This window comes from Achromobacter sp. UBA4530, from assembly GCF_002388205.1.
Lineage (GTDB): Bacteria > Pseudomonadota > Gammaproteobacteria > Burkholderiales > Burkholderiaceae_B > Achromobacter > Achromobacter animicus.
This window is the reverse complement of record NZ_DGMA01000044.1, coordinates 54952-168592: the sequence shown is the minus strand read 5'-3', so window position 1 is coordinate 168592 and position 113641 is coordinate 54952. Positions and strand designations below refer to the sequence as shown.

Sequence of the window (113641 nt, the reverse complement as noted above, 5' to 3'; positions counted from 1 at the left end):
CGGAAATTGATACGGCCCTTGGTCAGGTCGTACGGGGACATTTCCAGGGTGACGCGATCGCCCGCGAGGATGCGGATGCGGTGCTTGCGGATACGGCCCGACGCGTAGGCGCCGACTTCGATGCCGTTGTCCAGTTTGACGCGGTAGCGGCTATCGGGCAGCACTTCGTCAACGATGCCATCCAATTCGATGAGTTCTTCTTTAGCCATCTTCTACTCCTTGATCAAAACGCGCAGGCATGCCTGCGGCATGTCGCGCCGCGCAAGGCGGCAAGCGCGTCGGACTCGGATAAACCGGTCCAGCGGTTTGAACGCAAAAAAACGTTCGGGCAAGCGTGGGTATGGGCCACGGCATCCGGGCGGATGTCTGAAATGGCGGATACTCGCGCCCTGAGGTAAGTGCGCGCGATGCGCGCGGTGGTCGCGGCGGGGGTGCTGCGGGCACCTTGCCGGATGAAGCGGGGTTGCCGAGTCTGCGGCAACGCCGGGCGCCACGGGGACTGCAGCGGCGTTCTGGGCAGTGACGGGGTGCACCCAACAGGGGCGGCCCCAATAAAAAACCGGATCTCGTTCGCGTCGCTGACGTTCATTCAGTAGCGCCCTTTCTTGGGCGCTACAGGTTGGCACGCAGGATGACCGAAGTCCGGTTTTTGCAGAAAAATCACGGGTTTATGTTACTGCAAAGCCGGCGGTTTAGCCAGCTTTTATCCCGGATTCGGCCGCGATAGTTGCGCTTGAACGACTCTATCGGCGCGGGATGCGGCGCTGGTATTCCGCTTCCCAGGCTGCGTTGGCCGACCAGAAGGGGCCCGGATCGCGTCCGGCCAGACGGGCTGCCAGCACGTTCAAGTGCGTGTGCCAACCGCCCGCCACGTCCACCATGTCATCCCGCGTGGCGAGCTTGCGATGCGTAAGCACCAGCCGCGCGCCGTCGTCTTCAGGGGACACCTCGAAGGTCACTTCGGACGGGGCGCCCGCCGAGCCGCCCCAGGTGTAACTGAGCACGTGCGGCGGTTCACACCGGGTGATCAGGCCCTGCGTGGTCAGGCCTTCCTCGTAGGGCTTGTAGGCCTCGGGCGTCGGTTCGCGCACGGAGGACAGGTCGGCATGCAGGAACCGCAGGGTGACGCCGCCGCCCTCCATCAGGTCCATGTCGCCGAATGCCAGCCACTGGCCGCGCTTGTCGGATTCCGTCAGCCAGGCCCACACCTCCTGCACGCTCGCAGGCAGCCTGCGCGTGAATTGCAAGGTGGTCGGGTCCAGTACGACGCCGTAGTCGCTCATATCAGTCTCCTGTGAAGTCCGGAGCCGGACGTGGGTTCATCTTCCGTGCGAAAAGGTCAGCGGCGATACCTGCGGCTCGTGCTCCGGGGCGTCGTCCATGGCGCCGGGGTGCTGGGGCAGTGCGTCCGTGATGTCGTGCCAGGGAGCCTTGCTGGCGACGTGGTAATGCGCCAGGGGCTTGACGCCCGGATCGTCGTCCAGCGCGCCGAGCGGCAGGCCGTAGACGTCGGGCGTCTGGTCAAAGCGGCTGAGCAGCGGTGTGCCGCAAGCCTCGCAGAAACCCCGGTAATTGCCGGGCGACGACGCGTACCAGGTCACGTGGTCTTCGCCCTGTGTCCAGGCGAAATCCTTCGACTGGACCGTCGCTCGGCTGCGGAAGGCCGCGCCGTGCGTCTTGCGGCACATCACGCAATGGCAGTTGAGGGCATCGGTGAGCGGACCGTTGATCTCGTAGGCAACGCGGCCGCAGAGGCAGGAACCTTTGATCATGATGAGCGCCAGGCAATGGGGGAAATAGGTCCAATATACCTGCGGCGCCGTCCCGCGACTTCGGCATTTGTGACAGATGTCTTTCAGATCGTTGCCGGGGCGGGCGTTTCCCGGGGCGGGCCTTTCCCGCGGCGGGCGATTCCCGCGGCGGGCGATTCCCGCGGCGGACGATTCCGAGGCGGGCGTTCCCGCGGCGAAGTTTCCGACGGCGGGCGTCGGCGGCAGATACCGTAACGTTCACGGCATCTGCGCCTCCTCCTTCACGCCGCCCGCAGCAGCGCCTGGAACGCGGGCAGCGCCAGCAGCCCCGCCACGCGCGCCGCGTGAATGTCGTCGTCCGACACCGCCGGGCGTGGCATCAGGAAGTTGACCGTGCCCAGGCACACGCCGTCATACGCGACCGGCACGTTGATGACCGATTGCAGTCCCAGACGGCGGATCGCATCGTGGTCGTTGAAGAATTCGCGGATGGCCGCCTCTCCCTCGCCCACGAACACCCGCTGTTCCAGCAACACGTGCCGGCCCCATGCCGTGCCGGTCTTGTCCTTGCTGCCGCCCGGCGGGTACGCCTGCGGGTTCGAACTGTACAGGCGCACCACGCGCATGGCGTCGGCATCGTAGCGATTCACGGTGCACAACGCGTGCGCCAGGTGCAGGCGCGCATAGTCGTCGATTGCCTGGAAGGCGGCGGCCGGCAGGCCGTCCGCGTAGGCGCGGGCGATGGCCTGCACGCCGGCCAGCGCCGGGCTGGGAGATGCGTCCGTCATTCCGCCGTGATTCCCAGTTCTTTGATCAGCTTGCCGTACTTGTCGGCATCGCGCGCCAGGATCTGGCCGAACTGCTCGGGCGTGGTTTCGGTCAGCAGCACGCCCATGTCGCCCATTTTCTTGATGACGTCGGGCCGCTTGAGGATCACGTTGATCTCGCGGTTCAGCCTGGCAGCCAGTTCTGGCGGCATGCCGGCCGGACCGAACGCCCCGTACCAGACCGCCAGCTCATACCCCGGCAGCGTTTCGGCCACGGTGGGCACGTCGGGCAGCAGCGGCGAGCGTTGTTCCTCGGTGACGGCCAGCAGCTTGAGCTTGCCCGACTGCACGTGCGGCAGCGTCTGCGTGCCGGCGCTGAACAGCACCTGCGTGCGGCCTGCCACCGTATCCAGAACCGCAGGCGCACCGCCGCGATAGGGGATGTGCATCATCTTCACGCCGGCGGCCTTTTCGAAGAGCACCGCGCTCAGGTGGTTGGTCGAGCCCTGGCCCGCCGAGGCATACGCCACGGTGTCGGGATTGGCCTTCGCGTACGCGATGAATTCCTTCAGGTTGGATGCCGGCACCGACGGATGCACCACCATCGTGTTGGTCACAAGGGCCAGCTCGGCGATGGGCGTAAAGTCCTTCACGCCGTCGAACGGCATGTTGGAATAAAGCGCCTGATTCATCGTGTGCGTGCTCATCGAGCCCACCAGCAGCGTGTAGCCGTCCGGCTTGGCGCGCGCGACGAAGGCCGTGCCGATGTTGCCCGATGCGCCCGAGCGGTTCTCGACAATGACCGGCTGGCCCAGCGATTGCGTCAGGCCTTCGGACAGCACGCGCGCCAGGATGTCGGTGGAGCCGCCGGCGGCCCACGGCACGACCAGCGTGATGGGCTTTTCGGGCCAGGCGGCGTGCGAGAGGGCGGGCGCGGCCATCGCCAGGCCCAGCGCGAACGTGCGCAGCAGTCGTTTGAAGTGCAGTGTCATGGTGTTTACCCCTTGCGTTGTGTCCGGCTTCTGAGAGCCGGTCGTATGAAAATCGATTCAGCGGCCGACGGCGTATCCCTGCATTCCGCGGGGATTGGCCGCCGCGCGCAGCAGCATCTGTCCGCCCGCGGCCGGCTCGCGCGTGCAGGCGCTGATGCGGCCTTCGGACCAGTCCGGGCCGACCTTGACGTCATGGCCGGCGGCGCGCAGCGCGTCCAGCGTGGCGGCGGGCATGCGCGATTCCACCGTCAGCCGGTTCAGCGTCTGCGAACGCGGCCAGAACGAGCCGGGAAAGTGATCAATGTGCCAGGACGGCGCGTCGATGGCCGCCTGCAGGTTCATGCCCATGGCATGGCGCAGAAAGAATGCGACGGTCCATTGGTCCTGCTGGTCGCCGCCGGGCGTGCCGAATGCCATGTACGGCAGCCCGTCGCGCAGCGCCAGGCCGGGCGACAGCGTGGTGCAGGGACGCTTGCCCGGCTGCAACTGGCCCGGCACGCCGTCGTCCAGCCAGGTCATCTGCAGACGGGTCGTCAGCGAAAAGCCCAGCTCTGGCACGACGGGGCTGGACGACAGCCAGCCGCCCGATGGCGTGGCGGCCACCATGTTGCCGTCTCGGTCGATGACGTCGATCTGGCAGGTGTCGCCCACGAACAGCTCGCGCGTCGCCCACTCCGAGACGGGCGGCAACGCGGCAAAGGTCGGTTCGCCCACGCCGTAGCGCGTGTCCGACGCGGCCAGCGTGCGGATCGCGGCATCCAGGTCGGGTAGGCGCGGCGCAAGTCCGCCGGGACTGCCGGGCTGCAGCGTGGCCGAGGCGCGTTCGCCGATGCCGGCGGCGCGCGCCCGCGCATAGTCGTCGCTGAGCAGGGCCGCGAGCGGCACCTGGACGTGATCGGGATCGCCATACCAGGCGGTGCGGTCGGCGAATGCCAGCTTGGCGGCCTCGGCGACGCGGTGCACGAACTGCGGCGACAGCGGGTCCAGTTTGTCGACGTCCAGATGGCGCAGCAGCGCGAGCTGTTGCAGGTGCACCGGCCCTTGCGACCACACACCGCATTTGGCCACCGTGTAGCGGCCATATTGCGTGGTCAGCGGTTCGTCGTACGTGGCGCGCCAGTCGGCCAGGTCCGATTTGCGCAGCAGCCCGGGGTTGCGCTGCCCTGTGGTGTCGAGCACGGCCTCGTTCGTATAGAAGCTGTCGATGGCGTCGGCCACGAAACCGCGATACCAGACGTCGAGCGCGGCGTCGATGCGGCCGCGCCGGTCGGTGCTGGCGGCGTGCGCTTCATCAAGAATGCGGGTGTAGGTGGCCGCGATGGCGGGCGTGCGGAACAGCGCGTCGGGGGCGGGCACGCGGCCGCCCGGCAGCCAGACGTCGCCCGAGCTTTTCCATTCGTCGCGGAACAGCGCCTGCACCGCCAGAATCGCCTGCGAGATCCGCGGCACCAGCGGAAATCCGTCGCGCGCATAGCCGATGGCCGGCTGCAGCACGTCGGCCAGCTCCCACGTGCCGTAGTCGCGCAGCAGCGTCAGCCAGGCGCCGAACGCGCCGGGCACCGTCGCCGGCAGCAGGCCGATTCCCGGCACCAGGTCCAGCCCCATCTTGCGAAAGTACGTCGGCGTCGCCAGCGCGGGCGCCGGGCCCTGTCCGCACAGCGCGCGCATGCGTTGCTCGCGCTCGCTCCAGAACAGGATGGGGACTTCGCCGCCCGGCCCGTTCAGGTGCGGTTCGACAATCTGCAGCACAAAACCGCCGGCCACGGCGGCGTCGTAGGCATTGCCGCCGCGTTCCAGCACGCTCATGGCTACTTGCGATGCCAGCCAGTGCGTGGACGACACCACGCCGAACGTGCCGCGTATTTCAGGTCGGGTGGTGAAGGACGGATTCATCGGGCGGTTCCCGCAAGACTGAAGAGGATGCAAGCAGTATAGGTGCCTGAAATAACTGGTTTTATCTTTGTTGGCATAATTGCATAACCAGACGGTTATAGAGAAAACTGCCATGAGCCCGGATGCCGTCCGTCTTGCCAACCGACTCAAGCACCGTCATCTGACGCTGCTGGTCAACATCGACCGCCTTAAATCGCTGACGCGGGTCGCCGCGCAGACCGGCATCAGTCAACCTGCGGTCACCAAGGCGCTGGCCGAAATGGAGGACATCTTTGGCGCGCCGCTGTTCTTGCGCACCGGCAGCGGCCTGCAGCCCACCGCGCTGGGCAATCTGGCGCTGGTGCGCGCGCGGCACATGCTCAGTGACCTGGATCTATGGGAGCGCGAGGTCGAGGCGCTGCATGCCGGACGGTCGGCGCATCTGCACGTGGGGGTGGTGCCGTACGTGTCCAGCGCCTTGCTGACCGCCGCCATCAGCCGCCTGCATCAGCGCCACGGCGTGACGCTGAGCCTGCACCGCGCCACGACGGATCACCTGGTGCCGATGCTGCGCCAGCACGAACTGGACTGCATCATCAGCCGCGCCACGTCCACGGTGATGCACGAAGACCTGATGCATCGCGTGCTGTATCGCCAGCGGCCCCGTCTTATAGCGCATGGCAGGCTGGCCCAGCGGCTGGCGCGGCGCAAGCCGGACTGGGCTGCCGTCGCGGCCTTGGACTGGGTGCTGCCGGCGGCCAACACGCCGACGCGGCAATTGATCGTGGAGCATTTCATCCGCGCCGGGCTGCAGCCGCCGTCGCCGGTGCTGGAGGCCTACTCCACGGACGTGATCGAGGGCATCCTGTCGCTGAACGAGTCGTCGATCTCGGTGGTGCCCGAGGACATCGCGCGCGAACTGTGCCAGCGCGGCAGGCTGGGCATGGTGCCATGGGATTTCGGCTGGGAGCTGCCGCCGATCAACCTGATCCGGCGCAAGCGGGAACAGGCGCTGACGGCGGAATCACAGTTTTCGGATATTCTGCTGGACCTGTGCGCCAATGCCGCCGCTCCGTCGCAAGCCCCATGAATCCCATCGTGTCCGCCGTGGCGCTCAGCGCCGCTCATACCTTCACCAAACCCGTGACGACGTCCATCCGGTTGCTGGCCGGGCTGGGCATCGAGGGCGATGCGCACCTGGGCGTCACCGTCAAGCATCGATCCCGCGTCCGGGCCGATCCGACGAAACCGAATCTGCGGCAGGTCCACCTGATTCACGGCGAACTGCACGATGAACTGCAAGCGGCCGGCTTCAACGTGGATGCCGGCAGCATGGGCGAAAACATCACCACCCGCGGCATCGACCTGCTGGGCTTGCCGCGCGGCGCGCGGCTGCGGATTGGCGCCGATGCGATCGTGGAAATCACCGGCCTGCGCAATCCGTGCTCGCAACTGGACAAATATCAGAAAGGCCTGACTGCCGCAGTGCTTGGCCGCCATCCCGATGGCAGCCTCATGCGCCGGGCCGGCGTCATGGCCATCGTGGTCGCCGGCGGCACGGTTCGTGCCGGCGACGCGATCCAAGTTGACCTGCCTGCGCCGCCGCATTTGCCCCTGGAACCGGTCTAGCGCTCACGCCGGTCTGGCAAGACGTGCGCATGTCCTAGGCGCAAAAACGTCGCTTCCCGCCACAGACGCAGGAGCCGGCATCTGGTTAAATGGCTGAAAGGTCTCACGGCCTAGGGCAAGCCGCTGCCTTTTCCGGCTTGCCGTTTCAATTTACGGAGCCCCCGATGGCACGATTCAATTTCACCCAGGACCTCGAAGAACCCGATCTGTGGGCGGCGGAAAACGTCCCCGCCGGAGAGGGTCGGCCCCCCATTCACGTCATGATCCAGACCGACGGCGAAGAGCCCCTTGCCGGCGCCTCCAAGGTGGTCAAGGCCATCATTGACAACCTGGACGAACAGATTCTTGCCGCGGCCGAGTTCCTCCTCGACAACTATTCGTACGAGCACTACAAAAAGCTGGGCATCGAAGACGACCAGCTCCTGGCCGAAGAAACCGCCGAAGCCATGGCCGAAAAAGCCGTGCTGCGCGCGTTGTGGCTGTTCGACGAAGACGGCGATGGCTACGAACTGTGGTTCACGCTGCCCTGGGATCCGGTGCACACCTACGACGTGGAATTCGAAGACGGCGCGCCCGTGTCCTGCTCGGTTAATGACTGATACCGCGCGACTGATACCGCTGCCGGGACACCGGGAGGGGCAGGCTCAGCGCGCCAGTTCGTATTTGGTCGCCAGCGTCTGCCCCAGCGATTCGTCGTACTTGTAGCGCACCTTCAAGGCCTTGCCGCGCATAATGTTGCGCGCGGCCACGTTCTCCAGCACCACGTCGACGTCCTTGTTCACGAATTCGGCGCAGTCGGTGTCCGCTCGCTCGCCGTCCGGTATGTCGGCAGCCTTCACCTTCAGCTTGAACAGCACCTGTGTCAGTTCCGTGCCGTCGGTGCGGAATTGGCGGAAGGTGGTGGGAAACGTGGCAACGGTGCCGGCAAGGTCGCACGAAATGCGGGTCCAGCCATGCGCGGGGGGTACCGCCGCAAAAAGGCCGGCGGCAAGCGTGGCGGCAGCGGCCGCCCGGGTAGACAGAAGATTCATGGTGTGCGGGCCAGACGCGGCGACCATGCGCGCCGCGCCGGTACGTGGTCGAAATGGGCCTTTATGTTGCGCCCGGCCGCCCGCGCCGGTCAAGCGGGCGCCTCCCATGCAAAACGGGCCATTGCGGCCCGTTTTACTTATGCGTTCTGGCTGGCGGGCCGGCTGGGCGGCGCCTCGTTCGAAGCCTGCGCGGACGCGGCATCATCGGTGCCTTCTTCGCTGCCTTCTTCCTTGCCTTCCAGCTTGGCGATCACGGCCGTGGCCAGACTATTGCCGACTACGTTCGTGGCGGTGCGGCCCATGTCGAAGAACTGGTCAATGCCCATGATGAGCAGCAGGCCGGCTTCCGGCAAATGGAACATCGGCAGCGTCGCGGCCACGACGACCAGCGAGGCGCGCGCCACGCCGGCCATGCCCTTGCTGGTCACCATCAGCACCAGCAGCAGGGTCAGTTGCTGCGTGAAGCTCATCTCGATGTTGTAGGCCTGCGCGATGAACAGCACGGCGAACGACTGATACATCATCGAGCCGTCCAGGTTGAACGAATAGCCCAGCGGCAGCACGAAGCCCGAGATGCGCTTGGACACGCCAAACCGCGACAGCGCCTCAATTGTCTTCGGATAGGCCGATTCGCTGCTCGCGGTCGAGAACGCCAGCAAGGTCGGTTCCTTGATGAGCCCGCCCAGGCGGAACGTGGACTTGCCCAGGAACAGGTAGCCGACGCCGAACAGAATGGCCCACAGCAGCGCCAGACCCAGGTAGAACTCGCCGATCAGCTTGCCGTAACTGACCAGCACGCCCAGGCCTTCGGTCGTGATGGCGGCGGCCATGGCGGCGAACACGCCCAGCGGCGCAAAGCGCATCACATAGTCGGTCACGCGGAACATGATCTTGGCCAGTTCATCGATCATGTTGTAGATCGTGTTGTGGCCCTTGCCGCGGATGAACGACAGCGCCGCGCCGAAGAACAGCGAGAACACCAGGATCTGCAGGATCTCGTTGTTGGCCATCGCTTCGGCAATGCTCTTGGGGAACACGTGCGCGATGAACGCCTTCAGCGTGAAATCGCCCGTCTTCAGGCCCGAAGTCACGCCCGCGTCCGGAATCGCCAGGTTCATGTGCGCGCCGGGCTGGAAGATGTTGACCAGCGCCAGGCCCAGCAGCAGAGAAATCGCCGAGGCGGCGATAAACCAGATCATGGCGCGCATGCCGATGCGGCCCACCGCGCTGGCGTCGCTCATGCTGGCCAGGCCGGTCACCAGGGTGGCGAACACGAGCGGCGCGATGATCATCTTGATCATGCGCAGGAAGATGTCGGTGATCAGGCTGAAGTACGAGGCGATCTGCTTCGCCTCTTCCGGGGACTGCGCGAACTTGTTGCAGACATAGCCCACCACGATGCCCAGCACCATGGCGATGCCGATATAACGCGTCAGCTTCTTAGTGTTCATTTGAAAACGGGATAACGGGGAGCCGCCGCTTGGCCCAGAGGGCCAGGCCCGCCGGCATGAGGCGGGGCAGACGGTCCGGTGACGGACATGCCAGGGTCCAGGTGCTGCTCGGGTTAACCCTTGGGGCGCGATGTTAACGCCGTGAACCTGACAGCCAGTTGTCAGTTCGGGGACAGATCAGCCGTGCCAGAATGCCCCTTCCGGCCTCGTCAGGAAGGCCGGGCGCCACCTGGGAACCAGCCCCGCGCGGGGCGACAAAGGAGACAAAGCAATGCCGAATCGCGAATTGTCCGTACTGGCTTCCGGCTACACCTATCTGGAAGGGCTGCGCTGGCACGAAAACCGCCTGTGGGCCTCGGACTTCTACACGGGGCAGGTCATCACCGTGACGCTCCAGGGGGCGGTGGACCGCGTCTGTCTGGTCCCGCAGCAACCGTCGGGACTGGGTTGGCTGCCCGACGGCCGCCTGCTGATCTCGTCCATGAAAGACCGCAAGGTGCTGCGGCGCGAGGCGGACGGCACGTTGTCGGTGCATGCCGACCTGTCCGCGCTGACCGGCGGCCATATCAATGACATGGTGGTGGACGCGCAAGGCCGCGCCTACGTGGGCAATTTCGGATTCGACATCATGGCGGGCGAACCCGTGCGCACGACGACGCTGGTGCGCGTGGATCCGGACGGTGTGGCGCAGGTGGTGGCGGACGGCCTGTGCTTTCCCAACGGCTCGTTCATCACGCCCGACGGCAAGACCCTGATCGTCAACGAGACCTTCGCCAACCGCATTTCCGAGTTCGACATCGAGCCCAACGGCGTGCTGGGGCCGCGCCGCGACTGGGCCAATTTCGGCGAGCTGCCTGAAACCGACGACCTGACCGCCGTGATCGCGGCGTCCAAAATCGCGCCGGACGGCGGCGCGCTGGACGAAGAGGGCGCGTTGTGGGTGGGCGACGCCATCGGCAAGCGCATCGTGCGCGTTGAACGTGGTGGACGGATTCTCGAGCAGATCGACACCGGCGAATTCGGCATCTTCGCGGCCGCGCTGGGCGGACCGGACGGCAAGACGCTTTTCATGGCGGCCGCGCCGGATTTCGTGGAAGCCAACCGGCGCGCCAAGCCTCAGGCCCGCATCCTGATGACCCGGGTGGATGTGCCGCACGCGGGCAGGCCCTAGGCCACAAGCGGGGGAAAGCAGGGCAAGGGCGCCGCGGCCGTGGGCCGCATGGGCTGGGCCGCAAGGCGGATATCAGCCGGGCTAGGGCGTCCGGTTTCACCTGAATGGATAGGATACCGGCCGTTGCAAGACCTTTCTTCGATTCCCCCGTAAAATCACGCCATTCAGCAAGGCTTCAACCATCTCTCAATAGACAGTACCTAAGGAGGACCACTCATGGCCCTAGTCTCCATGCGCCAGTTGCTCGACCACGCCGCCGAGCACGGCTACGGCATTCCGGCTTTCAACGTCAACAACCTGGAACAGGTCCAGGCCATCATGGAAGCCGCGGCGGAGACCGACAGCCCGGTGATCATGCAGGCCTCGGCCGGCGCGCGCAAATACGCGGGCGAAGGCTTCCTGAAGTACCTGATCCAGGCCGCCGTTGAGTCCTACCCGCACATCCCCGTGGTCATGCACCAGGATCACGGCCAATCGCCCAAGATCTGCCAGGGCGCCATCGACCTGGGCTTCTCCAGCGTCATGATGGACGGCTCGCTGAAAGAAGACGGCAAGACCATCGCCGACTACGACTACAACGTCGAAGTCACCAAGAAGGTCGTGGACATCGCGCACAAGCTGGGCGTGACCGTCGAAGGCGAACTCGGCTGCCTGGGTTCCCTGGAAACCATGGAAGGCGACAAGGAAGACGGCCACGGCGCCGACGGCAAGCTGACCATGGATCAGCTGCTGACCGACCCGGAACAAGCCGCAGACTTCGTGCGCCGCACGCAACTGGACGCCCTGGCAATCGCCATCGGCACCAGCCACGGCGCCTACAAGTTCACGCGCAAGCCCACCGGCGACATCCTGTCGATCTCCCGCATCAAGGAAATCCACGCCCGCCTGCCCAACACCCACCTGGTGATGCACGGCAGCTCCAGCGTGCCGCAGGAACTGCTGGCCGAGATCCGTGAATTCGGCGGCAACATGAAGGAAACCTACGGCGTGCCCGTCGAGGAAATCCAGGAAGCCATCAAGTACGGCGTGCGCAAGATCAATATCGACACCGATATCCGTCTGGCCATGACCGGCGCGATCCGCCGCTTCTTCGCCGAGAACCCTGAAAAGTTCGACCCGCGCGAATATCTCAAGCCCGCCCGCGCCGCCGCCAAGGCGATCTGTGTCGCTCGCTACACGGAATTCGGCACCGCCGGCAACGCCAGCAAGATCAAGCCGCTGCCGCTGACCGAAATCGCCGCGCAGTACGCCTCGGGCAAGCTGTCGCAAGTGGTGCAATAAGGTCCACGCCCATGCCGCCTTCTTGCGAAGGCGGCGCAGGCAGAAAAAGAGCTGGTCCTCGCGGGCCAGCTCTTTTTGTTTTTGCGGCCATGACGGACGCGCGTCCTACGCCGGCGAATTCTTCCCGAAGCTCGGCACCGACCGATCCACGTGATGCCATGACGGCGCCGAGTCCGTCCACAGGCTTGCTTTGGAATGAAACGCCTCGGGGTCATCCAGCGACCCTGCGCGCACGACTTCGTAGCCCATGCCTTCCGAATTGCCGAACAGCGGCGTGCCACACGCCGCACAGAAGCTGCGCATGACGGTGTGGCCGGAGTCGCCCTGGTAGCGGTGCTCCTTGGGTTGTCCGCGCAGCAGCGTGACGGCGCCCGCGGGAAAGATCAGGGCGTGGGCCGGCGCGCCGCCGCTGGAGTACTGGCAGTCGCGGCAGTGACAGGTGGCGGCGGTGATGGGCTCGTCGGTGAGGGCGTAGCGGATGGCGCCGCACTGGCAGCCGCCTGTCATGTGGACCTGCGCGTCGGCGTGGGGCATGCGTTTGGGGGAAGCATCCTGCATACGGCTTTGTCTCCGGGCGGTGTTGCGCCGTGACGCTCGGGGCGGCCGGCGCGAATCATGGATGGGAAAGAAAGCCTACCCCGCGCCCGGAGCGGCGGCAAGACGAACTTATTTGCAGTAATCTATGCGCTTTGCGGAAGCTGCCGTCCGGCGCCGCCTCCGCCTGGTGCCCGATTTCGTTTCCCTTCCCGCCCTGGCGTCCGCCCGCGGCGGGAATGTTCATTTTTGCCATAGGCCATTCCCGTGACTTCTGCTTTGCATGAATCCAGCATCAAGTCCCTGCCGCTGCTGGGACGCGGCAAGGTGCGCGATATGTACGCGGTCGGCGACGACAAGTTGCTGATCGTCGCGTCGGATCGCATCTCCGCATTTGACGTGATCCTTGACGACCCCATTCCCGGCAAGGGACAGGTGCTGACCGAACTGACCGAATTCTGGTTGCAGAAGCTCGCGCACATCCTGCCCAACCACTCGACCGGCGTGAAGCCCGAAGACGTGGTGGCGCCCGACGAAGTGGATCAGGTGCGCGGCCGCGCCGTGGTGGTCAAGCGTCTGAAGCCCATCCTGGTGGAAGCGGTTGCCCGCGGCTACCTGATCGGTTCGGGCTGGAAGGACTACCAGGCGACCGGCGCGGTTTGCGGCATCAAGCTGCCGGCCGGCCTGCAGCAGGCCAGCAAGCTGCCCGAGCCCATCTTCACGCCCGCCGCCAAGGCCGAGTTCGGCATGCACGACGAGAACGTGGACTTCGCGCACGTGGTCAAGGAAGTCGGCCAGGAAATGGCCGAGCGCATCCGCGACGTAACGCTCAAGTTGTACGCCGAAGCCGCCGCCTTTGCCGCCACCAAGGGCATCATCATCGCCGACACCAAGTTCGAGTTCGGCCTGGACGACAACGGCACGCTGCACCTGATGGACGAAGTGCTGACGCCCGATTCGTCGCGCTTCTGGCCCGCCGACGGCTACCGCGTCGGCATCAGCCCCCCGTCGTTCGACAAGCAGTTCGTGCGCGACTGGCTCGAGACGCAAACGTGGGACAAGACCCCGCCCGCGCCGCGCCTGCCGCAGGAAGTGCTGGAAAAGACGGCCGCGAAGTACCGCGAAGCCCTGGACCGCCTGATCGCCTGATCGCCTGATCGCGTCCACACCAAAAAAGCCGCTCGTCGTCCGAGCGGTTTTTTTTCGCCGGCAGGCCTTGACGTGGCGCCGCAGGCTGACGCAACCCCTCGGGCAAACCCGCATTTTCAGCGCGAAATTATTTCGGATTGTTACGCTATACTCGACCGCTGCTTGATACGGGATTTCCGAGAAAAGGAGCGCCGCATGGTGATGATGCTGCCCTTTGTGACTGGGACGCTGGCAGTATGGTTTGGGCTCGTGGGCCGGCGCCGTCCGTGCGTTACCTTCTGGCTGCTGACCCTGGCCATCTTCGCCGCCTGGTGCAAATACCACATGACCAGTCCGCTGGCGATGTCCCTGTGAAGCGGCAGCGATGATCTTTTCCAGCAATCCGGCGCGCGGCTCGCGCATCCTCAATGCCCTGGCGCTGCTCGGGGTCACCGGCATCCTCTGCATCGCCTTCGCCTGGCAATTCGCCTACGACGAATTGCCGTGCCCGCTATGCCTGCTGCAGCGCGTGGCGCTGATCCTTGCGGGTGTGGGTTTCCTCTTGAACCTGCGGCTGGGCCCGTCGCCGATGCACTATGCGATGAGCATTGCCGGTGCGCTGGCCGGCATGCTGACCGCGGGACGCCAGGTCCTGCTGCACATCGCCCCGGGCGACGCGGGCTACGGCACCCCCTTTCTGGGCGTGCACTTCTATACCTGGGCGTTCGTTGCCTTCACGGCGATCATCGTGTTCTGCGTCGTCATGCTGTGCGTGGACCGCAAGTGGGGCGACAGCATGCTCAAAAAGCCCGTCTCGATGCTGGGCATGGTGGTCATGGCCCTGTTTTTCATCGTCGCCCTGGCCAATGCCGGCAGCACCACGCTGCAGTGCGGTTTCGGGCCGTGCCCGGACGATCCGGTCAGCTACCTTTGGCTGAAAAGCGCCACGTTGCCGTAGCAGTCTTCAGCGCCGGGTAAAATAGCGGGTTTCGCGGGCCGGTCCCGCGGTCCCCCGACATTTCGCGGCGCGTGCGCCGTGTCTCAACTACTAGACACCGGTTATGACAGACCAGACTTCCGCAGCGGCGCAAGCCTCCCCCGTGGTGGGCGTGATTATGGGATCTTCCAGCGATTGGGAGGTCATGAAGCACGCGGTGACGATGCTGGAGGATTTCGGCGTGGCCTACGAGGCGCGCGTCATCTCCGCGCACCGCATGCCGCAGGACATGGCCGAGTACGGCGCCGCGGCGCACCAGCGCGGCTTGCGCGGCATCATCGCCGGCGCCGGCGGCGCGGCGCACCTGCCGGGCATGATGGCTGCCCTGACCGAAGTGCCGGTGTTCGGCGTGCCGGTCCCCTCCAAATACCTGCGCGGCGAAGACTCGCTGCTGTCCATTGTGCAGATGCCCAAGGGCGTGCCGGTGGCCACCTTTGCCATCGGCGAAGCCGGCGCCGCCAACGCCGCGCTGCACGTGATCGCCACGCTGGCGGGCACCGATGCCGGCTTGCACGCAAAGCTCGTGGCGTTCCGCGCCCGCCAGACGCAGGCCGCGCGCGACATGAAGGTTCCGCCCGAGGCCTGATCCGAATGACTCAATCGACTCCTTTCCTCATCGCGCCCGGCGGCTGGCTGGGCATGCTGGGCGGCGGCCAACTGGGCCGCATGTTCTGTCACGCCGCGCAAAGCCTGGGCTACAAGGTCGCGGTGCTGGACCCGGCCGCAGAATGCCCGGCCGGCATGGTGGCCGACCTGCACATCCAGGCCGCCTATGACGATGAGGCCGGCCTGGCCCGCCTGGCGCAGACGTGCCAGGCCGTCACCACCGAATTCGAAAACGTTCCCGCAGACAGCCTGCGCGCGCTGGCGACCCAGTGCCGCGTGAGCCCGGCGGGGGATGCGGTCGCCATCGTGCAGGACCGCATCGCTGAAAAGACCTTCATCGCCGCGCAAGGCATCCCGGTCGCGCCGCACGCCGCCATCCGCAGCGAAGCCGATCTGAACGCCGCATCGGACGCGCTGTTCCCCGGCATCCTCAAGGTCGCGCGTCTGGGATACGACGGCAAAGGCCAAGCTCGCATCAACACGCGCGAAGAGGCGATTGCCGCTTTCGCGGAATTCGGCGGTGTGGCTTGCGTGCTGGAAGCGCTGATGCCGCTGGATTACGAAATCTCGGTCGTGCTGGCGCGCGGCTTTGATGGTGCCAGCGTGGTGTTTCCCGTGGCGCGCAACGTGCATGTCGACGGCATCCTCGCCGTGTCCACCGCGGCGCCCGTGCAGCAGGACGCGGCCCACGCCGAACGCCAGGCCCGCGCCACCGAAGCCGCGCAGGCCATCGCGCAGGGGCTGGGCTATCACGGCGTGCTGTGCGTGGAATTCTTCGTGCTCAAGGACGGCAGTCTGATCGTCAACGAGATCGCGCCGCGTCCGCACAACAGCGGCCACTACACGATCGACGCCTGCGTCACCAGCCAGTTCGAGCAGCAGGCGCGCGCCATGGCCGGCCTGCCTCTGGGCGGCACCGACCTGCTGGCGCCCGCCGTCATGCTGAACATCCTGGGCGACATCTGGTACGCCGGCGCAACGGGTGACGCCCAACGCGAGCCCGATTGGGCGGCCGCGCTGGCCGTGCCCTCGGCCAAGCTGCACCTGTACGGCAAGCGCGAGGCGCGCCGTGGCCGCAAGATGGGCCACATCACGATCGTGGCATCCACCTTGCAGCAGGCCCGCGACGACGCTGCCCGCGTGGCCGCCGCGCTGGGCATGCAGGCGCCCGAGTAAACGGCAAACCGATGTCCTCATCTCCGTCCGCCTCCGCCAGCGCCGCGGAAATCGCCCACGCCGCCCAGCGCATGCTGGACGGCGAACTGGCCGCCTTTCCGACCGAGACCGTCTACGGCCTGGGCGCGGACGCTGAAAACCCGCAGGCCGTCGCCAAGATCTACGCGGCCAAGGGCCGGCCCTCGAACCATCCCGTCATCGTGCATATTGCGCCTCACGGCGACGTGGCGTATTGGGCGGCGAATGTGCCGCCTGAAGCGCAACTGTTGATCGACGCGTTCTGGCCGGGTCCGCTGACCTTGATCCTGAAGCGCGCGCCGCACATCGTCGACACGGTGAGCGGCGGGCAGGACAGCATCGGCATCCGTTGTCCGTCGCATCCGGTGGCGCAGGCGCTGCTGGCGGCGTTTGCGGCAGGCAAGCCGAACGGGCAGGGCGGGGTGGCGGCGCCATCGGCCAACAAGTTCGGCCAGGTGTCGCCCACCCGCGCCGAGCACGTCCGTAACGAGTTCCCCGACGAAGTCGCGGCCGGCATGCCCGTGCTGGAAGGCGGCGCGTCGGACGTTGGCATCGAATCCACCATTCTCGACCTGTCGCGCCTGGATCGCGGCGCGGGGCCCGTGCTGCTGCGGCCCGGCCACATCAGCGCCGCGCAGATCGAGGCCGTGCTGGGCGTGCAGGTCTTTGCGCCCGACGCCGCGGCGCCGCGCGCGTCCGGCACGTTGAAGGCCCATTACGCGCCGCGCACGCCGCTGGAACTGGCCAACGAGGCCCGCATGAACGATGTGCTGGCCGGACGCAATCTGCCCGAAGGCCGCGTGGTGCTGGTGGCCTACGGCCCGCAACCCGCCGCAGCCGATCCCCGCGTGCAGTGGCAACCGGTATCCGCGGACCCGGCGCGCTATGCGCAGGCGCTGTACGGCCTGCTGCGCGATCTGGATGGTCAGGGCTATGCGCGCATCATCGTGCAGGCGCCGCCCGCCACCGATGACTGGCACGCGGTCAACGACCGCATCGGCCGCGCCGCCGCGGCCTTCACGCTGGACACCACCGGCCTGTGACCTGCCGGCCGCTCACGCGGCCAGGAATTCCCCGATCCGTTCCACGGCCTGCCGCAAGGGCGGCAGGAAGTCTTCCTGCAGGCGGCTGAGCGGCACGCGCGCCGCCTTCACGCTGACATTCACCGCCCCGCAGGCCTTGCCGCTGGCCGATCGCACGGCCACCGAGATCGCGCGCACATTCAATTCCAGTTCCTGGTCGACCACCGCATAGCCCTGCTCGCGGATGCGCGCCAGTTCCGCGCGCAACTTTGCCTCGGTGGTCAGCGTGAACTCGGTATAGGGCTGCAGGTCGGTCGCCGCGAAGTACCGCGCCAGCGCAGGCTCCGGCAGTTCCGCCAGCAGTACGCGCCCGATCGACGTGCAATACGCGGGCAGGCGGCTTCCCAACCCCATCGACGTGGCCAGCAGACGGTTCACCTCGGACCGCGCGAGGTAAAGCATTTCGTGGCCTTCCATGATGGCGAGCGCGCAGGTCTCGTTCACGGTCGCGCTCAATTCTTCCAGCACCGGCTGCGCCAGCGAAACGAACGGCGTGGACGAAAAGTACGCGTAGCCCAGCCCCAGAATGCGCGGCGTCAGCACGTAGAGCCTGCCGTGCTGCTCGGCCATGCCCAAGAGGATCAGCGTGTGCAGGCAGCGTTGCACGACGGCGCGCGGCAGGCCGGCGCGCCGGCTCAGTTCGGCCGCGGTCTGCGGATGGCGGCGCGTGCCGAAGGCGCGGATGACGTGCAGGCCGCGCGCCAGCGTCAGCATATAGTCCGGATCGCCGCGCAACTGGTCCGGATGGTCTTCGGCCGTGGGCGGCGCGGCGTAGCCGGGAGCGGGCAGGTTGGGCAGCATCAGGCTGCGCGCAGGGGCGCGCCGGTGCGCGTCTGCAGTTCGGTTAGCGTCATGCCGTCGATCATATCCCGGACCACCAGGCCGTCTGGCGTGACGTCGATGACCGCGAGGTCCGTGTAGATGCGGTCCACCACGCCCGCGCCGGTCAGCGGATAGGTGCAGCGCTCGACGATCTTGGGATCACCGTTCTTGCTGTTGTGCTCCATCATGATGAACACGCTGCGCGCGCCCACGGCCAGATCCATCGCGCCGCCGACGGCCGGCGCTTCGCCGGGCTTGTTCAGCGACCAGTTCGCCAGATCGCCGTTGGCCGCAACCTGCATGCCGCCCATCACGCAGATGTCCAGATGGCCGCCGCGCATCATCGCGAACGAGTCCGCGTGATGGAAATACGAGCCGCCGGTCAGCAGGGTCACCGGTTGCTTGCCGGCGTTGATGAGGTCCAGGTTGATGTCGGCCTCGGCCGGGGGCGGCCCCATGCCGAGGATGCCGTTCTCGCTGTGCAGCACGATCTCTCGGCCCTCGGGTAGATGGGCGGCCACCAGCACCGGCATGCCGATGCCGAGGTTCACGTAGCTGCCGTCGGGAATGTCCAAGGCCAGGCGGCGCGCCATGGCTTCGCGGGTCAGGGGATGAAACATGCGGACTCCTTCAAGCGGAATGGCGTCAACTGGAAAAGGCGGCGTTAGGCACTTCGGTCACGCGCTTGACGAAGATGCCCGGCGTCACCACGGCCTCGGGCGGCAGTTCGCCCAATTCAGCCTTGGCGCGCACCTGCACGATGGTCGTCTTGGCGGCCATGCACATGATGGGGCCGAAGTTGCGCGCGCTCATGTTGTAGGTCAGGTTGCCCCAGCGGTCGCCGCGGTCGGCCTTGACCAGCGCAAAGTCGCCATGCAGCGGCTCCTCGAACACGTGGCCGCGGCCGTTGATGATGCGGGTCTCCTTGCCGCGCGCAAGCTCGGTGCCGTAGGCGGTGGGCGTGAAGAAGCCGCCCAGTCCCGCGCCGGCCGCGCGCAAGCGTTCGGCGATGGTGCCTTGCGGCACGCATTCGAGCTCGATGCGGCCTTGCCGGTAGAGTTCGTCGAAGACCCAGGAGTGCGAAGCCTTCGGAAACGAGCAGATCACCTTGCGTACGCGTCCGGCTTTGACCAGCGCGGCCAGGCCCGTCTCGCGGTTGCCGGCGTTGTTGCTGACCACGGTGAGTTCGCGCGCGCCTTGGTCGATGAGGGCGTGGATCAGTTCGGTGGGCATGCCGGCGCCGCCGAAGCCGCTGATGAGCACGATGGCGCCGTCATGCACATCCGCAACGGCGGCTTCCGGCGTGTCGATGAACTTGTCGATCATTGGGGGGACTCCGATGAGGCGGGCGCCGAGGCGCCCGGCCCCGCTCAGTTCACGGTGATGTTGGCCTGCTTGATGATCTCGGCGTAGCGTGCCGAGTCCTTCTTCATCAAATCGGCAAACTCCGCCGGCGTGCCGCCCACCGGCAGAAAGCCCGCATCCACGAACTTCTGGCGCACGTCCGGCTCCTTGACGATCTCGCTGATCTCGCGCGCCATGCGTTCGATGATCGGCTTGGGCGTGTTGGCCGGCGCCATCAGGCCGGCCCACGAGCCGGTGACAAAGCCCGGCATGCCGGCTTCTTCCATGGTGGGAATGTCCGGTTCCGTGGGCCAGCGTTCCTTGCCCGTGAACGCCAGCGCCTTCAGGCGGTTCTGCTTCACGTATTGCATCGGCACCAGCACGGGATCGAACACCATGCTTACGCGGTTGCCGAGGATGTCGGTCAGGATCGGCGCGCTGCCCTTGTACGCCACGTGCGTCATCGTGATCTTGTTCTGCAGCGCAAAGTCGGCGCCGGTCAGGTGCGCGCTGGAGCCGTTGCCGCTGGATGCGTAGGTGAGCTTGTCCGGATTCTTGCGGGCATACGCGACCAGCTCCGCCACGGTCTTGACGGGAAGCTCGTTCGCCACGAACAGGAACAGCGGCAGGTCCGCCATCTGCACAACGGGCGTCAGGTCCGCGGGCGTGTAACCCAGCTTGTAGAGATGGAAGTTGATGATGTAGGCCGGCAGCATCGACAGGAACGTATAGCCGTCGGGTTCCGCCTTGGCGGCTAGCGCCGACCCCAGGCTGCTGTTTGCGCCGGGGCGATTCTCGACAACGATGGTCTGGTTCAGCCGCGGTCCCAGCTTTTCCATCACGATGCGCGTCACGATGTCGGTGGAACCGCCCGGCGTGTACGGCACGATGATCTTGATCGGCTTGCTGGGCCAGTTATCGGCCGCGTGGGCGGTGCCGGTGGCCACGCCGGCCGCCGCCAGCGCGGCGAACAGCACGTGTTTGATAACGCGGCGGCGGTCAGTGGCCGCCGGGTGATGAGGCTGCGACTTGCATGCATGTGCCATGGACTTGTCTCCTCCATGAATCGGCCGATTGCCGCTGCGCGTCCGGGTTTTTATGTGACGCGACGGCTTTTAAGGGTCTGCGGCTTTGCCGGCTATCGGACAAAGACGCAAAAAAAGTATGGCACGGGGAAATCGGCACGACGGCGCATGTCCCCGCCAAAAAAGTTCGATCACCGGACAAGGGGTTCGCGTTCACCGGTGCGCCATTTTTACGGGTTTTCACTAGGGATCGGCGCGTTGTTCACGCTGTGGACATGCCTTAATCTGGCGGCCGGTCCGGTAAGGCAGGACCTGGTTTCAACTGTCCCCGGCTACAAGCCCAGGGCGGTCATCTATCTCAGGAGAAGCAGAACATGAAGCGGAAATTGATGGTTGCGGCCGGCGCGATTGCCCTGGCCTGCGCGTCCCAGGCGGCGATGGCCGGTCCCACGCTGGACGCGGTGAAAAAGAAGGGATTCGTGCAATGCGGCCTGACGGACGGCGTCTCCGGATTCTCCGCGACGAACAGCAAGGGCGAATGGGAAGGCATGGACGTGGACATCTGCCGCGCGGTGGCGGCGGCGGTGTTCGGCGATGCCTCGAAGTTCAAGGGCACCGCGCTGTCCACCCAGCAACGCTTCACCGCGCTGCAATCGGGCGAGGTCGACGTGCTGCTGCGCACCGTGACGCTGACCCAGACGCGCGACACGTCGCTGGGCCTGTCCGCAGTTGCCGCCAGTTTCTATGACGGCCAGGGCATCCTGGTGAGCAAGAAACTGGGCGTCAAGAGCGCCAAGGAACTGAACGGCGCCACGGTCTGCGTGCAGCCGGGCACCACCACCGAACTGAACTTGGCCGACTGGTTCCGCGCCAACAACATCGAGTTCAAGCCGGTCGTGATCGACAAGGTGACCGAAGTCGTGCGCGCCTTTGAATCCGGCCGCTGCGACGCCTTCACCGACGACGCCTCGCAACTGGCCGCCGTGCGCGCCACGCAGGTCGCCAATCCCAACGACTACGAGATTCTGCCGGAACGCTTCTCGAAGGAGCCGCTGGGCCCCATGGTGCGCCAGGGCGACGAGAACTGGCTGGGCATCGTGCGCTGGACGCTGTTCGCGCTGCTGGAAGCCGAGGAATACGGCATCACGCAGAAGAACGTGGACGACATGCTCAAGAGCAAGAACCCCAACGTGCTGCGCATCCTGGGCGTGACGCCGGGCGCCGGCAAGAACATGGGCCTGGATGAGAAGTGGGCCTACAACGCCATTAAGGCGGTCGGCAACTACAGCGAGGTGTTCGAGCGCAATGTGGGCAAGGACAGCAAGCTGGGCCTGCAACGCGGCACGAACGCGCTGTGGAACCAGGGCGGCGCGATGTATCCGTGGCCGATCCGTTGATGGGTAATCACCCATAGCGGACGGACAAACCCGTCGGATGTGATCGTGCAAGGCCTCCTTCGGGAGGCCTTGCTGTTTCCGGGTGCGACCCGAACGGGAACGAGGCGTGCCTCGGAAAGGGGACGCCTTGGCACGTCTGCGATAGAATGCGAGCGATTCCCATTTGCAGATAACCGCCCGCCGCGCCATGCTTCCGCCTTCCACGCTTACCTCGGACCATCCTCTGCTGGCCCGGATCTACACCGAAGACAGGCCATGGCTGCTGGGTCGCCTTTACACCCGGCTGCGCAACCTCGAAGACGCCGAAGACGTCGCGGGCGACACGTTCGTGCAGCTCATCCAGACGCCGCGTCTCGCCTCCGTGCGCGAGCCGCGCGCGCTCATCATCACCATCGCCAAACGCCTGGTCTGGAAACTGTGGCGCCGCCGCGAGCTGGAAGCCGCGTGGCTGGAAAGCCTGTTTCATCAGGGCGAGCAGTTTGCGCCGTCGCCGCAGGAACAGCTTGCCATCCTGCAGACGCTGCAGCAGGTGGACCAGATGCTCGACGGCCTGTCTGCGAAGGCGCGCGCCGCGTTCCTGTACAGCCAGCTCGACGGCCTGACGCACAAGGAAATCGCCGCCGCGCTGGGCGTGTCGGTGAGCATGGTGCGCCAGTACATCTCGCAGGCGCTGCAGCGCTGCTACGCGCTGGCGGATGCGCAATGAGCCGCGAGCAAACCGTGGCCGAGGCCGGGGACCGCGCGATCGGCTTCTGGGTCAAGCTGACCTCGGGCGAGGCGACGGACGCCGATCACGCCGCCTGTGCCGCCTGGCGCGCGGCTGACCCGGCCCACGAACATGCCTGGGCGCGGCTGCAGCAGGGCCTGAGCCAGTCGGTGGGACGGCTGGAATCGGTCATGAAGAACGAGCATCACGCGCTGCGGCGCACGCTGGTGCGTCCGGCGCGCCGCCGCGTGCTGCTCAACGCGGCCGCCTTGGCCGGCGCCGCCGCGGCCGGCGGCTGGGTGGCCAACCGCATTTCCCCGCTGGGCAATCTGACGGCCGATCTGGGCACCGCCACGGGGGAACGCCGGACCTACACGCTGCCGGACGGCAGCCTGCTGACCCTGGATGCGCGCAGCCGGGTGGACTTGGACTTCACGGCGGACGCGCGCAGCGTGCGGCTGCTGGAGGGCGCGTTGGTGGTGCAGCCGCGCACCGGCCTTACGGCGATGTTTGCGGTGCACACGGCGCACGGGCAGGTCCGCAGCGCGGGCGCGGGCTGCATGGTGCGGCTGGAAGAGGAAGCCAGCCTGGCCGTGGCGTTGCAGAGCAGCGTCGAAGTGCTTCCGCGCGATGCGTCGCCGCTGACGCTGGCGATGGGGCAGGGCGCGCGTTTTGGCGCCGCCTGGGCGGACCGCCCGCAAGCGATGGAAGACGCCGCGTCGTGGCGCGAGGGATGGCTGAAGGTGCGCGACCAGCCGCTGGGCGAGATTGCCGCGGCGCTGGCCAGCTACCGCACGGGCGTGCTGCGCGTCAGCCCGCAGGCCGCCCGCCTGGCGGTGTCCGGTCTCTATCCGCTGGACGACACCGACCGCGCGCTGAGCGCGCTGGAACACACGCTGCCGATCACGGTCAGCCGCTATACGCGCTGGCTCACTTTGATCGACGTCCGTCCGGCCTGACCGGTTTTTTTCACTTTTTTTCGCACGAGGACTGTCACTTTTCCGATCTCGCGGCACATACCCAGATATCACTGTGCGCAACGTATCGGAGAGCTTCATGCGCGTTTTGCCTGTTCCCCATGTCCTGAGTATCGCCGTGGTCCTGGCGGCGTCCAGCCTTGGCCAGCCCGTCCAGGCCCAGCCGCGGGCGCCCATCGCGTTCGATCTGCCCGCTGGCAGCCTGGACGCAACGCTGACCGAGATTGCGAGGTTGAGCCGGACCGTCGTTTCCTACGATCCGCAGCTCGTGCGCGGCCTGAATGCCCCCGCGGTGCGGGGCGTATACACCACGGACGCTGCGCTGCGCGCCGCCCTGGCGGGCAGCGGACTCGAATCCACACAGGCCGCGGACGGCACGCTGACCCTGCGGCGTGCGCCGCCTCAGACCCCCACGCTCGCACCGGTCACGGTGTCCGGTAATTTGCCGCCCGTGGATACCAGTGACACCTACGTCGTGCAGGTGACGAACAGCGCCACGCGCCTGAACCTGTCGCAGCGCGAGACGCCGCAATCGGTAACGGTGGTGACGCGCCAGCGCATGGATGACCAGTCCATGCGGAACCTGGACGACGTGTTGCAGGCGACCACCGGCATTTCGGTGGTTCAGAGCGGTTCGGAGCGCTCGACCTACCAGGCGCGTGGCCAACAGATCGACAACCTGCAAATCGACGGCGTGCCGGTCAACATCACCAACCCGTATTCGTTCGACGCCATCAACAAACCCACCACCGAGATCTATGACCGGGTCGAGGTCGTGCGCGGCGCCACGGGCCTGCTGGAAGGGGCCGGCAACCCGGCGGCCGCCATCAACCTGGTGCGCAAGCGGCCCGGCTACGAGACGACGGGGGTCATGACGGTGTCGGCGGGATCGTGGGACGACTACCGCACCATGCTCGACGTGTCCTCGCCTTTGAACGACGCCAAGACGCTGCGCGGACGCGCCGTGATGGCTTACACCAATTCAGGCGACTTCCAGCAACATGCGGGCAAGGAGAACACGCTCTTCTACGGCATCCTGGAGGCCGACATCACGCCCGCCACCACGGTGACGGCGGGCCTGACCTACCAGAAGGACCGCAACCAGGGCTATGACTGGTCCGGCCTGCCGACGCGGACCGACGGTTCGTTCTACCCGATGTCGCGCAAGACGAGCCTGGTCGGCGACTGGAACTACGTGAACAAGCGCAACACCAACCTGTTCGCCGACATCAGGCATGAATTCGACAACGGCTGGAAGTTCACCCTGGCCGGGAACTGGCTGTCCGCCAAGTCGGACTTCCTGGGAAATTACACGCAGCGCACCACCGGCGACCTTTTCACACTGAACCCGCGCCTCTTCCATTTCAACGATACGCAGTGGGGCGTGGACGCGTATGCATCGGGCCCGTTCCAATTGCTGGGCCGCCAGCATGAGCTGGTGGTGGGCGCCTCCACGCGCAAGGACGACTTCGACTATCACGGTGGGCGCGACGCCAGCTATCGCTACGTGGTCGACATGAACGACCTGAGCGCCTTCGATCCGCCCGTGCCGACCGGGCTGGACGTGGACATGTGGCAGTACAACATCACGCAGAAGCAGCAAGGGATTTACACCGCCGGCCGCTTCAGCCTGACCGACAGCACGACCTTCCTCGTCGGTGCGCGCATGAGCTGGTTCGAATTCGACCGCTTTGCGCAGACCACCGTGCGCACAGGAAGCCGCTATGAGCAGCGCGGCAAGGTCACGCCGTACGCTGGTGTGGTGCAGGACCTGAACGAGAACCTGTCGGCGTACGCCAGCTATACCGAAATCTTCAAGCCGCAGGAAAACATTGGCGTCGACGGCAGCGTGCTGCCGCCGATGACGGGGCAGAACTACGAGATTGGTCTGAAGGGCGAGTTCATGGACCGCCGGGTGAACGCCGCGCTGGCGCTGTTCCAGACGGACCAGAAGGGCCGGGCCGACCGGATCTACGACATGGACCTGTGCCCGCCGGGCGTCCTTTCGTGCTTTCGCGCTGCCGAGAAGGTGCGCAACCGGGGCGTGGACTTCGAGATCAACGGCGCCATCACGCCGGCCTGGAATGTCAGCCTGGGCTACACGTACACGCAGTCCAAATATGCGCAGGGTCCGCTCGCCGGCCAGACATTTGCCAGCACCTTTCCGCGTCACCTGCTGAAGGTGTCCACCGACTACCGACTGCCGGACCAATGGAACAAGCTGCGCGTGGGCGGCTCGGTCTATGCGCAGAGCGGCATCTTCAACACCGGCACGACGGGTGGAGTCGACTACAGGATTTCGCAGGGCGCCTACACGCTGGTCGGCCTGCATGCGGTCTACGACGTCAACAAGAACCTGGCGGTGCAGTTCAATGTGGACAATCTCTTCGACCGGAATTACTACCAGTCGGTGGGCAACACCGACTACTTCAATTACTTCGGCCAGCCGCGCACTTTCCGCCTCGCGCTGCGCGCCACGTTCTGACGGCATGCGAACCGGGGGCGACCGTCTGCTTCCCGGGCGCCGCCCTGTTATGTTCCGCCAGGCGGAACACTGCCCGGAATGGTTCCATGCGCGCAAGCGGAAATGGCACTATCGCGAATCCGCCAGGCTCCCTATGATGTCCGTTGCGCGGGTGGCCTTGCCACCCGCTACTGCCATTGATAACTACCAGGGAAACAACGATGAACGGCGCCGATAGCCTTTGCGACACCTTGCTTGCCAATGATGTGGACGTTTGCTTTGCAAATCCGGGCACATCCGAGATGCACTTTGTGGCGGCCCTGGATCGCAAGCCCAAGATGCGCTGCGTGCTGGGCCTGTTCGAAGGCGTGGTGACGGGCGCGGCCGACGGCTACGCGCGCATGGCCGACAAGCCGGCAGCCACGCTGCTGCACCTGGGCCCGGGCCTGGGCAATGGCCTTGCCAATCTGCACAACGCCAAGCGTGCGCGCACGCCGATGGTCAACATCGTGGGCGACCACGCCACCTATCACGTGCAGTACGACGCGCCGCTGACCAGCGACGTGGAAGGCGTGGCGCGGCCGATGTCGCACTGGGTCAAGCGCACGATGACGGCATCGGCCTTGTCCGCGGACGCCGCCGAGGCCGTGGCCGTGGCGCGCCGTTCGCCGGGCAACATCGCCACGCTGATCCTGCCGGCCGACACGGCCTGGACCGAGCTGCCCGATAACGCGCCCGCGCCCATCGTGGCCAAGGACGAGCCGTTGGCGCAGACCACCGCCGACGCCGTTCGCGCCGCCGCCGCCGCCATCCGTTCGGGCGAAGTCACCGTGCTGATGCTGGGTGGCGCCGCGCTGCGCGAGCGCGCCCTGAACGCCGCCGGCCGGATTGCGCGGGCCACCGGGGTGCGCCTGGTGTCGGAAACGTCGAACCGCCGCATCGAGCGCGGCGGCTCGCGCACCCCCGTGGACCGCCTGCCGTATCCGATCGACATGGCCGTGGCCAAGCTGAAGGACGTGAAGCATCTGGTGCTGGCGGGCGCAAAATCGCCGGTTGGCTTTTTTGCCTACCCCGGCAAGCCCAGCCTGCTGGCCCCGCAGGACAGCAACCAGCTCGTGCTGGCCACCGCCGACCAGGACCTGCCGCACGCGCTGGAATGGCTGGCCGACGAACTGGGCATCGCCGCCGACGCGCCGCGGCTGGTGGCGCCCGCGCCCAGCTACGAAGTGCCTGCGTCCGGCAAGCTGACCGGCGCCGCGGTCAACATCCTGGTCGCGCACCACCTGCCCGAGCAGGCCATCGTCTGCGACGAGTCCATCACGCAGGGCCGCGAATTTCCGCTCTACAGCGTCAACAGCGCGCCGCACGACTGGCTGATGCTGACCGGCGGCGCCATCGGCATCGGCCTGCCGATGGCGACGGGCGCGGCAGTGGCGTGCCCCGATCGCAAGGTCGTGACCCTGCAGGCGGACGGCAGCGGCATGTACACCTTGCAGGCCTTGTGGACGCAGGCGCGCGAGAATCTGGATTGCCTGACCATCATCCTGGCCAACCGTTCCTACGCCACGCTGCACGGCGAGATGAAGAACGTGGGCGTGCAGGAACCGGGCCGCAACGCGCGCCGCATGCTGGACCTGCAGGATCCGCATCTGGAATGGACGCATCTGGCGCGCGGCATGGGCGTTGAAGCGGTCAGCGTGGATACGGTCGAAGGCTTTGCGCGCGCGCTGGCCGAAGGCTTGAAGCGCCGCGGCCCGTTCCTGATCGAAGCGGTGATCTGACGATTGCCGCATTGGCGCGGGCGCTTGGCGAACAGTCTTCGCACGCGCCCCGCTGCTACACCCCCAGATAGCGCGTCAACTGCTCCGGCTGCCGGGCCAGCGACGCGCTATCGCCATCCTGCACGATCAATCCCTTCTCCATGACCAGACACCGATCGGTGTGTTCCAGCACCGCGCGGTAGTTGCGGTCCACGATCAGCGTGGACATGCCGGTCGCGCGGATGTCGCGGATGATGCGCCAGATCTCCGCCACGATCAGCGGCGCAAGGCCTTCGGTGGCCTCGTCCAGGATCAAGAGGTCGGGATTGGTCATCAACGCCCGGCCGATGGCCAGCATCTGCTGCTCGCCGCCCGACAACTGCTGGCCGCCGTGGCCCAGGCGCTCGCGCAGGCGCGGAAACGTGTCCAGCACGCGCGCATACGTCCAGTCCTGGCCGGCGCGCTTGCCCGGCCATGCGGCGACCTGCAGGTTCTCGCGCACGTTCAGGTTGGGAAAGATGCCGCGCCCTTCGGGCACGTAGGCCACACCCATGCGAGCAATCGCGTGCGGCTGCGCGTGCGTGCAGTCGCTGCCCCGCACCCGCACGTTGCCCTGCGCGCTTTTCACATGGCCCATCAGGCTGCGGATGAGCGTTGTCTTGCCCATGCCATTGCGGCCCACCAGACCCACGGATTCGCCCGGTGCGATGTGCATGTCCACGCCTCGCAGCACATGGCTGGCGCCGTAGTAGACGTGCAGGCCGCCGGCTTCGATCAGCGTGTGCATCAATGCGCTCCTTGTCCGTCTTCGCCCAGGTAAGCGGTGCGCACCTCGGGATTGGCGCGGATCTGCGGCGGCGCGCCGCTTGCGATCGCGCTGCCGTTGACCATCACGGTGATGGTTTCGGCGATGCGGAACACGGCGTCCATGTCGTGTTCGACCAGCAGGATCGCGTGGCCGGCCTTCAGCGTCTGCAGCAGGTCCAGGATGCGGTCGGTTTCCTCGGGACCCATCCCCGCCAACGGTTCGTCCAACAGCAGCACCTGCGGTTCGCCCGCGAGGCACATCGCGATCTCCAACTGGCGCTTGCGGCCGTGGGCCAGCAGACCGGCGGGTTGCATCGCGTCGCCCGTCAGGCCCGTGCGGTCCAGCGCCTCGCCGGCCAGGTCGGCGCTGCGACGGCAGCTCGCGGCGTCGCGCCACCAGTGCCAGAAGCGCTGCCGGCTGGCCTGCGCCGCAAGCCGGCAGTTCTCGAACACGCTGAGTTCCGGAAAGATCGTGGATCGCTGGTAGCTGCGGCCCAGCCCGGCGCGTGCACGCTCGGGTTGCGGCCAGGCGGTGATGTCGCGGCCCGCCAGCGTGACTTGCCCGCTGCTGGCCGCCAGTTCGCCCGACAGGATGTTGATGAGCGTGGACTTGCCCGCCCCATTGGTGCCGATGACGGCGTGCACCTGACCGCGCTGCAATTGCAGCGACACGCCGTTGACCGCAGTGAGACCGCCGAAACGGCGCGTGACCGCGGTGGCGGCAAGCAGGACATCAGACATGGCGTTCTCCCTGAATCGGCAGGCGGGGGGCGGGCGTCTTGGATGGCGCGCGTGACGGCGTGATGGCGTCCCGGCTGGGGTCGCTTCGGGTGTCCTTGCCTGCGCCCTTTCCGGCATCCGCCAAGCGCGCCTGCCGCCGCTCGCGCCATTGCGCCGGCAACCCTGCCAGCCCGTTCGGCAGCAACGCCACCAGCGCAATGATCGCGATGCCCAGCGGCAGATGCCAGTGGCGCGCGTAGTCGCCAAACAACTCCTGCGACTGGAACAGTTCCTGCAGCAGCACCATCGTCACCGTGCCCAGCACCGCGCCGCCCAGACTGCCCATGCCGCCCAGGATGACCATCAGCAGCACCAAGCCGGATTGTTCCCACGCCAGCAGTTCGGGCGTGACGAAGCCGTCCTTCAACGCAAACAGAAAGCCCGCCAGCGCTGCGAGCGTGGCGCCGATGACGTACGCGGCCAGCTTGTACGGATAGGTCGAATAGCCCGCCGCGCGCATGCGCTGTTCGTTGATGCGAATGCCGGCCAGCGCCGCGCCGAAGGGCGAGCGCCGCAGCAGCGCCAGAAACCCCCACGCCAGCGCCAGGCACGCCAGGACGAAGAAGTAGAACGTGCTGCCATTGCTTAAATCGAACGGCATCCAGCCGCCCAGCGAGAGTTCGGGCCGGAAGTACAGATAGATGCCGTCGCTGCCGCCGCCGATCTTGGTGTCGTGGAAGACGTAGTAGGCCATCTGCGAGAAGGCCAGCGTGACCATGATGAAGTACACGCCGCGCGTGCGCAGCGCGAGCGCGCCGGTGACCAGCGCATAGGCGGCGGCTGCGAGCAGGGCGGCTGGCAGCAGCCACCACAGCCCGGCCGCTTCAGACTCCGGCGACAGCAGCGCCGCCACGTACGCGCCGATGCCGAAGAACGCGGCGTGTCCCAGGCTGACCAGCCCGGCGCCGCCGACCAGCAGTTGCAGGCTCAGCGCGAAGATCGCGTAGATCATGATCTTCACCGCAAGGCCGGTGTAGTAATCACTGCCGCTGAACGAAAAGGCGGCCAGCGCCAGCAGCGCGGCGAAGGGTAGAAGTCGGTTGAGCAGAGGCGTGCGCATGCGAGAGGGTCCTTTTGATGTCGACAGGACCTAGCCCTGTTTGAACAGCCCTTCGGGCTTGCATAGCAGGATGAAGGCCATCAGCAGATAGACCAGCACGCCCGCCGCGGAAGGGAACAGCACCTGGCCGAAGGTCTCGGCAAAGCCCACCAGCATCGCGGCCAGGAAGGCGCCGCGGATCGACCCGATGCCGCCGATCACCACCACCACGAAGCAGATGATGAGCACGCCGTTGCCCATGCCGGGATAGACCGACGACACGGGCGCGGCAATGCTGCCGGCCAGCGCCGCCAGCGCCACGCCCGCCGCGAACACCACGCGGTACAGCTTGTTGATGTCGATGCCCAGCGAGCTGATCATCTCGCGGTTGCTGGCCCCGGCACGCAGCATCATGCCCAGCCGGGTGCGCGATATGACCCAGTACAGCAGCATCGCCACCGCAATGCCCACGGCCGAGATGAAGAGCCGGTAGACGGGATATGTCATCACGTCGCCCAGCGCAATGCTGCCCTGCAGCCACGATGGCAGCGGCACCCCGTGCACGTCGTTGCCGACAAGAATGCTGCGCAGCTCCTCGAACACCAGGATCAGGCCGTAGGTCATCAGCACCTGCTGCAAGTGATTGCGCTTGTACAGGTAGCTGAAGAACGCGGCTTCAAGCAGGTAGCCCAGTACGGCGGCGGCCAGCACGCAGACCGCCAGCGTCGTGAGAAAGCCGCCGCCCAGCCAGCGGTCCACCACCGGACCCAGCGCAAACGCCATGTACGCGCCGATCATGTAGAAACTGCCGTGGGCCAGATTGATGATGCCCATGATCCCGAAGATCAGCGTGAGTCCGCTGGCCACCAGGAACAGCAGCAAGCCGTACTGGAATGCGTTCAGGCTCTGAATGAGCAGGATGCTGATGTCCATGGGGCCTCCCTGTGGCGGACGCGGTGCGTGGCGTTACAGCTTGCAGCCGCGCGCGGGGTCGGCCAGCTTCTGAACCGCGACTTCGACGACCTTGTTCTCCAGGCCGTCGACGCGGCGCAGGTAGATGTCCTGCACCGGGTTGCCCGCCTTGGACAGCGTGAACGAGCCGCGCGGGCTGTCGACGGTTGCCGTGCGCATGGCGCTGCGGAAGGCTTCCTTCTTCGAGAAATCGCCCTTCACGGCCGTGAGGCCCGACTGCATGAGCTGCGCGGCGTCATAGCCTTGCACCGCATAGACGTCCGGCTGCATCTTGTACGCCTTGGAATAGTCGGCGCGGAACGCGTTGTCGCGCGGCGTGTTCAGCCCGTCGGCGTAGTGCAGGGTGGTCAGCAGCCCCTGCGCGGACGCGCCCTGCGCCTGCAGCGTGCCGTCCGTCAGGAAGCCCGAGCCGTACAGCGGAATCGTCTTGTCCAGGCCGGCGGCGTGATAGTCCTGCACAAACTTCACCGCGCCGCCGCCCGCAAAGAAGGTGAAGACCATGTCCGGCTTGAGCGCAGCAATCTCCGTCAACAGGGATTGGAATTCCACGTTGGGAAACGGCAGGCTCAGTTCGCGCACAACCTTGCCGCCGGCCTTCTCGAAGCCTTCCTTGAAGCCGCCGATGGCTTCGTCGCCCGCCGCGTATTTCCACGTGATGGTCACGGCCGTCTTGTGGCCCTTGGCATAGGCCACCGGTCCCATCGCATAGGCCGGTTGCCAGTTGGTGAACGAGGTGCGGAAGATGCCGGGGCCGCACAGCGGGCCGGTGATCGCATTCGCCCCGGCGTTGGTCACGATGAGTGTGGTGTCGGCGTCCTTGGCCGCCTTGGCCAGCGCCATCGCCACGCCCGAATGCACCGTGCCGATCAGCACGTCCACCTGGTCGCGCTTGATGAGGCGGTTGGCGTTCTCCGCTGCCTTGGCCGGATTGGATTCGTCATCCACCTTGAAGTATTCGATCTCGCGCCCGCCCAACTTGCCGCCTTGCTCGGCGACGTAGAGCTTGAAGCCGTTCTCGATGGCGTTGCCCAGCGCGGCGAAGGTGCCGCTGTAGGGCAGCATGAAGCCGACCTTGAGCTTATCGTCGGCATGCGCGCCGCTTGCGGCGATCGTCAGGGCGGCGGCCAGCGCAGCCCGGGTCAGGACGTGGTTCATGGTTTGTCTCCGTGCTTGTTATGGGCTAACGCCGGGCCGATCGCGCGGCCTGGGTCAACCGGGTTTTTCCAGCGCGCCCACAAAGCGTGCGACGGCCTGGACAACGGTGGCGGGTTGATCCCGGTGCGGCGAATGCCCGCACGCCGGTATCTCCAGCAATTCGGTCTGCGGCGCGCGCCGGCGGATGCCGCGCACCTGCTCCAGCGTGCCGTATTCGTCGTCCATGCCCTGGATGGCCAGCACGGGACAGGTGATACGGTTCAATTCGTCTTCGATGTTCCACGCCCGGAATTCGGGCTTCAGCCAGATGTCGTTCCAGCCCCAGAATGCCGAGTCGACATCCTGGTGATGACGCCCCAGCCGCGCATGCAGGTCCGATTCCAGATAGGCCTGCCGCGCCTGCGCGATGCTGGCCACCGAGATGTCCTCGACAAAGATGTGGGGCGCGGCCGCGACCACGCCGGCGACCTTATCCGGATACCGCGCGGCGTACAGCAATGCGATCGAGCCGCCGTCGCTATGGCCGAACAACACGGGCTTGTCGTGGTGCGCGTTCACGCCCAGGACTTCAAGCAGGGCGGGCAGCACCTCGTGCGCCTCGCGATGCATGAAGTCCACAGCCCAGGCTTCGCGCAGCGGGCGCGCGGTGGACTGGCCATAGCCGTAGCGCGAATACACCAGGCCGCGGCAGCCGGCCGCCTCGCAGACGCGTTGCGGAAAGTCCTTCCACATCGACACCGATCCCAGCCCCTCGTGCAGGAACACGATAAGCGGCGCATCGGCGCGTTCCGGGGCGATCCACGCGCATTCCAGCCGCATGTCGCGGCCGCGCGCGTGGAGGGTGGCAAAGACCGGGGCAGCCCCGGTGGCGGTGGTCATAGCGCGGCCTCTTCCAGCGCGCGCAAGCGGAACCGCTGGATCTTGCCGGTGGCGGTCTTGGGCAGTTCTTCCAGGAAATCGATCTGGCGCGGGTACTTGAACGGCGCCAGATGCTGCTTCACGTAATGCTGCAAGGCGACGCCCGTCTGCGCGTCGGGCTCGAAGCCGGCGCGCAGCACCACGTAGGCCTTCGTCTTGACCAGGCCGTCGTGATCCGGCACGCCGATCACTGCGGCTTCCAGCACCGCCTCGTGCTGGATCAGGATGTTCTCGACTTCCACCGGCGACACGTACTGGCCGCTGACCTTGATCATGTCGTCGCTGCGGCCGGCATAGGTGTAGTAGCCGTCTGGATCGCACACGTACTTGTCGCCGCTTTTCAGCCAGTCGCCCAGGAAGCACTGGCGCGTCTTGTCGCGGTTGTTCCAGTACATCAGCGCGGCGCTAGGGCCCTTGATGTAGAGATCGCCGATGGCGCCCGGCGCAACCGGCGCGCCATTGTCGTCGCGCAATTGCACCTCGTAGCCGGGCACGGGCTTGCCCGTGGTGCCGTAGCGCAACTGGCCCGCGCGGTTCGAAATGAAGATGTGCAGCATCTCGGTCGAACCGATGCCGTCCAGGATTTCACAGCCGAAATGGCGCGTGAAGCGCTCGCCGATGTCGCGCGGCAGGGCTTCGCCGGCGGACGTGCAGACGCGCATGGCCACCTGTTCGCGGGCGGGCAGGTCGGGCGAGGCCAGCATGCTGGCGTACAGTGTCGGCACGCCATAGAACACCGTGGGACGATGCCGGACCAGACGCTGGAACACGGCCTGCGGCGTGGGGCGCTCGGCCATCAGCACGACGGTGGCGCCCACCGACAGCGGAAACGTCAGGCCATTGCCCAGGCCGTACGCAAAGAACAGCTTCGCAGCCGAGAACGCCACGTCGTCTTCGCGGATGCCGAGCACGGGTTTGGCATAGAGTTCGGCCGTGTGCCAGAGATTGCCGTGCGTGTGCACCACGCCCTTGGGCTTGCCCGTGGACCCGGACGAGTACAGCCAGAACGCAATCTCGTCGGACAGCGTCCGCGCGGCGGGCGCGAGCGGGGCGGCCGCCAGCAGGGATTCGAATTCGTGGGCGCCGTCCGGCAGGTTTGCGCCCGGCTGCGAAACGACCAGGTGTTCGATATCCGCCGGGGCCTGGGCCAGCGCCGATTGCAGGACCGGCAGCAATGCGCCCGACACGAACACGGCCCGAACGCGGCTGTGCGCAATGATGTAGGCGTAGTCGTCGGCGGTGAGCAGCGTGTTGACGGCCACCGGCACCACGCCGGCGTGCAGCGCGCCCAGGAACACCACCGGCCAGTCGGCCGTGTCCTGCATCAGCAACAGGATGCGTTCCTCGCGGCGCAGGCCCAGATTGCGCAGCGCGCCCGCCATGCGGGCCACGCGCTCGGCCAGATCTCCGTACGTGAGCTGGCGGGTGTCGTCGATGTAGGCCAGCTTGTTGGCGCGCGGCGCGTTCAGCGCGGCAAGATGGCTGGCGAAATTCAGTTCGGCGGGGCAGGTGTTCACGGTTGTCTCCTGATGTCCTGGTGGGCGGACGCCGTGCCTGTGGTTGTTGTTGGCGGCAGGGCGGGTGTCCGGACCGGCTGTCAGCCGGGGCGCGTGAATTCGATGGCCCCGCCGGGCAGCAGATACAGCACCAGGGCGCGGCCCTGCGTCACGGTGGGGCGGTGCGCCGACCCCGGGCCATAGACCAGCCAGCCGGCCCCGTGGCCATCAAAGCGGGCGTCTTCGGTCAGCGGCATGATCATGTCGATCTCGCCATTGGGATGCGCGTGGTGCGGGCCGGCCAGGTCGATCATGTCGACGACGTCCACCGAGCAGCCGCCCAGGTCATCGGCGGGCTTGATGACCCGGCCGTACTTGATGCCGCCGCCTTCGCGGTTGCACATCCAGCCGTCGGCCACGCCCTGCCTACAGGTGGCAAAGATGTCCTGGAACAGCGCGCTGTCCGGACCGGCGGCGTCATTGAGCCGGGCCTGCAGCGCTGCATCCAGCGGCTGGCCGGCCGTCAGACGCGTCACGTCGCGCATCAGGGCATGGAATTGGTCAGGCGTACTCACCAGGCGGCTCCTTTACACTGTCGGCGCTCGGCAGTCCTGTTGGACTGCTGTTTTTTTGCACCGGATCGGCTGTGGACTCGTTGGATGGAAAAATAGTGCTTCCGTTGATGTGGGTCAAGCACTATAGTGCATAAAAGAGCGGTAATCAGGGTTTTTGCGGAGTCAGTCGAACCATGAATCAAGCGCTAGACACGGCGCCCATCGAACCCCGGCGCGAGCCCTTTCTGATCGCCCTGGGCGAGCGCGTGCGCCGCCTGCGCGCCATCCGCGGCATGACGCGCAAGGGGCTGTCCCAGGCGACCGGCGTGTCCGAACGCCACCTGGCCAATCTGGAGCACGGCGTCGGCAACGCGTCGATCCTGGTGTTGCTGCAGATTGCGCGCGCCTTCAATTGCGCGCTGGCCGAACTGGTTGGCGACGTGACCACGGAATCGCCCGACTGGTTGCTGATCCGGGAATTGCTCAGCGGGCGCACCGAATCCGATCTGCAGCGTGCGCGCGAGGCGCTGACGCAATTGTTTGGCGTGGGCGCCGGAGCCCAGCGCCCAAACCGTACGCAGCGCGTGGCGCTCATCGGCCTGCGCGGTGCGGGCAAGTCGACGCTGGGCCAGATGTTGGCCGACGATCTTGGCTACCCCTTCGTGGAACTGAACCGCGAGATCGAGCGGGTGGCCGGCTGCGGCATCCTGGAGATCCACAACCTTTACGGTCCCAATGCCTATCGCCGCTACGAACGGCGCGCGCTGGAAGAGGCCGTGCAGATCTACCCGGAAATGGTGCTGGCGACGCCTGGCGGTCTGGTGTCCGAACCCGCAACCTTGAACCTGCTGCTGACCCACTGCTATACGGTCTGGCTGCGCGCCACGCCCGAAGAGCACATGAGCCGCGTCATGGCGCAGGGCGACTTCCGCCCGATGTCGGGCAACAACGAAGCGATGGCTGACTTGAAGCGCATCCTGGCCGGACGCGAAGCGTTCTATGCCAAGGCCGATCTGACCTGGGTGACCAGCAATCTGGAAGTGCCCGAAAGCTTTGCCGGTCTGCGTACGCAGGTGCGCAAGGCTTGCGGGCTGCCGCTATAGCGCTGCACCGCCCGCTCGCCCGGTTGATGTGCGATAAGGCCGCCCCTTCGAGGGCGGCCTTTTGCTTTCCGCCTCCCGTCCTTCGGGACCTGCACTTTTCTGCATATTCCGCTTGACGCTCCAAATCGCCTGCACTAATCTGCATAATAATTCATGTGGTGCAGTATTTTTCCTGTCCGAGCACAGGGCGTATGAGGAGACACACTATGAGCAGCCCCATCAGCCGGGTCGACTTTCGAACCGATCCCGCCCAGTACCGGCATTGGCGCCTGGCCTTCGACGGTGCGGTCGCGACATTGGCCATGGATGTCGCCGAAGACGGCGGCCTGCGCCCCGGCTACAAGCTCAAGCTCAATTCGTACGACCTGGGCGTCGACATCGAACTGCATGACGCCCTGCAGCGCATCCGTTTCGAACACCCCGAAGTGCGCAGCGTGGTCGTCACCAGCATGAAGGACCGGATCTTCTGTTCCGGCGCCAACATCTTCATGCTGGGCTTGTCCACCCACGCCTGGAAGGTGAACTTCTGCAAGTTCACCAACGAAACCCGTAACGGCATTGAAGACTCCAGCCGCCACGGCGGCTTGAAGTTCATTGCCGCGCTGAACGGCGCGTGCGCGGGCGGCGGCTATGAATTGGCCCTGGCCTGCGACGAAATCCTGCTGATCGACGACCGTTCGTCGTCCGTGGCCCTGCCCGAAGTGCCGCTGCTGGGCGTGCTGCCCGGCACGGGCGGCCTGACCCGCGTCACCGACAAGCGCCGCGTGCGGCACGATCATGCCGATATCTTCTGCACGCTGGTCGAGGGCGTGCGCGGGCAACGCGCCAAGGACTGGCGGCTGGTGGACGACGTGGTCAAGCCAGCCCGCTTCGAGGAAGAAGTCCGCGCCCGCGCCCTGGCGCTGGCGCAGGACAGCCACCGCCCGGCGGACGAGCAGGGCGTGTCGCTGACGCCGCTGCAACGCACCGAGACCGAGACCAGCCTGTCCTATCGCTACGTCGACGTGCAGCTCGATCGCGAAAAGCGTCAGGCGACGTGGACGGTTCGCGCGCCGCAAGGCCGCGTCGAAACGGAACTGCAGGACATCGTTGCCGCGGGCGCCGCCTGGTGGCCGCTGCAGATGGCGCGCGAACTGGATGACGCCATCCTGTCGATGCGCACCAACGAGCTGGACATCGGCACCTGGATCCTAAAGACGGAGGGCGATGCCGAGGCGGTGCTTGCGGCCGACGCGGCGCTGGAACGGCACGCCGACCACTGGTTCGTGCGCGAGACCGCCGGCATGCTGCGCCGCACGCTGGCGCGGCTGGACGTGACGTCGCGCAGCATGTTCGCGCTGATCGAACCGGGCTCGTGCTTTGCGGGCACGCTGCTGGAACTGGCGCTGGCTGCGGACCGCAGCTACATGCTGGACGTGGAGGACGACGAAGCCATCGACGCCCCGCCGCCGCAGATCGTGGTGGGCGAGCGCAATTTTGGCGCGTACCCCATGGTGAACGGCCAGAGCCGCTTGCAACGGCGCTTTTACGGCGAGACGCAGCCGCTGGAAGCGGTGCGCGCGCAGGCCGGCCGCAGCCTGCCGGCATCCGCCGCGCTGGAGCTGGGCCTCATCACCTACGCGCCCGACAGCATCGACTGGGACGACGAAGTGCGGTTGGCGCTGGAAGAGCGCCGCGCGCTGTCGCCCGATGCGTTGACCGGCCTGGAAGCCAACTTGCGCTTCGGCGGGCAGGAAACCATGGAAACCCGCATCTTCGGCCGGCTGACCGCCTGGCAGAACTGGATCTTCAACCGCCCCAACGCGGCGGGCGACAAGGGTGCGCTCAAGCTGTACGGCAAGGGCGAGCAGGCGGCATTCGACTGGAACCGCGTCTAGGCGGCAAGCGTTCGGCCAACGGGCGGCCAGGCGTCATGCGCGCCGGCCCATTGGTCCTGAGACCCAAGCGCCGCGCGGCTGGCGCCCCATTCCAAGAATCAGGAGAGAGACATGTCCGGCATCAACTACACCGACAAGATTCCCAACAACGTCAACCTGTCCGGCGACCGTACGTTGCAGCGTGCGCTGGAGCACTGGCAGCCCAATTACCTGCAATGGTGGCAGGACATGGGGCCTGATGGCTCGCATGGTTTCGACGTCTATCTGCGCACGGCGGTCAGCGTCGAGCCCGACGGCTGGGCGCACTTCAACCATGTGCGCATGCCGGATTACCGCTGGGGCATCTTCCTGGCGCCGCAGGACGGGCAGCGCAAGATCCATTTCGGCGAAAACATCGGCCGCGACGTGTGGCAGGACGTGCCGGGCGAGCATCGCGCCAACCTGCGCCGCATCATCGTCACGCAGGGCGACACGGAACCGGCCTCGATCGAGCAGCAGCGCCATCTGGGCCTGACCGCGCCGTCGCAGTACGACCTGCGCAACCTGTTCCAGATCAACGTCGAAGAAGGGCGGCATCTTTGGGCGATGGTGTACCTGCTGCACCGTTACTTTGGACGCGACGGACGCGAGGAAGCCGATGCGCTGCTGCAGCGCAGTTCGGGCGATTCCGACAACCCGCGCATCCTGGGCGCCTTCAACGAGAAGACGCCCGACTGGCTGGCGTTCTACATGTTCACGTACTTCACCGACCGCGACGGCAAGTTCCAGTTGTGCGCGCTGGCCGAATCCAGCTTCGATCCGCTGGCCCGCACGACCAAGTTCATGCTGACCGAGGAAGCGCACCACATGTTCGTCGGCGAGTCCGGCATCTCGCGCGTCATCCAGCGCACCTGCGAAGTGATGAAGGAACTGAAGACCGACGATCCGCAAGCCGTGCGCGCGGCCGGGGTGATCGACCTGCCCACCATCCAGCGCTACCTGAACTTCCACTACAGCGTCACCATTGACCTCTTCGGCGCGGACCAGTCGTCCAACGCAGCCATCTTCTACGGATCGGGCCTGAAGGGCCGCTACGAAGAGACCAAGCGCAACGACGACCATCAGCTCAAGAACGACACGTACCGCGTGCTGAACGTCAGCAACGGCAAGCTGACGGAGATCGAGGTGCCGATGCTGAACGCGCTGAACGAAGTGCTGCGCGATGACTTCATCCGCGACTCGGTGGCCGGCATCGGCCGCTGGAACAAGGTCATCGAAAAGAGCGGCCTGGCCTTTCGCCTGCAGGTGCCGCACAAGGCGTTCAACCGCCAGATCGGCACGCTGGCCGGCATCCGCATGTCGCCCGAAGGCGAGATCGTGTCCGAATCGCAATGGCAGGCCAACCAGCACAAGTGGCTGCCCACGCCGGAAGATCGCGCGTTCGTCGCGTCGCTGATGGGCCGGGTCACGGAACCGGGCAAATTCGCCAACTGGATCGCGCCGCCCGTCATGGGCGTCAACCGCCAGCCGGTGAATTTCGAGTACGTGCGTTTCAACTGATGGCCGCGCGGGCCGCGCGCCCGCGCGTTTGGGAGGACGGCGATGAACGCCCCATTACCGGTGGAAGTCCTGAAGCAGCATCTGATCGATCCCGAGATCTGCATCCGCTGCAATACCTGCGAAGAGACCTGTCCGGTCGATGCGATCACGCACGATTCGAACAACTACGTGGTGGATCCGGAGATCTGCAACGGCTGCATGGCCTGCGTGCCGCCGTGCCCGACGGGTTCCATCGACAACTGGCGGCTGGTGGTGCGCGCCGAGGCCTATTCCGTGCAGGACCAGTTTGGCTGGGAAGAGCTGCCGCAGGAAAAGTCGTTGCCGCTGGATGCTGCTGGTGCCGACGATGCCGCGCAGCAGGTCGCCGCGGACCCGCAGGCTGAACCGGCAACGCCGCCGGCGACGCTTGTGACGCCCGGCGCGGCCGTCCCCCCGTGGTCTGCCGCGCACCCCTATGTGAATCTCTACACGCACAAGACGCCGATTACCGCGACGGTGGTGGGCAACTACCGCGTCACCGGCGCCGACACGGAAAGCGACATCCACCACATCGTGCTGGATTTCGGCGAGCAGCCGTTTCCGGTGCTGGAAGGGCAGTCGATCGGCATCCTGCCGCCGGGCGTGGACGCGATGGGCCGGCCGCATCACGCGCGCCAGTATTCGCTGGCCAGCCCGCGCGATGGCGAACGCGCGGGCTACAACAACCTGTCGCTGACGGTAAAGCGCGTCACGCAGGATCACGGTGGAGAGGCCGCGCACGGCGTCTGCTCAAACTATCTGTGCGACCTGGCGAAGAACGACACGGTGCAAGTGATTGGCCCGTTCGGCCACACCTTCCTGATGCCGAATCATCCGAAGGCCAACCTCATCATGATCTGCACGGGCACGGGTTCTGCGCCGATGCGCGCCATGACGGAGCGCAGCCGCCGCCTGATCGGCACGGCGGACATCGGCAAGCTCATGCTTTTCTTCGGCGCGCGCACTGAACGCGAACTGCCGTACTTTGGGCCGTTGATGAAGCTACCGCGTGATTTCATCGACATCAACCTGGCGCTCTCGCGCGAACCCGGCCAGCCCAAGCGCTACGTGCAGGATCTGATCCGCGAGCGCGCCGCGCAGGTCCGTGGATTGCTGACGGACCGCAACACCTGCATCTACGTCTGCGGCCTGAAGGGCATGGAGGTCGGCGTGCTGGACGCGTTGCGCGAAGTGGTGGTGCAGTCGGGCGAGGATTGGTCTATCCTGCATGAAGCGCTGCGCCGTGAAGGCCGGCTGCACTTCGAGACTTACTGACCACAACAACAGTTGCGTGACGATCGGCGCGCCTGGGCGCGCCGGTTTCGTTTGCACGGGGAAAAACAACATGAAGTTCGCGGAATTCAAGGACGGCATGGTGATCAAAGGCGGGCCGGTCACCGTGACGGAAGCGGAGATCCTGGCGTTTGCCCGCCAATTCGATCCCCAGTGGTTTCACACCGATCCGCAGCGCGCCGCGGAAGGCCGGTGGGGCGGCCTCATCGCCAGCGGATGGCACACCTGCGCGCTGGCCATGCGCATGGCGGTCGACGCCGCCCTGCATGATTCCGAGTCCTTCGGTTCGCCCGGCCTGGGCGAAGTCCGCTGGCGCACGCCAGTCCGTCCTGGCGACACCCTGCACTTGCACGCGCGCGTGCAAGGCGCGCGCCACTCGTCCTCGCGCCCGGATCTGGGCATCATCAACTGGGCGTGGACGGTCGTGAACCAGCACGACGAAAGCGTGCTGGAAATGGACGCGACCAGCCTGTTCGACCTGTCCGGCAACAACTAGGCGCGGCTTTCGTCTACCGCTTGCTCGCCTGCTTGAGAATGGCGGCCCCTTCCGGGCCGGCCGCCGCTTTCCAGGCATTGATGGATTCCTTGGATGCGTCCTGCAACGCCTTGCGCACCGCGGGCGGCACGGCAGTGTTGATGGCCACGCCGTTCTTGCGCATGTTGGCGTAGTTCTGCTGCAGGCGGCCTTCGATGCGTTTCCACTGCTCGGTCTCGGTCTGCGCGGCCGCCTGGTCGATGGCCTTGCGCGACCGCGCATCCAGCGCCTCGTACGCCTTCAGATTCATTGTCGCTACCGAGATCGGCATGGCGTAGTTGATCTCCGCGAAGTGGGGCAGGTACTCCCACAACTTGCGGCCCGCGCCGCCGTCGCCGGAGGACAGCACCGCATTGACCTCGCCCGACGCGATGCGCGGCATGGCGTCCGCAAACGAGATGTTCTCCGCGCGCGCGCCGGCGCGCTGCATGACGTCCTGCGACGTGGCGTCATAGGTGCGGATGGTCAGGCGCTTCAGCGCCGCCACGCTGTCCACCTTCTGCTTGGACCAGATGCCCGACGCCGGCCACGGCGTGGTGTAGAGCAGCTTCTGGCCATGCGCAGCCAGCAGCTTCTCGTACGCCGGACGGGCGGCCTTGTTGAGGTTGCGCGCCTTGGACAGCGAGTCCGCCAGGAAGGGCAGGGACGACACGCCGAACAGCGGATACTTCGTGGCCAGCGCGCCGGCGAAGGCGTCGCCCGCATCCACCTTGCGCGTTTGAACCGCGTCAATCATGTCGCCGGACTTGATGCCCTTGGCCGCGTCGAAACTCGTGTCGATGATGACGTTGCCCGCCGACTTGGCGCGCACCAGCTCGGCAAACGTGGACACGCCTTGGCCCGGCATGGAAGTCGCCGGGTACTCGGTGGTCATGGTGAGCGTCGTGGCGGCCTGAGCGCCGTGGGCGACGAAAGCCATGGCGATGACTGCCGCCAGGCGCAGGGGGGTGATGCCTTGCATGCGCGACTCCTCGGAAAGGGACCGGTAAAGCGTACGAGGTGTACAGGCGTACGCCTAGTCGGGCTTACGGCAATGGGCAGGCGGGGCGGGATCGGGCGTATGGCTTATTGCATTCGGACATAAAAAAGCCGCCTAAGCAGGCGGCTTTCTTCGCTACATGAGGCAGGCGATCAATAAAACGCCTGGATGCCCGTCTGCGCACGGCCCAGGATGAGGGCGTGCACGTCGTGGGTGCCTTCGTAGGTGTTGACCACTTCCAGGTTCACCAGGTGGCGGGCGACGCCGAACTCGTCGGAGATGCCGTTGCCGCCGAGCATGTCGCGCGCCAGGCGGGCGATGTCCAGCGCCTTGCCGCACGAGTTGCGCTTCATGATCGAGGTGATTTCGACGGCGGCGGTGCCTTCGTCCTTCATGCGGCCCAGACGCAGGCAGCCTTGCAGGGCCAGCGTGATTTCGGTTTGCATGTCAGCCAGCTTCTTCTGGATGAGCTGGTTGGCGGCCAGGGGGCGGCCGAACTGTTTGCGGTCCAGGGTGTACTGGCGGGCGGTGTGCCAGCAGGCCTCGGCGGCGCCGACAGCGCCCCAGGCGATGCCGTAGCGGGCGGAGTTCAGGCAGGTGAACGGACCCTTCAGGCCGGACACGCCGGGCATCATCTGGTCGGCGGACACTTCCACTTCGTCCATGACGATTTCGCCGGTGATCGACGCGCGCAGGCCGACCTTGCCGTGGATGGCGGGGGCCGACAGGCCCTTCATGCCCTTTTCAAGGATGAAGCCGCGGATCTTGCCGTCGAAGTCGCCGCCGACGCACTTGGCCCACACCACGAACACGTCCGCGATGGGCGAGTTGGTGATCCACATCTTGTTGCCGCTGACCTTGTAGCCGTCGGCCGTCTTGACGGCGCGAGTTTCCATGCCGTTGGGGTCGGAGCCGTGGTTGGGTTCGGTCAGCCCGAAGCAGCCGATCCATTCACCGCGCGCCAGCTTGGGCAGGTACTTCTTCTTTTGTTCTTCGGAGCCGAATTCGTTGATCGGCACCATCACCAGCGAGGACTGCACGCTCATCATCGAGCGGTAGCCGGAGTCGACGCGTTCGACTTCACGGGCGATCAGGCCGTAGCTGACGTAGTTCAGGCCGGCGCCACCGTATTCGACGGGGATCGTGGCGCCCAGGAGGCCCAGTTCGCCCATTTCGGAGAAGATCTCGGGATCGGTCTTCTCGTTGCGGAAGGCGTTGAGCACGCGGGGAGCCAGCTTGTCCTGCGAGTAGGCGTAGGCGGCATCGCGCACCATACGCTCTTCGTCGGTCAGTTGCTGGTCCAGCAACAGAGGATCTTGCCAGTGGAATGAGGGGTTCGAGGACATGCTGGGTCTCCGCTATGGATTTCCGTGATCGGAATCTGGAAAGTTTAAACTTAAAATAATTCGGGCGGCAAGTTGGGATTTGCACGGCGGTGCGCCTGGGCGCGCCGCCGGTGGGGTTGCCGGCTATTCCGCCCGTGCAAGGTTCAGTGTTGGGCCTTCAGCGCCGCCTCGCGGATCTTCTCGAGGGTCGTGGACGGGCTGATGGTTTCCGGGTCGATGAAGCAGTGCAGGATCGCGGGCTTGCCGCTGGCTAATGCCCGTTCAAAGGCCGGACCAAACTGTTCGGTGGTTTCCACGCGTTCGCCGTGGCCGCCAAAGGCGCGCGCGTAGTCGGCGAAATCGGGGTTCTTGAGCTCGGTCGCGGAAATGCGGCCCGGGTAGTGCTTTTCCTGGTGCATACGGATCGTGCCGTACATCCCGTTGTCCACCAGGATCACGACGATGGGCAGGTCATACTGCACCGCCGTGGCGAATTCCTGGCCATGCATCAGGAAGCAGCCGTCGCCCGCAAAGCACACCACGGTCTTGTCGGGCCAGACGCGCTTGGCGCCCACGGCCGCCGGCAGGCCGTAGCCCATGGATCCGGACGTGGGGGCCAGTTGAGTGCCAAAGCGCGTGAAGCGGTGGAAGCGATGCAGCCAGGTGGCGTAGTTGCCCGCGCCGTTGGTCATGATGGCGTCGGCCGGCAACGTCTTTTCCAGATACGCCATGACCTGGCCCAGTTGCAGCGCACCGGGCGTGGTAACGGTTTCGGGATCGCTCCACTTCAGGTACGACTCGCGCATGGCCTTGGTGCCGTCGGCCCAGACCGGGGCGGCCGGCGCCTTCAGGTCCGCCAGCGACGCGGCAAAGGCGGACGGCGACGTGTTGATGGCCAGGGTAGGGCGGTACACGCGGCCCAGCTCGGCGGCATCGGGATGCACGTGCACCAGCTTTTGCTTGGGCACCGGAATATCCAGCAGCGTGTACGCCTGGCTGGGGTTTTCCGACATGCGGCCACCCACCAGCAGGATCAGGTCGGCGTCGGCCACGCGCTTGAGCAGGGCGGGATTGATGCCCAGGCCCACGTCGCCGATGAAGCACGGATGATCGGCCGGGAACAGCATCTGGCGGCGGAACGACACGGCGGTCGGCAGCGCATGGCGTTGTGCGAAGTCGGCAAATTCCTGCACGGCGCGCGCGTCCCAGCGCGTGCCGCCCAGAATGGCGACCGGGTTCTTCGCATCGGCCAGCAGTTTTTCCAGGTCGGCCAGCTGGCCGGCGGTGGGGGCGGATTCAATCACTTCGTAGCGCGGCGCGTCGGCCACCTTGGCGGCCTCGACCAGCATGTCTTCCGGCAGCGCGATCACCACGGGGCCGGGGCGGCCGGACGTGGCGATGTGGAAGGCGCGCGAGATCAGTTCGGGAATGCGTTCGACCTGATCGATCTCGGTCACCCACTTGGCCTGCGTGCCGAACACGGCGCGGTAGTCCATTTCCTGGAAGGCTTCGCGCTCGCGCATGCCGCGCTCGATCTGGCCCACGAACAGGATCATCGGCGACGAGTCCTGCTTGGAAATGTGCACGCCGGCCAGCGCATTTGAGGCGCCCGGACCGCGCGTCACCATGCAGATGCCGGGCTCGCCGGTCAGCTTGCCGTGCGCGTCGGCCATCATGGCCGCGCCGCCTTCCTGACGGCACACCGTGACCTTGATGTCGGCATCGTGCAGGCCGTCCAGCACCGCCAGATAGCTTTCGCCGGGGACACAAAAGACATGTTTGACGCCATGGGCGACCAGTTGGTCGACCAGAATGTGACCGCCAAGGCGGGAATCTTGCTGGGGCATGGTGGTGTCGTGGTTAGCCTAGGGTAGAACTCCCGAGCATATGTTCCCTGGGCGCACAACGCAATTGATAAAATTGCACATTCTGTTGATCCCCCGGCACGTGGCGGCTGGTGCGCCGCCGCATGCGGGCGCACGGCGGCGGGCCGGACTTCCGGCGGTATTTCCATGAGAAACGGCATCCCCAATCTGACGGCCCTGCAGGCGTTCGAGGCCTCGGCCCGGCTGGGCAGCTTTTCGCGCGCCGCCGAAGAACTGTCGCTGACGCACAGCGCCGTCTACCGTCAGGTGGCCAGCCTGGAAGCGCGGCTGGGCGTGCAACTGTTCACGCGGGTGCGCCGCCGCATCGTGCTGACCGATCACGGCGCCGAATACGCCGGCCGGATCCGTCACCATCTTGATCAGATCGAGAAAGACACCTTTGGTCTCGTCAGCCGGACCGGCATGGGGCGCAGCATCCACATCGCCGTGGTGCCCACGCTGGCCACCACCTGGCTGATCCCGCGTCTGGCCGACTTCCAACGCGAACACGGCGACATCACCGTCAGCTTGTCCGTGCGCACCCTGCCGTTTCAATTCAAGGACCAGCCGTTCGACGGCGCGCTGTATCACGGGGACGGACTCTGGCCCGGCACGCAGGGTGGGCTGCTGTTTCCGGAACGCGAACTGGTGCCGGTCTGCGCGCCCGAATTGGCGGCGCGCGTGGCGGAACAGGGCGGCGGCGCGCTGACCGGGATGACGCATCTGCATCTGGCCTCGCGGCCCGACGCCTGGCGCCAGTGGTACACGGCCAATGGATATCTGTATGGACCGCAGGCGGCTGGCGGCCCGCGCTACGAGCTCTTCACCATGGTGATGGCGGCGGTGCAGGCCGGACTTGGCGTCGGGCTGATGCCGCGCTTTCTGGCGCAGCCCGCGCTGGACCAGGGCGCGCTTGCCATGCCGGTGCCGCAGTCGCTGGCGGTCAGCCAGGGGTATTACTTCGGCTATCCGCAACGCAGCGAACGGTCCGATGCCCTGAAGGTGTTCGAGGCCTGGCTCAAGTCCGCCGCCGCAGGCGTGGGCGAGCGCCTGCCCGGCCGCGCCGCGCCGTAGAATCCCGCCATGTCCACCGCCCGCCAGCCGCTTGCCTCCCAGGCCGATATCGACGCCTTCATCGACGCCGTGTGGCTCGAAGACGGCCTGTCCGCCAACACTCTGGCCGCCTACCGGCGCGACCTGACCGGTTTCGCCCGCTGGCTTGAAGACCCCGACGCCTACGCCCGGGAACTGGCCGACCGGCACGGCGAGCCGGCGCGTGCCCAGATCCTGCCCGCCGGCCCGGCCAAGCCGATCCGCGATGCGCAGAAGGCCGATATCGAGGCCTGGTTTGCCTTCCGTCACGAAGAAACCCGCGCCACCACCGCCAACCGCCGGCTGGCCGCGCTGCGCCGCTTCTACGCCTGGGCGCTGCGCGAACACCGCGCCGAGCGCGATCCCTGCCTGACGCTGGTCGCCGCCAAGCAGCCGCCGCGCATGCCCAAGACGCTGTCCGAGCAACAGGTGGACGCGCTGCTGCGCGCGCCCGACGTCAGCCAGCCGCGCGGTCTGCGCGACCGCGCCATGCTCGAGACCTTGTACGCCACGGGCCTGCGTGTGTCCGAGCTGGTCGGCGTGCGAGCTTTGGACGTCAGCCTGAACGAAGGCGTGGTGCGCGTGGTCCTGGGCAAGGGCGGCAAGGACCGCCTCGTGCCGCTGGGCGCCGAAGCCGCGCACTGGATTTCGCAGTACCTGGCCACGGCACGCCCCGAATTGGCCGCCGGCCGCGTCAGCGATGCGCTTTTCATCACCAGCCGCGCCGAGGCGATGTCGCGGCAGGCGTTCTGGCAACTCGTCAAGAAGTACGCTGTGCTCGCCGGCGTCAATGCGCCCTTGTCGCCCCATGTGCTGCGCCACGCCTTCGCCACGCATCTGCTGAACCATGGCGCCGACCTGCGCGTCGTGCAGATGCTGCTGGGCCACGCGGACATTTCCACCACGCAGATCTACACCCATGTGGCGCGCGAACGCCTGAAGGCGCTGCACGCGGCCCATCATCCACGCGGCTGACCGCCGCCATCTCCCCACCCACCGGCACAAAAATGAGCAAAGCCCGCCACGTCTCCGAAACGCCCGCCACCCAATTCCTCAAGCAGCACAAGGTGGCCTATTCCGAACACACGTATGACTACGTCGATCACGGCGGCGCCGGCGAAGCCGCGCGCCAGCTCGGTCTGGACCCGCACGCTGTCGTGAAGACGCTTGTGATGGAGGACGAATCGGCCAAGCCGCTGATCGTGGTCATGCACGGCGACCGCGAGGTCTCCACCAAGAACCTTGCGCGCCAGGCCGGCCTGAAAAAGGTCGAGCCCTGCAAGCCCGAGGTTGCGCAGCGCCATTCCGGCTATCAGGTGGGCGGCACGTCGCCGTTCGGCACGCGCAAGAAGATGCCGGTGTGGGTGGAAGCCGACGTGCTGGAGTATCCCGTGGTCTACATCAACGGCGGGCGGCGCGGCTATCTGGTGGGCATCGATCCGACGGTGCTGGTGGACCTGCTCGACGCGAAGCCGGTGACGGTGGCGCTGGAGTAGAGAGGGAGCCCGGTGGTATCCCGCTACCACCTGGCCCGCTGGCGCGGCGGGCACAATGGGACAAGAACACCAAGAACCGGAGCCCGATCCGCGGGCAAGCAACCGGACGCCACCCTCATCCCACGGAGACAATCATGAGCAAACGACTGTTGATGCTGGTCGGCGACTACGCCGAAGACTACGAAACCATGGTGCCGTTCCAGACGTTGCTGACCGTCGGCCACACGGTGCATGCGGTCTGCCCGGACAAGAAGGCGGGTGACACGGTGGCCACGTCGATCCATGATTTCGAAGGCGCACAGACCTACACCGAAAAGCGCGGCCACAACTTCACGCTGAACTACGACTTCGATCGCGTCGAGCCCTCGTCCTACGACGGCCTGGTGATCCCCGGCGGGCGCGCGCCCGAGTACCTTCGCCTGAATGAAAAGGTGCTCGAGATCGTGCGGCATTTCGACAAGGCCAATAAGCCCATCGCCGCCGTCTGCCACGGCGCGCAGATCCTGGCTGCGGCCGACGTGCTGAAAGGCAGGACCTGCTCGGCATACCCCGCCTGCGCACCCGAGGTCCGGCTGGCGGGCGGCACCTACGCCGAGATTGCCGTCGACCAGGCCTACACGGATGGCAACCTGGTATCGGCGCCCGCCTGGCCCGCGCATCCGGCCTGGATGGCGCAGTTCCTGGCAGTGCTGGGCACCAAGATCACGCACTGACCGGGATCACGCACTGAGCGCGGCGCGCGGGCGCCGCGCTCAGCTGTCGACGTTCATTTCTTACGCCGCTGCCTCCGAGAAGCGCAGTCCAACGATTCCGATGAACGCCAGGCCAAGGAAGCAGGCCCGGGTCCAGTTCATCTCATCCTGAAACACCAGCACGCCGACAAGCACCAGCCCGATCGTTCCAATGCCGGTCCAGATGGCATAAGCCATCCCCATGGGCAATGCGCGCAAGGCCAGCGCCAGCAGGTAGATGCTGCCTAACCCCGCCATCACGGCGATGATGCTTGGCCCCGGTTTCGTCCAACCTGCATTCAGTTTGAGCGAAAGACCCATCACTATCTCCAAGGCTGCGGCAAGGAACAGATAAGTCCACGCCATGGCTCAGACCTCGGTGGAGACAGAACGGTCTGGGGCAGCACGGGAAGCGGGCTTGTTTGCCAGAAGCCCCGCCTGTACCGCAGGCCGCGCAGCGATCACATCCAGCCAGCGCTGGACGTGGGAGTAGGATCTGATGTCCAGGTCCAACTCTTCCCAGGTCCTCAGCCAGGTGAATGCGGCGATATCGGCGATGCTGTAGTTTTCCGAGGCGATGAAGGCGGATTCGCTCAGGCGGGTATCCACGACCTGGTAAAGCCGAAGCGATTGCTTCCGGTATCGCTGTATCGCCTCGGCATTTCCCGTTGTCGAGGCATGCAGAAACCACCACAGCTGCCCCAGCATCGGGCCTATGCCGCCAATCTGGAAATGCAGCCACTGCTGCACAGCAACGCTTTCGGCCTGCGTTTCGGGCTGCAGACACCCCGTTTGCGACGACAGATAGGAAAGGATGGCGCCCGACTCGAACACGGCCAGGCCGGTTTTTCGATCAACGATGGCGGGAATCTTGCCGTTCGGGTTGATCTTGAGGAACTCCGGTTGATGCTGGTCGCCCTTTTCAAGATCAAGATCGAACTGCTCATAGGTCAGTCCGGCTTCTTTGAGAAAGATGCTGACCTTCTGCCCGTTGGGGGTGTCTGCGGTGTAGAACGCGAGATCGGCCTGTGTCATGTCTATCCTTGTCGATGAATATCGTTGCATTTGCAATCGTTGCAAATGCAATCGTATGGCACGATGCCGCGTCGTGCAAGTGGCCCATCAACAGAGGTCAGCCATGCGCTCGCAGCGTCTTCGCTCGCCCGCGTTCACGCCGCCAAGACGGCAGGCGGCGTCTGCATGTCTTGAACAACTTGCCTGCCAGCTTCAGTTGCCTTGCGCGCGGGCAACGGCAGCGGCCTGGTCCAGCGCCGCGGCAAACTTGTTTTGCTCGTCTGCACTGAACTGGCTCAGAAACACTTCGGCAACGGTTCCTTCGTAGACCTTCCACATCTTCTTGCGCAGCGCGCGGCCTTCCTTCGTGATGGTGGCGAACGCGGCGCGGCCATCTTCAGCCGAGCGCGCGCGCTGGACCAGGCCCTCTTGCTCCAGGCGGTCGACCAGCCGCGTGAGGTTGTAGCGTTCGATCGCCAGCGCGTCGGCCAGTTCGTGCATCCGCCGTGTGCCGCCTGGCCCGCTTTCCAGTCCCCAAAGAACGTCGTACCAGGCATAGACGGGCAGCTTGGCCGCTGCCAGGCGGCTTTCGACCTCGCGGATCATCAGACGATGGGCGCGCACAAACGAGAACCAAAGATCCGCTCCGTCTTTCGCCATGGCAGGCTCCTTTCGAGTTTTAGTTGCATTTGCAATTCTAGCTGAACTAGAATTGCGGCCCATACGATTGCATTTGCAATTCATGGATTGAATGTTGGTGACTGCGCCACGCCCGTCGGGCTGGTCGGCCGCAGCCCCGCTTCAACCCGTCATTTTCCCTGGAGGACCGCCATGAATCACCCCCTCGCCCTGGTCGACGTCGACCCGCTGGAAACTCGAGAGTGGCTGGAAGCGCTGGAGGCTGTCACGACGGTCGAAGGCCGTTCGCGCGCCCACTACCTGATCGACCGGCTTACCGACTTCGACGCCAGCCGGCACGGTGATATGCATGGCCGCGTCACCAGCGCCTACGTCAACACCATCGGCAAAGACCGGCAGCCCGCCTACCCGGGCGACATCGGCATCGAGCAGCGCCTGAATGCCTACATCCGCTGGAATGCGATGGTCATGGTGTTGCGCGCCGGCAAGCATTCCAACGTCGGCGGACACATTGCCACCTACCAGTCCGCCGCCGTGCTCTATGACGTGGGTTTCAACCACTTCTTCCGGGGACGTACCGAGACATTCGGCGGCGACATGGTCTACATCCAGGGCCATTCCGCACCGGGCATTTACGGACGCGCCTATCTGGAGGGGCGCATCACCGAAGCGCAGCTGGACAACTTCCGCCGCGAGGCGGGACGCGATGGCCTGTCCTCTTACCCCCACCCGCGCCTGATGCCCGACTTCTGGCAGTTCCCCACCGTGTCGATGGGCCTGGGTCCGCTGACCGCCGCCTACCAGGCGCGGTTCATGCGCTATCTCGAGTACCGCGGATTGCTGGAGCATCAGGGCCGCAAGGTGTGGGCTTTCCTGGGTGACGGCGAGATGGACCAGCCGGAATCGCTGGCCGCTATCTCGGTCGCAGGGCGCGAACGCCTCGACAACCTGATCTTCGTCGTCAACTGCAATCTGCAACGTCTGGACGGCCCGGTGCGGGGCAACAGCAAGATCGTGCAGGAACTCGAAGGCACCTTCCGGGCCGCAGGCTGGAACGTCATCAAGGTGCTGTGGGGCAGCGGATGGGACGATCTGCTCAAGCGCGACACGAGCGGGCTGCTGCGCCAACGCATGATGGAATGCGTGGACGGCGAATATCAGACCTTCAAGTCGCAAAGCGGCGCCTATGTGCGCGAACACTTCTTCGGCAAGTATCCCGAGCTGCTGGCGTTGGTGGCGCACCTGTCGGACGACGAGATCTGGGCGCTGACACGCGGCGGCCATGACCCGGAGAAGGTGCATGCCGCCTACGCGCAGGCCGTCAGCACGGAAGGCCGGCCCACGGTCGTCCTGGTCAAGACCGTCAAGGGATTCGGGATGGGCGAGGCTGGCGAAGGCCAGAACATCAACCACCAGTTGAAGAAGATGAGCGCAGACGCCGTGCGTGCGTTCCGTGATCGCTTTTCGCTGCCGGTGCCCGATGACCAGCTCGAAGACATGCCCTACCTGAAACCCGCGCCCGACAGCGAAGAAGCCCGCTACTTTGCACAACGCCGGGCCGCGTTGGGCGGCTATGTTCCGTCGCGCTCCGGCAAGGTTGCGCCGCTGGCGGTGCCGCCGCTCAGTGCCTTCGCCACGCAACTGAAAGACAGCGGCGAGCGTGGGGTTTCGACCACCATGTCTTTCGTGCGCATCCTGACCACGCTGCTCAAGGACCCCAACCTGGGCAAGCTGGTGATTCCTATCGTGCCGGACGAATCGCGCACTTTCGGCATGGAAGGCCTGTTCCGCCAGATCGGCATCCATTCATACCTGGGGCAGCTCTATACCCCGCAGGATGCGGGCCAGTTGAGCTACTACAAGGAGGCCAAGGACGGTCAGATCCTGCAGGAAGGCATCAATGAGTCCGGCGCGATTTCGTCCTGGATCGCGGCGGGCACGGCCTATAGCAATCATGGACTGCCAGCCATCCCGTTCTACATCTTCTATTCCATGTTCGGCCTGCAACGTGTCGGCGATCTGGCTTGGGCCGCCGCCGATGCGCGCACACGCGGCTTCCTGCTGGGGGCCACGTCGGGCCGTACGACGCTGATGGGAGAAGGCCTGCAGCACGACGACGGCCATAGCCATGTGCTGTCGTCGGTCATCCCGAACTGCGTTTCGTATGACCCGACCTATGCGTACGAACTGGCGGTCATCATCCAGGACGGCTTGCGGCGCATGTACGCGGAACAGGAAGATATCTACTACTACATCACCCTGCTCAACGAGAACTATCCGAATCCTGCGCTGCCCGAAGGCAGTGAAGCCGGCATTCTCAAGGGACTCTACCTGCTGCGGGACGGTCAACAACAGGACGCCGTGTCGAAGCCGGCCAGCAAGCCGCATGTGCAACTGATGGGCAGCGGCTCGATCCTGCGCGAAGTCATTGCCGCAAGTGAGCTGCTGGAACAGGACTTCGGCATCTCCAGTGACGTATGGAGCGCCACCAGCCTGACCGAATTGCGCCGTGACGGGCTGGCCGCCGAGCGTTGGAACCTGCTGCATTCCGAAGACGAGCCGCGTATTCCGTACGTCCAGCAATGCTTGCAAGACCGGGCCGGCCCCGTCGTTGTGGCGACCGACTACATGAAGATCATCGGCGACCAGATCCGCCCCTTCGTCACTGACCGCCGGTTCGTCACCCTTGGCACGGACGGTTTCGGCCGCTCGGACACCCGCGAATCACTGCGCACCTTCTTCGAGGTGGATCGTCATTTCATCGTGCTGGCAGCGGTCAAGGCGCTGGCTGACGAGGGCGTCGTCCCGCGCCAGAAGATCGGTGAGGTCATCAGCCGTTATGACATCGACGTGAATAAAGTGGACCCGGCATCGGTCTAGGCCAAGGCGAAGGCGACACCACAGGGGCGTGCTTCGGTGACCGCCGACGTCAGTCCGCCGCGATCACCCGCCCCGGGTTGAACAACCCCTGCGGATCGAACAGGCGCTTGATGCTTGCCATCATCGCCATCTCGTTGGCCGGCTTGTACCGGCCGATCGAACCCACCCGCAGCTGTCCCACGCCATGCTCGGCGGAGATCGACCCGTTCATGCGCGCCACCACGTCGTACACCGCGCCCGAAACCGCCTTCTCCGAATTGCGCATGGCCTGGTAAGCCGACGCATCCGCGCCGGGCGGCGTCGACACGTTGTAGTGCAGGTTGCCGTCGCCCACATGGCCGAACACGAAGATGCGGGCATTGGGCAACACACCATGCACCGCCGTCTGCGCGGCGTCGATGAATTCCCCGATGCGCGAGATCGGCAGCGAAATGTCGTGCTTGATGTTCTCGCCGTCGATGGATTGCGCTTCGGGCAGGTGATGCCGGATCTGCCAGAACGAGGCCGACTGCGCCAGGGTCGACGCAATGGCCGCATCCGTGACGATGCCCGCCTCGAAGGCCGCTTCCATCAGCGCTTCGAACCGCTCCGTGGCATGGGCTGCGCTTTCGGCGTCGCTGGATTCCAGCAACACGTAATACGGCGCCTTGGCGGGCACGGGGCTGCGCGCGCCGGGCGTGTGTTGCAGCACCAGCTCTACGGCCGGACCGCTGATCAGTTCAAAGGCCGTCAGGCTGGCCGACAGATACGACTGCGCCAGCGACAGCAGTTGCACCGCGCTCTGCGGGTCCGGCACGGCGGCAAAGGCCGTCATCTGCGCGGCGGGGCGCGGATACAGCTTGACGGTGGCGGCCGTGATGATGCCCAGCGTGCCCTCCGCGCCGATGAAAAGCTGCTTCAGGTCGTACCCGGTGTTGTCCTTGCGCAGCCCGCGCAGTCCGTTCCAGATCTGCCCGTCGGGCGTCACCACTTCCAGGCCCAGGCACAGGTCCCGCGCATTGCCATAGCGCAGCACCTGAATCCCGCCGGCGTTGGTGGCCAGGTTGCCGCCCAGCGTGCAGCTTCCTTCCGCGCCCAGGCTCAACGGAAACAGCCGGTCCGCCTGCGCAGCAGCCTCCTGCACGTTGGCCAGCACGGCGCCCGCCTGCGCGGTCAACGTGTTGTTGTAGCGGTCCACGTCCAGGATGGCGCTCATGCGGGCCAGCGACAGCACGATGCTGTGTCCGCCGCCGTCCGGCACGCTGCCGCCGACCAGGCCTGTGTTGCCTCCTTGCGGATAGATGGCGACGCGGCGCTCCCGGCACCAGTTCACCAGCTTGGCCACGTCCTCGGTGCTGTCGGGCTGCGCCAGCGCCAAGGTGCGGCCCGTCCACCGCTTGCGGTAGTCGGTCAGGTGCGGCGCCAGGGCGTCGGCGTCGTCCAGCACGCGCCCCTGAAATGCGGCGCGTAAAGAGGCTTTGATGTCTTCGTCAGGCATGGCCGGCTCGTTTGTCGCGTCAGTTGGCGGAAGCGCCGGCGGCTTGCACCACGGCTTTCCATTTCTCGATCTCGGTGCCGATGAAGGCGTTGAATTCCGCCGGACCCTTGACGGTAGGCACCGCGCCCAGCTCGATCACGCGCTTCTGCATATCGGGGTCGGCCATGGCCTTCTCGATGGCCTGATCGATGCGGTTTACGATGGGCGCCGGCGTGCCTGCCGGGGCCAGCACGCCAAACCACGAGCCCGCCTCGAAATTGGGCACGCCGGCCTCGGCCATGGTGGGCACGTCGGGCAGATTGGTGCTGCGTTCCGCGCTGGTCACGGCCAACGCGCGCAGCGTGCCGTTCTTGATGAAAGGCAGCGAGGTCGGCAGGTTGTCGAACATCAGATGCACTTGTCCGCCGACCAGATCCGTCACCGCCGCGGCGCTGCCCTTGTACGGCACGTGCACCATGTCGACACCCGTGCGGCTCTTGAACATTTCGCCCGACAGATGGATCGAGCTGCCCGCGCCGCTGGACGCAAAGCTCAGCTTGCCCGGATTCTTCTTGCCGTACTCGATCAGTTCCTGCACGGACTTCACGGGCAGGCTGGCCGTCACGGCCAGCACGTTCGGCACGGACGCCACCAGCGTAACCGGCGCAAAATCCGCCGGTTTGAACCGGATGTCCTTGTAGATGGCGTAGTTGATGGCCTGGGTGCCCACGGTCCCCATCAACAGCGTGTAGCCGTCGGCATCGGCGCGCGCCACGAAGTCCGCGGCAATGTTGCCCGCCGCGCCCGGACGGTTTTCCACCACGACGGGTTGACCCACCGCTTTCTCGATGTGCGGCGCAATCAGCCGGGCGACCACGTCGGTGTTTCCGCCCGCCGAAAACGGGATGACCATGCGGATGGGTTTGGTGGGCCAGTTATCCGCCGCGCTCGCGCCCGCCGACGCCGCCAGCGCGACCAGACCCGCGCACGCGTAGGCAATGCTCTGCTTGGTGCTCTTGAACATGTTGTCTCCTTGCTTATGGTTTTTGATGTTCGGTACTGCAGTGCATCCCGAAACGCCGCGGGAACACGGCGCTCGGGAAATTCGGTCAACCCGCTTCGGCGAGCGTGCGCTTCAGGCGTTCAAGCAGCAGATCGATCTCGGCATGGTCGGTCGCGTCCAGCTTCGGACCCGGCCGGCGCATGCCCGCATGCTTGATCGCGCCGCGGCGCTTCATGATCTCCTTGCGGACGGCGACGCCCCACTGGCTCTGGTTCTCGTAGCTCAGCAACGGCAGGTAGCGGTCGAACACCGCGTGGGCTTCGTCGACACGGCCCGCCGTGTACAGCGCATAGACCTGCGACAGCATCTCGGGATGCGAGAACCCGGCCATCGGCCCATCAATGCCGCGGCCCATTTCCAGCGGCAGGAACATCGCGTTGTTGCCGGTCAGGATGGCGACGCGGCGGCCGGGCAGGGCGCGCAGCTTGGTGATCTTGGTGATGCTGGGCAGGTCCTCTTCCTTGACCGCCTGGATTTGCGGGTGACGCTCGATCAACTGGCCGATCACCGGCACCGACATCCAGGTGCCTGTCGAAAACGGAAAGTCCTGCAGCACCGTCGGCACATTCCCGATACGGTCGAACACGGCCTCGAAGTAGGACAACACTTCCTGCTCGGTGCGCAACCCGCCTGGCGGCGCGATCATGACGCCCGCGGCGCCCGCGTCCATCACCTGACCGGTCAGCTCGGCCATCTGGGCCACGCTGCTGTTGCTGACGCCCACCACGACCGGCTTGTTCCTGGCGCGCGCGATGAACCGCGACGCCACCGCCAGCGATTCCGCCGGCGTGAGCTTGTTGGCCTCGCCGGCAACGCCCAGCACGGTCAGGCCATTGGCGCCGTGTGAAAAATAGAAGTCGGTCAGCGAGTCGACGCTCTCCAGGTCGATAGCGCCGTTCTCCTGAAAGGGCGTCTGCGCAACGATGTACACGCCACGGGCTTGGTCAAGCATGTTGTCTCCTGATCTTGGTATGAATATCGGAAAATATTAGCGCTAATATTTTATTAGCGCTAATATTTTTGATAGGGAGATTCCCCAGGAAATGCGATGTTTCCGCTCAGAACGAGGCGCGGTTCAGCGTGGGCAGGACAGGGAAAGCGTCAGGCGCTCTGACGCCGCATCAACGTGAATCCCACATCGACCCGCAACCCCGCATTGGCGTGACCATCCAGGCGGTCGATGATGGCGCGCGCGGCCTGCTCGCCGATCAGCGAGCCGTCGATGCGCACGGTCGTCAGCGGCGGGGTGGTGGCCGCCGCATAAGCCTGATCGCCGAATCCCACGACGGCCAGGTCACCCGGCACCTGCCTGCCCAGCGCTGCGGCTTCCAGCAATACGCCCATGGCAATCATGTCGGTGCTGCACACCACGGCATCGGCATCGGGCTCGCGAGCCAGCAGTGCGGCCAGCCCGCTGCGGCCCGCGCCCATCGTGGCGGGGGCGGGGATCAGCACATGCGGCGTGTCTGCGTCCGCGTCGATCAAACGCAACTCGCGCGCCGCCGCCGTGAAGCCCTGCAACCGGCGTCCCGCACGCGGATCATTCCCGATGACAGCCACGGGCCGCCGCCTTCCGGTTTCAGATAGAAACTGCGCCACGCATGCGCCCGCCGCCTCGTGCGAAAAGCCGATCAGCATGTCGACCGGATCGTCATTCCAATCCCAGGCTTCCACGACGGGAATGCGCGCCGCGCGCAACTGCGTCCGGCCGGTCGGGGTCAGCACCGTGCGCATCATGACCACGCCGTCGGGCCGCCGCCCCAGGATCGCTTGCAGGGCGGACACTTCCAGTTCGGGGTCGTATCCGCTCTCGGTCAGCATCATCTGATAGCCGTGGCGGCTGAGGTGCAGGCTGAGCGTCTGCAGCGCCTCCAGAAACACAGGGCTGCCCAGCGTGGGCACCGTCACCGCCACCAGACGGCTTCGGCCGCTGGCCAGGCCGCCGGCAACCAGGTCCTGCACGTACCCGGTCTGGGCGATGGCGTCGTGGATGAGCTTGACGGTGCGTTCAGGTACGTTCTCGGGGGCGTTCAGCACCCGCGACACCGTGTGCATCGACATGCCCGCCACGCGCGCGACGTCCGCAATGGTCACCCGGCCAGATCCGCGCCGAGGCGCGCGGCTGGTGGCAGGCTTGCTGCGACGCTCAGTGGGAGGAGGGGACATGCGGCCTCTCTGGGATCAGGGTAGGCCGGATTGTACCGAGCCGCCGCCACGAAAAAGCGCCCGCTGCGGCACATGCCGCAGCGGGCGCTTTTGGGGCGCGCGCAGGTATCAGGCGAAGTCGAGCACGATGCGGCCTTCGATCTGGCCCTGCTTCATGCGGTCGAACACGCTGTTGATGTTGTCCAGGCTTTCGGTGGCGACGGTGGCGTGGACCTTGCCCTCTTCAGCAAACTGCAGCGACTCCTGAAGATCCAGCCGCGATCCCACGATGGAGCCGCGCACGGTGACGCCGTTAAGCACCATGTCGAAGATCGACAGCGGGAAATCCCCCGGCGGCAACCCGTTCAGCGAAATCGTGCCGCCCCGGCGCACCATGCCCAGCGCCTGCTCAAAGGCCTTGGGCGACACCGCGGTGATCAACGCGCCATGCGCGCCGCCGATCTCCCGCTTCAGGTAAGCAGCCGGATCCGTGGTCAGCGCATTGACGGTGACTTCCGCGCCCAGGCGGCGCGCGAAATCCAACTTGGCGTCGTCGATGTCCACCGCGGCCACGTTCAGGCCCATTGCCTTGGCGTACTGCACCGCCATGTGGCCCAAGCCGCCAATCCCCGAAATGACCACCCAGTTGCCAGGCCGGGTGTCCGTCATTTTCAGCCCCTTGTACACGGTGACGCCGGCACACAGCACCGGCGCCACATCGACGAAGCCGACGCTCTTGGGCAGCAGGCCCACGTAATCGGCTGCCGCCAGCGCGTACTCGGCGAAACCGCCGTTGACGGAGTAGCCCGTGTTCTGCTGCGATTCGCACAGGGTTTCCCAGCCGCCCAGGCAGTGTTCGCAATGACCGCAAGCGGAGTACAGCCACGGGATCCCGACGCGGTCGCCTTCCTTGACGTGCGTGACACCGGCGCCCGCGGCGACGACGTAGCCGACGCCCTCGTGGCCGGGAATGAAAGGGGGATTGGGTTTGACGGGCCAGTCGCCTTCGACGGCGTGCAGGTCCGTGTGACAGACGCCGCAGGCTTCGATCTTTACCAGGAGTTCGCCCGGACCCGGGCGCGGCACGGCGACTTCCTCGATTACCAGCGGTTGGCCAAACGCGCGTGCGACTGCTGCCTTCATGGTCTTGTTCATCACTACCTCCGAAGTCTGATCAGTTTCACTATGCTCGGCCGCTTGCGCGGCTAAAACCATGATGTACATCAATCAGCGCGGGAAGGTACAACTCGTCACCGAGTCGGGGGCCGTATTGCGGCCGGCGCGGCAATCGTCGTACAGTCGTTCGCAGGCGCGCCGTTCCCGGCAGCGTGTCGCCGATGCCCAGGAGCCGTCCATGTGTGAAATATTCATCCGCGCCACCGAGCACTCCTACGCCTGCGAAACCCGATCTCTGCGCCTGCACGGCGTGGCGACCAGCCTTCGGCTCGAGCACCTGTTCTGGCAGGTGCTGGAAGAAATCGCCGGCCGCGACGGCATGCGGGTCACGCAACTGATCGAACGCCTGTACGACGAGCTGGTCGAGTACCGCGGCGAGGCCGCCAACTTCACCTCGTTCCTGCGCGTATGCTGCCTGCGGTATCAGTTGCTGCAGGCCGAAGGCCGCATCCCCCGGGATGCCCGCGTGCCTATCCAATCGCTCAATGCCCAAGCCGTCCTGGAAGGGTTGCCGCCGTCGCTGTGCGATGCCCAACCCGTTCCCGCGAAGCGCCGCGCGGCATGACGACCTAGCGCGCGCTGACTTGGCGAGCAGGCGTCGCGCCATGCCCGCCCGGGGCAGCAACAGGTCCCGCGCATTCGTGCTGCCTACCGTGTCGCCAACAGTCCGCGCAGCAATAGCTCCAATGCCGCGCTGCCCCGCGCCAGCCGCGCACTGCCATCTTCGCCGTCGGCAATCCAGAACGCGGCTTCGGCCAGACTGCCGTAAATCAGCGAAGCGAGCGCCTGCGCATCCGCGTCGGCCACAATCCCCTGCTGGATGAGGTTGTCGATCAGGCGCTGCATAGATGCCACGCAATGGCGTTGGGATTCCGGGGATGCGCCACCCAGCACCGCCGTGGCGTCGCGCAGCACGATGCGCTGGATCTCGGGCTCCAGCGCCATTTCCAGGTAGGCATGGCAGCGTTTGCGAAAGCCTTCCCAAGCGTCGTCGGAGCGGTCCGAGATCGTCTGAAGGCGCGCATCCATCTCGGCGTCGATCTGCGCCACGACCGCCGACAGCAATCCCTTCTTGTCGCCGAAGTGGTGGTATAGCGCGCCACGGGTCAGTCCCGCCTGCGCAGTGAGGTCGTCCATTGAAGTGGCGGCATAGCCGTGCGCCGCAAAGCACTGTCTGGCCGTTGCGAGCAGCGTGGCGCGGGTTTCTTCCATCTCGGCGCGCGTGCGGCGAACCATTCTTCTCTCCTTACATACGACGCGTATGATTATTTACAAACAGTCCGTATGAATATACGATCTTATTCATACGGACTGTTTGTATTGTCGCTGGCCGGCCGTGCAGCGGCAAGCCGATACCTGCTGGAGAGCTGAATGACCAACCCTTATGGCGACCTTTTCGCCGCCCGCGGCACGCGGGGCTTTGCCTTGGCGGGCCTCGTGGCGCGGATCCCGCTGCCGATGACCGGCATCGGCATCATCACCATGCTGTCGCAACTGCGTGGCGGCTATGCCTTGGCGGGAGCTGTTTCCGCCACCTTTGTGCTGACCTATGCGCTGCTGTCGCCGCAGATTTCCCGCTTGGTGGACCGGCATGGGCAAACGCGCGTGCTACCCGTTGCCACGGCCGTTAGCGTCATCGGATTCTTGATCCTGCTTGGCGGTTCGTGGTGGCAGGCGGCCAACTGGACGCTGTTTGCGGGCGCCTTGCTGGCGGGATTCATGCCAAGCATGTCCGCAATGGTGCGGGCGCGCTGGGCCGTGCTGTACCGGGGCCAGCCGCGTTTGCAGACGGCTTATTCCCTGGAAACGGTGCTCGACGAAGTCACGTTCATCGCCGGGCCGCCATTGTCGGTCGGACTGTCGGTCGCGGTGTTTCCCCAGGCCGGTCCGCTGGCCGCGGCACTGTTGCTGATGGTTGGTGTGTTCGCGCTGGTCGTACAGCGGGACACCGAACCGCCCGTCCAGGCGCAAGACGCCGCCACCACGGACGCCGGATCGGTGATCCGATCGGCGCACGTTTGTTTGCTGGCGCTGCTGATGGTGGCGATGGGCATCATCGTGGGCACGGTGGACATCGTGAGCGTGGCCTTCGCCGAACAGATGGGCCAGCCGGCCGCGGCCAGTCTGGTGCTGTCGGCCTATGCCGTGGGTTCCTGCGCGGCCGGACTGTTGTACGGCGCGCTCAAGGTAAAGACGCCGCCGCATCGCCTCTTGCTGCTGTGCGGTCTGGCAATCGCAGCCACCACCTTGCCATTCCTGCTCGTCGGCAGCATCGCCGCGCTGGCTGGGGCCGTGCTGGTTGCTGGAGTGTTCTTCGCGCCGACCATGATCGTGGCCATGTCGCTGGTCGAGCGCCTGGTGCCGGAGCAACGCCTGACCGAAGGCATGACTTGGCTGCTGGCCGGATTGAATGTCGGCGTTGCGCTGGGCGCTGCGTTTTCCGGCCACGTGGTGGATGGCGGTGGGGCACGGGCGGGCTTCGCCGTCGCGGTCGGTGCAGGCGGGGTAGTGCTGTTGGTGGCGATGTGGGGGCATCGGCGCCTGAGCGCCCATGGCTCGCCGGCATGGCGGGCCGCGTGATGGCGGCCCGGTCATTATGGCTGGCTGTCGGGGCGGCCAGTCTTGCCACTTTCTCCGTCGTGACCACTGAAATGCTGCCGGTAGGTCTGCTGACGCCCATTGCCGACACGATGCGCGTCTCCACGGGATCTGCCGGCCTGACGATCTCGCTGCCCGCGTTGCTGGCTGCGCTGTTCGCGCCGTTGGTGGTGATCGCATCGGGCGGCATGGATCGGCGCAAGATCCTGAGCGGCCTGCTGGGTCTGCTGGTGATCGCCAACGTGGGTTCGGCATTCGCGCCCGGCCTGGGTTGGCTACTCGCGGCGCGCGTCCTCGTCGGATTCTGCATGGGAGGCATATGGGCCATCGCCGGCGGCCTAGCTGCGCGGCTTGTGCCGCACGGCGCTGTCGGCTTGGCGACATCCATCATCTTTGGCGGCGTCGCCGCCGCATCCGTGATGGGCGTGCCGCTCGGCTCGCTGATTGGAGAACTCGCCGGGTGGCGCTGGGCCTTCGCAAGCATGGCCGTCTTCAGCGCGCTGGTGCTGGCGCTTCATCTTGCTGTCATGCCGGCGTTGCCCGTGGCCAGTTCGGCCTCCGCGCGCCAGTTCGGCGCGCAACTGGCCAATCGCGGATTGCGGGCGGGGCTGCTGCTGACGGTGTTGCTGGTGACCGGGCACTTCACGGCCTTCACCTTCGTGCGTCCGCTGTTGCTGTCGGTGTCGGGGTTTGACGCGCAATGGATCGGCGCGTTGCTGTTTGCCTATGGACTTGCGGGCATCGCCGGCAACTTCCTCGCTGGCATCGCCGCGGCGCAGCGCACGCTGCCGACCTTGACGGCAATTGCGCTGGGGTTGCTGCTGACACCGGCCCTGTTCCTGGTCGTGGGCGGTTTTCCTATCGGCGGTGGTGTGGCGCTCGTGGCATGGGGCCTGGCCTATGGCGGCGTGTCTGTCGGCCTCATGACCTGGATGATGAAGGCCGCGCCGGGGCATGTGGAAATCGCCACCGCGCTGTATGTGGCCGTGTTCAATATCGGCATTTCACTCGGATCATGGGCGGGCGGCCAGATCGTCGATGGCTTCGGCTTGACCGGCAATCTGTTTGCGGCGGGAGGGTTGGCTGCCGCGGCGCTGCTGGTGCTGACGCTGTATGCCAGCCTGGGGAAGCAGGGCGCGAAAGCCCGCTCTGATGGAAAGCCCGCGAAGTGCAGTGCGCAAGTGCGCGCCAAATAAGGAAAGGGCCCGATGCAATCGGGCCCTTCATTTTTGCTACACGCAGCGGTCAGCCGCCCATCAGCCGCCGGCGCCTATCGACGCCATCGCCACTTCGCTCTGCACGATGCGGCGGATGCGCACGGCATCGCCAATACGCGAGAGTTTGCCCTGCGAATCCAGCAGCACGATCGCCAGGTCGCGGCCGTTGATACGCGCCAGCATCACCAGGCATTCGCCCGCTTCGTTGATGTAGCCAGTCTTGGACACCTTGATGTCCCAGTCGGGCTTGCGCACCAGCAGGTTGGTGTTGCGGAAGGTCTGCGTGCGGTTGTTGATCTCGACCTCGTACTCCGTGTCGGTGGAATAGCGGTGGATCAGCGGACGCTGCGACGCCGCGCGCAACAGGCGCGCCAGATCATGCGGCGACGACACGTTGTTGCTGGACAGGCCGGTGGGTTCGATGAACCGCGTGCTGGTCATGCCCAGCGATTGCGCCTTGGCATTCATGGCGGCCACGAAGGCCCGCAGGCCGCCCGGGTAGTGGCGGCCCAGCGCGTTCGCGGCGCGGTTTTCGGAAGACATCAGCGCCAGGTGCAGCATGTCGCCGCGCGACAGTTTGGTGCCCACGCGCAGCCGGGACGTGGTGTGCTTGAGCTCGTCGACGTCCTCGTCGGTGATCTCCAGCATTTCGTCCATCGGCAGGTTGGCGTCCACCACGACCACGGCGGTCATCAGCTTCGAGATCGAAGCAATGGGACGCACGACGTTTTCGTTCTTGGCGAAGATGACCGTGGAAGTTTCCAGGTCTTGCACATAGGCGGTGCTGGAGCGCAGCGCGGCCGCTTCGGCGCGGGCCGAGGCGGCGGGCGGCGGCATCGCGGCGCTGGCAGCGCCGGCTGCGGCAACGCGCCGGCCGCGAGCGGCCTTGTCCGCCTTGCCACCCTTGCCGCTCCTACCCGACGCGCCCGCCTTCTTGGACGGCGTGCCTTTCGCGGCAACCTGCTTGCCGCTCTTGGGCGGGGCCTTCTTGGCCGAAGAGGATTTGGGAGGCGCCTTCTTGGCGGACGGCGCGGCCTGCTTGGCAGCGGCGCTCTTGCCCGAGCCCGCCTTGGGCGCGGGGGCCTTCTTTGCTTGTTGCGCCTTGCAGGCCGCCGATTTGGCGTTTGTCTTGCAAGGATCGGAATTTTTGGCTGCTTGTGCCGCAGGGGGCAGGAGCGCGCACACCGCCAGCGCGGCAGGCGCTAGGGCTTTCGCAATTGCACGTTTCCAGGAAAAGGCCATGGTTGAGCAGGCTTGTCGGTCTGTGAACAAATATTTCTTAAGCCGGCGTTTCGTCGGATCAGGAAAAGTCCAGATGAATTATGGGCTTACGCGTCGAATTTAAACAGCAATTTCAAGTGCCACGCAAGGCGATTTGCGACGTTTACCGAAAAAAATATCAGTGACATATTGACGCAGCAGCAATTGGTCACATGTCAGAAGTCGCAAAGCTAACCGCGCAGCGCGCAAGAGCGTAGCCCGGATTAACCCTCATCTGGCTGAATGGGTGGACTTTTTTGAGGAGGAACGGCGCGCAAGGCCGAGGCTTGAGTGGCCTCGCCGGGTGGAATCGAACCACCAATTGACCCTTAGGAGGGGCCGGTTATATCCATTTAACTACGGCGAGCGGGGCGGGGTGCGCGAGACGCTTGCGCCACTGAGGGCGGCAAACGGGCGCCAGCATGGGCGCGCTACTGCACTAAGGCCTTGAAATTGCTGCGGAACTTGCGAGCCGAAGTTTAGCACTGCGGACGCGGGCCTCGAAGCAGGACGCAAGTCTATCAGCAGGCGGGGCAACGCCCAAATCATTGGGCTTTGAATGGCGCCTCGCAAATGTCTCGTCCGCGAAGCTTGTCGTGCCAACGCGGGTATTCGCGGACCCGCCTGCCGACTTGTATATGATGTTTGAGTCCCGCCGCCGCGTGGGGCCGCCCCGAGGAGGGGGCGAAAACCCAAAAACAACCAGACACGGGTTTCATGTCTAGCCAAACCGATACGATTTCCGCACGCACCATTGCCTTGGGCACCCTGGTCGTGCTGCTTGCCATGGGGGTGCGCGCCACCTTCGGCCTTTTCATGCAGCCGATGGGCCTGACGCACGGCTGGAGCCGCGAAGTGTTCTCCATGGCCTTCGCCCTGCAGAACCTGGTGTGGGGCGTGGCCTGTATCTTCATGGGCATGCTGGCCGACCGCTACGGTTCCGGCCGCACGATTGCCCTGGGCGCGCTGCTGTACATGCTGGGCCTCATCGGCACGCGCTTTGCCACCGACGAGGCCACGCTTTATCTGACGGCCGGCGTGCTGGTCGGGCTGGGCCAGGCGGGCACGACGTTCCCCGTCATCCTGCCCGTCGTCGCGCGCTCCGTGCCGCCCGCCTATCGCAGCACGGCGATGGGCATTGCCAGCGCGGGCGGCTCGCTGGGGCAGTTTGCCGTGGTGCCTACCGGACAACTGCTCATCAGCGGTCTGGATTGGACCGGCGCGCTGTGGGTCCTGTCCCTCTTCGTGGCTTGTGCCGCACCGCTCGCGTATTTCCTGCGCGGCCGGCCGCAAGCGCACACGGGTCCCCAGCAATCGCTGGCCACCGCCATCAAGCAGGCCGTGCGGCATCCGTCGTTCCACTTCCTGTTCTGGAGCTACTTCGTCTGCGGCTTCCACACCGCGTTCATCACCTTGCATTTGCCTGCCTATGTGACCGACGGCGGGCTGACGGCCGGGCAGGGCGCCACCGCAATCGCGCTCATCGGCCTCTTCAACGTCCTGGGGTCGTTCTACGCCGGCAAACTCGGCGGCAAGTACAGCAAGAAGCGGCTGCTGGCGGTGGTGTACTTCATGCGGGCGTTCGGCATCCTGTTGCTGCTTTCGGTGCCGCTGACGCCATGGGTGTTGTACGTATTTGCCGCATGGATGGGTTTGTTCTGGCTGGGCACCGTGCCGTTGACGCAGGGGCTCATCGGTCAGATCTATGGCCTGCGCTATGCGGCCACGCTCTCGGGCATCGTGTTCCTCGGCCATCAGTTGGGCAGCTTCATCGGCGTGTGGCTGGGCGGCTACGCCTACGCCAAGACCGGCAGCTATGACCTGGTCTGGTGGCTGGGCGTTGCACTGGCGGTCATCGCCGCGCTGCTGTGCTTGCCCGTGCGTGAACAGCCGGTGACGCCGGCTCAGCCTGCAACGGCGTGATCACGACCTCCCGGAGCCGCGCCATGAACGCCAGCCCGAACCCCGAAGCCCCGCGCCGCAAAGGCTGGCGCGCCGTGGGCGTGCTGGCGTTGGTTGCCGTGTTGGGGCTTGCATTCTGGGGGTACACCACGCCAGAGATGCAGATTCACTGGGAAAACCTGGCCGCACTCTGCGGGTTTTGACAGGGCTCGGCTTACCGCAACCGGCGCATTTTGCCGGCCGGCTCGCGGTATCCTACGGCGGAGATTTTTCTCCGCCTTTTTCATCTCTTTTTCTTCGCGTGGCGCCTGCCGCGCGCGCCCTTGGATGACCATGCAGGACGCAGCGCCCACCTACTCCGATCTCTCGTTGCCAGACATCGCTGGTCTGCCTGCGGCGGACACGCTTGTGCTGACGGTGAACAATCGCCTGTCGCGCCGCCTCACGCTCGAGCTCGCCGGATTGCTGCGCCAGGAACGTCAGGTCAGCGAATTGCCTCGCATCCTGCCGTTGTCCGCCTGGCTTGCGGAATCCGCCAACGAGCTCGCGTTCGAATCCGACGAAGATGTGCCTGCCTACCGGCTCGACAGTTTCGCCACACAGCTCGTCTGGACCGAAGCCATCCGCATCGAAGAAGCCGAACGCGTCCTGCTGGACGCCAGCCAGGCTGCCCGGCTGTCGATGGATGCCGACCTGCTCATGGACGAATGGGCGTTGCAGGTGCCTTCCGGCGCGGATACCGACGAATACCGCGGCTTTGCGCGATGGCGCGAACGCTACCGCCAGACACTCGCCGGCATTGACGCCGAAGACGCGAACCAGGGCTATGCGCGCGTGCTGCGCGCGCTTGAAGCCGGCCGCCTCGCCACGCCGCGGCAACTGGTGCTTGCCGGATTCACGGACATCTCACCGCGCTTTCAGCGCCTGCTGCTGGCGTTCGAGGCGCAGGGCACGGATGTTGCGCAATGGCGCGACACGCAGCGCGTGCAAGCGGTGGCGCATCGCTTCGAAGCCGCAGACCAAGGCGCTGAATGGCGCGCCGCCGCGGCCTGGGCGGCCAGCCAATTGAAGGCCAACCCTGCCGGCCGTTATGCCATCGTCTCGCCGCAACTTGAAGCCGAATCCCCATTTGCCCGCCGCGTGCTCAGCCAGGCGCTGGCCGGGCGCGACGGCGCGCCGGCGTTTGCATTCAACGTGGCGGTGGGCCGTCCGCTCGACGAATGGCCCATGGCGCGCGCGGCGTTGGCGTGGCTGCGGGCCTTGGCCGAATGCGCGCCCGGCAAGGGATGCGGCGTCGACGTGCTGGGCGCCGCGCTGCTTGCAGGGCATTGCGCCGGCGACGTGCGCGACCGCGCGCGTCTTGCGGCCATTGACGCGCGTTGGCGGCGCCAGGGCAAGCTGCACGTAGCCTTGCCGGAATGGCGCAAGCTGCTTGCGGACATTCCGTTGTTGGCGCAGGCGTGGAACCACGCCGCAGAGATCTGGACGCAAGGCGGCAACAAGGCTACGTGCGATGTCTGGATGTTGCGCATGAAGGCCGCATTGACGGCCCTGGGCTTCCCCGGCGAAGCGCCGCTGGACAGCGTCGGTTATCAGGTCATGGGTGCGCTTGGCGATGCGCTCGGCAGCTTTTCGGCGCTGGCGCCGGCCGCGGGCCGACTGGGCGGCTTGGCGGCCGTGAACCTGCTGGAAAGCGTGGCGCGTTCATCCTCGTTCCAGCCGCAGCGCGACCCGCTCGCGCGGTTGGACGTATTGGGTTTGCTGGAAGCCGAAGGCGGCTACTGGGATGGTGTCTGGCTCTTGGGCCTGACGGACGACGTATTGCCCGCATCGCCGAAGCCAAACCCGCTGCTGCCCCTGGCCGTATTGCGCCAGGCCAGGGCGCCACGCGCCACGCCCGAGCGCGAACGCGAATGGGCGGAAGGCATGTACGCCGCGCTCTGCCGCTGTGCGCCCGGCATCATCGTCAGTCACGCGCACATGGATGGCGAACGCGAATTGCGCCCGTCGCCGCTGATCGCCGCGCTTCCCCTCACCGATTGGGCGCCGGTCCTGGCCGAATCGCAGGCCGCCTTGCCGCAGGAATCGCTGGACGATTCGCAAGGGCCGCCGCTGGCCGCCGGCAATCGTGGCGGGGGCGGGCTGGATGTGCTGGATACGCAGGCGCGCAATCCGCTGTGGGCCTTCGTGCGCCATCGCCTCGGCGGGCGCGAGCTCGCGCCGTATGCCGACGCCGCCACCGTGAACGTGCGCGGCCAGTTCCTGCACAAGGCGCTCGAAATCGTGTGGGGCATGATGCCCGACCAGGATGCGCTGCATGAACAGCTTGCGGCAGGCCGCCTGCCGGCGCTGCTGGAGCAGGCCGTGGCGCAGGCCGCTGACGAAGAACTCAAGGAATACGCACCGGCCCTGCGGGCGCTGGAATGCCAGCGGGCCCAGGCCGTGCTGGCGTCGTGGCTCGACCTCGAAGCGCAGCGCATGCCGTTCGCGGTCGCACAGGTCGAAAAGAACCATCAGTGGCAGCGTGGCGCGCTCAACCTGAAGCTGCGGCTGGACCGCATCGACAGCCTGCCCGATGGCCGCAGCGTCATCGTCGACTACAAGACCGGCGTGGCCGCGGCCAAGCCCGAGCCCGACTGGTCGCGCAGCCGTCCGGTGAACGTGCAGTTGCCGTTCTACGCTTCCGTGCTGGCCGACGCCGCCGGCGGGGAAGCGGCGGGCCTGGTGCTCGCGCAGATCCACGCGCGGCAGGTCGCCGCACAAGGCTTGGCCGACGAAGACCTGGGCATGCCGGGCGTCACGCTGGCCAGCGAAAGCAAATTCTTCGAAGGCCTGTCCTGGCCCGAAATCCGTCAACGCTGGCGCGTGGCTATCGAGTCGCTGGCCGACGAATATGTCGCCGGCTATGCGGCCAACGTCGCGTACCGGCGCGACGATCTGAAATACTGCGATGCCTTGCCGTTCCTGCGCTTGCATCTGGACGACGAGGACGCATGACCATGGCCGAACAAGATCGCCTTCCGCATGACCACGCCGCGCGCGCCGCAGCGCTCGATCCCGCGCGCTCCTTTCTGGTCCAGGCGCCTGCGGGGTCCGGCAAGACCGAACTCCTGACCGACCGCATCCTGGCCCTGCTGGCTACGGTGAACCGGCCCGAAGAAATCGTCGCCATCACGTTCACGCGCAAGGCAGCCTCCGAGATGCATGCCCGCGTGCTGAGCAAGCTTCGCCGTGGCCTGGACGCGCCGCCCGAAGCCGCCCACGAACGCCGCAGCTGGGACCTCGCTCGCGCGGCGCTCGATCGCAATGCCGAACAAGGCTGGCATCTGCTCGAGCATCCCGCGCGTCTTGCCATCCGCACCATCGACTCGTTCTGCGCGGGGCTGGTGCGCAGCATGCCGTGGCTGTCCGAGCTGGGCGGCATGCCGGACATCACGGACGATGCGCGTTCGCACTACGAGGCCGCGGCGCGCGCCACACTGGATCTCGCCGACGACTATGAGGCCGTGCGCATCCTGCTGCGCCACCTGGACGTCGACGTGCAGGCCGCCAAGGACGCCATCGCCGACATGCTGGGCCAGCGCGATCAATGGCTGCCGCTCTTGCGCCACGGCTCCGACCGCGAGGCCATGGAGGCCACGTTGGCCGAAGCCATCGGCGAAGACCTCGATGCCCTGTGCGCCGCCATGCCCTACGGCTGGTGCGAGTCGCTTAGCGGCCCGGCGCGGCTTGCCGCGGCCAACCTGCAGGACGGCGAAGACGAAAACAAGCTGGCCGCATTGCTGGATTGGACTGACGAACTGCAGCCCGATGCCGAACTGCTGGACGCCTGGCGCGCCGTCGCGCATCTGCTGCTGACCGGCACCGGCTCCTTGCGCAAGACGGTCAACAAGAATCTGGGGTTCCCGGCCAAATGCGCGCACAAGGAACCTTTCGTCGCCTGGCTTGAAGGCGCCGACGCGCAAGGCGCGTGGGTGCGCCGCCTGCACGCCGTCCGCGATATCCCCGCGCCGCATTTCACCGATGCGCAATGGGAAGTGCTGGGCGCGCAGCTCATGACGCTTGCGCTCGCGGTTGCGCAGTTGCGCCTGCGCTTCGCTGACAAGGGCGAGGTGGACTTCATCGAAATCGCCCAGCGCGCCGCGGCCGCATTGGGCAGCGCCGACGATCCCGGCGAACTGCTGCTCAAGCTGGACGCCTCGATCCGCCATCTGCTCATCGACGAATTCCAGGACACCAGCCAGACGCAACTCGACCTGCTGCGCACGCTGACGGCAGGCTGGCAGTCCGGCGGCGGCCGCAGCCTGTTCCTCGTGGGCGACCCCATGCAGTCGATCTACCGCTTCCGCAAGGCAGAGGTCGGCCTGTTCCTGGAAGTGGCCGACGTCGGTGTGGGAGAGGTCAAGCCAGACTTCCTGAACCTCACGGACAACTTCCGGTCGCAAGCCGGCATCGTGGACTGGGTGAACCAGTCGTTCGTCGACCTGCTGCCCCGGCGCAGCGACGCCGCGGCAGGCGCCATCGCCTACAGCCCGTCCACGGCCTTTCATCCGGCCTTGCCCGACCCCGCCGTGCGCTTTCACCCGGCCTGGTCACGCGAGGGCGCGCCGCCCGCCGAAGAGCAGGCCGAAGACATCGCGGTGGGACTGGTGCGCCAGGCCCTCACCGACCACAAGGGCGCCAAGCACCCCGTCGCCATCCTGGTGCGCGCCCGCAGCCACCTCGGCAATCTCACGCGCCGGCTGGCGCAGGAAGGCATCCGTTCCCGCGCGGTCGACCTCGTGCCGCTGGCGCTGCGCCCAGTCGTGGCCGACCTGGTCCAGCTCGTGCGCGCGCTGTCGCATCCCGCCGACCGCCTCGCCTGGCTGTCCGTGCTGCGCGCGCCCTATTGCGGCCTGACGCTTACGTCGCTGCAGCGCCTGTTTGGCGACGACCACATCACGCCGATACCTGTGCTGCTGGAACGCGCCTTGCGCATTGCGCCGCAACCCGCCGCCACGGCAACGGCCGCTGCGTCGGCAGACCCGCAAGCGTCGCTCTTTGATGCGCCGGCACCCGAACCCGAAGCGCCGTCGGCGCAAAGCGTGCTCAGCGCCGACGAGTTCGCACGCCTGCGCCAGGTCGCATCCGTGCTGCTGGACAAGCGCAACGCCTCCGGCGCAATGCCGTTCGCAGCATGGGTGGAATCGCTATGGCGCCGGCTGGGCGGACCGGGCCTGTACGCCGGCCTGTCCGTCGCCAACGACGCAGAAAGCCTGTTCCAACTGGTCGAACGCCTTGCCCCCCACGGCAGCATTGACGTGGCTGCACTGGACGCCGGCATCTCCCGCCTCTTCGCGGCCCCCGACGCCGCGGACGAAGACGAAGGCGCGGTCGAAATCATGACCATGCACAAGTCCAAGGGCCTGCAGTTCGAAACCGTGATCCTGTACGGCCTGCACCGCGCGCCGCGCGGCGATCAGGCCCCGTTGGTGCGCTTCGAACAAAGCGGCGGCCGCGTCCTCTTCGGTCCAGTCAAACCCCGCGCCGAAACCGAGGCAGACCCCGTCTCCCGCTACCTGGGCGCCCGCGAAGCCCGCCGCGCCTCCTACGAAATCGACCGCCTCCTCTACGTCGCCGCCACAAGAGCCCGCAAGCGCCTGCACCTGGTGGGTCACGTATCGATCGACGAAGCCACCGGCCAGACCAAGACCCCACCCGCAGCCAGCCTGCTCGGCCGCCTGTGGCCCTGCCTGACCCCACCCGTCCCGCCATCGCTCAACGGCGAGCCGGTCCAAGAGGAGGGCGACGCCCCCGAATGGCAAGGCGAACCCCTGCGCCGCATCGACAGCGCGGGCCTCGCGCAGCTGCAACGCCAATCGAACATCACCATGAGCGCCGGCTTCGCTACGGCAACACGCGGCGCATGGGGCGAAGCTGCTGAACATCCCGCGTGGCAACTGGAAGCCGGCTACGACGCCGCCATCGGCACCTTGGCCCACGCATGGCTGGCCCGCATCGGCCAGGACGGCATACAAGCGTGGCCCCCCGAAGCGCTAACCCCCCGCCTACCCGCCATGCGCCGTCAGTTGACCCGAGCAGGCATCCCCGCCAGCCAAGCCGACGCAGCCGCCGAAGCCGTCCTGGAAACCCTGCAAGCCACCCTGGCAGACGAACGCGGCCTATGGCTCTTATCCCAGTCAGGCGCCCGTCGAGAGTGGCCCCTCATCGACGCAGCAGGCAAAGTGTCGGTCATCGACCTGGCCCTAAGCACCGAAGACGGCTGGCTGATCGTCGATTACAAGACGGGCAGACCTCACCCAGGCGAGTCCGCACCCGCTTTCGCCACCCGAATGCGCCAACGCCACGGCGAACAGTTGCAGCGCTACTGCACCCAAGTCACAGCCCTAGACGGCCGCAGCACCCGAGCCGCCCTGTACTTCCCCCGCGCAAAGGCGTGGATAGATTTGATGGAATAAAGCGAAGCGAAAACCCAAGCAAGCAAGGCAAAGCGAAGCGAGCCAAAGGGGGGCAAGCGAAGCAACGCCCCCCAAACAAAGAAAGCGCAGCACCCAAGGCAAGGCAAGGCAAAGCGAAGCGAGCCGAAGGGGGGCAAGCGAAGCAAGACCCCCACCCCCTCCCCCTCGGGGGGAGGGCCGGGGAGGGGGCCCACATATTGCCCCCCGGGGCCCGCCGGCCGAGAGGCTAGCGAGCGCGCGAAGCGCAGCTCTGCTAGAATCTCGGCTGGCGGGCCCCTTCGCATGGTTCGACGGTGAACCTGGTCAGGTCGGGAACGAAGCAGCCATAGTCGTTTAGGGTCAGTGCCGGAGTAAGGCTCGCCAACCGGATTCTTCAAAGCTGTAGCGTTTGCTACTTCGCTTTCACAGGGGACGGGGTTATTTTCCAAGGATTCGTTCCACGGGAATAAGCCCGTCCCCTTTGCATTCCAGCCCGCTCGATCAACGGGTTCAACAATCAGGCTCTACAATCCAGCCATGACTTATCTGGTATTGGCCCGCAAGTGGCGGCCGCGATCGTTCGATACCCTGGTGGGACAGGATCACGTGGTGCGCGCGCTCACGCATGCGCTCGACACGCAACGCCTGCATCACGCCTGGCTGTTCACCGGCACCCGGGGCGTCGGCAAGACCACGCTCTCGCGCATCCTGGCCAAATCGCTCAACTGCGAAACCGGCATCACCTCAAAGCCCTGTGGCGTCTGCCGCGCCTGCACCGAGATCGATGCGGGCCGCTTTGTCGACTACCTTGAGCTGGACGCTGCCTCCAACCGCGGCGTCGAGGAAATGACGCAGCTTCTGGAGCAGGCGGTTTACGCACCGGGCGCGGGACGCTTCAAGGTCTACATGATCGACGAAGTCCACATGCTGACCGGGCACGCGTTCAACGCCATGCTCAAGACGCTGGAAGAGCCGCCGCCGCACGTCAAATTCATCCTGGCCACCACCGATCCGCAAAAGATCCCGGTGACGGTTTTGTCGCGCTGCCTGCAATTCAATTTGAAGCAGATGCCGGCCGACTCTATCGTTGGCCATCTGCAGGCCGTGCTCGGCCAGGAAGACGTCGGCTTTGAAATCCCGGCCCTGCGGCTGATCGGGCAGGCGGCGTCGGGCTCGATGCGCGACGCCCTGTCGCTCACCGACCAGGCCATCGCCTACAGCGCGGGCAACCTAACCGAAGATGCCGTGCGCGGCATGCTCGGCACCATCGACCAACGCCATCTCGTGCGCCTGCTGGACGCCCTGTCTTCGGGCGATGCCAAGGGCGTGCTGGCCGTGGCCGACGAACTTGCGATTCGCGGACTGTCGTATGCCGGTGCGCTGGCCGACCTGGCCGTGCTGCTCTCGCGCGTGGCGATCGAGCAGCGCGTGACCGGCGTCACCGCCGCCGAAGATCCGCTGGCCGGCGACATCGCCCGGCTTGCTCAGGCGCTGCATCCGGACGCCGTGCAACTGTTCTACTCCGTCGCCGTGCATAGCCGCGGCGAACTGACGCTGGCGCCCGACGAATACGCGGGCTTCATCATGGCGTGCCTGCGCATGCTGGCGCTCAATGGCGACGCCGGTCCGCAGACCGCGCTGGAAGCGCCCGCCGCGCCTGCGCGTCAGTCGGCGGAACCCGCTGCCGCCATCGCTGCGCCGGCCGCCGCTGCGGTTGGTGCCGCTGTCACCGCCGCCGCAGCGCCTTCGGGCGCGAGTCAGCCTGCCGCGTCTGCGCCCGACGCCGGCGCGGTCGCTCCGCCAGTGTCAGGCGCATCGGTCAACCATGCCGAGGCCGTCAATGCCTCGGCGAGCAACGCCGCCGACGACAATGCGTCGCGCAACGAGGCGCCGGCATCCGCATCAGAGTCCGCGTCCGCAGCAGCGTCCGCGTCCGTTGACGCTCCGTCGGAATCTCCCGCCGCCGTCGCTGCCGCGCCCGCGCAGCCCGCCGCCGTCGCATCGCCGCAATCGCCAGCCGCGCCCGTCCCTCAATCCGCAGACAGCAGCAGCGTCCCCCCCTGGGAAGACCTGCCGCCGGACGCCACGAATGCAGACGCGGGCGCAGCGACGTCCAATGCACCGACGAGCAACACTGCGGCGCGCGCCGTAACGGCCGCCGACGCATCGACGCCTGACCCATCAACCGCCGACACCTCAACCGCCGACACCTCGCCTCCCGACGCCGCAGCGCCTCACGCCCCGTCCGCCAAACCGCAAGGCTCCGCTGCCCTGGCCGTGACACCGGCCGCCGCGGCGATCGCCCCGGCATCCGCGTCCGCCCCGGCAATGGGCGACACCGACGGCCCGCCGTCCTGGGTCGACGAAGAAATCCCCTTTGAAGCCGAAGGCGGGTTCATGCCCGACAGCGGTTTCACGTCCGATCCGGATGACGATTTCGAAACGCTGGCCACGTCACCCGCCCCGGCGCCTGCACCGCCGGCCGCTCGCCGCGATGGCCCCGCGCCCGCGCGCAAACGCCAGTCGCGTGCGCCTCGCCTGACGGACATGGACTCGGCGTCCTGGCCCGAGCTGGCCGCGCGCCTGCCCGTGACGGGCCTGGCATCGGAACTGGCTCGCCAGAGCGAATGGGCCGGCGTGCAGGGCGATGCCATCATCCTGCGCGTGGCCGTCAAGACCCTGGCCGAAAGCGAAAGCCGGGTGCGCCTCCAGACCGTCCTGTGCGAACATTTCGGGCAGGGCATCCGGCTGGACGTGCAGGTCGGCGTCACCGGTGACGCCACGGCGTATGCCGTGGCCCAGGCCGAGAGCGCGGCGCGCCAGCTCGCGGCCGAAAACGCCGTCGCCGACGATCCCTTCGTGCAAGCGCTGCTGTCGGATTTCGGCGGCCACGTCGTTGCTGGCTCGATCCGCCACGTTGATTCAGCGGCCGCCGCCTGACGCGGCGGCCAACCTCATTCCCCTCGTTCAAGGAAGCTCCCATCATGATGAAAGGACAACTCGCCGGCCTGATGCGCCAAGCGCAGCAGATGCAGGAAAACATGAAGAAGGCGCAGGACGCGCTGGCTGACATCCAGGTCGAAGGCGCCTCGGGCGGCGGCCTGGTGAAGGTCACCATGACCTGCCGCCACGACGTCAAGCGCGTCGAGATCGACCCGTCGCTGCTGGCCGACGACAAGGACATGCTGGAAGACCTGGTCGCCGCCGCGTTCAACGACGCGCTGCGCAAGGCCGAAGCCACCTCGCAGGAAAAGATGGCGTCGGTGACCGCCGGCATGCCGCTGCCCCCGGGCATGAAGCTGCCGTTCTGATTGCCGCTGCCGTAGGTTGCAATGGATCCCTTACTGCCCGAACCCGAGCCGCTGGTCTCGCTGATCGAAGCGCTGCGGCGCCTGCCTGGCGTGGGCGTGCGATCGGCCAGACGCATGGCGTATCACCTGTTGCAGCATGATCCGCAAGGCGCGGATCTGCTGGGGCGGGCGCTTGCCGGCGCGGTGCGGGATCTGAAGCACTGCGCGCGCTGCAACAGTTTCTCCGAAGACGAGGTCTGCGCCACCTGCTCCAATGTCAAGCGCGATCCCTCGCTGCTGTGCATCGTCGAAACGCCGGCCGACCAGAACATGATCGAGTCCAGCCACGGTTACCGTGGCCTGTATTACGTGCTCATGGGCCGGGTCGCGCCGCTGGAAGGCATCGGTCCGCGTGAACTGGATTTCGAGCGCGTGATCAAGCGCGCGACGGATGGGGTGGTGCAGGAAGTCATCCTGGCCACCAACTTCACGGCCGAAGGCGAGACCACCGCGCATTTCCTGGGCGAGGCCCTGGGCGAGCGCGGCCTGCGGGTCACGCGCCTGGCGCGTGGCGTGCCTGCCGGCAGCGAGCTCGAGTACGTCGACGCCGGCACCATCGCCTGGGCGCTGATGGAGCGCAAGACCACCTGACGCTCGCGGTACCAGAACGCCCGCCGGCAACGTATCGGCCGGGCAATCAATGTGAGGAAGACAATCCATGTCAGCGCTGACCGGACTGAAAGTCCTGGAACTCGGCACGCTTATCGCCGGCCCATTCGCCGCGCGCATCTTCGGCGAATTTGGCGCCGACGTCATCAAGGTGGAGACCCCGCACGGGCCGGACGGCACGGGCGGCGGCGATCCCATCCGCAGTTGGCGCCATCTGCACGAGGGCAATTCCCTGTGGTGGACGGTGCAGGCCCGCAACAAGCAATCCATCGCGCTCAATTTGAAGGACCCGCGTGCGCAAGAGATCGCCCGCAAGCTGGCGCTGGACGCCGATGTGGTGGTCGAGAACTACCGCCCCGGCGTCCTGGAAAAGTGGGGGCTCGGCTTTGAGCAGCTGCGCGCCATCAATCCCGCGCTCATCATGGTCCGCCTGTCCGGCTACGGCCAGACGGGTCCCATGAAAGATCAGCCCGGCTTTGGCGCCATCGGTGAATCCATGGGCGGCCTGCGTTACGTGTCGGGCCACCCCGACCGCCCGCCGCTGCGGGTCGGCATCTCCATCGGTGACTCCATTGCGGCGCTGCACGGCGTGATCGGCGCGATGATGGCGCTGCGCCATCGCGACGCCACCGGCGGCCGCTGGAACGGCAAGACGGGCGACGAATGCCAGGCAGGGCAGGGCCAGATGGTTGACGTGGCGCTGTACGAAGCCGTCTTCAACATGATGGAGAGCCTGGTCCCCGAGTACGACGTGGCCGGCGTGGTGCGCGAGCGCACCGGCGGCGCGCTGCCGGGCATCGTGCCCTCGAATACCTACACCACGCGCGACGGCCAGAACATCGTCATCGCCGGCAACGGCGACGCGATTTTTCATCGCCTGATGCGGGCCATCGGCCGCGACGACTTGGCCGAGGATCCGGATCTGGTGCGCAACGATGGCCGCGCGCGGCGCGTTCAAGAGATCGACGGCGCCATCCAGCAATGGTGTGACGGACGCGGCATCGAAGCGGCGCTCGAAGCCCTGAAGCGCGCCGACGTGCCGGTCGGCAAGATCTACAGCGTGGCCGACATGTTCAGCGATCCGCAGTTCCTTGCGCGCCGCATGATCGAACAGCATCGCCTGGCAGACGGCAGTCCCGTCAAGCTGCCGGGCGTGGTTCCCAAGCTATCCGAAACACCTGGCCAGACGCGCTGGGTGGGCCCGAAATTAGGGGAACATACCGAGGAAGTCCTGAAATCGCTGGGGTATGATTCAGCGGCTATCGACAAGCTGGCGAAGACCGGCGCTATCGGAATATCCGACAACCAGGAGACAAAGCAATGACAGTCACCCGCCGTGAACTGCTCAAGATCGCCGGCGCTGCCGGCGTCATGAGCATGGCCCCTGCCATCGTGCGCGCGCAGAAGCTTGAAAAGACCAAGGTCCAGATCGCAGTCGGCGGCAAGCCGCTGATCTATTACCTCCCGCTGACGATCGCCGAGGTGCGCGGTTACTTCAAGGACGAAGGGCTGGACGTCAGCATCGCGGACTTTGCCGGTGGCTCCAAGGCCCTGCAGGCCGTGGTGGGCGGCAGCGCCGACGTGGTCTCGGGCGCCTTCGAGCACACGCTGTCCATGCACTCCAAGGGTCAGGCCTATCGCGCCTTCGTGCTGCAAGGCCGCGCGCCGATGATCGGCGTGGGCGTCTCCAAGAAAAACATCCCGGGCTACAAGGGTGCGGCTGACCTGAAAGGCAAGAAGATCGGCGTGACCGCGCCGGGCTCGTCCACCAACATGGTGGTCAGCTTTTTCCTTGCCAAGCACGGCCTGAAGGCCTCCGACGTGTCCTTCATCGGCGTGGGCGCTGGCGCGGGCGCGGTGACTGCCGTGCGCAGCGGCCAGATCGACGCCATCTCCAACACGGACCCGGTGGTCTCGATGCTGGAGATGCCCGGCGACATCCAGATCATCGTCGACACGCGCACGCTCAAGGACACGCAGGAAATCTTCGGCGGCAACATGCCCGCCGGCTGCCTGTATGCGCCGCAGACGTTCATCGACGCCAATCCCAACACCGTCCAGGCGCTGACCAACGCCATCGTGCGCGCCGACAAGTGGATTCAGAAGGCCGGCCCCGAGGAAATCGCCAAGGTCGTGCCCGAAACCTACCTGCTGGGCGATCCGGCCATCTACAAGGCCGCGCTCGGCAAGAGCATGGAAGGCCTGTCGCCGGACGGCATGATCCCCGAAGACGGCGCGGCCACCGCGCTCAAGGCGCTGGCCGCCTACCAGGCTGACTTCAACGGCTCGAAGGTCGATCCGTCGAAGGTGTGGACCAACGATTTCGCGCGCCGCGCCAACGAGAAGTATGCCAATGGCTGAAGCCGCGCTGTCGCTGGAAAACATAAGTTGCACCTTTGTCTCGCGTGACGACCGGTCGCAGCGCTACACCGCGGTCAGCGACACGACCCTGGCCATCGCGCCGGGCGAGTTCGTGTCCGTGGTGGGCCCGACCGGTTGCGGCAAGTCCACGTTGCTCAACGTCAGCGCCGGCCTGTTGGCGCCGTCGTCGGGGCAGGTGAAGGTCTTTGGCCAGCCGCTGGTTGGCATCAACGAACGTGCGGGCTACATGTTCCAGGGCGAGGCGCTTCTCCCCTGGCGCAGCGCGCTGGACAACGTCATCGCCGGCCTGGAGTTCGCCAACGTGCCCCGCGCCGAGGCGTCGGACCGCGGACGTGAATGGATGCGCCGCGTTGGCCTGGGCGGATTCGAGGGCCGCTATCCGCATCAGATGTCGGGCGGCATGCGCAAACGCGCCATGCTGGCGCAGACGCTGATCCGCGACCCCGACATCATCCTCATGGACGAACCGTTCTCGGCGTTGGACATCCAGACGCGCCAGCTCATGGAGAACGAGGTCCTGGACCTGTGGATGGCCAAGCGCAAGGCGGTGCTGTTCATCACCCATGACCTGGACGAAGCCATCGCCATGAGCGACCGCGTGATCGTGCTGTCCGCCGGTCCGGGCACCCATCCCATCGGAGAATTCGCCATCGATCTGCCGCGTCCGCGTGACGTGGCCGAAGTGCGCATTGACCCGCGTTTCGTCGAGCTGCATGCCGCCATCTGGGGCGTGCTGCGCGAGGAAGTGCTCAAGGGCTATGCCCAACAGAAGCGAGCCTGAGCCATGCCCAAACTGAACAAATCCGGTTCCGGCAGCCTGCGCGTCTGGCAATTGCTGCTGCTCGTCATCATCCTGGCCGTCTGGCATTTTGCGTCGCGCGATCCAAAGGTCGCCTTCTTCTTCGGCGAACCGTTGAAGGTGTGGGGGCGCATCTGGGCGTGGTTCGTCACCAACGCCGACATCTACAACCACTTGGCCGTGACGCTGACCGAGACCGTGCTGGCGTTCTTCATCGGCACGATCGCGGGCCTGGCCTTCGGCTTGTGGCTCGGGCTGTCGCCGCGCGCCAGCGCAATCCTGGATCCCTACATCAAGGCAGCCAACTCGATGCCGCGCGTCATCCTGGCGCCCATCTTCGGCATGTGGTTCGGCCTGGGCATCTGGTCCAAGGTGGCGCTGGCCGTGACGCTGGTGTTCTTCATCGTGTTCTTCAATGTCTATCAAGGCGTGCGCGAAGTCAGCCCCACCTTGCTGGACAACGCCCGCATGCTGGGCGCACGCAAGCGCCAGCTGCTGCGTCACGTGTACTTGCCGTCGGCTACGAGCTGGGTGTTCTCCAGCCTGCACACCTCGGTGGGTCTGGCGTTCGTGGGCGCGGTCGTCGGCGAATACCTGGGGTCGGCAAGCGGCGTGGGCTACTTGATCCTGCAGGCCGAAGGCACGTTCGACGTGAACACCGTGTTTGCCGGCATCATCGTGCTGACCGCCTTTGCGCTGATCCTGGACATCATCGTCGGAGTTGGCGAGAAGCGCTTGATGAAGTGGCAGCCCAAGTCGGGCGAAACCGAAAAGCTGTAATCCGCCTTGGGTCGCGCTGCCGGGCTCAGGCCCGCAGCGCGCCCTGGCTGCGCAGCCAGGCGGTCAGGCTGTCGAAGGCGTCGCGGGCGCCTTGAAGCGCCTGTTCCTCGCGGCCCGCCGCGCCGGCCTCGCTGTCCAGGTACAGCAGAAATTCCTTCCACAGCGGTCCCACCTGCTCGCCATACCCGCGCAAGTAGCGCTGGGGCAAGTCGGGCGCCACCGCCTGCAGGCGCTTGGCCAGGAACCGGCCGCCCAACTGCGACCCTTCGACAACGTACGCGACGCCCAGTGCGTAGGCGTCGGGCGCCACCACCTGCGGCGGCTGTGCGCAATGCACGACGGGCGCGGCGTCGCCCGCCGCCTTCAGGTCTTCATGCAGCCAGGCGGTCTTGCCGGCCCGCTCAGGGGCGCGCAGCGACGCCGGCCAGTCCAGTTGCCAGAGCTGTTGCTCCAACGGTTCCAGCCATCCCAGCAGCGCGCGCAGATAGGCCAGATAATGGCCGCGGTCGACATGGTCTTCGGCCAGCGCCAGACCCTGGTCCAGCGTTTCGTGACGTTCGCGGGTGCCATCGCGCAGCACTTGGTGGACGGGAGAAATCATGGGGATCGTGACGTGAAGGGTTGGTGGGACGGTTGAACCGGCGACATCGAACCAGTGCTAATACGGCGGCGGGTTACGCCGGCAGATGCAGCGACCAGCAGCGATCCTGACGCTCCAGCCGCCAGCCCGAAGCGGACGCCAGCAACTCGATTTCCTGCGGGTCAAACGCGGGCGGCTTGTCCGAGGCCGGTGCGCCTTCGGGCACGCGGGCACGCCACACGCCGGGCTCGGACGCGTCCACTTCGAGCTGCGCATCCGCGGGCACCAGCGGCAACAGGCACAACAGCCATGCCAGGACCAGATATCGTGTGCTGAACAACGGCACGTCGGCGTGCGCCACCTGCTCGGGCCAGCGGATGCCGTGGCTTGCCAGCAGCAGGTGCGAGAACATCAGCTTGCGGCAGTCGTGCAGCAGGTCGCCGCTGGACGTCATGGCGCCGCCATCGCTCAGCCAACCATCCAGCTCGCGCACCACGCCCACGCTTTCGTCGAGCATGTCGGAAAGGTCGCCGGCAAGCCGCTCGCAGCGCTGCTGGACGGCTTCACCGGTGGTGCCTTCAGGCGCCTGGCGCAGCATGGCGGCCGCGAGCGAGGCGCTGGACAGCGGGCCCAGGACTTCATGGCGCAGCACGGGGAAGATCTGGCTGAGTACCTTGAGCTGCACGCCCTTTGCGGCCAGCAGGCCAAGGGTGTCGGATTGCATCATGAAAGAACCGTCAGTTGGCCTCGTGCAGAATGGCCAGGAGCGCGTCGGGGTCCGCCGGCTTTTCGATCCATCCAGTGAAGATGCCGTTGATGGCATCGCGTCGTTCGTGCCGCGCCAGGCCGCTCAGCGCATAGATGCGCGGCGGGTTGGCGCGTTCGCGCAGGCGCTTGGCCAGCTCGTAGCCGTCCATGTCGGGCAGCAGGATGTCCAGCAGCACGGCATCCGGCGCGAACGTGTTGACCAGCTCCAGGGCTTCGGCCCCGGTGGCGGCGCACCGCGTCTCCAGGTTTGAAAGCGCCAGGAACTCGGCCAGCAGTTCCGATCCCATTTCGTTGTCGTCCACCAGCAGGACCCGCATGGCGCGCACTTCGTTCAAGTTATGTCTCCCAGGTTCAAGAGGGGGTTGCTTCAGGCATGGCGTGGGGCAGCGTGACCGTGAAGATGACGAGCCCGTCGCGGCATTGGACGGCAATGTCGCCGCCGTGGTCGCGCACGACCTGCTCGGCAATGTACAGGCCCAGGCCCAGGCCGGAGCGGTTGCGCGACTGGCCCACCGATTCCGGCTTGAAGGGCGAGAACAGGTGCGCGAGCACGTCTTCGGCGATCGGGCCGCCATGGTTGATGACGCTGAGCGTAATGCCGTCATCGGTTTTTGCGGCGGTCACCATGATGGGCTGGCGGGGCGCGCCGTGCTGGCGCGCGTTGCCCATCAGATTGGTCACCACCTGCGCGATACGGTCGGTATCGGCCATGAGCGTCAGGCCGTCCGGCACGTCGGGTTCGATGCGCAAGCCGGGATAGGCCTGGCGCTTTTCCTCGATCAGGCCGTTCACCAATGCCGACAGGTCGCACAGCCGCTTTTCAATGCCCAGCCCCAGGCCGCCTTGCAGGCGCGACAGGTCCAGCACCTGCGATATCAGGCGCTGCATCCGGCCGCTGGAATAGCGGATGCGCTCGCCCATGCGCGCGCCGGTATCGGTGCGGGACAGCAGGGTCGCGGCCATGGAAATGGATTGCAGCGGGTCGCGCAGGTCGTGGCCCAGCATGGCCAGCAGCGCGGTGCGGGCGCGGTCCACGTCGGCGGCACGGCTGGTCGAAATGTGCGAGAGCTCGTCGCGCAGATTGTCCACGGCCTCAAGCTCCGCAGGCAGCCAGGGAAGACAAACCCCGCGTACGACCTCGCGCCAGGCTTCGAACGAGCCGCGCGGCGTCAGCCGCGGGCCGAGGCTGCCGACCGCGTACTGCTTTTCCGGCTTGCCGCCCCACACGAGGGTCTCGATCTGCTCCTTGCGCAGCCAGATCAGCCAGCCATTGTTCATGGGGTCGAACTTGCACGCGAGCAGGCCCGCGTACGGGACGATTTCGGTCTGCAATTCGGGGTAGTCGCGCGCGATGTTGGTGGTGTGCACCACGCGCTGTCCGCTCTGGTCCAGCGCGTTCAGGATGCCCGCCAGTTCGCCGCGCGGCGCAATGCCGCCAAACACCGTGACGCTGTTGCTCCAGAGGCACAGCGCGGCATCGTTCGGGACCAGCGACGCCGGCGTCTCACCGCCCTGCGACAGCGCCTGATGCACGTTTTCAGAGGCCGACACGCGCTCGACAAGCTTGCTGACCAGCGCGGCGTTCTGGCGGGATTGCTCGGCCCGCTCATTGGCTTCGATGCCGGATACCGTGGCCGCAACGACCTGCGCCATCGCCTCGCACGCCAGGCGGGCGGGGTAGGGCACGGCCCGCGGCGTGTGATGGTGGCAGGCGATCATGCCCCACAGGCGGCCGCCGATCACCAGCGACAGGCTCATTGACGCCCGTACCCCCATGTTTGCCATGTATTCCAGGTGGACGGGCGACACGCTGCGCAAGACCGAGAAGCTCAAGTCCAGCGGTTGGGGATCCGGCGAAGGGGCGCTCAGCACGCGCACCGGGTGGTAGGTCGCATCGGCGATCAGGCGCAGGGTGTTTACCGTATAGAGCCGGCGCGCCTGCGCCGGAATGTCGCCGGCGGGATAGCGGCGGCCCACCCAGTCGTCCAGGTCGGCGCGTCGCTGTTCAGCCACGATCTCGCCGCTGTCGTCGGGATGGAAGCGATACGCCATCACCCGGTCAAAGCCCGTGGCGCGCTGCACTTCGCGCACCATGCTGTCCAGGAGCGCGGGAATGTCACGCTGCCGGCGCACGCGCTCGATGCTGCGGTAGATACGCTCGGGCGCGGCAATGCCGACGCCGTCGGCCCGGCGCTCGAGTTCGACAATCGTCAGTCCATCGACATTGCGATGGCCGATCACGTCATAGGTGGCGCGATCCAGCGTGATGGTCAGCGGATCGAAAATGGGGTCGGGGTTGCCGAGCCAAGTGGACAGGCAGTACGCAAGGCCCGGCGGCAATGCCTCAGGCGCGCAAGGCTGGTCCAGCGTCAGGCAGGTGTCGAGCAACTGGGCGGCATTCTCGCTGGCGTAACGCAGCGTGCCGTCGGGATCGAACGCGAGCAGGGCCCCCAGCGGCTGGATGGCGCCCGGTATGTGTATCGGTTCGCTGTCGCAATTGGCGAGAGTGAGTTGGGGGTAGGATTCGGTGGGCGCATTCATGCGAGTGAGATACCGTGGACGCGCAAGTGTGTTGCCATTATGTCAAAGATATTGTGAGAATGTGTGCATTTGCTGCCCCCTACCTTCCGGAGTTCGCATGGCCCGTTTGCCCTACGCTGATCTGACTCATCCCGAAGCACGGCCCCTGGTGGAAAGCATTGTCGCGCAGCGGGGCAGTGTGTTGCATCTGTATCAGATGCTGCTGCATAGTCCCGCGGTGGCCGGCGGCTGGCTGAATTACCTGACGTCGATCCGGCAGCTCAGCACGTTGCCGGGCGATCTGCGCGAGCTCGTCATCATGCGGGTGGCGGCCATCAACGGTGCGCCCTACGAGGCCGACCAGCATGCGCCGATCGCGTTGAAGGAAGGCGTATCCCAGGCGCAGCTGGACGCGCTGGATGCGTGGGAAACCTCGGATCTGGTCAGCGAACGCGAACGGGCGGTGCTGGCCTACACGGACGCCATGACGCGTCACGTGCAGGTTCCCGAGGCGGTGTTCGACGCCGTCCGGGCGGCCATGGGGTCGGAAAAGCTGGTGGTCGAGCTGACGGCGACAGTCGCCGCGTACAACATGGTATCGCGGTTCCTGGAAGCGCTGCAGGTGCACTCTCACGATCACCGCTAGGCAAGGGCGCGCGGACAGCAACCGCGCGCCGCACTGACTCAGCCTCGCTGCGCGTCGATCAGGGCGTCCAGCTTGATGGCGTCGGCCACGAACAGGCGGATCCCCTCGGACAGTTTTTCGCTGGCCATCGCATCGTCATTGAGCAGCGTACGGAACGTCACTTCGTCAGCGCCGATGCGCGCAATGTCGCCGCGCGCATCGTCAGCGCGAAGCTGGGCGGGCGCGTCGCCTTCGGTGGCGGCCAGCTTGTTCAGCAGGTCCGGACTGATCGTCAGCAGGTCGCAGCCGGACAACGCAAGGATCTGACCCACGTTGCGGAAGCTCGCGCCCATGATCTCGGTCGGGATTTCAAAGTGCTTGTAGTAGCGGTAGATATTGGTGACGGACTGAACGCCCGGGTCACGCGCGCTCGTGTTGTCGTCTTCGACCCAGTTCGCGCCGGCCGTTTTCTTGTGCCAGTCGTAGATGCGGCCGACGAAAGGTGAAATGAGCTGAACATGCGCATCGGCGCAGGCGACCGCCTGGGGCAGCGAGAAAAGCAGGGTCAGGTTGCAGCGGACACCCTCGGACTGCAACACGCGGGCGGCCTGGATGCCTTCCCAGGTGGACGCAATCTTGATCAGCACGCGTTCGCGCGGGATGCCGGCGGCTTCGTACAGGGCGATCAGGCCGCGGGCGCGTTCGATGGTGGCGCGGGTGTCAAAGGACAGGCGGGCGTCCACTTCGGTCGACACGCGGCCCGGCACGATGTCCAGAATCGCGCGGCCGAAGGCGACCAGCAGGCGATCCATGAGTTCGGCGGTCGAGGCGCCGCGGTGTTCGCGCGCGGTCTTTTCCAGCAGCGGGCGGTAGGCGTCCTGCTGGACAGCCTTCAGAATCAGGGACGGGTTGGTGGTCGCGTCCGTGGGACGCAACGCCTTCATGGCTTCGAAATCGCCGGTGTCGGCAACAACGGTGGTGTGGTCACGCAGGGCGTCAAGTTGGCTGGGCATGGACTTATACGACTCGCAGCTGGCTAGGGTTGAAGGTGCTGCTAGCGTATCACCGACGCTGCCAGGCCGCAGTCCGCCGCAAGGGCGAGGGGCGCTGATTGCAGGCCGCGCAACGGCGCGGCAAAACGGCCGAAAAACCCGGTTTCGGCCTTATTTGGCGCGGTTCTCCGGGAAAAACGGCCGCTCGAGGTATAATCCGAAGGTTTGATTATCGATTCTAAAACCGGGGTTTACTGTGCTGCCGCAACTCTTTCCCGAGGGGATCAACCGCTTCCCTCCTGCAATTCTGGCTCTGGCGGACGGTACCATTTTTCGAGGCGTGTCGATCGGTGCGCCTGGCCATACCGTTGCCGAAGTGGTGTTCAACACCGCGATGACCGGGTACCAGGAAATTCTCACCGATCCCAGCTATAGCGGTCAGATCGTCACGCTGACCTATCCGCACATCGGCAACACCGGCGTCAACGCCGAAGACGTGGAATCCAATCGCGTCTATGCCGCCGGCCTGGTGGTACGCGACTGCCCCGCCCGCGTGTCGAACTTCCGTTCCACGCAATCCTTGCCCGACTACCTGACCGAGCAGGGCATCGTTGCCATTTCCGGCATCGACACCCGCAAGCTCACGCGCATTCTGCGCGAAAAGGGCGCCCAGGGCGCGTGCATCTTCGTGGGTTCCGACGCCGAGCGCGCCGTTGAACTCGCCCGCGGCTTTCCCGGCATGGCCGGCCAGGATCTGGCCAAGGTCGTGTCCATCAAGGAAAGCACCGGCTGGACCGAAGGCACCTGGCAGCTCGAAGGCGGGTTCACGTCGCCCGACCAGTCCAAGTTCCACGTGGTCGCCTACGACTACGGCGTGAAGAGCAACATCCTGCGTCTCCTGGCCGACCGTGGCTGCCGCATCACGCTGGTGCCGGCCCAGACCACCGCCGAAGACGTCTTCAAGCTCAATCCCGACGGCGTGTTCCTGTCCAACGGCCCCGGCGACCCCGAGCCCTGCGACTACGCCATCGACGCCACCCGCGCCTTCCTGGACAAGAAGCTGCCGGTGTTCGGCATTTGCCTGGGCCACCAGATCATGGGCCTGGCGGTGGGCGGCAAGACCGTCAAGATGAAGACCGGCCATCACGGCGCCAACCATCCGGTGCAGGACCTCGCGTCCAAGCGCGTGTTCATCACCAGCCAGAACCACGGTTTCGGTGTCGACGCTGCCAGCCTGCCCGCCAACGCGCGCGTGACGCACGTCTCGCTGTTCGACGGCACGCTGCAAGGCTTCGAACTCACCGACCGCCCGGCCTTCTGCTTCCAGGGTCACCCCGAAGCCAGCCCGGGTCCGCACGACATCCTCGAGCTGTTCGACAAGTTCATCAGCCTGATGTCCGGCCAAAAGTAAAGACTGCATCATGCCCAAGCGTACAGACCTAAAAAGCATTCTCATCATCGGCGCCGGCCCCATCATCATCGGGCAGGCCTGCGAATTCGACTACTCCGGCGCGCAAGCTTGCAAGGCGCTCAAGGCCGAGGGCTACCGCACCATCCTGGTGAACAGCAACCCGGCCACGATCATGACGGACCCGGAAACGGCCGACGTCACCTACATCGAGCCCATCACCTGGCAAGCCGTCGAAAAAATCATCGAGCGTGAAAAGCCCGATGCGCTCCTGCCCACGATGGGCGGCCAGACCGCGCTGAATTGCGCGCTGGACCTGGCCCACCATGGCGTGCTCAAGAAGCACAACGTGGAACTCATCGGCGCCAACGAGCACGCCATCGAAAAGGCCGAAGACCGCCAGAAGTTCAAACAGGCCATGACCGACATCGGCCTGGAATCGGCCAAATCGGGCGTCGCCCACAGCATGGACGAAGCCTGGGAAGTGCAGCGCCGCATCGCGGCCGAAGTCGGCACCTCCGGTTTCCCCGCGGTCATCCGCCCCAGCTTCACGATGGGCGGTTCGGGCGGCGGCATTGCCTACAACGCCGAAGAATTCGAAACCATCTGCCGCCGCGGCCTGGAAGCCTCGCCCACCAGCGAGCTCCTGATCGAAGAGTCGCTGCTCGGCTGGAAGGAATTCGAGATGGAAGTGGTCCGCGACAAGGCGGACAACTGCATCATCGTCTGCTCCATCGAAAACCTGGATCCGATGGGCGTCCACACGGGCGACTCCATCACCGTCGCGCCGGCCCAGACGCTGACCGACAAGGAATACCAGATCATGCGTAACGCATCGATCGCGGTATTGCGCGAGATCGGCGTGGATACGGGCGGCTCGAACGTGCAGTTCGCCGTCAATCCCAAGAACGGCCGCATGATCGTCATCGAGATGAACCCGCGCGTGTCGCGTTCGTCGGCGCTGGCCTCCAAGGCCACCGGTTTCCCCATCGCCAAGGTCGCCGCGCGCCTGGCCGTCGGCTACACGCTTGACGAGCTGCGCAACGAGATCACCGGCGGCGCCACGCCGGCTTCGTTCGAACCCACGATCGACTACGTGGTCACCAAGGTGCCGCGTTTCGCATTTGAAAAATTCCCCACCGCCGACGCGCGCCTGACCACCCAGATGAAGTCCGTGGGTGAAGTCATGGCCATCGGCCGCACCTTCCAGGAATCGTTCCAGAAGGCGCTGCGTGGCCTGGAAGTGGGCGTCGACGGCCTGAACCAGAAGACCACCGACCGCGAAAAGCTGCAGGTCGAACTGGGCGAGCCCGGTCCGGAACGCATCTGGTACGTGGGCGACGCCTTCGCGCAAGGCTTCACGCTGGACGAAGTGCACAACATCACGCACATCGACCCGTGGTTCCTTTCGCAGATCAAGGAAATCGTCGACATCGAGCTGGCGCTCGAGCAAAAGACGCTGGCCGACCTGGACTACGCCACGCTGTTCGAACTGAAGCGCCGCGGTTTCTCCGACCGCCGCCTCGCGTTCCTGCTGGATTCCTCGGAATCCGAAGTGCGCAAGCTGCGCCACCAGCTCAACGTGCGTCCGGTCTACAAGCGCGTCGACACCTGCGCCGCCGAATTCGCCACCCGCACCGCCTACATGTACTCCACGTACGAGGAAGAGTGCGAATCCGCCCCCACCGATCGCAAGAAGATCGTGGTGCTGGGCGGCGGCCCGAACCGGATCGGCCAGGGCATTGAATTCGACTACTGCTGCGTGCATGCCGCGCTGGCGCTGCGCGACGACGGGTACGAGACCATCATGGTCAACTGCAATCCGGAAACCGTGTCCACCGACTACGACACCTCCGACCGTCTGTACTTCGAGCCGCTGACGCTCGAAGACGTGCTGGAAATCGTCCACAAGGAAAACCCGGTCGGCATGATCGTCCAGTACGGCGGCCAGACCCCGCTGAAGCTGGCGCGCGCCCTGGAAGCCAACGGCGTGCCCATCATCGGCACCAGCCCCGAATCCATCGACGTCGCCGAAGACCGCGAGCGCTTCCAGAAGCTGCTCAACAAGCTCGGCCTGCGTCAGCCGCCCAACCGCACCGCGCGCACCGAAGGCGAGGCCCTGGCCCACGCCACCGAAATCGGTTATCCGCTGGTCGTGCGTCCCAGCTACGTGCTGGGCGGCCGCGCGATGGAAATCGTGCACGAGCAGCAGGACCTCGAGCGCTACATGCGCGAAGCCGTGAAGGTCAGCAATGACTCGCCCGTGCTGCTCGACCGCTTCCTGAACAACGCCACCGAAGTCGACGTGGACTGCCTGGCCGACGGCGAAACCGTCTTCATCGGCGGCGTCATGGAACACATCGAGCAGGCCGGCGTGCACTCGGGCGACTCGGCGTGCAGCCTGCCGCCGTACTCGCTGTCGGCGGAAGTCATCGCCGAGATCAAGCGCCAGACCACGATGATGGCCAAGGCCCTGAACGTCAGCGGCCTGATGAACGTGCAGTTCGCCATCCAGGGCGGCGACGTCTACGTGCTGGAAGTGAACCCGCGCGCCTCGCGCACGGTGCCTTACGTCTCCAAGGCCACCGGTTTGCAGCTTGCCAAGATCGCCGCGCGCGCCATGGCCGGCCAGACCCTGGCCGCGCAAGGCATCACGAAGGAAGTCGTGCCGCCTTACTTCTCGGTCAAGGAAGCCGTGTTCCCATTCGTGAAGTTCCCGGGCGTGGACACCATCCTCGGGCCGGAAATGAAGTCGACCGGCGAAGTGATGGGCGTGGGCATGAGCTTCGGCGAAGCCTTCGTGAAGTCGCAGCTTGCCGCCAGCGTGCGCCTGCCGGAGTCCGGCACGGTGTTCATCAGCGTCAAGAACCAGGACAAGGCCCGCGCCGTTGAAGTGGCTCGCGGCCTGCACACCCTGGGCTTCAAGCTGGTCGCCACGCGCGGCACGGCCGCCGAGATCGAAGCGGCCGGCATCCCGGTGCAGGTGGTCAACAAGGTCAACGAAGGCCGCCCGCACATCGTCGACATGGTCAAGAACGGCGAAATCTCGCTGGTCATCAACACCGTCGAAGAGCGCCGCAACGCCATCGCCGACTCGCGCACCATCCGCACCCAGGCGCTGGCCGCCCGCGTGACCTTCTTCACGACCATCGCAGGCGCCCGCGCCGCGGTCGAAGGCATGCAGTATCTGCGCCAGGGCCTCGGCCTGCAGGTCTACCCGCTGCAAGAGCTTCACGCTTCCCTGCAGAAGTAAGCCGGCAGATCACAATTAGGGCACGCGAAAGCGTGCCCTAATTTTTTGCAACGCGACAACAGGCAGGTCAGGACATGGACAAAGTCTTCATCACCGGCGCCAGCAGCGGCCTGGGGCGCGCACTGGCGCAGCAATATGCAGCCAAGGGCGCCACGCTGGGCTTGCTGGGCCGCCGCGAGGAAGCGCTGCGCGAACTGGCCGCCAGCCTGCCGGGTGAGCATCGCTGCTATGCCGTGGACGTGCGCGACCGCACGGCGCTGCACGCCGCGGCGCAGGACTTCATCGCGTTCTGCGAGCGCAGGGTGGATGTGGTCATCGCCAGCGCCGGCATCAGCGCCGGCACGCTGACCGACCACGGCGAGGATTTCGACGTCTTCAAGGCCATCGTCGACACCAACCTGCTGGCCACAGTGTCCACGTTCGAACCCTTCATCGCGCCGATGCGCGCGGCGGGGGCAGGGCGCCTGGTCGGGATCGCCAGCGTGGCGGGCATACGCGGCCTGCCCGGTGCCGGCGCTTACAGCGCGTCCAAATCGGCGGTGGTGACCTATTGCGAAAGCCTGCGGCTGGAACTGGCCGCGCAGGGCATCAGCGTCGTGACGATCGCGCCCGGCTATATCAAGACGGCCATGACGGCGCATAACCCGTACTCGATGCCCTTCCTGATGGAAGCCGACGCCTTCGCCACCCGCGCGCACGCGGCAATCAGCCGGGGAACGAGCTACACGGTGATTCCGTGGCAAATGGGCGTGGTGGCCAAGCTGATGCGGCTGCTGCCCAATGCCGTCTACGACAGGCTGGCCCGCAACGCCCCGCGCAAGCCGCGCAAGACGGTGTGAGGCCAGCCGTCCGGCATTCGCCGGACGGGGGCAGACATTTCCCTCAAGGCACCACGTCGTCGCCCACTTCGGCGGCGATGTGCGTCACGTCACCCCAATCCAGCACTTCCCATTTCCGGCCTTCAACGCCGACGCGGTTGATGCTGACATTGAGCAGGGCCGCGTCACGCGGCGCATTCAGCGGCACTCCCGACGCATGGCGCCAGATGATGTCCAGCACGCCGCCATGGGTGAACATCAGGATGCGCTCGCCCTCATGGCGGCTGGCGATATCGTCCACGGTGCTGATGACGCGCGATTGAAACTGCCCGAGCGATTCGCCGCCGTCCAGCGGGCGCAGCGGATCGCGGCTCTTCCACGCCGCCGCGGCTTCCGGCGCCAGCAGGTCGATGCGCTCATGGTCCAGGCCTTCCAGCACCCCAAAGCCCCGCTCCCGGATGCCGGGTTCCACGCGTACACGCAGGCCAAGCTGCTCCGACACAGGCACGGCCGTCGCGTGCGCGCGTTGCAGGTCGCTGCTGTAGATCGCGTGGATCGGCGTGTGCTTGGCCTCTTCGTGCAGGCGCGCGGCCAGCAGGCTGGCCTGGTTGACGCCGAACTCGTTCAGGGGGATGTCTTGCCAGCCTTGCAGGCGCCGCTGGCGATTCCAGTCGGTTTCGCCGTGGCGGATGAACCAGATTTCAGTCATTGCAGTCTTGTTGCGGGGATTGAGCCTTATGCCTGGACCGGCGCGATGGGCGCGCGCGGCTTCCAGATGGCTTGAATGATCGAGCTTAACGCGACCAGCGCGGGCTCGCTAGCGCGTTCGTAAGGCAGCATGAAGCCCAGCACCGCGTCGACGCGCGCCTGGCCCCACACGATGAAGTCGCTGGACGCGGCACCCGCCAGCGCGGTTTCCTCGCGCAGCAGCGCGCAGCCCGCGCCGGCCCGCACCAGCGCGTCCATGTTGGCCTGATCGTCGTTCTGCATGACGATGCGGGGCGATAGCCCGTGGCGCTCGAACATATCGCGCAGCAACAGATGCGTGTGGCTGCCGGACGGACCGTCCAGCCACGGCAGTTGCGCCACCTCGCGCCAGCCGCCGCGTTTGAGCACCGCAGCGTGCTCGGCGGGCATCGCAATCCGATAACGCACGCTGCGCAGCGGCTGCCACAACACGCCGCGCGGCGCGTTGGCCGCGATGGTCAGCGCGGCGGGCAGGCGGCCGGTGCTGACCTGTTCGGCCAGTGCCGCGGCGGGCTGGGTCTGGGTCTTCAGTTCGACCAGCGGCAGGCGCTGCGTGACTGCCGAGGCCAGCTCCCCCAAGCGCAGGAAATCGGGCTTTTCGCTGGGAACACCCAGTTCGACAACGCCATGCAGATTGCCCTGCAACTGCTGGGCTTCGGACTTGAATTGCGCGCCCAGCACCAGCAGCGATTCCGCCGTCGGCAGCAGCACTTCACCCGCCTTGGCCAAGGCTAGCCGGCCGCCGCTGCGGTCGAACAGTGCGACGCCCAGGCTCTGCTCCAGCGCCTTGATCTGCGCGGTCACGGCGGGCTGCGTCAACGACAGCGCCTCGGCCGCCTTCGTCAGGTTGCCCAATCGGGCAACCGTGACGAAGGCGCGGATCTGGTAGATTTCCATGGCGGCGAGTGTAGGTCAGGCGGCCAGCAGCCGCACCTGTGTCGGCTCCAGTCCCACCGACACCGGCGCGCCCGCCGGAAACGGCGACAGGCCGGCCAGATGCGCCTGGTCGGCCGTCAGCCGCTGCTCTCCAACCTGCACCTGATAGCGCGTGAATTCGCCCAGAAACTCGCTGCTTTCCACGATGCCCGGCAGCCAGACATAACGCGCATCGCCCAGGCCATCCGCCATCTCGATCTGCACCGTGTGGGGCCGAAAGCTCGCTGCCAGCCGAGTGGCTGCGGGGGCCTCGCCGGTCAGCGGCAGGTGCAGGTCGCCCACGCCGTCCACCGCCAGCGTCACGCTGCTGCTGGTGCGCTCGCGCACATTGCCTTCCAGCACGTTCATCGTGCCCACGAAGTTCGCCACGAAGCGGTTCACGGGGTAGTCGAACAGCGTGCTCGGCGCGCCGATCTGCTGCACCACGCCGTGATCCAGCACCGCCATCCGGTCGGCGGTGGTCATCGCTTCTTCCTGGTCGTGCGTGACGAAGATCGTCGTGATGCCCAGGCGGCGCTGCAGGCTCAGAAGGTCTTGGCGCATCTGCACGCGCAGCTTCTTGTCCAGGTTGGACAGCGGCTCGTCCAGCAGCAGCACCTGCGGTTCGATCACGATGGTGCGCGCCAGCGCCACGCGCTGCTGCTGTCCGCCCGAAAGCTGGTTGGGACGCCGCTTGGCATATTGCGACAGCCCCACCAGATCGAGCGCGGCTTCCACCTTGGTGCGGATCTCGGCGCGCGGCAGCTTGCGCTCGACCAGGCCGAACGCCACGTTGTCCCACACCGTCATGTGCGGCCACAGCGCATAGTTCTGGAACACCATGCCGATGTTCCGATGCCAGGGCGGGGTCCCGCTGATGTCCTTGCCGTCCACCAGCAACTGGCCTGCGCTGTGGCGGTTGAATCCCGCGATCAATCGCAGCAGGGTGGACTTGCCCGACCCCGACGGCCCGAGCAGCGCGAAGAACTCGCCCGGCTCGATGCTGATGCTGACGTCCTTCAGCACTTCGGTCTTGCCGTACGAGAGCTGGATGTTGCGGCATTCGACGCTGACTTTCTTCATGCGGATTCCCCTTCATTGCGCGCCGGTTGCTGGCGCTTCGATGCGCGGTCCACCAGCAGGTGCGATACGTAAGTGCCGATACCCACGGCGACCACCGCCAGGACGCCAAGCGCGGCGCCCGGTCCGCGGCCCGCCGCGCTCTGCATGTACAGGTAGATGCCGTAGCTCATGGGCGCCTGGCTGTCCTTGGTCACCAGCATGATGGTGGCCGACAGTTCCACGGCGGCCGTCACAAAGCTGGTCACGAACCCGGCCAGCATGCCGCCCGCCATCAGCGGCACCACCACGCGGCGGATCGTGCTCATGCGCGTGGCGCCCAGCGACTGGGCCGCCTCTTCTAGCGACACGTGGATCTGCTGCAACGCCGCTACGCACGAACGCAGCGCATACGGCAGACGCCGCACGGAATACGCGAGCATGATGATGATCCACGACGACGTCAGCATCGTGCCCGTGCCAGGCAGCTCGATGCCGCGGAAGGTGCGCAGAAAGCCGATGGCCAGCACGATGCCCGGAATCGCCAATGCCGCCGAAGCCAGAAAATCCAGCCATTGGCGCGCCGGCAGCCGGGTGCGCAGCATCAGGTAGGCGATCGCGGTGCCCAGGATCACGTCGATGCCCGCGGCAAGGCCGCAATACAGCAGCGTGTTGGCGATCATGCCCTGCGATTCCGAGAACACGGCTGAGTAATGGGCCAGCGTGTACCCGTCCGGCAGCGGCGCATAGCTCCAGACGCTGGCCAGCGACAGCAGCAGCACGCCGATGTGCGGCGACAGCACCAGCAGCAGCACCAGGATGATCCAGCCATACGCCAGCACGCTTTCCATCGGACCCAGCTTGCGCTTCTGGATGGAATTGCCGCCCTTTTGCAGCGTGGAGTAGTCGCGTCCCTTGAGCACGCGCGCCGACAGCCACAGCGCCAGGATCGAAAATCCCACCATGATCACGCTGATCACATAGCCCAGCGGATCCTCCAGTCCCACCTGCGTGATGCGCAGGTACGCTTGCGGCGCCAGCATGTTGGTCGTGCCCAGCACCAGGGGCGTGCCCAGGTCGTCGAACACCTTCACGAACACCAGCGACGCGCCCGCCACATAGCCGGGCAGGGCGAGCGGAAAGATGACGCGGCGGAACAGCCGGAACCCGCGCGAACCCAGGTTGAAGGCCGCTTCTTCCATGGCCCCGTCGATGTTGCGCAGCGCCACCACGAGGTTCATCAGGATGAATGGGAAGTAATGGATCGCTTCAACGAAGATGACGCCATTCAGCCCTTCCATGAACGGAATCGTGAAGCCGAACCAGTCATTGAGCAGCAGGTTCACGCTGCCCGAGCGGCCAAAGATCAGCTGCATCGCCACCGCGCCCACGAAGGGCGGCATGATGAGCGGCAGCACGCCCAGCGTCTGGATCAGCAGTGCGCCACGAAAATCGAAGCGCACCGTGAAGTACGCAAGCGGCACCGCGATCAGGGAAGCGATCAGCGCCGACCAGCCCGCCACGTACAGGCTGTTGAAGAACGCTTCGCGCATCAACGGCTGGTTGAAGAAGGCGCCGAAGTGGCCGGTGGTGAAGCTGCCGTCGGCATTGACGAAGGCGCTGTGAAAGACCGTGCCCACAGGCACGGCCAGGAAAAGCAGCAGAAAGCCGAACACCAGCAGCGCCGCAAGGACGGGGCCGGCGGGCAGGCGCGAATGGCTCGAATGATTCATCGAGAGTCCCGAAAATCGTTGCCAGAAGACAGGCGCGATCCACGGCGGGCGGGGCAAGCCCGCCAGCCGTGTTCAACGCATTCAGACGATCAGAGCGCGGCGGCCTGCCGTGCCAGCTTGACGGCTTCTTCGTAGTTGGCGCGCGCGCGGCCATTCCACTCGCCTTCAAGCTGCGTGATCTGCTGGTTGACGGCCGCGTCCTTCTTGTTGCCGGCGAAGATCGCCAGGAACGCCGGGTCGGCCGCCTTCTTGCTGTCGATCAGCGGCGCCCAGGCCAGCTTGCGTGCCTCGCCCAGCAATTCGGCTGCCTTGCCGCTCTTGGCCTTGTCGCCCAGTTTGGCCTCGGCGTCATAGATCGCCTTGGTGGCCGCTTGCAGTTCCTTCAGCCGGAACGTGACGGTCTGGTCGTACAGCGATTGCACGACGTAGTAGCGCGACTGCGACAGGTCCGCGTCGAAATGAACCTTGCTGCGCTTGGCGATTTCCGCCGGGTCGGGATAGCCGGGCGGAATCTTGCCGGCCAGCGCGGAGTAGGGCAGCACCGGCAACCGCGAGATCTTCGGCTCCAGCAGCAGCTCCTGGCCCGCCTGGCTCAGCGTGAAGGCGATGAATTTCTTGCCTTCCTCGGTGTTCTTGGCGCCCTCGATCAGCGCGATGTTCGCCGGGACGATGGCGGTCTCGGACGGATAGACGAACTCAACGGGGAATCTGGAGTACTTGCTCGACAGCCCGAAGAAGTCGATGACCGGTCCGGCGCCGAACTGGCCGTTGTTCACGCCGTCGGGCACGCCGAACGAGCGCTCGGTGACGGCGCTGCTGTTGCCCGACATGCGCAAGAGCGTGTTCCAGCCGTCATCCCAGCCTTCGCCTTGCAGGATGGTTTCCACGGTCAGGTGCATCGTGCCCGAACGCGAGGGCGACGTGATGCCCACGTGGCCGAACCACTTGGGCGACAGCAGATCCTTCCACTCAACGGGCGCCGGGATCTTGTGCGCCGCGATGTACCGGGTGTTGTAGATAATGCCGTAGCCCGCCAGCGCCTGACCCAGATACATGCCGCCCGGATCATTGATGGGATAGCTGCCGATCTTGTCCGGCACGTCCTTATTCGCGATGTCGGCCGACTTGGCCAGCAGCTTGTCGCGTCCCAACACCTCGAACGCATCGGGCGCGCTGGCCCAGAAGACCTCGGGGCGCTGACCCGCTGGCGTCTCCCGCACGAAGGCGATCCCCGACACCGTGTTCTTGTTCAGGATTTCCAGCGTGATGCCGGGATTGGCTTTCTCGAAAGCGGTCTTGTAGGCCTGGGTCAGGTCCTTGGGGAACGACGTGATCACCGTGACGGTGCCGGCCAGGGCCGGCGCCGCGCAAACGGCCAGCAGCGCCCCGGCAAGGGCTGTGCGCATTGCGTGCATGGTTTGTCTCCGTGGTTTTAGATTTGTCTGGAGACAGTACCGGCACGCCTGCCAAGCGTCCAATCAGAAATTTTGATGCGCGCCATCAGTGACGGCGCCGCGATGCTCGCCCGGAATCAGGCCGTGGCCGACACGCCGCCGCCCTGAGACCCGCCGCTGCTTTGGGCCGCACGCGCCTGCATTGCCAAGACCTGTGCGATCTGCCCTTGGATCTGCACGGCCTGCGCGTTCAGCGCCATCACCTGCTGCGCCTTCATCTCGGCCGACATGCCGCTCGCCTGCACCTTGGCGATCTGGTCCATGATGCGCTTGAGCTGCTTCTGCAACTCCTTGATCTGGCGGGTGTATTCGTCTTCGTTGTCGGTTTCTTCCGTTGCCTGCGCGGTCGCGACTTTGCTGGCGCCAGGCGTATTGACGCGGATCTTGCCTTCAGCGGTCACCGAGACGGCCTCCTGCCCCGAGGCATTTTTCGCTTCCTTGTTGGCCTGGATCTTTTCGGCCCACATGTCGGCAAGGCTGCCGATGCGGGAGGTGCCGCTGATGCTGTTGATCGCCATGACTGTTCCTTTGCCTGGGGATTTCGGGGTTTCCTCTAGTACGGCAATCCGGCGGCAAAACTTAAACGTTGCCCCCGCTTGATGGCCCCCTTTACACTGGCGCCCGCTCGCAGTCTGAAACCCTAATCCGTACCATCCCCCGGGGAATCCATGTCCAATTCCTACTTTCCGCGCTGGCGCCTGGCGGACGACGCCGAGCCCGGCGTCATCATTGCGCCCGATGAACGGCTGTCCTGGCCCAAGAACGTGGCCATGGGCGCTCAGCACGTGGTCGCGATGTTCGGCTCGACCGTCCTCGCGCCGCTGCTCATGGGTTTCGATCCCAACGTCGCCATCCTGATGTCGGGCATCGGCACGCTGATCTTCTTCCTGTTCGTGGGCGGACGCGTGCCCAGCTACCTGGGTTCCAGCTTTGCATTCATCGGCGGCGTGATCGCGGTGACCGGCTATGCCGGCGGGGGCGCCAACGCCAACATCGGCGTGGCGCTGGGCGCCATCATCGCCTGCGGCTTGGCGTACACGTTGATCGGCGTGATCGTCTGGATCGTCAATGCGCGGGCAGGCGGTGGCGCCAACTGGATCGACACGCTGATGCCGCCCGTCGTGACGGGCGCGGTTGTCGCGGTGATCGGCCTGAACCTCGCGCCCATTGCCGCCAAGGGCGCGATGGGCGCCTCGGGTTTTGACAGCGCCATGGCCATCGTCACGATCGTCTGCGTCGGCGGCATCGCCGTCTACACGCGCGGCATGGTGCAGCGCCTGCTGATCCTGGTCGGCCTGATCCTCGCGTGCGTGGTGTACGCCGTGCTGGCCAACGGCCTGGGCCTGGGCAAGCCCATCGACTTCACCGCCGTGTCGGCCGCCGCCTGGTTCGGCCTGCCGCACTTCGCGGCGCCCGTGTTCAAGGCCGAGGCCATGGGCCTCATCGTGCCGGTCGCCATCATCCTGGTGGCCGAAAACCTGGGGCACGTGAAGGCCGTCAGCGCCATGACGGGCCGCGACCTGGACCGCTACCTCGGCCGGGCCTTCGTCGGCGACGGCGTGGCCACCATGGTGTCGGGCGCCGTCGGCGGCACGGGCGTCACGACATACGCCGAAAACATCGGCGTGATGGCGGTCACCCGCATCTATTCCACGCTGGTGTTCGTGATCGCTGCCCTGATCGCGATCGTCCTGGGCTTCTCGCCCAAGTTCGGCGCGCTCATCCAGACGATCCCGGGACCTGTACTGGGTGGCATGTCGGTGGTGGTCTTCGGCCTGATCGCCATTGCCGGCGCCCGTATCTGGGTCGTCAACCAGGTTGATTTCACCGACAACCGCAACCTCATCGTGGCTGCGGTCACGCTGGTGCTGGGCGCGGGCGACTTCACCATCAAGCTGGGCAACTTCACACTGGGCGGCATCGGTACCGCCACGTTCGGCGCGATCATCCTGTACGCGCTCTTGCGGCGCACGAAGTAACGACGACATGCGGGATGTCGAGGCGTCCCGCATCATGGCCCAAAGCCTATCGTCCAGTAGTTTCCTGGCCCGGGAGGCTCCCGGAAAACCCTCGGTTCGCGCGGGAGTCCATCGGGCCCGGCAAGGCCGCAAAGCCTTTTCGGTGCGAAATCGCCGGTTTTAGCGGGTTACAGCGCCGAAATGCGCCGAAAAGGCCGTTTTCTCCGGCGGCTTGCAATTCCCGCCGAGATTGACCACAATATGACTTTGATTGCCCCGGTTCCGACCCGAGCCGGGGTTTTGTTTTGGTCGCCCGCGCCGCTCGCCAGATTTTTCCAAGCATCAAATGGCAAACAAAAGGCAAGCGCGCCGGTCCTGCGGCCTTCACCGAGAACGCTCCTTCGGGGCGTTTTTCTACTTTTTGTTTGGGAAACGACATGTCTGCCATTCCTTTGACCGTGCGCGGGGCCGAGCGCTTGCAAGAAGAGCTCCAACGGCTGAAAACCGTCGAACGTCCTGCCGTGATCAACGCAATCGCCGAGGCGCGCGCACAGGGTGATCTGTCGGAAAACGCCGAGTACGATGCCGCTCGCGAGCGCCAAGGTTTCATCGAGGGCCGGATTGCCGAGCTTGAAGGCACGCTTTCCAATGCCCACCTCATCGACCCGACCTCGCTCGAGGCCGAAGGCCGCGCCGTGTTTGGCGCTACCGTCGACATCGAAGACCTGGATTCGGGCGATCGCGTTACGTATCAGATCGTCGGCGACGTTGAAGCCGATATCAAGTCCAACCTGATTTCCGTGTCCAGCCCCGTGGCTCGCGCGCTGATCGGCAAGAGTGAAGGCGATGTGGTCGAGGTCGTTGCCCCGGCTGGCGTTCGCGAATACGAAGTCCTTGGCGTGCGTTACATCTGACGCTATCGCCACAAGCAGTAAAAATGTCAAACCACCCTGGCCCGGACGCTACGTTCGTCTGAATTCCGCGGTACATTGCGGATCGCTATGGTGGACCGGGCGCGTAAAGCGCCCGTTTTTGTGCCTGGACTTACCTTTTTGCGGTCTTGCGGCTGGTGCCGCTGCGGGCTCCGGCGCGCAGGCTCAGCGCGCTGCCGGCGCGGCGCGGAATGCCGTGGCCGCCAGCCGTGGCGCGCTTGTTGGAAGGCCGCATGGGCTTGCCGTTCTTGTTGAGTTCGTCCTGGGGGACGTAACGCTTCTTGGCGGGTGCGGGCTCTTCGGATTCGCTGCGGCGCGGGCGCTTGGCAAGGGTCCTGCCTTCGGCGGCCAGCTTCTTGGGCGTGTAAGGTTCCGAGGCGCGGCGTTTGGCAGGCGCTTCGAGTTCCTGAGCGGCCAGCGCGGCGGGCTTGATGTTGCCGGGCAGCGGGCGGAACAGGATCAGGGTCTTGCCCAAGTGATGCACGGGCGCGCAGGATAGCGTCTCGCAGATCGTGGCGAGCATGGCGTCCCGGGCTTCACGGTCGTCGCCGCCCGCGCGAACCTTGATGAGGCCATGCGAAGTCAGCGCCCGATCGATTTCCTTCAGCACGGCGTCGGTCAAACCGTTGTCGCCAATTAGGACGACGGGGCGCAGAGGGTGAGCGGCGGACCGCAGGTCGCTGCGCTCACGAGAGGTAAGTTCTAATATAGGCATGCGTGGAATTGTACGGTAATGGCCAAGAATAAATTCTCTAAAGACTGGATTCACCAGCACATCAACGATCCCTATGTGAAGCTGGCGCAACAGAAGGGCTATCGCGCCCGCGCCGCTTTCAAGCTGATCGAGATCCTCGACACCGAAAAGCTGATGCGCCGGGGCGACCTGGTCATCGATCTGGGCTCCGCGCCGGGCAGCTGGTCACAGGTGGCGCGCGAGCGGCTCGCCGGGCCGGGCGGCGTCGTGGACGGGCGCATCATCGCGCTGGACATCCTGCCCATGGAGCCCGTGGCAGGCGTGGAATTCATCCAGGGCGACTTCCGCGAAGACGAAGTCTTGAAACAATTGGAAGACATGGTCGGATCGCGTGCGGTGGACCTTGTTATTTCAGACATGGCCCCCAACTTGTCCGGGGTGGGTATTGCCGACTCCGCGCGCATCCAGCATGTTTGCGAATTGGCGATGGAATTTTCCTGCGCCCACCTCAAGCCCAACGGGGCGCTGATCGTCAAGGCTTTCCACGGCACGGGCTTCTCGCAGATCGTGGAATCCTTCAAAAAGCGCTTCCGCCGGGTGGTCGAACGCAAACCGAAGGCCTCTCGGGACAAGTCCTCAGAAACCTTTCTGGTGGCGCGCGATCTGAAGTAACCCTTCCGTAATCATCCGGGGCAAATCGTCCCGGCCAAGAAAACCCCCGTCCCGCCGAGACAACGACCAGAAAACTCAAGAATCAAATGTAATTAAATGGGCCCCACGGCTGCCAGGACGCAACTCCGTCCTACAGGTTAGAATGGGCTATTGACATACTTGTGACTGTGCCATACGCGGGTGCGCAGTCGCCGGTCGGAATCGAAAGCAGGAGATCGACCTTGAACAATTCATTTTCCAAAGTCGCTGTCTGGATGGTGATAGCCCTGGTGCTGTTCACCGTCTTCAAACAGTTCGACGGACGCGCTCAGACCCAGGACGGTGTGACTTACACGCAGTTCATGGACGACGCCAAGGCGGGACGTATCCGCAAGGTCGACGTTCAAGGCGACGTGCTCTACGTCACCCCGGACGCGGGCCGCGCCTATACGCTGACTTCCCCCGGCGATCTCTGGATGGTCTCCGATCTGCTGAAGTACGGCGTGCAGGTTTCGGGCAAGCCGCGCGAAGAGCAGTCGCTCCTGATGAGCATCTTCGTCTCGTGGTTCCCGATGCTGCTCCTGATCGGCGTATGGGTGTTCTTCATGCGACAGATGCAGGGCGGTGGCAAGGGCGGCGCATTCAGCTTCGGCAAATCGCGCGCCCGGATGCTCGACGAGAACACCAACCAGATCACCTTCGCTGACGTCGCCGGTTGCGACGAAGCCAAGGAAGACGTGCAGGAACTGGTCGACTTCCTGCGTGACCCCAGCAAGTTCCAGAAGCTGGGCGGCCGTATCCCGCGCGGCGTGCTGATGGTGGGTTCGCCCGGTACCGGCAAGACGCTGCTGGCCAAGGCCATCGCCGGCGAAGCCAAGGTGCCGTTCTTCAGCATCTCCGGTTCGGACTTCGTTGAAATGTTCGTCGGCGTGGGCGCGGCCCGTGTCCGCGACATGTTCGAAAACGCCAAGAAGCACGCTCCCTGCATCATCTTCATCGACGAAATCGATGCGGTCGGACGTCAGCGTGGCGCCGGCCTGGGTGGCGGCAACGACGAGCGCGAACAGACCCTGAACCAGATGCTGGTGGAAATGGATGGCTTCGAATCCGGCCAGGGCGTCATCGTGATCGCCGCAACCAACCGTCCCGACGTGCTGGATCCGGCGCTGCTGCGTCCGGGCCGTTTCGATCGCCAGGTCGTGGTGCCGCTGCCCGATATCCGGGGCCGCGAGCAGATCCTGAAGGTCCACATGCGCAAGGTTCCGCTGTCGCCCAATGTCGACGCGACCATCCTGGCGCGCGGTTGCCCGGGCTTCTCCGGCGCCGATCTGGCCAACCTGGTCAACGAAGCCGCACTGTTCGCCGCCCGCCGCAATGGCCGCACGGTCGATATGTCCGACTTTGAAAAGGCCAAGGACAAGATCATCATGGGCGCCGAGCGCCGCTCCATCGTGATGCCCGAAGAGGAACGCAAGAACACCGCGTACCACGAATCCGGCCACGCGATCGTCGCGCGCATGCTGCCCAAGACCGACCCGGTACACAAGGTCACCATCATCCCGCGCGGCCGTGCGCTGGGCGTGACGATGCAGTTGCCGGAAACCGACCGCTACAGCATGGACAAGGGCCGTCTGCTGTCCACCATCGCCGTGCTGTTCGGCGGCCGTATCGCCGAAGAAATCTTCATGGACCAGATGACGACGGGCGCCTCGAATGACTTCGAACGTGCCACCGCCATCGCCCGCGACATCGTCACGCGCTACGGCATGACCGACGAACTGGGTCCCATGGTCTACGCCGAGAACGAAGGCGAAGTCTTCCTGGGCCGCAGCGTCACCAAGACCACGCACATGTCCGAAGCCACCATGCAGAAGGTGGACACCGAGATCCGCCGCATCATCGACGAGCAGTACGGCGTTGCGCGCAAGATCCTGGAAGACAACCGCGACAAGGTCGAAGTCATGACGTCCGCGCTGCTCGAATGGGAAACCATCGACGCCGACCAGATCAACGACATCATGGAGGGCCGCCCCCCGCGTCCCCCGAAGACGCCGCAAGGCCCGTCGGACACGTCCGATACGCCGCCGACCGGCCTGGCTGCAGGCGGTAGCACGGCAGCTGCGGTCTGAGGTTCTTCGTTCTGGTTTATGGCAAATAACTTCCTTTGCGGGCGCTTCGAGTTTGATCTCGAGCGCCCGCTTGTCATGGGCATCGTCAACGTCACGCCGGACTCGTTTTCCGATGGCGGCCAACACGACGATACCGATTCCGCCGTGGCGCATGCGCGCCAGTTGATCGAGGAAGGCGCCCAGATTCTGGACCTGGGCGGCGAATCCACGCGCCCGGGGGCCGACCCCGTTTCCGTGGCCGACGAGCTCAACCGGCTGCTCCCGGTGGTCGAGGCGCTTCGGGACTGCGGCGTGCCGCTCTCCATCGACACGTTCAAGCCGGAAGTCATGCGCGCGACGCTGGACGCCGGCGCGGACATGATCAACGACATCTACGGTTTCAGGCAGCCGGGCGCGATCGAAGCCGTCTCGCAATCGCGCTGTGGCCTGTGCGTCATGCACATGAAAGGCGAGCCTCGCACCATGCAGGCAGCGCCGCCCGAGTACACCGACCTGATCGGTGAAATCGGCCTGTTTCTGGGGGCTCGCGCGCAAAAGCTGCGCGCGGCCTGGATCGATCCTCGCCGCATCGTGCTGGACCCGGGTTTCGGGTTTGGCAAGACGGCCGACCAGAACTTTCAACTGCTGCGCCGGCTGTCCAGCCTGCGCAGTACCGGTTATCCATTGCTGATCGGCCTGTCGCGCAAAAACATGATCGGCCAGGCCACCGGCCGGCCGGTTGGCGACCGGCTGCCCGGCAGCATTGCCGCCGCGCTTGCCTGCGTCGCGCGTGGCGCCTCCATCGTGCGCGTGCACGATGTTGCGGCCACGGTGGATGCGCTTAAGGTATGGCAGGCGGCTGAACAAGGAGCAATCAGTTCATGATTCGACGCAAATATTTCGGTACCGATGGCGTACGCGGTGAAGTCGGCGGTCCGGTGATCAATGCCGAATTCGCCTTGCGCCTGGGTTACGCCGCTGGCCGCGTGCTGGCCCGCGAGCACGCCGTGCGCGGCGCAAGCCGCCCGCAGGTCGTCATCGGCAAGGACACCCGGATTTCCGGCTACATGCTGGAGTCCGCGCTGGAAGCGGGGCTGTCCGCCGCCGGTATCGACGTGCTGCTGGCCGGCCCGATCCCCACGCCCGCGGTCGCCTACCTGACCCGCGCGCTGCGCCTGGTCGCCGGCATCGTCATCAGCGCCTCGCACAATCCCTACCAGGACAACGGCATCAAGTTCTTCTCGGCGCAGGGCATGAAGCTGCCCGACGAAATCGAAGCCGACATCGAGGCCGCGCTGGACGAGCCCCTGGGTTGCGTCAGTTCGGAAGCGCTGGGACGCGCGCGCCGCATGGGCGACGCTCAGGGCCGCTACATCGAGTTCTGCAAGAGCACGTTCCCCAACGACCTGGACTTGAACGGCATGACGATCGTGGTGGACGCCGCGCACGGCGCCGCCTACAACATCGCGCCGCACGTCTTCCGTGAGCTGGGCGCCGAAGTCCACGCCATCGGCGTGCACCCCGACGGCTTCAACATCAACAAGGGCGTGGGCGCGCTGCATCCCGAGCTGCTGGCCAAGGAAGTCAAGGCGCGCGGCGCCCAGCTTGGCATTGCGCTGGACGGTGACGCCGACCGCCTGCAGATGGTGGACGGCGAGGGCCGCATCTACAACGGCGACGAACTCATGTACGCCATCGTGCGCGAGCGCATGCAGCGCGGCAAGGTCGAGGGCGTGGTCGGCACGCTGATGACCAACTTTGGCTTCGAGCGCGAAATGAAGCGCCTGGGCGTGGGCTTTGACCGCGCGAACGTGGGCGACCGCTATGTGCTGGAACAGATGCAATCGCGCGGCTGGCTGTACGGCGGCGAAAGCTCCGGCCATCTGCTGTGCCTGGATTGCCACTCCACCGGCGACGGCATCGTGGCGGCGCTGCAGGTCTTGACCGCGCTGCGTCGCAATTCCACCACGCTTGGCGACTGGGTCAGCGACCTGCGCATGTATCCGCAAAAGATGATCAACGTGCCGCTGACGCCGGGCCTGGACTGGAAGACGCATGCCGGTCTGACCGCCGCGCGCCAGGCCGTCGAGGCAGAGCTGGACGGCCGGGGCCGGATCCTGATCCGCGCTTCGGGGACGGAACCCAAGCTGCGCCTGATGGTTGAGGCCGAAGATGAGGCGCTGGCGACCAATTCTGCAGAGAAGCTTGCGGCAAGCCTGGGGTAAACCCTGAGTTTCGATTTAATATGTGGGCCACGCGTCGAAATCGTCGCGTGGCCTTTTGTTGTTTGAGTTTTCGATGCCGGTCTAAGCGTCATAGTCACGTAACATATTGGTCAAGTCATTGACATACAGGGCGTCCACACTGGCTGGACTCTCTAGGAGCTTCGCGCAATGCTGGAATTAGCACGCATCAATCCGAGCCGCAGTACCGCAGAACCCTGGACGGGCTCGGCCCCGAAGGTCCTGGCTGTCGGCCTGGCGCGTACCGCCGAAGAAATAGAGCAGATCCAACGCCTGCGCTATGAGGTCTTCACCGAAGACATGGGTGTCGTCTTCCCCGATGCGCAAGATGGCATCGAGCAAGACCGCTTCGATCCGTTCTGTGAACACCTGATGGTCCGCGAACTCGACACCGACCGAGTCGTTGGCACCTATCGGATCCTGACCCCCGAAAAAGCGCGCGAAGCCGGCGGCTATTACTCGCAGTCGGAATTCGACCTGTCGGGCCTGGGCGCCATCCGCGACGAAGTCGTTGAAGTCGGCCGCTCCTGCACCCACGCCGATTACCGTGGCGGCGCGGTCATCATGCTGCTGTGGTCCGGCCTGGCGGAATACCTGCGCCGCGGCGGTTACGAATACGTGCTCGGTTGCGCCAGCGTCAGCCTGCGCGATGACGGCGTCACCGCAGCGGAAGTGTGGCGTACGGTGGCCAAGCAGATGCCGCAGGGCAACGAGCCGCGCGTCACGCCGCTGCACCGCTACCCGGTCGAAAAGCTCAACAGCACCTTGCCGGCGCGCGTGCCGCCGCTGATCAAGGGCTATCTGAAGCTGGGCGCCAAGGTATGCGGCGAACCGGCATGGGATCCGGATTTCAACGCCGCCGACTTCCCGGTGCTCTTGAAGATGGAGCGCATGGACGAGCGCTACCGTCGCCACTTCGGCCTGGACCAGCCGGCCATCATCGCTACCCAGCGCTAGACCCCATCCATCATGCGCCGCCTGTTCCGCCGAATGACAATCAGACTGATCCGGCGGGCCACACGGCCGCTGCGCATGGAACTCAGGCGGCTGGATCGGGAAACCGATCTCTCGCCATTCTGATCAGCCGGGGCGGCCGCGCCGCCCCGTTCTTGATTTTTAGAACTCCAGCAGTTCGAACGAAAACCCGACCTTGTTCCACTCGGCTTCTTCCGCGCGCAGCGTGAAGTCGCTGAGCGGGTGTTCGGCCAGCCATTCGCGGTTGACGCGCACCACGATGGAATTGTCGCGGACCGACGCGGTGAGGGGCAGGGGCTCGATCTCGCCGCGGCGGCGGAACAGCAACACCGCCAGACGCAGCGCCAGGATGGCCTTCCATTGCGGGCGCGTGCGCACCAGCGGTTCCACCTTGGCCAGCTTGCCCTGGTGTCCCAGCGCCAGCAAGGCCAGCAGTTGCTGGTCGGCGCGTGAAAAGCCCGGCATGTCGGCGTTTTCCAGCACGTAGGCGGTGTGCTTGTGATACGCGTTGTGGGCAATCGACAGGCCCACTTCGTGCAGATCGGCCGCCCAGCCCAGTGCGGGACGCAGCTCGGCGCGCTCCTGGCCTTCGGGGAACATGGCGTCGAACAGGCTGAGGGCTGCGTGGCGAACGCGGCGCGCCTGGTTCACGTCCACGTGATAGCGCTTGACGAACTGGCGTACCGATTCGTCGCGCTTGTCGTGCTCGTCGTCACGGCCCAGCAGGTCGTACAACACGCCCAGGCGCAGTGCGCCGTCGCCGGTGTGCATGACATCGATGCCCAGCTCGTCGAACAGCGCGCTCATGATGGCCAGCCCGCCGGGCAGCACGTCGGCGCGTTCGATCTTGATGCCGGGAAGCTCGGACGGAATGACGCGGCCCGAGCGGATGAGACGGTCCTTCAGCTTGGTCAGGCCCGAGCGCGTGATGCCGCGGTCGGAATAGCCGCCTTCGGTCAGGATCGCAAAGAGCGCCTTGGCGGTGCCGGAGGAGCCATAGGCTTCCTTCCAGCCCATCTTGCGGTACTGCTTGGCGATGACTTCGATTTCGCGGCGCGCGGCCAGCTCGGCCTGCTTCATCTGGTGCGCATCCACCACGCCGTCCGAGAAGAACTGGCGGCTGTAGCTGACGCAGCCCATGTACAGCGAGGACATCAGGCCCGGTTCGTGGCCCTTGCCGATGATGACTTCGGTAGAACCGCCGCCGATGTCGATGACCAGGCGCTTGTTGGGCGAAGGGGGCAGGGTGTGGGCCACGCCCGTGAAGATCAGGCGGGCCTCTTCGCGGCCGGCGATGACTTCAATGGGAAAGCCCAATGCGGCTTCGGCCCGGGGCAGGAAATCTTTGGTATTGCGGGCGACGCGGAACGTGTTGGTGGCAACCGCACGGACCCGGTTGGGGTGGAAACTGCGCAGGCGTTCGCCGAAGCGTTCAAGGACGGCAATGGCGCGGTCGATGGCGTCGTCGCCAAGCCGTTTTTCGGCGTCCAGACCGGCGGCGAGCCGGACGGTTTCCTTGAGGCGGTCGATCTGGTAGATCTGGGGCGTACCGTCCTGCTGAACGATGCGTCCGATGGAGAGGCGAAAGCTGTTGGACCCGAGGTCCACCGCGGCCAGAAGTTGATCCATGCGGCTCGTAATATTGGCTGTGAGGTGGACCGATTATAAGGACCCCATGTGACAACGCCGCCGGATACGGGTTTTTGCTTACGGAACAGAGGCTTGGAAGCCATTGTCCGGTGTGCCATATGTCCCGCATTTGACGTACCCTTAGCGATTGGGCGCTGTCATAGAACCGTCACCTGTTTGCAGTAAAACTTCACGCTCTCTTTTCGTATGGAATCCGGTATGCCCACACGTCCGCCAGGCGAGCCTCTGCTCATGAATCGCGAATTGTCGCTGCTCAAGTTCAACGAACGCGTGCTGGCGATGGCGGAAAACCCCAAGACGCCGCTGCTGGAAAGGCTGCGCTACGTGTGCATCGTCAGTTCCAACCTGGACGAGTTCTTCGAGATCCGGATCTCCAGCCTGAAAGAGCAGCAGCGCCAGTCGCCCAATCTGGTCGGCCCGGACGGCATGACGCCCGACGAGGCATTCGAATGCGTCCAGCAGGCGGTGCACGAACTGGTGAACCGTCAGTACAACCTGCTCAACGATCAGATCCTGCCCGCCATGCACAAGGAGGGCATCGCGCTGCATCACGCTTCCGAATGGAATCCGGAGCAGCAGGAGTGGGCGCGCGACGTGTTCCACCGTGACGTGATGCCGCTGTTGACCCCCATCGGGCTGGACCCGGCGCACCCGTTTCCGCGCGTCTACAACAAGAGCCTGAATTTCATCGTGTCGCTGGCCGGCGCCGACGCGTTCGGCCGTCAGGCGTCCATCGCCATCGTCCAGGCGCCCCGCGCGCTGCCGCGCCTGATCAAGATGCCGCAGGAGCTCTCTGGGCAGCCCGAGGGCTACATCCTCCTGACTTCCCTCCTGCGCGCCTTCGTGGGCGAGCTGTTCCCGGGCCTGGAGATGCTGGGTTGCTACCAGTGGCGCGTCACGCGCAACAGCGACCTCTTCGTGGACGAGGAAGAAGTCACCAACCTGCGCCACGCGCTGCAGGGCGAGCTGTCGCAGCGCAACTTCGGCGCCGCCGTCCGCCTTGAGATCGACAAGCTGACGCCCGTCGAACTGGAAACCTTCCTGCAGCGCGAGTTTTCGCTGAAGGCCGACGACACCTATCGCGTGCCCGGCCCGGTGAATCTGTCCCGGCTCATGCAGCTGTGCAATTCCGCGGCGCGCCCGGACCTGCTGTTTCCCGACTACCGCGCGCCCGTGCCCGCGCCGTTTGACCGCGTCGGCGACAAGCCCGCAGAACTCTTTGAGGCAGTGGCCGAGTGCGACCGCCTGCTGCACCATCCCTATCAGTCGTTCCAGCCAGTCATCGACTTCCTGACCGCCGCCGCGCTGGATCCGGACGTGATGGCCATCAAGCAGACCATCTACCGCACCGGCGAAGACTCCGAGCTGATGAAGATCCTGCTGGCGGCCGCGCGCGCCGGCAAGGAAGTGACGGTGGTGGTGGAGCTGATGGCGCGCTTTGACGAGCAGACCAACATCAACTGGGCCTCCAAGCTGGAAGAGGTGGGAGCGCACGTCGTCTACGGCGTGGTGGCGCACAAGACGCACGCCAAGATGGCGGTGGTGTTGCGCCGCGAAAAGGGCCGTCTGCGCCGCTACGCCCACTTGGGCACCGGCAATTACCACCCGCGCACGGCGCGTCTGTACACCGATTTCGGGCTGCTGACGGCGGACCCGAAGCTGTGCGAGGACATGGACAAGGTGTTCGCGCAGTTGACCGGCCTGGGTGCGCGCCGCGCGCTCAAATCGCTGATGCAGTCGCCGTTCACCCTGCACGAAGGCATGGTGTCGCTGATCCGCGCCGAGGCGCGCGCCGCCAAGGCGGGCAAACGGTCGCGCATCATGGCCAAGATGAATTCGCTACTGGAAGAGCAGATCATCGCCGAGCTTTACAAGGCCAGCCAGGCGGGCGTGAAGATCGACCTGATCGTGCGCGGCGTCTGCGCCTTGCGCGCCGGGGTGCCGGGATTGTCAGAAAACATCCGTGTGCGCTCCATCGTGGGCCGCTTCCTGGAGCATTCCCGCGTCTTCTATTTCTACGCCGACGGCGAAGAGACCGTGTACCTGTCGTCCGCCGACTGGATGGACCGCAACTTCTTCCGCCGCGTCGAGATCGCGTTCCCGATCTACGACAAGACGCTCAAGAAGCGCGTTATCGACGAGGCCTTCACCTACGCGCTGCGCGACAACCAGCTGGCCTGGCAGCAGCAACCCAGCGGCGACTACGCGCGCGTCAAGAGCCGCCGCGAGCCCTACAACCTGCACCAGTTCCTGATGCAGAAGCTGGGCGTCTGAACGACCAGGGCCGAAATAGGGTTTGTCCCTTTAATCTTGTCTTAGCCTTACGGCCGCCCGGCAACTGCCCCGCGGCCGTGGTTTTTATGCCGCATCGAACATCTGCATGAACAGTTTGTGACTGTCATGGTCTTGTCACGTTGGGTACCTAAGATGCGAGGGTCGCTGAAAGACAGGCAGCTAAAAAGCCTGCCAAGACTCCTTTAACGAGCAGAAGGAACCCAGATGTTCAAACGTGTCTTCAAGCAAGTTTCCGTGGGCGTCGCGCTGAGCGCCGCCGTTTTTGCCGTCCAGGCCGCCAACGTCACCGGCGCCGGCGCATCGTTCCCGTACCCGATCTACGCCAAGTGGGCGTCCGACTACAAGGCTGCGACCAACAACGCGGTCAACTACCAGTCCATCGGTTCGGGCGGCGGTCAACAGCAGATCATTGCAAAGACGGTCGACTTCGGCGCCTCGGATGACCCGATGAAGGCTGCCGACCTGGAAAAGCACGGCCTGCTGCAATTCCCCGCCGTGATCGGCGGCACTGTCGCCGTCGTGAACGTCGACGGCGTCGAGCCGGGCAAGCTGAAGCTGTCGGGCAAGGTCCTGGCCGACATCTTCCTGGGCAAGATCAAGAAGTGGGACGACGCTGCGCTGAAGGCGCTGAACCCCGACGTCAAGCTGCCCTCGGCCGACATCATCGTCGTGCACCGTTCGGACGGCTCGGGCACCACCTTCGGCTGGACGAACTACCTGTCCAAGGTGTCGCCGGAGTGGAAGTCGCAAGTCGGTGAAGGCAAGGCCGTCAAGTGGCCCACCGGTCAGGGCGGCAAGGGCAACGAAGGCGTCGCCGCCTACGTCGGCCAGCTGAAGAACTCGATCGGCTACGTCGAATACGCCTACGCCAAGCAGAACAAGCTGGCCTGGACGCAACTGCAGAACAAGGACGGCAAGTTCGTCCAGCCCGAGCAAAAGGCTTTCGCCGCCGCGGCCGCCAACGCCGACTGGAAGAGCGCGCCGGGCATGGGCGTGGTCCTGACCGACGAGCCGGGCGCCGATTCGTGGCCCGTCACCGCCGCCACCTTCATCCTGATCCACAAGTCGCAAGACAAGCCGGTTCAGGGCAAGGCTGTGCTGGACTTCTTCGACTGGGCCTTCAAGAACGGCGCCAAGTCGGCTGAAGCCATGGACTACGTGCCGCTGCCGGAAGCCGTGACCAAGGAAATCCGCGCCGCCTGGGGCGAAGTGAAGTCCGCTGACGGCCAGGCTGTCTGGAAGTAAATCAGTACCGAGCGGCCCCGACGCCTGATGGCGGGCGGGGCCGCCGCTTGTAAATCGACCTCTCTGCTGTTCCCCCAGGTTTCCTAAGGAAAGTCCATCCATGAGCGCGGTAATGGATAATAGTGTGCCGCTTCCGCCCAGCGTGGCGGATTCCGTGACTACCGGCACGCCTTCGCCTATGAAGCAAACAAAAAACGCGCTGATGGATGCGCTGTTCAAGAATCTGACCCGCCTGTTCGCCTTCCTGGTGTTCATTCTTCTGGCGGCGATTCTCATCTCCCTCATCTACGGCAGCCGCGAATCGCTGGCCAAATATGGCCTGTCGTTCCTGTGGCTCAATGACTGGGACCCGGTCAACTCCAATTACGGCGCTGTCGTGCCGATCATCGGCACGTTGCTGACGTCCGCGATCGCACTGATCATCGCCGTGCCGGTGTCCTTTGGCATCGCCATCTTCCTGACCGAACTCTCTCCGACCTGGCTGCGCCGACCGCTGGGCACAGCCATCGAAATGCTGGCGGCCATTCCGTCCATCATTTACGGCATGTGGGGCCTGTTCGTCTTCGTGCCCGTGTTCCAGCAGTACGTGCAGCCGTTCCTGATCGCGACGTTGGGCAATCTTCCCATCATCGGCGGTCTGTTTGCGGGCCCACCGTTCGGTATCGGCATCTTCACCGCCGGCCTGATCCTCTCGATCATGATCATCCCGTTCATCGCCGCGGTGATGCGCGACGTGTTCGAACTGGTCCCCGCGAT

101 protein-coding genes, 1 tRNA gene and 1 other RNA gene (2 of these 103 running past the window's edge) are annotated in these 113641 nt (G+C 65.7%); 55 read left to right on the top strand and 48 right to left on the bottom strand.

Translation table 11 applies throughout. The features are described 5' to 3' along the window. The 6 genes from infA to B2W22_RS26190 form a co-directional block, all read right to left on the bottom strand. A protein-coding gene (gene infA / locus B2W22_RS26215) for a translation initiation factor IF-1 (RefSeq protein WP_056570934.1) crosses the window boundary here: on the bottom strand, nt 1–209 show its 5' portion. 55 nt of this gene lie to the left of the window's left edge; only the first 209 of its 264 coding nucleotides appear in the window; it begins with the start codon at nt 207–209; its stop codon lies off the left edge, out of view. A gap of 534 nt (nt 210–743) precedes the next feature. After that, a complete protein-coding gene (locus tag B2W22_RS26210) occupies nt 744–1283 on the bottom strand; it encodes an SRPBCC family protein (RefSeq protein ID WP_175125862.1) in 540 nt (179 codons plus the stop codon). 36 nt (nt 1284–1319) lie between these two features. After that, the gene (locus B2W22_RS26205; protein ID WP_175125863.1) at nt 1320–1772 is read right to left on the bottom strand and encodes a GFA family protein; all 453 of its coding nucleotides are present in this window, start codon (nt 1770–1772) and stop codon (nt 1320–1322) included. Between the two features lie 260 nt (nt 1773–2032). Further along, nucleotides 2033–2539 (bottom strand): GAF domain-containing protein, encoded by a 507-nt coding sequence (locus B2W22_RS26200; protein WP_175138202.1) that lies wholly within the window; start codon nt 2537–2539, stop codon nt 2033–2035. After that, nucleotides 2536–3510, bottom strand: a complete 975-nt coding sequence (locus B2W22_RS26195; RefSeq protein ID WP_175125865.1) for a Bug family tripartite tricarboxylate transporter substrate binding protein — start codon at nt 3508–3510, stop codon at nt 2536–2538. Before B2W22_RS26195 ends, B2W22_RS26200 begins: the two co-directional genes overlap by 4 nt. Nucleotides 3511–3567: 57 nt before the next feature. Further along, on the bottom strand, nt 3568–5403 hold the full coding sequence (locus tag B2W22_RS26190; protein WP_286940153.1) for a gamma-glutamyltransferase family protein: 1836 nt from the start codon (nt 5401–5403) through the stop codon (nt 3568–3570). 112 nt (nt 5404–5515) lie between these two features. On the opposite strand from B2W22_RS26190, the gene B2W22_RS26185 reads away from it, so the two are divergent. The 3 genes from B2W22_RS26185 (at nt 5516) to B2W22_RS26175 (ending at nt 7610) form a co-directional block, all read left to right on the top strand. Further along, nucleotides 5516–6472: a LysR family transcriptional regulator gene (locus tag B2W22_RS26185; protein ID WP_286940151.1), complete on the top strand. Its 957-nt coding sequence runs from the start codon at nt 5516–5518 to the stop codon at nt 6470–6472. Continuing rightward, nucleotides 6469–7011 (top strand): MOSC domain-containing protein, encoded by a 543-nt coding sequence (locus B2W22_RS26180; protein WP_286940150.1) that lies wholly within the window; start codon nt 6469–6471, stop codon nt 7009–7011. The genes B2W22_RS26185 and B2W22_RS26180 overlap by 4 nt, the downstream gene beginning before the upstream one ends. A 164-nt stretch (nt 7012–7175) precedes the next feature. Beyond that, on the top strand, nt 7176–7610 hold the full coding sequence (locus B2W22_RS26175; RefSeq protein WP_175125868.1) for a hypothetical protein: 435 nt from the start codon (nt 7176–7178) through the stop codon (nt 7608–7610). Nucleotides 7611–7655: 45 nt separating this feature from the next. Here B2W22_RS26175 and B2W22_RS26170 read toward each other — a convergent pair whose 3' ends face one another. Both B2W22_RS26170 and B2W22_RS26165 read right to left on the bottom strand, forming a co-directional pair. After that, nucleotides 7656–8042 (bottom strand): hypothetical protein, encoded by a 387-nt coding sequence (locus tag B2W22_RS26170; RefSeq protein WP_175125869.1) that lies wholly within the window; start codon nt 8040–8042, stop codon nt 7656–7658. Between the two features lie 137 nt (nt 8043–8179). Beyond that, nucleotides 8180–9493 carry a dicarboxylate/amino acid:cation symporter gene (locus tag B2W22_RS26165; protein ID WP_286940148.1) on the bottom strand — a complete coding sequence of 438 codons (1314 nt, stop codon included), beginning with the start codon at nt 9491–9493 and terminating at the stop codon, nt 8180–8182. Nucleotides 9494–9764: 271 nt separating this feature from the next. On the opposite strand from B2W22_RS26165, the gene B2W22_RS26160 reads away from it, so the two are divergent. Continuing rightward, a complete protein-coding gene (locus B2W22_RS26160) occupies nt 9765–10664 on the top strand; it encodes an SMP-30/gluconolactonase/LRE family protein (protein ID WP_175125871.1) in 900 nt (299 codons plus the stop codon). A gap of 216 nt (nt 10665–10880) precedes the next feature. Then, on the top strand, nt 10881–11945 hold the full coding sequence (gene fba / locus B2W22_RS26155) for a class II fructose-bisphosphate aldolase (protein ID WP_056326713.1): 1065 nt from the start codon (nt 10881–10883) through the stop codon (nt 11943–11945). A gap of 105 nt (nt 11946–12050) precedes the next feature. Here the strand turns inward: fba and B2W22_RS26150 are convergent, their stop codons facing one another. Continuing rightward, nucleotides 12051–12503, bottom strand: coding sequence for a GFA family protein (locus B2W22_RS26150; RefSeq protein ID WP_239215972.1), 453 nt, complete (start codon nt 12501–12503; stop codon nt 12051–12053). 243 nt (nt 12504–12746) lie between these two features. Here B2W22_RS26150 and B2W22_RS26145 point away from each other — a divergent pair, with 243 nt between their 5' ends. The 6 genes from B2W22_RS26145 to B2W22_RS26120 all read left to right on the top strand — a co-directional run bounded on the left by B2W22_RS26145 (nt 12747) and on the right by B2W22_RS26120 (nt 17447). Continuing rightward, the gene (locus B2W22_RS26145) at nt 12747–13628 is read left to right on the top strand and encodes a phosphoribosylaminoimidazolesuccinocarboxamide synthase (protein WP_056570912.1); all 882 of its coding nucleotides are present in this window, start codon (nt 12747–12749) and stop codon (nt 13626–13628) included. Between the two features lie 195 nt (nt 13629–13823). Then, nucleotides 13824–13982, top strand: coding sequence for a DUF5993 family protein (locus B2W22_RS26140; RefSeq protein WP_175125874.1), 159 nt, complete (start codon nt 13824–13826; stop codon nt 13980–13982). 10 nt (nt 13983–13992) lie between these two features. Further along, a complete protein-coding gene (locus B2W22_RS26135) occupies nt 13993–14565 on the top strand; it encodes a disulfide bond formation protein B (RefSeq protein WP_286940144.1) in 573 nt (190 codons plus the stop codon). Between the two features lie 103 nt (nt 14566–14668). Beyond that, complete coding sequence (gene purE / locus B2W22_RS26130) at nt 14669–15190, top strand: 5-(carboxyamino)imidazole ribonucleotide mutase (protein WP_056570908.1); 522 nt, start codon at nt 14669–14671, stop codon at nt 15188–15190. 5 nt (nt 15191–15195) lie between these two features. Beyond that, a complete protein-coding gene (locus B2W22_RS26125; protein ID WP_175125877.1) occupies nt 15196–16386 on the top strand; it encodes a 5-(carboxyamino)imidazole ribonucleotide synthase in 1191 nt (396 codons plus the stop codon). A gap of 11 nt (nt 16387–16397) precedes the next feature. Beyond that, nucleotides 16398–17447, top strand: coding sequence for an L-threonylcarbamoyladenylate synthase (locus B2W22_RS26120; protein WP_175125878.1), 1050 nt, complete (start codon nt 16398–16400; stop codon nt 17445–17447). 12 nt (nt 17448–17459) lie between these two features. On the opposite strand, the gene B2W22_RS26115 is transcribed toward B2W22_RS26120, so the two are convergent. The 4 genes from B2W22_RS26115 to B2W22_RS26100 are packed head-to-tail and all read right to left on the bottom strand — an operon-like array spanning nt 17460 to nt 20698. Continuing rightward, nucleotides 17460–18287 carry an IclR family transcriptional regulator domain-containing protein gene (locus tag B2W22_RS26115; protein WP_175186259.1) on the bottom strand — a complete coding sequence of 276 codons (828 nt, stop codon included), beginning with the start codon at nt 18285–18287 and terminating at the stop codon, nt 17460–17462. After that, the gene (locus B2W22_RS26110) at nt 18287–18928 is read right to left on the bottom strand and encodes a 3-oxoacid CoA-transferase subunit B (protein ID WP_175125880.1); all 642 of its coding nucleotides are present in this window, start codon (nt 18926–18928) and stop codon (nt 18287–18289) included. The genes B2W22_RS26115 and B2W22_RS26110 overlap by 1 nt, the downstream gene beginning before the upstream one ends. Before the next feature lie 25 nt (nt 18929–18953). After that, nucleotides 18954–19634 carry a 3-oxoacid CoA-transferase subunit A gene (locus tag B2W22_RS26105; protein ID WP_175186261.1) on the bottom strand — a complete coding sequence of 227 codons (681 nt, stop codon included), beginning with the start codon at nt 19632–19634 and terminating at the stop codon, nt 18954–18956. A 44-nt stretch (nt 19635–19678) separates the two neighbouring features. After that, complete coding sequence (locus B2W22_RS26100; RefSeq protein ID WP_175186262.1) at nt 19679–20698, bottom strand: Bug family tripartite tricarboxylate transporter substrate binding protein; 1020 nt, start codon at nt 20696–20698, stop codon at nt 19679–19681. A gap of 353 nt (nt 20699–21051) precedes the next feature. Between B2W22_RS26100 and B2W22_RS26095 the strand changes: the two genes are divergently transcribed. The 5 genes from B2W22_RS26095 to B2W22_RS26075 all read left to right on the top strand — a co-directional run bounded on the left by B2W22_RS26095 (nt 21052) and on the right by B2W22_RS26075 (nt 28002). Continuing rightward, entirely contained in the window at nt 21052–22074 is a 1023-nt protein-coding gene (locus B2W22_RS26095; RefSeq protein WP_056570894.1) for an amino acid ABC transporter substrate-binding protein, read from the top strand. A gap of 187 nt (nt 22075–22261) precedes the next feature. Continuing rightward, nucleotides 22262–22780 carry a sigma-70 family RNA polymerase sigma factor gene (locus B2W22_RS26090; RefSeq protein ID WP_056570892.1) on the top strand — a complete coding sequence of 173 codons (519 nt, stop codon included), beginning with the start codon at nt 22262–22264 and terminating at the stop codon, nt 22778–22780. Beyond that, complete coding sequence (locus B2W22_RS26085; protein ID WP_056570890.1) at nt 22777–23739, top strand: FecR domain-containing protein; 963 nt, start codon at nt 22777–22779, stop codon at nt 23737–23739. Before B2W22_RS26090 ends, B2W22_RS26085 begins: the two co-directional genes overlap by 4 nt. Before the next feature lie 97 nt (nt 23740–23836). Continuing rightward, nucleotides 23837–26242, top strand: coding sequence for a TonB-dependent siderophore receptor (locus B2W22_RS26080; RefSeq protein WP_175125884.1), 2406 nt, complete (start codon nt 23837–23839; stop codon nt 26240–26242). A gap of 200 nt (nt 26243–26442) precedes the next feature. Further along, the gene (locus tag B2W22_RS26075; RefSeq protein WP_286940133.1) at nt 26443–28002 is read left to right on the top strand and encodes an acetolactate synthase large subunit; all 1560 of its coding nucleotides are present in this window, start codon (nt 26443–26445) and stop codon (nt 28000–28002) included. Nucleotides 28003–28057: 55 nt separating this feature from the next. Here the strand turns inward: B2W22_RS26075 and B2W22_RS26070 are convergent, their stop codons facing one another. The 8 genes from B2W22_RS26070 to B2W22_RS26035 form a co-directional block, all read right to left on the bottom strand. Next, nucleotides 28058–28768 carry an ABC transporter ATP-binding protein gene (locus B2W22_RS26070; protein ID WP_286940130.1) on the bottom strand — a complete coding sequence of 237 codons (711 nt, stop codon included), beginning with the start codon at nt 28766–28768 and terminating at the stop codon, nt 28058–28060. Continuing rightward, on the bottom strand, nt 28768–29529 hold the full coding sequence (locus tag B2W22_RS26065; protein ID WP_286940128.1) for an ABC transporter ATP-binding protein: 762 nt from the start codon (nt 29527–29529) through the stop codon (nt 28768–28770). Before B2W22_RS26065 ends, B2W22_RS26070 begins: the two co-directional genes overlap by 1 nt. Further along, nucleotides 29522–30628: a branched-chain amino acid ABC transporter permease gene (locus tag B2W22_RS26060; protein WP_286940126.1), complete on the bottom strand. Its 1107-nt coding sequence runs from the start codon at nt 30626–30628 to the stop codon at nt 29522–29524. Before B2W22_RS26060 ends, B2W22_RS26065 begins: the two co-directional genes overlap by 8 nt. Before the next feature lie 30 nt (nt 30629–30658). After that, nucleotides 30659–31540, bottom strand: a complete 882-nt coding sequence (locus B2W22_RS26055) for a branched-chain amino acid ABC transporter permease (RefSeq protein ID WP_175125889.1) — start codon at nt 31538–31540, stop codon at nt 30659–30661. Nucleotides 31541–31573: 33 nt separating this feature from the next. After that, nucleotides 31574–32734 carry an ABC transporter substrate-binding protein gene (locus B2W22_RS26050; RefSeq protein ID WP_175125890.1) on the bottom strand — a complete coding sequence of 387 codons (1161 nt, stop codon included), beginning with the start codon at nt 32732–32734 and terminating at the stop codon, nt 31574–31576. A gap of 54 nt (nt 32735–32788) precedes the next feature. Then, a complete protein-coding gene (locus tag B2W22_RS26045) occupies nt 32789–33613 on the bottom strand; it encodes an alpha/beta fold hydrolase (protein WP_286940122.1) in 825 nt (274 codons plus the stop codon). After that, complete coding sequence (locus tag B2W22_RS26040) at nt 33610–35169, bottom strand: benzoate-CoA ligase family protein (protein WP_286940119.1); 1560 nt, start codon at nt 35167–35169, stop codon at nt 33610–33612. The genes B2W22_RS26045 and B2W22_RS26040 overlap by 4 nt, the downstream gene beginning before the upstream one ends. Before the next feature lie 80 nt (nt 35170–35249). Further along, on the bottom strand, nt 35250–35723 hold the full coding sequence (locus B2W22_RS26035) for a DUF4863 family protein (RefSeq protein WP_056570873.1): 474 nt from the start codon (nt 35721–35723) through the stop codon (nt 35250–35252). A gap of 173 nt (nt 35724–35896) precedes the next feature. Between B2W22_RS26035 and B2W22_RS26030 the strand changes: the two genes are divergently transcribed. From B2W22_RS26030 to B2W22_RS26010, 5 genes are all read left to right on the top strand, one after another. Continuing rightward, complete coding sequence (locus B2W22_RS26030) at nt 35897–36805, top strand: helix-turn-helix transcriptional regulator (protein ID WP_175125893.1); 909 nt, start codon at nt 35897–35899, stop codon at nt 36803–36805. A 206-nt stretch (nt 36806–37011) separates the two neighbouring features. Then, nucleotides 37012–38682, top strand: coding sequence for a 2,3-epoxybenzoyl-CoA dihydrolase (gene boxC, locus B2W22_RS26025; protein ID WP_286940118.1), 1671 nt, complete (start codon nt 37012–37014; stop codon nt 38680–38682). 111 nt (nt 38683–38793) lie between these two features. Beyond that, entirely contained in the window at nt 38794–40221 is a 1428-nt protein-coding gene (boxB, locus tag B2W22_RS26020; protein WP_056570867.1) for a benzoyl-CoA 2,3-epoxidase subunit BoxB, read from the top strand. Between the two features lie 42 nt (nt 40222–40263). Then, nucleotides 40264–41514, top strand: a complete 1251-nt coding sequence (gene boxA, locus B2W22_RS26015; RefSeq protein ID WP_175125895.1) for a benzoyl-CoA 2,3-epoxidase subunit BoxA — start codon at nt 40264–40266, stop codon at nt 41512–41514. 70 nt (nt 41515–41584) lie between these two features. Continuing rightward, nucleotides 41585–42028, top strand: coding sequence for a MaoC family dehydratase (locus B2W22_RS26010; protein WP_175125896.1), 444 nt, complete (start codon nt 41585–41587; stop codon nt 42026–42028). A 13-nt stretch (nt 42029–42041) separates the two neighbouring features. Here the strand turns inward: B2W22_RS26010 and B2W22_RS26005 are convergent, their stop codons facing one another. The 3 genes from B2W22_RS26005 to B2W22_RS25995 all read right to left on the bottom strand — a co-directional run bounded on the left by B2W22_RS26005 (nt 42042) and on the right by B2W22_RS25995 (nt 46218). Beyond that, nucleotides 42042–43028, bottom strand: coding sequence for a TRAP transporter substrate-binding protein (locus B2W22_RS26005; protein WP_175125897.1), 987 nt, complete (start codon nt 43026–43028; stop codon nt 42042–42044). 170 nt (nt 43029–43198) lie between these two features. Then, complete coding sequence (locus B2W22_RS26000) at nt 43199–44392, bottom strand: acyl-CoA dehydrogenase (RefSeq protein WP_056570859.1); 1194 nt, start codon at nt 44390–44392, stop codon at nt 43199–43201. A 143-nt stretch (nt 44393–44535) separates the two neighbouring features. Then, entirely contained in the window at nt 44536–46218 is a 1683-nt protein-coding gene (locus tag B2W22_RS25995; RefSeq protein ID WP_286940115.1) for a thiamine pyrophosphate-binding protein, read from the bottom strand. A gap of 165 nt (nt 46219–46383) precedes the next feature. Between B2W22_RS25995 and B2W22_RS25990 the strand changes: the two genes are divergently transcribed. From B2W22_RS25990 to B2W22_RS25975, 4 genes are all read left to right on the top strand, one after another. Next, a complete protein-coding gene (locus B2W22_RS25990) occupies nt 46384–47310 on the top strand; it encodes a LysR substrate-binding domain-containing protein (RefSeq protein ID WP_175125899.1) in 927 nt (308 codons plus the stop codon). Nucleotides 47311–47319: 9 nt separating this feature from the next. Beyond that, the gene (xerD, locus tag B2W22_RS25985) at nt 47320–48303 is read left to right on the top strand and encodes a site-specific tyrosine recombinase XerD (RefSeq protein WP_218343166.1); all 984 of its coding nucleotides are present in this window, start codon (nt 47320–47322) and stop codon (nt 48301–48303) included. Between the two features lie 32 nt (nt 48304–48335). Beyond that, nucleotides 48336–48824, top strand: coding sequence for a Cys-tRNA(Pro) deacylase (gene ybaK, locus B2W22_RS25980; protein WP_286940112.1), 489 nt, complete (start codon nt 48336–48338; stop codon nt 48822–48824). A gap of 134 nt (nt 48825–48958) precedes the next feature. Next, the gene (locus B2W22_RS25975) at nt 48959–49537 is read left to right on the top strand and encodes a DJ-1/PfpI family protein (RefSeq protein ID WP_175125902.1); all 579 of its coding nucleotides are present in this window, start codon (nt 48959–48961) and stop codon (nt 49535–49537) included. A 60-nt stretch (nt 49538–49597) separates the two neighbouring features. On the opposite strand, the gene B2W22_RS25970 is transcribed toward B2W22_RS25975, so the two are convergent. From B2W22_RS25970 to B2W22_RS25960, 3 genes are all read right to left on the bottom strand, one after another. Next, nucleotides 49598–49921, bottom strand: coding sequence for a DMT family transporter (locus tag B2W22_RS25970; protein ID WP_175125903.1), 324 nt, complete (start codon nt 49919–49921; stop codon nt 49598–49600). A gap of 3 nt (nt 49922–49924) precedes the next feature. Further along, a complete protein-coding gene (locus B2W22_RS25965; RefSeq protein ID WP_286940109.1) occupies nt 49925–50590 on the bottom strand; it encodes a glutathione S-transferase family protein in 666 nt (221 codons plus the stop codon). A gap of 192 nt (nt 50591–50782) precedes the next feature. Beyond that, nucleotides 50783–51229, bottom strand: coding sequence for a MarR family winged helix-turn-helix transcriptional regulator (locus tag B2W22_RS25960; protein WP_175186428.1), 447 nt, complete (start codon nt 51227–51229; stop codon nt 50783–50785). A gap of 171 nt (nt 51230–51400) precedes the next feature. On the opposite strand from B2W22_RS25960, the gene aceE reads away from it, so the two are divergent. Then, nucleotides 51401–54088 carry a pyruvate dehydrogenase (acetyl-transferring), homodimeric type gene (gene aceE / locus B2W22_RS25955; RefSeq protein WP_286940107.1) on the top strand — a complete coding sequence of 896 codons (2688 nt, stop codon included), beginning with the start codon at nt 51401–51403 and terminating at the stop codon, nt 54086–54088. A 49-nt stretch (nt 54089–54137) separates the two neighbouring features. Here aceE and B2W22_RS25950 read toward each other — a convergent pair whose 3' ends face one another. The 5 genes from B2W22_RS25950 to adhP all read right to left on the bottom strand — a co-directional run bounded on the left by B2W22_RS25950 (nt 54138) and on the right by adhP (nt 59907). Next, a complete protein-coding gene (locus tag B2W22_RS25950) occupies nt 54138–55565 on the bottom strand; it encodes an FAD-binding oxidoreductase (protein ID WP_286940105.1) in 1428 nt (475 codons plus the stop codon). Between the two features lie 19 nt (nt 55566–55584). Next, on the bottom strand, nt 55585–56568 hold the full coding sequence (locus tag B2W22_RS25945) for a Bug family tripartite tricarboxylate transporter substrate binding protein (protein WP_175125908.1): 984 nt from the start codon (nt 56566–56568) through the stop codon (nt 55585–55587). Between the two features lie 85 nt (nt 56569–56653). Further along, nucleotides 56654–57559: a dihydrodipicolinate synthase family protein gene (locus tag B2W22_RS25940; RefSeq protein WP_175125909.1), complete on the bottom strand. Its 906-nt coding sequence runs from the start codon at nt 57557–57559 to the stop codon at nt 56654–56656. Nucleotides 57560–57708: 149 nt separating this feature from the next. Beyond that, nucleotides 57709–58773: a LacI family DNA-binding transcriptional regulator gene (locus B2W22_RS25935; protein ID WP_175125910.1), complete on the bottom strand. Its 1065-nt coding sequence runs from the start codon at nt 58771–58773 to the stop codon at nt 57709–57711. Nucleotides 58774–58881: 108 nt separating this feature from the next. Beyond that, complete coding sequence (adhP, locus tag B2W22_RS25930; protein ID WP_175125911.1) at nt 58882–59907, bottom strand: alcohol dehydrogenase AdhP; 1026 nt, start codon at nt 59905–59907, stop codon at nt 58882–58884. A gap of 199 nt (nt 59908–60106) precedes the next feature. Here adhP and B2W22_RS25925 point away from each other — a divergent pair, with 199 nt between their 5' ends. Further along, nucleotides 60107–60493: a ribbon-helix-helix domain-containing protein gene (locus tag B2W22_RS25925; protein ID WP_175125912.1), complete on the top strand. Its 387-nt coding sequence runs from the start codon at nt 60107–60109 to the stop codon at nt 60491–60493. Nucleotides 60494–60576: 83 nt separating this feature from the next. Here the strand turns inward: B2W22_RS25925 and B2W22_RS25920 are convergent, their stop codons facing one another. Beyond that, nucleotides 60577–61164 (bottom strand): TetR/AcrR family transcriptional regulator, encoded by a 588-nt coding sequence (locus tag B2W22_RS25920; protein WP_175125913.1) that lies wholly within the window; start codon nt 61162–61164, stop codon nt 60577–60579. 135 nt (nt 61165–61299) lie between these two features. Here B2W22_RS25920 and B2W22_RS25915 point away from each other — a divergent pair, with 135 nt between their 5' ends. Both B2W22_RS25915 and B2W22_RS25910 read left to right on the top strand, forming a co-directional pair. Beyond that, complete coding sequence (locus B2W22_RS25915; protein WP_175125914.1) at nt 61300–62508, top strand: MFS transporter; 1209 nt, start codon at nt 61300–61302, stop codon at nt 62506–62508. Nucleotides 62509–62567: 59 nt separating this feature from the next. Continuing rightward, nucleotides 62568–63722, top strand: coding sequence for an MFS transporter (locus B2W22_RS25910; protein WP_414632029.1), 1155 nt, complete (start codon nt 62568–62570; stop codon nt 63720–63722). 60 nt (nt 63723–63782) lie between these two features. Here the strand turns inward: B2W22_RS25910 and pbpG are convergent, their stop codons facing one another. Next, complete coding sequence (gene pbpG, locus B2W22_RS25905; protein WP_286940103.1) at nt 63783–64985, bottom strand: D-alanyl-D-alanine endopeptidase; 1203 nt, start codon at nt 64983–64985, stop codon at nt 63783–63785. A gap of 310 nt (nt 64986–65295) precedes the next feature. Then, nucleotides 65296–65370 (bottom strand) — tRNA-Arg (locus B2W22_RS25900). A 350-nt stretch (nt 65371–65720) separates the two neighbouring features. On the opposite strand from B2W22_RS25900, the gene B2W22_RS25895 reads away from it, so the two are divergent. The 12 genes from B2W22_RS25895 to B2W22_RS25840 all read left to right on the top strand — a co-directional run bounded on the left by B2W22_RS25895 (nt 65721) and on the right by B2W22_RS25840 (nt 81262). Next, nucleotides 65721–66926 (top strand): MFS transporter, encoded by a 1206-nt coding sequence (locus B2W22_RS25895; RefSeq protein ID WP_175126024.1) that lies wholly within the window; start codon nt 65721–65723, stop codon nt 66924–66926. A 23-nt stretch (nt 66927–66949) separates the two neighbouring features. Continuing rightward, the gene (locus B2W22_RS25890) at nt 66950–67108 is read left to right on the top strand and encodes a hypothetical protein (RefSeq protein WP_175126025.1); all 159 of its coding nucleotides are present in this window, start codon (nt 66950–66952) and stop codon (nt 67106–67108) included. Between the two features lie 124 nt (nt 67109–67232). After that, entirely contained in the window at nt 67233–69902 is a 2670-nt protein-coding gene (locus tag B2W22_RS25885; RefSeq protein WP_414632028.1) for a PD-(D/E)XK nuclease family protein, read from the top strand. Between the two features lie 2 nt (nt 69903–69904). Beyond that, nucleotides 69905–73363 carry a UvrD-helicase domain-containing protein gene (locus B2W22_RS25880; RefSeq protein ID WP_286940099.1) on the top strand — a complete coding sequence of 1153 codons (3459 nt, stop codon included), beginning with the start codon at nt 69905–69907 and terminating at the stop codon, nt 73361–73363. 267 nt (nt 73364–73630) lie between these two features. Beyond that, nucleotides 73631–73728, top strand: an RNA gene (ffs, locus tag B2W22_RS25875) — signal recognition particle sRNA small type. A 151-nt stretch (nt 73729–73879) separates the two neighbouring features. Further along, on the top strand, nt 73880–76282 hold the full coding sequence (gene dnaX / locus B2W22_RS25870; RefSeq protein WP_286940098.1) for a DNA polymerase III subunit gamma/tau: 2403 nt from the start codon (nt 73880–73882) through the stop codon (nt 76280–76282). A 44-nt stretch (nt 76283–76326) separates the two neighbouring features. Next, nucleotides 76327–76653 carry a YbaB/EbfC family nucleoid-associated protein gene (locus B2W22_RS25865; RefSeq protein ID WP_056326789.1) on the top strand — a complete coding sequence of 109 codons (327 nt, stop codon included), beginning with the start codon at nt 76327–76329 and terminating at the stop codon, nt 76651–76653. 21 nt (nt 76654–76674) lie between these two features. Next, complete coding sequence (gene recR, locus B2W22_RS25860; RefSeq protein ID WP_175126029.1) at nt 76675–77283, top strand: recombination mediator RecR; 609 nt, start codon at nt 76675–76677, stop codon at nt 77281–77283. 67 nt (nt 77284–77350) lie between these two features. Then, nucleotides 77351–78625 (top strand): CaiB/BaiF CoA transferase family protein, encoded by a 1275-nt coding sequence (locus B2W22_RS25855; RefSeq protein ID WP_175126030.1) that lies wholly within the window; start codon nt 77351–77353, stop codon nt 78623–78625. Then, nucleotides 78622–79662, top strand: coding sequence for an ABC transporter substrate-binding protein (locus tag B2W22_RS25850; protein WP_175186418.1), 1041 nt, complete (start codon nt 78622–78624; stop codon nt 79660–79662). Before B2W22_RS25855 ends, B2W22_RS25850 begins: the two co-directional genes overlap by 4 nt. Then, on the top strand, nt 79655–80464 hold the full coding sequence (locus B2W22_RS25845; RefSeq protein ID WP_286940095.1) for an ABC transporter ATP-binding protein: 810 nt from the start codon (nt 79655–79657) through the stop codon (nt 80462–80464). The genes B2W22_RS25850 and B2W22_RS25845 overlap by 8 nt, the downstream gene beginning before the upstream one ends. 3 nt (nt 80465–80467) lie before the next feature. After that, nucleotides 80468–81262, top strand: coding sequence for an ABC transporter permease (locus B2W22_RS25840; protein WP_286940094.1), 795 nt, complete (start codon nt 80468–80470; stop codon nt 81260–81262). Between the two features lie 25 nt (nt 81263–81287). Here the strand turns inward: B2W22_RS25840 and B2W22_RS25835 are convergent, their stop codons facing one another. The 4 genes from B2W22_RS25835 to B2W22_RS25820 all read right to left on the bottom strand — a co-directional run bounded on the left by B2W22_RS25835 (nt 81288) and on the right by B2W22_RS25820 (nt 85151). Further along, nucleotides 81288–81863, bottom strand: coding sequence for a biliverdin-producing heme oxygenase (locus B2W22_RS25835; RefSeq protein ID WP_286940093.1), 576 nt, complete (start codon nt 81861–81863; stop codon nt 81288–81290). Nucleotides 81864–81936: 73 nt separating this feature from the next. After that, nucleotides 81937–82569 (bottom strand): hypothetical protein, encoded by a 633-nt coding sequence (locus B2W22_RS25830; RefSeq protein WP_218343182.1) that lies wholly within the window; start codon nt 82567–82569, stop codon nt 81937–81939. A 10-nt stretch (nt 82570–82579) separates the two neighbouring features. Next, nucleotides 82580–82936, bottom strand: a complete 357-nt coding sequence (locus B2W22_RS25825; protein WP_224776719.1) for a response regulator — start codon at nt 82934–82936, stop codon at nt 82580–82582. A 25-nt stretch (nt 82937–82961) separates the two neighbouring features. Continuing rightward, nucleotides 82962–85151, bottom strand: coding sequence for an ATP-binding protein (locus tag B2W22_RS25820; RefSeq protein WP_286940091.1), 2190 nt, complete (start codon nt 85149–85151; stop codon nt 82962–82964). Nucleotides 85152–85248: 97 nt separating this feature from the next. Between B2W22_RS25820 and B2W22_RS25815 the strand changes: the two genes are divergently transcribed. Continuing rightward, nucleotides 85249–85776: a carboxymuconolactone decarboxylase family protein gene (locus B2W22_RS25815; RefSeq protein ID WP_286940089.1), complete on the top strand. Its 528-nt coding sequence runs from the start codon at nt 85249–85251 to the stop codon at nt 85774–85776. Nucleotides 85777–85814: 38 nt separating this feature from the next. On the opposite strand, the gene tal is transcribed toward B2W22_RS25815, so the two are convergent. Then, nucleotides 85815–86768: a transaldolase gene (gene tal / locus B2W22_RS25810; RefSeq protein WP_175126038.1), complete on the bottom strand. Its 954-nt coding sequence runs from the start codon at nt 86766–86768 to the stop codon at nt 85815–85817. A gap of 235 nt (nt 86769–87003) precedes the next feature. Here tal and carA point away from each other — a divergent pair, with 235 nt between their 5' ends. From carA to B2W22_RS25795, 3 genes are all read left to right on the top strand, one after another. Beyond that, the gene (gene carA, locus B2W22_RS25805; protein ID WP_056570759.1) at nt 87004–88158 is read left to right on the top strand and encodes a glutamine-hydrolyzing carbamoyl-phosphate synthase small subunit; all 1155 of its coding nucleotides are present in this window, start codon (nt 87004–87006) and stop codon (nt 88156–88158) included. 10 nt (nt 88159–88168) lie between these two features. Then, nucleotides 88169–91408, top strand: coding sequence for a carbamoyl-phosphate synthase large subunit (gene carB, locus B2W22_RS25800; protein ID WP_175126039.1), 3240 nt, complete (start codon nt 88169–88171; stop codon nt 91406–91408). Between the two features lie 74 nt (nt 91409–91482). Then, nucleotides 91483–92247: an SDR family oxidoreductase gene (locus B2W22_RS25795; RefSeq protein ID WP_175126040.1), complete on the top strand. Its 765-nt coding sequence runs from the start codon at nt 91483–91485 to the stop codon at nt 92245–92247. A gap of 43 nt (nt 92248–92290) precedes the next feature. On the opposite strand, the gene B2W22_RS25790 is transcribed toward B2W22_RS25795, so the two are convergent. From B2W22_RS25790 to B2W22_RS25765, 6 genes are all read right to left on the bottom strand, one after another. After that, nucleotides 92291–92935 carry a histidine phosphatase family protein gene (locus B2W22_RS25790; RefSeq protein ID WP_286940087.1) on the bottom strand — a complete coding sequence of 215 codons (645 nt, stop codon included), beginning with the start codon at nt 92933–92935 and terminating at the stop codon, nt 92291–92293. A 26-nt stretch (nt 92936–92961) separates the two neighbouring features. After that, nucleotides 92962–93870, bottom strand: coding sequence for a LysR family transcriptional regulator (locus tag B2W22_RS25785; protein ID WP_175126042.1), 909 nt, complete (start codon nt 93868–93870; stop codon nt 92962–92964). Between the two features lie 15 nt (nt 93871–93885). After that, the gene (locus B2W22_RS25780; protein ID WP_105240132.1) at nt 93886–94971 is read right to left on the bottom strand and encodes an ABC transporter ATP-binding protein; all 1086 of its coding nucleotides are present in this window, start codon (nt 94969–94971) and stop codon (nt 93886–93888) included. Then, nucleotides 94968–96680: an ABC transporter permease gene (locus tag B2W22_RS25775; protein ID WP_175126043.1), complete on the bottom strand. Its 1713-nt coding sequence runs from the start codon at nt 96678–96680 to the stop codon at nt 94968–94970. The genes B2W22_RS25780 and B2W22_RS25775 overlap by 4 nt, the downstream gene beginning before the upstream one ends. Nucleotides 96681–96769: 89 nt before the next feature. Beyond that, a complete protein-coding gene (locus tag B2W22_RS25770; RefSeq protein ID WP_175126044.1) occupies nt 96770–98095 on the bottom strand; it encodes an ABC transporter substrate-binding protein in 1326 nt (441 codons plus the stop codon). A gap of 116 nt (nt 98096–98211) precedes the next feature. Then, nucleotides 98212–98652, bottom strand: a complete 441-nt coding sequence (locus B2W22_RS25765) for a FlxA-like family protein (protein ID WP_175126045.1) — start codon at nt 98650–98652, stop codon at nt 98212–98214. 150 nt (nt 98653–98802) lie between these two features. On the opposite strand from B2W22_RS25765, the gene B2W22_RS25760 reads away from it, so the two are divergent. Together B2W22_RS25760 and greA are read left to right on the top strand one after the other, a co-directional pair. After that, nucleotides 98803–100113 carry a solute carrier family 23 protein gene (locus B2W22_RS25760; RefSeq protein ID WP_175126046.1) on the top strand — a complete coding sequence of 437 codons (1311 nt, stop codon included), beginning with the start codon at nt 98803–98805 and terminating at the stop codon, nt 100111–100113. A 416-nt stretch (nt 100114–100529) separates the two neighbouring features. Next, nucleotides 100530–101006 carry a transcription elongation factor GreA gene (gene greA, locus B2W22_RS25755; protein WP_175126060.1) on the top strand — a complete coding sequence of 159 codons (477 nt, stop codon included), beginning with the start codon at nt 100530–100532 and terminating at the stop codon, nt 101004–101006. Nucleotides 101007–101136: 130 nt separating this feature from the next. Here greA and B2W22_RS25750 read toward each other — a convergent pair whose 3' ends face one another. Next, on the bottom strand, nt 101137–101739 hold the full coding sequence (locus B2W22_RS25750; RefSeq protein WP_175126047.1) for a YhbY family RNA-binding protein: 603 nt from the start codon (nt 101737–101739) through the stop codon (nt 101137–101139). A gap of 18 nt (nt 101740–101757) precedes the next feature. On the opposite strand from B2W22_RS25750, the gene B2W22_RS25745 reads away from it, so the two are divergent. The 5 genes from B2W22_RS25745 (at nt 101758) to B2W22_RS25725 (ending at nt 107677) form a co-directional block, all read left to right on the top strand. Further along, nucleotides 101758–102390, top strand: a complete 633-nt coding sequence (locus tag B2W22_RS25745) for an RlmE family RNA methyltransferase (RefSeq protein ID WP_175126048.1) — start codon at nt 101758–101760, stop codon at nt 102388–102390. 221 nt (nt 102391–102611) lie between these two features. After that, nucleotides 102612–104498 (top strand): ATP-dependent zinc metalloprotease FtsH, encoded by a 1887-nt coding sequence (gene ftsH / locus B2W22_RS25740; RefSeq protein WP_175126049.1) that lies wholly within the window; start codon nt 102612–102614, stop codon nt 104496–104498. A gap of 18 nt (nt 104499–104516) precedes the next feature. Further along, nucleotides 104517–105362: a dihydropteroate synthase gene (gene folP / locus B2W22_RS25735; RefSeq protein WP_175126050.1), complete on the top strand. Its 846-nt coding sequence runs from the start codon at nt 104517–104519 to the stop codon at nt 105360–105362. After that, nucleotides 105359–106702, top strand: coding sequence for a phosphoglucosamine mutase (gene glmM, locus B2W22_RS25730; RefSeq protein ID WP_175126051.1), 1344 nt, complete (start codon nt 105359–105361; stop codon nt 106700–106702). Before folP ends, glmM begins: the two co-directional genes overlap by 4 nt. Nucleotides 106703–106870: 168 nt before the next feature. After that, nucleotides 106871–107677, top strand: a complete 807-nt coding sequence (locus B2W22_RS25725) for a GNAT family N-acetyltransferase (protein WP_175126052.1) — start codon at nt 106871–106873, stop codon at nt 107675–107677. A 159-nt stretch (nt 107678–107836) separates the two neighbouring features. Here B2W22_RS25725 and ppx read toward each other — a convergent pair whose 3' ends face one another. Next, the gene (gene ppx / locus B2W22_RS25720; RefSeq protein WP_286940085.1) at nt 107837–109324 is read right to left on the bottom strand and encodes an exopolyphosphatase; all 1488 of its coding nucleotides are present in this window, start codon (nt 109322–109324) and stop codon (nt 107837–107839) included. A gap of 219 nt (nt 109325–109543) precedes the next feature. Here ppx and ppk1 point away from each other — a divergent pair, with 219 nt between their 5' ends. The 3 genes from ppk1 to pstC form a co-directional block, all read left to right on the top strand. Further along, complete coding sequence (ppk1, locus tag B2W22_RS25715; RefSeq protein WP_175138262.1) at nt 109544–111619, top strand: polyphosphate kinase 1; 2076 nt, start codon at nt 109544–109546, stop codon at nt 111617–111619. Between the two features lie 225 nt (nt 111620–111844). Further along, nucleotides 111845–112885 carry a phosphate ABC transporter substrate-binding protein PstS gene (pstS, locus tag B2W22_RS25710; RefSeq protein ID WP_175138263.1) on the top strand — a complete coding sequence of 347 codons (1041 nt, stop codon included), beginning with the start codon at nt 111845–111847 and terminating at the stop codon, nt 112883–112885. A 100-nt stretch (nt 112886–112985) separates the two neighbouring features. Continuing rightward, a protein-coding gene (gene pstC / locus B2W22_RS25705; protein ID WP_175126056.1) for a phosphate ABC transporter permease subunit PstC crosses the window boundary here: on the top strand, nt 112986–113641 show its 5' portion. It continues 361 nt past the right edge of the window; only the first 656 of its 1017 coding nucleotides appear in the window; it begins with the start codon at nt 112986–112988; its stop codon lies beyond the right edge, outside the window.

Coding starts and splice junctions, on each gene's coding strand:
- B2W22_RS26210 (WP_175125862.1), bottom strand. CDS start 1,283: ATGAGCGACTACGGCGTCGTACTGGACCCGACCACCTTGCAATTCACG.
- B2W22_RS26205 (WP_175125863.1), bottom strand. CDS start 1,772: ATGATCAAAGGTTCCTGCCTCTGCGGCCGCGTTGCCTACGAGATCAAC.
- B2W22_RS26200 (WP_175138202.1), bottom strand. CDS start 2,539: ATGACGGACGCATCTCCCAGCCCGGCGCTGGCCGGCGTGCAGGCCATC.
- B2W22_RS26195 (WP_175125865.1), bottom strand. CDS start 3,510: ATGACACTGCACTTCAAACGACTGCTGCGCACGTTCGCGCTGGGCCTG.
- B2W22_RS26190 (WP_286940153.1), bottom strand. CDS start 5,403: ATGAATCCGTCCTTCACCACCCGACCTGAAATACGCGGCACGTTCGGC.
- B2W22_RS26185 (WP_286940151.1), top strand. CDS start 5,516: ATGAGCCCGGATGCCGTCCGTCTTGCCAACCGACTCAAGCACCGTCAT.
- B2W22_RS26180 (WP_286940150.1), top strand. CDS start 6,469: ATGAATCCCATCGTGTCCGCCGTGGCGCTCAGCGCCGCTCATACCTTC.
- B2W22_RS26175 (WP_175125868.1), top strand. CDS start 7,176: ATGGCACGATTCAATTTCACCCAGGACCTCGAAGAACCCGATCTGTGG.
- B2W22_RS26170 (WP_175125869.1), bottom strand. CDS start 8,042: ATGAATCTTCTGTCTACCCGGGCGGCCGCTGCCGCCACGCTTGCCGCC.
- B2W22_RS26165 (WP_286940148.1), bottom strand. CDS start 9,493: ATGAACACTAAGAAGCTGACGCGTTATATCGGCATCGCCATGGTGCTG.
- B2W22_RS26160 (WP_175125871.1), top strand. CDS start 9,765: ATGCCGAATCGCGAATTGTCCGTACTGGCTTCCGGCTACACCTATCTG.
- fba (WP_056326713.1), top strand. CDS start 10,881: ATGGCCCTAGTCTCCATGCGCCAGTTGCTCGACCACGCCGCCGAGCAC.
- B2W22_RS26150 (WP_239215972.1), bottom strand. CDS start 12,503: ATGCAGGATGCTTCCCCCAAACGCATGCCCCACGCCGACGCGCAGGTC.
- B2W22_RS26140 (WP_175125874.1), top strand. CDS start 13,824: ATGGTGATGATGCTGCCCTTTGTGACTGGGACGCTGGCAGTATGGTTT.
- B2W22_RS26135 (WP_286940144.1), top strand. CDS start 13,993: ATGATCTTTTCCAGCAATCCGGCGCGCGGCTCGCGCATCCTCAATGCC.
- purE (WP_056570908.1), top strand. CDS start 14,669: ATGACAGACCAGACTTCCGCAGCGGCGCAAGCCTCCCCCGTGGTGGGC.
- B2W22_RS26125 (WP_175125877.1), top strand. CDS start 15,196: ATGACTCAATCGACTCCTTTCCTCATCGCGCCCGGCGGCTGGCTGGGC.
- B2W22_RS26120 (WP_175125878.1), top strand. CDS start 16,398: ATGTCCTCATCTCCGTCCGCCTCCGCCAGCGCCGCGGAAATCGCCCAC.
- B2W22_RS26115 (WP_175186259.1), bottom strand. CDS start 18,287: ATGCTGCCCAACCTGCCCGCTCCCGGCTACGCCGCGCCGCCCACGGCC.
- B2W22_RS26110 (WP_175125880.1), bottom strand. CDS start 18,928: ATGTTTCATCCCCTGACCCGCGAAGCCATGGCGCGCCGCCTGGCCTTG.
- B2W22_RS26105 (WP_175186261.1), bottom strand. CDS start 19,634: ATGATCGACAAGTTCATCGACACGCCGGAAGCCGCCGTTGCGGATGTG.
- B2W22_RS26100 (WP_175186262.1), bottom strand. CDS start 20,698: ATGGCACATGCATGCAAGTCGCAGCCTCATCACCCGGCGGCCACTGAC.
- B2W22_RS26095 (WP_056570894.1), top strand. CDS start 21,052: ATGAAGCGGAAATTGATGGTTGCGGCCGGCGCGATTGCCCTGGCCTGC.
- B2W22_RS26090 (WP_056570892.1), top strand. CDS start 22,262: ATGCTTCCGCCTTCCACGCTTACCTCGGACCATCCTCTGCTGGCCCGG.
- B2W22_RS26085 (WP_056570890.1), top strand. CDS start 22,777: ATGAGCCGCGAGCAAACCGTGGCCGAGGCCGGGGACCGCGCGATCGGC.
- B2W22_RS26080 (WP_175125884.1), top strand. CDS start 23,837: ATGCGCGTTTTGCCTGTTCCCCATGTCCTGAGTATCGCCGTGGTCCTG.
- B2W22_RS26075 (WP_286940133.1), top strand. CDS start 26,443: ATGAACGGCGCCGATAGCCTTTGCGACACCTTGCTTGCCAATGATGTG.
- B2W22_RS26070 (WP_286940130.1), bottom strand. CDS start 28,768: ATGCACACGCTGATCGAAGCCGGCGGCCTGCACGTCTACTACGGCGCC.
- B2W22_RS26065 (WP_286940128.1), bottom strand. CDS start 29,529: ATGTCTGATGTCCTGCTTGCCGCCACCGCGGTCACGCGCCGTTTCGGC.
- B2W22_RS26060 (WP_286940126.1), bottom strand. CDS start 30,628: ATGCGCACGCCTCTGCTCAACCGACTTCTACCCTTCGCCGCGCTGCTG.
- B2W22_RS26055 (WP_175125889.1), bottom strand. CDS start 31,540: ATGGACATCAGCATCCTGCTCATTCAGAGCCTGAACGCATTCCAGTAC.
- B2W22_RS26050 (WP_175125890.1), bottom strand. CDS start 32,734: ATGAACCACGTCCTGACCCGGGCTGCGCTGGCCGCCGCCCTGACGATC.
- B2W22_RS26045 (WP_286940122.1), bottom strand. CDS start 33,613: ATGACCACCGCCACCGGGGCTGCCCCGGTCTTTGCCACCCTCCACGCG.
- B2W22_RS26030 (WP_175125893.1), top strand. CDS start 35,897: ATGAATCAAGCGCTAGACACGGCGCCCATCGAACCCCGGCGCGAGCCC.
- boxC (WP_286940118.1), top strand. CDS start 37,012: ATGAGCAGCCCCATCAGCCGGGTCGACTTTCGAACCGATCCCGCCCAG.
- boxB (WP_056570867.1), top strand. CDS start 38,794: ATGTCCGGCATCAACTACACCGACAAGATTCCCAACAACGTCAACCTG.
- boxA (WP_175125895.1), top strand. CDS start 40,264: ATGAACGCCCCATTACCGGTGGAAGTCCTGAAGCAGCATCTGATCGAT.
- B2W22_RS26010 (WP_175125896.1), top strand. CDS start 41,585: ATGAAGTTCGCGGAATTCAAGGACGGCATGGTGATCAAAGGCGGGCCG.
- B2W22_RS26005 (WP_175125897.1), bottom strand. CDS start 43,028: ATGCAAGGCATCACCCCCCTGCGCCTGGCGGCAGTCATCGCCATGGCT.
- B2W22_RS26000 (WP_056570859.1), bottom strand. CDS start 44,392: ATGTCCTCGAACCCCTCATTCCACTGGCAAGATCCTCTGTTGCTGGAC.
- B2W22_RS25995 (WP_286940115.1), bottom strand. CDS start 46,218: ATGCCCCAGCAAGATTCCCGCCTTGGCGGTCACATTCTGGTCGACCAA.
- B2W22_RS25990 (WP_175125899.1), top strand. CDS start 46,384: ATGAGAAACGGCATCCCCAATCTGACGGCCCTGCAGGCGTTCGAGGCC.
- xerD (WP_218343166.1), top strand. CDS start 47,320: ATGTCCACCGCCCGCCAGCCGCTTGCCTCCCAGGCCGATATCGACGCC.
- ybaK (WP_286940112.1), top strand. CDS start 48,336: ATGAGCAAAGCCCGCCACGTCTCCGAAACGCCCGCCACCCAATTCCTC.
- B2W22_RS25975 (WP_175125902.1), top strand. CDS start 48,959: ATGAGCAAACGACTGTTGATGCTGGTCGGCGACTACGCCGAAGACTAC.
- B2W22_RS25970 (WP_175125903.1), bottom strand. CDS start 49,921: ATGGCGTGGACTTATCTGTTCCTTGCCGCAGCCTTGGAGATAGTGATG.
- B2W22_RS25965 (WP_286940109.1), bottom strand. CDS start 50,590: ATGACACAGGCCGATCTCGCGTTCTACACCGCAGACACCCCCAACGGG.
- B2W22_RS25960 (WP_175186428.1), bottom strand. CDS start 51,229: ATGGCGAAAGACGGAGCGGATCTTTGGTTCTCGTTTGTGCGCGCCCAT.
- aceE (WP_286940107.1), top strand. CDS start 51,401: ATGAATCACCCCCTCGCCCTGGTCGACGTCGACCCGCTGGAAACTCGA.
- B2W22_RS25950 (WP_286940105.1), bottom strand. CDS start 55,565: ATGCCTGACGAAGACATCAAAGCCTCTTTACGCGCCGCATTTCAGGGG.
- B2W22_RS25945 (WP_175125908.1), bottom strand. CDS start 56,568: ATGTTCAAGAGCACCAAGCAGAGCATTGCCTACGCGTGCGCGGGTCTG.
- B2W22_RS25940 (WP_175125909.1), bottom strand. CDS start 57,559: ATGCTTGACCAAGCCCGTGGCGTGTACATCGTTGCGCAGACGCCCTTT.
- B2W22_RS25935 (WP_175125910.1), bottom strand. CDS start 58,773: ATGTCCCCTCCTCCCACTGAGCGTCGCAGCAAGCCTGCCACCAGCCGC.
- adhP (WP_175125911.1), bottom strand. CDS start 59,907: ATGAACAAGACCATGAAGGCAGCAGTCGCACGCGCGTTTGGCCAACCG.
- B2W22_RS25925 (WP_175125912.1), top strand. CDS start 60,107: ATGTGTGAAATATTCATCCGCGCCACCGAGCACTCCTACGCCTGCGAA.
- B2W22_RS25920 (WP_175125913.1), bottom strand. CDS start 61,164: ATGGTTCGCCGCACGCGCGCCGAGATGGAAGAAACCCGCGCCACGCTG.
- B2W22_RS25915 (WP_175125914.1), top strand. CDS start 61,300: ATGACCAACCCTTATGGCGACCTTTTCGCCGCCCGCGGCACGCGGGGC.
- pbpG (WP_286940103.1), bottom strand. CDS start 64,985: ATGGCCTTTTCCTGGAAACGTGCAATTGCGAAAGCCCTAGCGCCTGCC.
- B2W22_RS25895 (WP_175126024.1), top strand. CDS start 65,721: ATGTCTAGCCAAACCGATACGATTTCCGCACGCACCATTGCCTTGGGC.
- B2W22_RS25890 (WP_175126025.1), top strand. CDS start 66,950: ATGAACGCCAGCCCGAACCCCGAAGCCCCGCGCCGCAAAGGCTGGCGC.
- B2W22_RS25885 (WP_414632028.1), top strand. CDS start 67,233: ATGACCATGCAGGACGCAGCGCCCACCTACTCCGATCTCTCGTTGCCA.
- B2W22_RS25880 (WP_286940099.1), top strand. CDS start 69,905: ATGGCCGAACAAGATCGCCTTCCGCATGACCACGCCGCGCGCGCCGCA.
- dnaX (WP_286940098.1), top strand. CDS start 73,880: ATGACTTATCTGGTATTGGCCCGCAAGTGGCGGCCGCGATCGTTCGAT.
- B2W22_RS25865 (WP_056326789.1), top strand. CDS start 76,327: ATGATGAAAGGACAACTCGCCGGCCTGATGCGCCAAGCGCAGCAGATG.
- recR (WP_175126029.1), top strand. CDS start 76,675: ATGGATCCCTTACTGCCCGAACCCGAGCCGCTGGTCTCGCTGATCGAA.
- B2W22_RS25855 (WP_175126030.1), top strand. CDS start 77,351: ATGTCAGCGCTGACCGGACTGAAAGTCCTGGAACTCGGCACGCTTATC.
- B2W22_RS25850 (WP_175186418.1), top strand. CDS start 78,622: ATGACAGTCACCCGCCGTGAACTGCTCAAGATCGCCGGCGCTGCCGGC.
- B2W22_RS25845 (WP_286940095.1), top strand. CDS start 79,655: ATGGCTGAAGCCGCGCTGTCGCTGGAAAACATAAGTTGCACCTTTGTC.
- B2W22_RS25840 (WP_286940094.1), top strand. CDS start 80,468: ATGCCCAAACTGAACAAATCCGGTTCCGGCAGCCTGCGCGTCTGGCAA.
- B2W22_RS25835 (WP_286940093.1), bottom strand. CDS start 81,863: ATGATTTCTCCCGTCCACCAAGTGCTGCGCGATGGCACCCGCGAACGT.
- B2W22_RS25830 (WP_218343182.1), bottom strand. CDS start 82,569: ATGATGCAATCCGACACCCTTGGCCTGCTGGCCGCAAAGGGCGTGCAG.
- B2W22_RS25820 (WP_286940091.1), bottom strand. CDS start 85,151: ATGAATGCGCCCACCGAATCCTACCCCCAACTCACTCTCGCCAATTGC.
- B2W22_RS25815 (WP_286940089.1), top strand. CDS start 85,249: ATGGCCCGTTTGCCCTACGCTGATCTGACTCATCCCGAAGCACGGCCC.
- tal (WP_175126038.1), bottom strand. CDS start 86,768: ATGCCCAGCCAACTTGACGCCCTGCGTGACCACACCACCGTTGTTGCC.
- carB (WP_175126039.1), top strand. CDS start 88,169: ATGCCCAAGCGTACAGACCTAAAAAGCATTCTCATCATCGGCGCCGGC.
- B2W22_RS25795 (WP_175126040.1), top strand. CDS start 91,483: ATGGACAAAGTCTTCATCACCGGCGCCAGCAGCGGCCTGGGGCGCGCA.
- B2W22_RS25790 (WP_286940087.1), bottom strand. CDS start 92,935: ATGACTGAAATCTGGTTCATCCGCCACGGCGAAACCGACTGGAATCGC.
- B2W22_RS25785 (WP_175126042.1), bottom strand. CDS start 93,870: ATGGAAATCTACCAGATCCGCGCCTTCGTCACGGTTGCCCGATTGGGC.
- B2W22_RS25780 (WP_105240132.1), bottom strand. CDS start 94,971: ATGAAGAAAGTCAGCGTCGAATGCCGCAACATCCAGCTCTCGTACGGC.
- B2W22_RS25775 (WP_175126043.1), bottom strand. CDS start 96,680: ATGAATCATTCGAGCCATTCGCGCCTGCCCGCCGGCCCCGTCCTTGCG.
- B2W22_RS25770 (WP_175126044.1), bottom strand. CDS start 98,095: ATGCACGCAATGCGCACAGCCCTTGCCGGGGCGCTGCTGGCCGTTTGC.
- B2W22_RS25765 (WP_175126045.1), bottom strand. CDS start 98,652: ATGGCGATCAACAGCATCAGCGGCACCTCCCGCATCGGCAGCCTTGCC.
- B2W22_RS25760 (WP_175126046.1), top strand. CDS start 98,803: ATGTCCAATTCCTACTTTCCGCGCTGGCGCCTGGCGGACGACGCCGAG.
- greA (WP_175126060.1), top strand. CDS start 100,530: ATGTCTGCCATTCCTTTGACCGTGCGCGGGGCCGAGCGCTTGCAAGAA.
- B2W22_RS25750 (WP_175126047.1), bottom strand. CDS start 101,739: ATGCCTATATTAGAACTTACCTCTCGTGAGCGCAGCGACCTGCGGTCC.
- B2W22_RS25745 (WP_175126048.1), top strand. CDS start 101,758: ATGGCCAAGAATAAATTCTCTAAAGACTGGATTCACCAGCACATCAAC.
- folP (WP_175126050.1), top strand. CDS start 104,517: ATGGCAAATAACTTCCTTTGCGGGCGCTTCGAGTTTGATCTCGAGCGC.
- glmM (WP_175126051.1), top strand. CDS start 105,359: ATGATTCGACGCAAATATTTCGGTACCGATGGCGTACGCGGTGAAGTC.
- B2W22_RS25725 (WP_175126052.1), top strand. CDS start 106,871: ATGCTGGAATTAGCACGCATCAATCCGAGCCGCAGTACCGCAGAACCC.
- ppx (WP_286940085.1), bottom strand. CDS start 109,324: ATGGATCAACTTCTGGCCGCGGTGGACCTCGGGTCCAACAGCTTTCGC.
- ppk1 (WP_175138262.1), top strand. CDS start 109,544: ATGCCCACACGTCCGCCAGGCGAGCCTCTGCTCATGAATCGCGAATTG.
- pstS (WP_175138263.1), top strand. CDS start 111,845: ATGTTCAAACGTGTCTTCAAGCAAGTTTCCGTGGGCGTCGCGCTGAGC.